The sequence below is a fragment of the Paenibacillus sp. XY044 genome (assembly GCF_002257645.1).
Taxonomy (GTDB): domain Bacteria; phylum Bacillota; class Bacilli; order Paenibacillales; family Paenibacillaceae; genus Paenibacillus_AQ.
Genome location: NZ_NQMO01000003.1, coordinates 461,371 through 576,713, shown reverse-complemented (window position 1 = coordinate 576,713; position 115,343 = coordinate 461,371). Strand labels below are relative to the sequence as shown.

Here is a 115,343-nt window from a genome sequence, read left to right as displayed (position 1 = left end):
CCTCGCCATAAGCCTCGGTGGTATGGGCATATCTCGGATCGTAATAGTATTCCAGCAGCAGCCTCACGGCCGCCCCGTAATTTCCCTGCTGCATGCTAAATTCGATTTCCTGGGCTATCGGGGTATGAATCCGCGACTTAATCTTGGAGAAAGCAAGCAGGCTTTCCGCTGGATATTCCCACGGGCGGTAATCGTCCAAAATGTGCTTCACCCGCAGCTCGGTCGGAGCTTCGAGGACGATATGCCGGCCATGCTCCTTCTTCTCGACCAGAAATTCCGGCAGCACCACCTTTCCGATCCGCTTGCTCTCTGCTTCAAGCAAAATGTACGGAGAATCCTGATAGCGGATCAGGGACTCTACTAGCAAGGCATCAAAGGTCTTTTGGTTGCTGCTCTTCAGGCCGATCTCGCCGAATATGGAACCGCGGTGCCCCGCCATTCCTTCAAGATCGACGACCGGATAGCCTTTCGCCTGCATCTCCCGAAGAATCAAGGTCTTCCCCGTGCCGGTGTTGCCGTGTATAACGTACACGTCCGGAGCAAAATCCATGCTCTGAAGGGTGTCGACCACCCATCTCCGATATGTCCGGTAGCCACCTTCAAGCCGGTTCACGTGAATGCCCATCAAGGACAACACCGTCGCGGTCGTCCGGCTCCGCATTCCCCCGCGCCAGCAGAACACCGCCTTATTTCCTTGAATTCCGGCGAATTTCTTTACGAAAGAGGGCAGTTTCGCGGACACGATCTCAAGTCCACGCTCCTTGGCCGCCTGGGTGCTGACCTGCTTGTACAGCGTGCCGATCTCCGCTCGCTCTTCATCATCGAAGAACGGAATATTGATGCTTCCCGGAATCGTTGATTCCGCATATTCGGATGGAGACCTGACATCAATGACGGTGATTTCATTTTTGGCTCTCAGTTCATTAAGCTTCTCGATCTGTATATCCTGAAACATGATGCAGCTCCTTACTCAATCACAATTTGCCCGCTATGATTCGCGGTAACCTCACCAATGAGTTTCGCTTCCACGCCGGCATCCACCAGCTCCTGAAGCAGACGCTCGGCTTCATCCGGCCCGACGGATATGAGCAGGCCGCCCGAAGTGACCGCATCGCACAAAATGTACCGGTCCGTCTCGTCCATCTCTTCCGGGAAAATCACATGATCTTGGACATGCGCATAGTTGTTCTTGGATCCGCCTGGAACCAGTCCCTGCTCCGCCAGCTCACGAACCCGGGGCAGGACGGGAACATCCTGCTTGCGGATGCGGATTTCCACCCCGCTGCCTTTCGCCATCTCCAACGAGTGGCCCATTAAGCCAAACCCTGTGACATCGGTGCAAGCATGAACATCATAGCCGTCCATAATTTCTGCCGCTTTCTTGTTCAGCGTCGACATGACTTCCGTCACCCGCCGGATTTCGTCCGGGGTAAGCTGGTCCTTCTTGATCGAGGTCGTCATAATGCCTACGCCGATCGGCTTGGTCAGAATAAGCTTGTCCCCGGGCTGTGCCCCCGCGTTGCTTCTTACTTTATCAGGATGCACCAGACCGGTGACCGATAAACCGAATTTTGGCTCCTTGTCGTCAATCGAATGTCCGCCAACGAGCGTCGCGCCTGCTTCCTTGACTTTGTCTCCCGCTCCGCGAAGGATTTCGGTCAGCACGCGTTTATCCAGTGTGGAAATCGGGAAGGCGACGATATTGAGTACCGTCAGCGGTTTTCCGCCCATTGCATAAATATCGCTTAGCGCATTCGCCGCGGCAATTTGTCCAAAAGAATAGGGATCGTCCACGATCGGAGTGAAAAAATCAAGCGTCTGTACGAGCGCCAAATCGTCGTTCAGCTTGTATACGCCGGCGTCATCACTGGTATCGAGCCCTACCAACAAATTCGGATCATGCGCTGCCGGCGGCAAGCCGCGAAGCACCTGGCTCAGATCGGCAGGGCCGATTTTGCAGCCGCAGCCGCCCTTGCTGGAATACGACGTTAATTTAATATTCAAATCAGAATCCATGATCATGACACAACCCTTCTATAAATTCATTAGCGTCAGCCTGCTATTTTGTAAACCCGCAAATTCCATCGTACACATCACCGAAAAAAAACGCAAATGAGGCGTTGACGGGTTACAGCCCCGTTTGTGTTAAGCCAACAAAGAACAGCAGAATGTCATGACCCGGAAGTCTGAGTAGGCTCCCTTCATGACATTCTGCTGTTTGTTGCAGCCTGCTTTATTTGGATACCGGAACCGCGCTTCCAAAATACTGCTCGAGCGTGATATCCTTCTTCGTCACGTCTTCGGCAATTTCCTTGCCGACGTAGCGAATATGCCATGGCTCGTATTTGTAGCCGGTAATCGATTCTTTTCCTTCCGGATAACGAATAATAAAGCCATATTCATAAGCATGGTCAGCCAGCCAATTCGCTTCCTTCGTGCCTGCAAAGCAGCTCTCTGCGGCGCATTTGCCGTCGGTACCCGACACGTCGATGGTCAGACCGGTTTGATGCTCGCTGTGGCCCGGACGCGCGCTGTAGGTATCCGCCGCTTTGACGCCGTCCCGATCCACATAGTTATTATACAGCGTCGTCTGGCGGGATTCGGAGCGGTAGCCCGATACACCGGCCAAGTAAACGCCGTCCTGCTTGGCCGCGTCAAACAGCTCTTTCAATGCGTCTGCGGCCACTTTACGCATTTTGCGCTTGTCTATTTTTTCCGAAAACGTAAAAGCTACATCGGGATAGACGAGATCCGGCGGAACGTAACCTTCCGGTAAACGGTACGTTTTATTGACGAGTACCGTGTCGCTCGTCGGATTGGATACGACATGCTCAACGTCGTACGTATTGACAAAGTCACTGTTATTGTCATTGTTGTCCGACGTACCGCCAGCCGGCTCGCCCGCTTCCGTCCCGGGATCTTGGCCTGAATCGCCGCCGGTTGCAGCGGAATCCTTGCCATCATCCGCTTGTCCGGCATCCTGGCCGGTTGAGCCGTCCCCGGCGCCATCCGATACTGCATCGCCTGCATCACCGGCATCGCTTGTGCCGTCCGGATCTACTGTGCTGCCATTATCGCTTTGATCTCCGCTACCGCCCTGGGCGAGAGCCGGAGGATTCTCTACGGTCGCCTCATCCTTGGTCGTTCCCCTGCTGTTTGCAAAATAGATCAGCGCGCCGCCGACAATGATGACCGCGACGATCAATGTTGCCCATTTTCGCATGTGTTCACCTCAAATAATACCGCGTGATTCAAAACCACGGCGTTCTATGAATCTATTAATATATCATAACGGATCTATTATACGACATATTGGAGGAAGATACGACAAAAAAAGCCCCGATCTTTTCAATCGGGACTCATCCATGGCCAAATAACCGCGATATGTATACACCCCTGGCGATTAAACTTATTCCGAACCCTTCAGCCGCTTCTGCATAAAGACAAGCTCATGGGCCAGCCGCTCAATCCGTTCCAAAACGTTCGGATCCGTAATCTCTTTATATTCGTTGAAGTGATCATCGTGGACGTAGACGTAGCCTGGAGCTACATAAGAACGGAAAAATCCCGCAATCGGCTTCAGCTGGTTTTCAATCACCAGATAATGCTGGTACGTCCCGCCAGTGGCGACAAATCCCAGGACCTTTTGCTGTAGCGCCGTGACCGGAATCAAATCAAACAAATTTTTCAGCACGCCGGACATTGACGCCTGGTAGATCGGCGTGCCGATTAAGCAAAAATCACTGGAAATCACGGCATCGATCACCTTTTTCGTGTCACCCGTATAGGCCGATGGATCGCGGCCGTCGCAGAACTGCACATCGTAATCTTTCATATCGAGCAGCTCCGTCTCCACATCCGGATACTGCTTCTTGACCTCTTCCAGCACCTTGTTCACGACAAGGGCCGTCTTGCTGCCGATGATCGCGCCAGATATACCAACCAGCTTCATGATGTTAACTCCTTTTCTGTTGTAATTTGCTTAATACTCAACTTCACCTTCATCCGTGTTGACGAAAAAGAAGGCGGTCATCGCAAGCCGCTCCATCATTTGCTGTCGCAGCATTTCATCCTTAATAACCTCTTCCATGGCTTGCTGCATGCAGCCGATCCAGGCTTCCGCACGTTTTGGCGTGATGGCAAACGGTAGATGCCTTGCTCTCATGCGTGGATGGCCCATCTGCATCGTGTACAATTGCGGTCCTCCAAAATACTGGGTTAAAAACATTTCCTGCTTCTTCATAACAGGCATTATATCGTCCGGAAACAGCGGAGCAAGCAGCGGGTGCTCCACTACTTTTGGATAAAAGGCTTCCACCAGCGCCTTCATCGTGTCTGCGCCGCCCATTTGCTCATAAAAAGACGTCGGGCGCGTTTCCCGGCCCCCCTGTTCCGCTCCCTGTCCGGAATCCTGATTCATATTAGAGTTCAACGGGGAATTGAACCTCCCTTCACGGGTGTAAACCCCTAATTAGTAAACATAAACGTATACTAATTATTATAATTGACCGTTCTCTTTGTCAATACTTGTTCCGTAAATATTCTTTACTTTATATACATATATGTTGACTATATTATCCGCGTGAACTACAATTACTCTGATAATAGTACATACCTGTTCTGTAAGGGGAAAACACGGCGGGACGCGTCCCATTCACGGCTTTTGAAAATCACCGGGTTTTGTCCGCAGGAGGTCTGTACCGCTAATTTGGCCCATACTGTAATAGGGGATAGAATGAACGAAAGAAGCGATTTTTCTCTAGTTCAAACTATATAGATAGAGAATGAAGGTGATCAACTATGACCAAAGACGACCTGGTCGCTGCCCTGACCCACTTGAAAGATAACGAACATAAGCGCCCACTTGCGGAGCTCGGTCTGATCCGGGATATTACGACCAATAAGGATCATGCGGCTTTATCGGTTCTTCTGGATCCCGATATGTCCTCTAACAAGGAGAGCATCGAGGAACAGATTGTCAGTGCCTTGAAGGGAATCGGGATCGCGGACGTGCATATCCGGTTTAAATCCATTTCAAATGAAGAAAAAAATGATATTATAGCAATTAAGCTGAATAAATCGGTACGCCGTGCACCTACGCTGATGAATTCCCCTCTCGTCTCCGCCGATTCAGGCGTGACGTTCATCGCCATCGCCAGCGGCAAAGGCGGTGTCGGCAAATCCACGGTAACCGTCAACCTGGCAACGGCATTGGCCAAGCAAGGTAAACGCGTTGGAATCATCGATGCGGATGTCTATGGTTACAGTATTCCGGAAATGATGGGAATTCATGATCTTCCGAAGAAGCATAATAACCGGATCGTACCGGTAGAACGACACGGAATCAAGGTAATATCAACCGGATTCTTCGTACAAGGCAATAAGCCTGTCGTCTGGCGGGGACCGATGCTGGGCAAGATGCTCAGCACGTTCTTGAATGAAGTGGATTGGGGTCCGCTCGATTTCATCGTGTTGGACCTTCCACCAGGTACAGGTGATGTTGCACTGGATGTTCACAATAAAATTCCGCAGTGCTCGGAAATTCTGGTAACCACTCCCCACCCTACTGCCAATCATGTTGCTGCCAGGGCTGGTGAAATGGCGATTCAGACCAACCATCCGATCCTCGGAGTCATCGAGAACATGTCTTATTTTACCGACCCCTCCGGTCAGCGGCATGATCTGTTCGGCACAGGCGGCGGAGCCGCGCTCGCGGAGCAGCTCCATACCAAACTGCTGGCCGAAATTCCGCTCTCTCCGCCCGGCCAGTCGACCGACTCGGAGAAGTCCCCGGCCGTATTCGGGGATGACAGCGAGCAATGGCGTATTTTTATGAATTTGGCTCAGAGAATCATTAACCATGATATTTAATTAATTTGAAAGGGTGAAACAAATGTCTTATATTATTACTTCGGCCTGCATAGACGAAAAGGCGGCCGATTGCGTGGATGTATGCCCAGTCGATTGTATCGAGGAAGGTCCGGATCAATATTTCATTGACTCGGATATTTGCATCGAATGCGGCGCTTGCGAAGTTGCCTGCCCGGTAGGTGCGGTATTTTATGATACCGATCTTCCTGAAGAAGAAAAACATATGATTCAAAAAGCGGAAAACTTCTACAAATCCAAATAATTGACGATTTGCGATTGGTTCAGCCTGTTGATTTCCAAATCGACAGGCTGTTTATACTTTAAAATCATTTTTAAGGCGAATGGAAGGCCCGGATCAGTGAATAGGCGGTGTTAACATGAACCAACAGCTGGATATTTCAACCAGGGATAAAATACTGCAAATGCTGAAAACCAAAGGCGAACTCAGTGCAAAAGAAATTACGGAGTTTATTGGTATCACCAGCATGGCGATCAGACGCCATATCAATACGCTGGAAAAGGAAGGTTTGATCGAATCGAAAACGATTCGGCAGCCGATGGGCAGACCTTCGGCGATCTATCGTCTGACAGAGCAGGCTGAAGACTTTTTTCCGAATAAGTATCATTCGCTTACGCTGGATCTTCTCGGGGAACTCGAGCAGGATTCGGGGACGGAAATGGTAAACCACCTGTTTGACCGCCGGGGCGAATCGCTGCTGAAAAATCATTCAGGTAAAATGGAAGGCAAGGACTTTGCTGAAAAGGTCGAGCTGCTGGCCGAAATTCAAAACGAAAACGGCTATATGGTCGAGCTTCAAAAGAACAACGAGGATGAATATACTTTATTCGAGCATAATTGTCCGATATCGCAAATCGCGAAAAAATACAATCATGCGTGCGCCTGTGAGCTGAAGCTGTTCGAATCGCTGCTCGGGGCCGAGGTTTCCCGCGGCGAGTGCCTAGCCATGGGCGACCGGAAGTGTGTCTACAAAATCCGCAAAGCCCATCAATGATCCGCAAGATCTGCCACAAACCTCTCATTTGGGATGAGAACCCCGTGTGGTGGAGCAGCTTGCGGATCTTTTTTATGATGATTCCCCCCCGATGAAACCCGTTTAATCCGTCTGCAATCCCACTGCGCATGATCTTACACCTTCCACCTGCCCGACGGCCGGGTCGTCCACGCAATTCGTCTGAGACGGCCGTGGTTGAGCTTCTCGCCCCCGGTTTGACCATAATGGTTCAGGCTGCCCATTATCGTATTGAAGCCCGGAGAAGAGCTGCTGATTACCGCTAGGCTAATAATGGTGGATACTTAGGTGCATCCGTAGACCCGTGAATGAATCAAAAGTTTCTCAGGGCAAAAGAAACAGCGAATGCTGATCCTTTCGATCGCATTCGCTGTTTTGTTGTTCGCTTTATATCGAGTGCTTAGGCGTCATGCCTAGCGATTATCCCCGAAACTGCTTTAAAAATTGCACCGCTTTGGAAATGTCCGCTTCCGGATCCTCACCGACCTCGCGCTCGATGGTCAAGTATCCTTGATAGCCGATATCTTTCAGCGCCTGCAAGTAGCTCTGCCAGTTCACGCTGCCTTCGCCCAGCGGCACTTCACGGAAATACTGCCCTTCCCCTGGAACAAACGTATTGTTCTCGTTGGCCGGCGCTTCGAAACCCAGCGTCTCATAGATGTAGTAGGCAGGCACTTCCTTCAAGCGGATACCGTCTTTGGCGTGGGTATGTACGATGTAGTCCTTCAGGTTGTGCACCCCTTCAGCCGGATCGTCGCCAGTAACCATGACCATGTTCGCCGGATCGAAGTTGACGGATACCCCTCTCGAGCCAAGGCCGTCCAGGAATTCCTTCAGCCGTGCGGAAGGCTCCGGACCCGTTTCGATCGCAAAGAAGGCGTTCATGCCGGTGGCATATGAAGCCAGTTCCTCGCATGCATCGTGCATCGTCTGGTAGATTTCACTGTTCTTGTCTTCCGGCACCAGTCCGATATGCGTCGTCACTACGCTGGTTCCAAGCTCTACCGCCAGATCGAGAATCCGTTTGGACTTTTCGATTTTCTCTGCATTGACCGACTTATCCTGGAATCCATACCCGCCGAGGTCGCCCACCAGCGCCGAAATTTCCAATCCCAAGGACTCAATATAGCTCTTCAGTTCCTTGCGCTGCACCGCAGACAGGTTGGCCGGATCCATTTCGCCGCTGACCGCATAGATCTGCACGCCGTCCGCCCCTACCTTCTTCGCCTTGACCAGTCCTTCCCGGACTCCGACCCGGAAGCTGTCGACAATGACGCCGATTTTATTGTTCATTCCAGTCACCTCTCCCTTGTATATGCTGCATGATTTCAAAGATTGGATGCTATGTTTCCAGGCTTAAACCTCGTTCCAGAAACGTTTGACGTTCTCCAGGCCGATTTTCGTTCCTTGGAAGCTGTCTTCCATCCCTTCGAACTCGATCGAGAAGTATCCGTCAAACCCGGATTCCTTGATGATTCGAATCGATTCGCGCAGGTTAATGTCTCCATGCCCTGCGATGGCGCCCCTCAGATAATTCCCGCTGGTTGTACGGAACCATCCGTCCCCCGGATTGAGGGCGGCAGGACGCAGATAAAAGTCCTTGATGTGCACCATCGAAGCGTAAGGAATGTTGTTCTTAACGGCTGCCACCGGATCTTCGTCCGCGCACATGAAATTCCCCACGTCCAGCGTCGTCCGGTAGTTCGGCCGGTCCACGGTTTGAACCAGCGTCTGTACGCGGTCGCTCGCCTGAATGTAATAGCCGTGGTTCTCCACGCTTGTCGTAATGCCATATTGCGCCGCATAATCGGCGATTTCACGACATGCGTCAGCCAGGCGTCCGACCTCCTGGTTGAACTGTTTGATGGACGTATCTGGACGGCTGGCTACGTCATGGCGCATCAGCTTCACGCCGAGGCGGGCGGCGATGTCCACTTCCCCTTTGACGCGCTCGATTTCCTTCCGGTATGCCTCGTCGGAATCCACGGCGAAATTGGCGCCGATCGCATAGTTGGAAATGTCGATCCCGACTTCCTTCGCCTTAGCCACGATCTGATCCACAAGCTCCGGATTTCCGGTCAAGGTGTACCCGATCGGGACGATTTCCACGTGCTCTCCGCCCATTTCGGCGATTTTTTCGATCGCGTCGAGAACCGTAATTTCACCCGATTGAATCGGACGGAACAGGCTGTATGTGCTTACTCCGATTTTCATAACTGGATTTCGACTCCCTTCTCAGAGGATTCGTAAATGCCATTCAGGATTTTCATCATTTCAACGCCGTCATCGACCGTGCTGATCGGCTCGGTGCCGTTTTGAATATTTTCGATAAAATGATTGATTTCGTTCTGGAAAGCGGCCGCAAAGTTAAAGCCTTTGTTGTCCACCTGCGGCTGGATATTCAGGATCGTATCGTTTTTCTCCGTGACGATGACCAGAGCCGGATCGATTTCGAAGCCGCCGTTCGTACCGTACAGCTTGATCGCCGCTTCATCCTGCTTCGCATGCAGGGAGAAGCTTACGTCCACGAGCAGCGACGCTCCATTCTCAAAACGGATCAGGGCGTTCGCCATATCTTCTACCGTATTTTTGCTGGCATCGTAGTCGGCTGCTTTGTAAAAAGAATAGTTCTTCACGTGGCTGCGGTTACCCAGCTTGTGATATACGTTGCCGGACACCGATTTCACTTTCGGCTTGCCCATCATGTACCAGCACAGGTCGATCGCGTGCACCCCGATATCGATCAAAGGCCCGCCGCCGGAACGCTCTTTGTCGGCAAACCAGCCGCCCGGATTGCCTACACGGCGAAGGAGCGAGGCTTTGGCGTAGTACAGTTCACCGATTTCGCCGCTTTCCATAAAGCTCTGCAGTACTGCGATGTTCGGGTCAAAACGGCGTACGTAGCCCACTTGGAACACCTTGCCGCCGGCATGTGCAGCTTCCTGAATCTGCAGCGCCTCCTCAACCGTTCTGCAGAGCGGCTTTTCCACCAGAACATGCTTGCCTGCCTTGGCTGCCGCAATGCTGATTTCGGCATGCTGGTTGTTCCATGTGCAGATGCTCACTGCATCGATGTCCGGATCAGCCAGCAGTTTATGATAGTCGGTATATGTTTTCTGAGCTCCGTATTTCTGGGCAGCGGCCTTGGCTCTCTCCTCATTCAAATCGCAGATCGCGACGATCTCCGCCTGCGGGTTGTTCTGATACGAGTTCAAATGGGATTCCGAAATGGACCCTGCTCCGATTACAGCTACTCTTACTTTATCCATGCGTTTTCAACTCTCCTTTTGGTTCTCGCATTTGACTTCCAATAGATTGAACCTGTGCATAACTTCCTTCCATGCGAAACTGCCCCATAAACTGGCACCCGCAATCAGGCGGTCACGATGCAAAAAAATTCGTTCAATCCTTATAATTGAATTATAATAAGAACAGGCAGAACTGCCATGAAGAGCTATGCTAATTATTTATCTTATTATGCGATTTTGAGGTGACATGGATGGATAGACCCATTTCTCTGCTGGAGCCAATGGATATGCCCGACCGTTTCTTCCCGATGAAGATCCATTATTGTACCGCCAAGGAATACGGGAAAACACTGTTTACCCACCATTGGCATAATCATATGGAGTTTCTGTATTTTACCAAAGGCTCCGCGCTCATCGAGCTGAACTCGGTTCCTTATGAAGTTCAAGCGGGCGAGATGGTGGTCGTGAACAGCAACGACTTGCATTACGGGGTTTGCCTGTCCGATGATTTGGTCTATTATGCGATGATTGTCGATATCAAACTGCTGCAGAGCCAGACGCCGGACGCGGTCGAAACAAAGTTTATAACGCCGATTACGCAGAATCAGATTTTGTTCGCAAGCAAAATTTCCGGCGATTCCGAAATCACCGAGTGCGCTACGTCCCTGATCCGGGAAATGGACGAACGAGAGCTCGGCTATGAGCTGTCGATTAAATCCTATCTGTACCGGCTTCTTGCCATTCTGCTGCGCCGCTACGGAACGGACACCCTTTCTCCTGAAGAGAGCCAGTACAGGCTGAAAAATCTGGAGCGGTTTACCCCCATTTTTCAATATATTGAGGAACATTACCAGGAAGAACTGCCCATCGATCTATTGGCCGGACTTGCCGGTCTCAGCCGTTTCCATTTCAGCCGACTATTCAAGGAGCTTACGGCACGGACGGTGACCGAATATGTCAATACGCTGCGGATCAATAAATCCGAATACCTGCTTCGCAACTCCAGAATGAACATTTCGGAAATTGCCCTGTCCACCGGTTTCAAGGACATCTACTATTTCAGCCGGGCCTTCAAAAAATACAAACATGTATCCCCCTCAGAACTTCGGAAGAGCTTCAGCGTGTAGACAAGCGCCGGCCTTGGAACGGTTCTTGGGTACGGACAGAACAGCCAAAAGAGCGTCAAATCTGGAAATTTCGACCGAAAAAATGTCGACAAATATGGCGGGCTAAGTGATAATAGACATGTTAAGCAGAATATATAAACATATAGCATTCTGCCAATGCAGGAGGAGGAAATCACAGTTGGATCCACATTCACCAGACCCGTATCAAAACTTTCAGCCGCAGCCGCCTATGATGCAGCCCAAGACGAATGGCAAAGCCATTACCTCAATGGTGCTCGGCATCTTAAGCGTGATGATCTTGTACATAGGATTTATCCTGGGGATTCTGGCGATCATCTTTGCCGCCCTTTCTTTTAAGGAACTCAAACGGGGGTATGAACAAGGTAAAGGCATGGCGATTGCCGGGCTCGTGTGCGGCATTATCGGCGTGCTCCTGTGGGGCTTGATTCTGCTCTTCGTCGTGCTCGCGGTCGCGTTCTTCGGAACGGATGTCGACTCGTCCACTTTGTATGACGTCATGTCTAAAGTACCTAGAGTGAAAACAGCATAACTGCCCGTTCATAACGGGTTCACAAAAAAAGGAATGAGGCATCCCGTAGCCCATTCCTTTTTTCTGTAAAATAAAAAAACTTGAACAAGCTCAAAGGCAGGGCGCTGCATACCGCAGTCCGCTCGTTTACGTCAGACCCCTCGTCTCCGCCACCGCATTGGCGGACATCAGCTTCAATTTGCGGATCATCTCATCGGTCTCCTCGGAGGTAAGGCCGCTGGAAATGATCTCCGTCCACGCCTTCAGCTTCGACCTGATAAAATTCCGCTTCTCAAGCCCTTTCTCGGTCAGGGTCACCAAATACGCCCGGCTGTCCTGAGGGTCCCGCGTCCGCTTGACATAACCGAGCGTCTCCAGCCTCCTGATGGCTCGTGCCGTCGCCGCTTTGTTGATAAACAGGTTGGCCGACAGCTTCTCCTGCGATACCCCGTCCTCGATATACAGATTGACCAGGAAAATGTACTCCGACGAATTAATGTCATGCTCTTTCAATTCCCGGTTCAAATAGATTTGAAACTGGCGGTGCAGCACCGATATCCACCTGGAAACACTGCCTGTCTGCTCCAATATTCTTCACCTCGAAATATTTGTTTACTAATCAACCACTTAAATTGAAGTATACCTTGATTTACCGGCTTGGTCAATGAAACCCGAAGCAATATAAAAAGCCTGGAACTTCTACAAGTTCCAGGCTCCAGCCTGTGGGGCTTACTCTGTGATGATACCGTATACCAAGGTAGGCGCTTCGGCATGATCCGAGATTCGGATATTTTCGTAAATCTTGCCGATCACGTCGTCCACGTTTTCACGGTTCGCATGGATCGTGACGAGCGACTCACCTTTCTTCACAAAATCGCCGATCTTTTTGTTCAGCATCAGGCCGACGGCCAGATCGATCTCGGATTCCTTGGTCGCGCGGCCGGCACCCAGCCACATGGCCGCCGTACCGATCTCGTCGGCGACGATTTCGGCAACCACGCCGTCTTCCTTCGCCGGTACTTCGATCTGATATTTGGCCTGCGGAAGATTCTCCGGATGGTCGACGACATCCGGGTTGCCGCCCTGGTTCTTGATGAACTCCTTGAATTTCTCCAGCGCTTTGCCGTTCTTGATGACTTCCTTCAGCTTCTCTTCGGCTTCTTCCAGAGAGCTGGCTTTGTTCGCCAGGAACACCATTTGACGGCCTAAGGCGAGGCAGAGCTCTTCAAGGTCCTTCGGTCCATTGCCCTGCAGCGTGTCGATGGCTTCCTTCACTTCCAGCGCATTGCCGATCGCCAAACCGAGTGGCTGGCTCATGTCGGAAATAACGGCCATCGTTTTGCGGCCGACGTTGTTGCCGATGCTGACCATGGCGTGAGCCAGTTCCTTGGCATCGTCCACCGTTTTCATGAAGGCGCCGGCGCCCGTCTTGACGTCAAGCACGATGGCGTCTGAGCCTGCGGCGATCTTTTTGCTCATGATCGAGGATGCGATCAGCGGGATGGAGTTGACCGTGCCGGTCACATCGCGCAACGCATACAGCTTTTTGTCGGCCGGCGTCAGGTTGCCGGTCTGCCCGATAACCGCGATTTTGTCCTGGTTCACCAGACGTACGAATTCTTCGCGGTCGATTTCCACGTGGAAGCCTTCAATCGCCTCCAGCTTGTCGATGGTGCCGCCGGTATGGCCCAATCCGCGGCCCGACATTTTGGCCACCGGAATGTCCAGCGCCGCCACAAGCGGTGCCAGCACCAGCGTCGTTGTATCGCCTACGCCGCCGGTGGAGTGCTTGTCGACCTTGACGCCTTCGATAGCGGACAGGTCAATCGTGTCGCCGGAGTTCACCATTGCCATGGTGAGATCAGCGCGCTCGCGCTGCGTCATGTTCTGGAAAAACACGGCCATGGCCCACGCGCTCATTTGGTAATCAGGGATATCCCCTTTGGTGTATCCCTCAATAATGAAATTTATCTCTTCCGTGGACAGCTCGCCGCCGTCCCGTTTCTTCTCAATCAAGTCAACCATTCTCATCAGATGTCTGCCTCGCTTTCCAGGTAATTGTTAGTCTATGAATGGGATGAAGGAATGTATCGATTACAGCCCGATCGCCGTTTCCAAAGCCACTTCCATCATGTCATTGAACGTGGTTTGGCGTTCCTCGGCACTCGTTTCTTCACCTGTCAGGAGGTGATCGCTAACGGTCAGCAGGGTCAATGCGTTAACGCCAAACTTGGCTGCCAGCGTATACAGGGCCGTCGTTTCCATCTCAACCGCCAGGACACCGTGCGCCATCAGCTTCTCGACGATCGATTTGTCGTCGCGGTAGAAAATATCGGAGCTGAATACGTTGCCCACATGCAGGTTCAAGCCCTTTTCGGTCCCTTTATCGAATGCGGATTTCAGCAGGTTGAAGCTTGCGATCGGCGAAAAATCGTACCCACCGAACTGGTGGCGGTTGGCGCCGGAATCCGTACAGGAAGCTTGCGCGAGAATGACGTCACGTACATGCACATGCTCCTGCATGCTGCCGCAGGTGCCGACGCGCATCAAATTTTTGACGCCGTACTCGCTGATCAGTTCATTAACGTATATGCTGATCGACGGAATCCCCATGCCGGTTCCCTGCACGGAAATACGCTGTCCCTTGTACGTACCCGTAAAACCGAGCATGCCTCTCACTTCGTTGTAGCATTGCACATCCTGCAAATACGTTTCCGCGATGAACTTGGCCCGCAGCGGATCCCCCGGTAAAAGGATCGTTTCTGCGATTTCTCCTGCTTTGGCTCCAATATGAGTGCTCATTTCGTTTCCTCCCCATAGGTCATGGATTCATGTATATTGTAAAATCGTGCTACTTCAGGTCTCCCAGGAAGCTGGTGCCGTATTTCGGCATCGGAACGCCAAAGTTCTCGGCCACGGTCGCACCGAGATCGGCAAACGTCTTCCGCAGCGCAAGCTCGCTGCCTCCATTGGCGAAGCGCGGCGAGTACACCAGCAGTGGCACGTATTCACGCGTATGATCTGTGCCGCGGTACGTCGGATCGTTGCCGTGATCTGCCGTGATGATCAGAAGATCGTCATCCGTCATTTTGGCAAACATTTCAGGCAGACGCGCATCGTACTCTTCCAAGGCTTGCCCGTATCCTTGCGGGTCGCGGCGGTGGCCGTACAGCGCATCAAAGTCTACCAGGTTCACGAAGCTGAGCCCCGTAAAGTCCTCGTCCATGACGCCGATGGTCTTGTCCATTCCGTCCATATTGGACGTAGTCCGGATCGCCTTGGTCACGCCTTCTCCGTCGTAAATGTCGGAAATTTTGCCGATCGCAATCACGTCGAAATTCGCATCCTTCAGCTCGTTCATCACGGTACGGTCAAACGGCTTCAGCGCATAGTCGTGGCGGTTGGCGGTACGCTTGAAAGATCCGGGCTCGCCCACGAACGGACGGGCAATGATCCGGCCCAGCATGTACGGATCGTCCAGCGTAATTTCCCGGCAGAACTCGCAAATTTCGTAGAGCTCCTTCAGCGGCACAATGTCCTCGTGGGCGGCAATTTGAAGCACGGAATCAGCCGATGTGTAAATGATAAGCGCTCCCGTCTTCATATGCTCTTCCCCGAGCTCGTCGATGATTTCAGTGCCGCTCGCCGGCTTGTTGCCGATCACTTCGCGGCCTGTCTTCTCTTCGATCCGCTGAATCAATTCGTCAGGGAAGCCGTCCGGGAACACCCGGAACGGCGTATCGATGTACAGCCCCATGATCTCCCAGTGGCCGGTCATCGTATCTTTACCCGCGGATTTTTCCTGCATTTTTGTATAATACGCCAGCGGCTTGTCCGCTTTGGCAATGCCTTCGATTTCGCGAATGTTGGACAGGCCGAGCTTGCCCATATTCGGCATGTTTAGGCCGCCGCGCTCACGGGCGATATGCCCGAAGGTATCGACGTCAAAGTCGTCGAACTGGGCGGCATCCGGCGCTTCGCCGATTCCAACGGAGTCCATTACAATCAGGTGGATACGTTTAAATTTTGGCATAAATTTCACTCACTCCTTCATCCTTGAGTATACATGATGCAAGGCTTTTATAGAAACAATCCGGCGATGGTCGCGGACAGCACACTGACCAGCGTCGCCCCGTACAGCAGCTTCAGCCCGAAGCGCGCTACGACGTTGCCCTGCTTCTCATGCAGGCCTTTGACCGCGCCCGCGATAATGCCGATGGACGAGAAGTTCGCAAAGGAAACGAGGAACACGGATACGATGCCGGTTGTGCGCGCGGACAATGCGGTATGCTTGCCGAGTTCCAGCATGGCAACGAACTCGTTGGACACCATTTTGGTGGCCATGATGCTTCCCGCTTCCACCGCTTCCTTCCATGGAACACCCATGACAAAGGCAAACGGAGCAAAAATGTAGCCCAGCATTTCCTGGAACGAAATGCCGAAAATGCCGGCAAAAATGCCGTTGATCAAGGCGATCAGGGCGACGAAACCGATCAGCATCGCCGCGACCGTAATGGCCACCTTGAAGCCGTCCATGATGTATTCGCCCAGCATCTCGAAGAAGGACTGTTTCTCTTCTTCCTGAACGACAAGTTCATCTTCTTCCTTGGTGACCTTGTATGGGTTCAAAATCGAAGCGATGATAAACCCGCCGAACAGGTTCAGCACCAGTGCGGTAACCACGTATTTCGGATTGATCATCGTCATGTAAGCGCCGACGATCGACATCGAAACCGTTGACATGGCCGAGGCGCAGAGCGTGTACAGCCGATGCTTCGGCAGCAGGCCGATCTGCTTTTTCACGGAAATGAACACTTCGGATTGGCCCAGAATCGCGGAAGCAACCGCATTATACGATTCCAGCTTGCCCATGCCGTTTACCTTGCTCAGCACGAGGCCGATGTACCGGATAATAAACGGCAGGATGCGAAAATACTGCAGAATGCCGATCAGTGCCGAGATGAAGATGATCGGCAGCAGCACGCCAAGGAAGAACGGCGCCTGACCTTCGTTGGCGATGCCGCCGAATACGAAGTTGACCCCTTCGCCCGCATAGACCAGCAGCTTTTCGAAGATGCCGGAAAAGCCTTTGATCAGCACGGTACCTACGACGGTGTTAAGCAGAACGTATCCCAGAATAATCTGGAGAATGATCATGATCACCAACGGGCGGTAGCGGATCTTCCGCTTGTCGTTGCTGGCCACGAATGACAGGGCAAAAACAACAAGTAACCCTAGTACCGCAATCAAATATTTCATAGCTGTCTCCCCAGTTGTAGTTTTTTGTGAAAACAAATCTATTAAGCGCTTACAGGCTTGGTATTAATAGAAACGGAAGCTTGCCGCCCGGTTTACAATATTCCGATGTGTACCGCTTCCGTTTTTTCATGCTGCCTTTCATGGAGCCGTCTCTCTTCCTAATTAATAGGAAGCTGAGGATTGGCCTCCCTCCATAATCTTTACGCCGGAGCTTGCGCCGATTCGGCTTGCACCCGCTTCGATCATGTTGTTCATGTCCTCAAGGCTGCGTACGCCGCCGGATGCTTTGACGCCGACGTTTGGTCCCACCGTTTTGCGCATCAAGCGAACGTCTTCCGGTGTAGCCCCGCCCGTGGAGAAGCCCGTCGAAGTTTTCACGAAGTCGGCTCCCGCTTTGACCGACAAGCGGCTTGCGCGTTCCTTTTCTTCGTCTGTCAGCAGGCAAGTTTCAATAATGACCTTCACCAGCGCCTTGCCGGCCGCTGCATCTACGACTGCTTTAATGTCGGCTTCGACGAGATCGTTATCGCCGTCCTTCAATGCGCCAATATTAATGACCATGTCGACTTCCGTCGCGCCGCCAGCGATTGCATCCTTCACTTCAAATGCTTTAACGGCCGAAGTCGTGGCTCCCAAAGGAAAACCGATGACCGTACATACCTTTACTTTGGAATCCTTCAGCTGCTCCGCAGCGAATTTGACCCAGGTTGGATTAACGCATACCGATGCGAATTCATATTTCTTCGCCTCGTCAATCAGCTTGCTGATTTCAGACTTGGTGGCATCTGCCTTAAGCAGGGTATGGTCGATCATTCCCGCCAAATTTGTCATTCTGATCCACTCCTTGATTCATGATAGGTTATTCTTTTATTTATCCAATTCCTAGAAATTGAAAAGCTTTTCTTTCAAGCCGCACGATTATCATAACACCGGTATGAACATATGTAAATATGGTGTGAAATTATGTTCACATTTCGATATACCCACTACCGTAATGTGCGCAAAAAAAATCCGCCCTATGTAATCCGGACGGAATTCAAATAAAAATATCCATATGAAATTGATGATTTAAGAGATCAAAGCCTGTGCGGTAAACTGATCCGTGATCAAAATGTTTGCATATTTACCGGTGAGCGCCGCTTGAATGGCCTCCACCTTGCGTTCTCCCCCGGCAACCAGAATAGACTTCTCCTTATTACGAAGCTCATGTAGGTCGATCCCGACCGTCCGGTTATTGATCTCTTCGCTGCAGATCTGGCCCGTTTCATCAAAAAACCGGGAACAGATGTCTCCGGCGCCGGACTTCTTCAGCATCTCCTGCTCCTGCTCGTTAAAATACCCCAGCCGGAAGAGCAGCGCGTCTTCTTTGACCGTACCGACCGTGAAGACGGCAATGTTCGCCTGTTTGCCAAGTTCGATGATCCGGCTGATATGCCGGTCTTCCTCTACGATTCGCTTCAGCTCGATGTTGTCGAAGATGACCGGCAGCGGCAGGTATCTCGCTACGGTCTGAAACGCCTCTGCAAACAGGTTCACCGTCTCCGCCGCATAGGTGTTGACATGGGAATGGCTGACGCCGCCTTTCAGCTGCACGACTTCGACTCCCTTCACCTGCTTGGGCGCAAGCTGCAGTGCTACCGCATGCATCGTGGTCCCCCAAGTGACCCCGATAATATCCTTGTCCTGGACAGTCTCATGCAGAAATTCGGCTGCCTTTTTGCTGATATGCTTCTTGATTTCTTCGTACTGGTTTAACGGCGAGTAACAAACTTGCACCGTATCCAAACCGTATTTGCGCTTCAATTTCCGGCCCAGCACGTTCAAATCCTCGCCGGGGTCGACGATCTCGATCCGTACGTATCCTTGTTCTTTGGCTTGCTGAAGCAGCCTCGATACCGTCGGCCTGGAAACGCCCAGCCGCTCGGCGATATCCTGCTGGCTGTAATCGGACTGATAATACAGTCTGGCTGCCTCAATCGCTAATCGTTGTCTTTCAATGTCCATATCGTCTTCAGCTCACTTGTCCCGCTCTCGCATGATTTGGATTGCACTGATCCTATTATACCTCTTCCTCCCAAAAGCCCAAACCCTTTTGTCGATCGAACGGTTTTTCCTGCATCCATTTTTAACCCCAAGGTTTATTTAAGCGGCTTAACATGCTATAATTCAGTTCGCATTAGTAACGCGCAATGTCACAGTTTAGTTTGGAATCCCCGCTTCCCATTTACATACTCTTGATACGGACAGGAGCTGGTATTGCATGGCCCTACTTTGTTTAGAAAGCGAGTGTACCATGAACACATACTCCCCTTATTATACATTTGACCGGAAGGACTGGATGGCGGCACAAGAAGATTCGCCGCTTCCGCTGACGGAAGAGGAATTTGAGCGACTCAAAGGCCTGAACGAAAAAATGTCGCTGCGGGAAGTGCGCGACATTTATCTTCCGCTGACCCGCCTCATCCATTTGTATGTAAGTGCTTTCCAGCAGCTTCAGGAAAAAATGAACACGTTCACCGGCATCCGCGCGCCCAAATCGCCTTATATCATCGGGATCGCCGGCAGCGTGGCCGTAGGCAAAAGCACGACAGCACGCCTTCTGCAGACGCTGCTGTCCAGATGGAAGGAGCATCCGCGTGTGGATTTGGTCACGACGGACGGCTTTTTGTACCCGAATCGTGTCCTTGAGGAAAAAGGCATCATGAACAAAAAGGGATTTCCGGAGAGCTACGACATCAAGAAGCTGATGCAGTTTATCAGCAGCGTCAAATCAGGGCAGCCTGCGCTGAAGGCCCCGGTCTATTCACACCTGGCCTATGATATTCTCGCGGACGAGGAGCAGCTGATCGAACAGCCGGACATCCTCATTCTGGAAGGGATTAATGTCCTTCAGGTCAATACGGAGGCGCCGGTCTTCATCAGCGATTTCTTTGATTTCTCGATCTACATCGACGCGGACGAGCAGGATATCCGCAGCTGGTATATCGAGCGTTACCAATTGCTGCGGGATACCGCCTTCCAGGATCCAAGATCCTACTTCCACAAGTTCGCCGGACTTTCCGAAGAAGAAGCAGTGCAGAACGCCTCGGAAATCTGGAGATCAATCAATCTGAAAAACTTAAGGGAGAACATTCTGCCAACGAAAGCGCGTGCCAAGCTGATCTTGAAAAAAGCGCCTGATCATCAGATCCAGCAGGTGTTACTCCGTAAATAACCAGCGACGAAGCTGATGTGGCAGCCACCAATTGACATGCCCCATCAGCTTCATTAACGCTGGAACCAGCATAAAGCGGATCAGGGTCGCATCGATCAAGATCGCAGCGGCGATGCCCACCCCGAGCTGTCTGACCCCTTCCACATCCCCACCGGCAAACGGCAGCGTGACGGCGATCATGATGGCTGCCGCTGAGGTGATCACCTTCCCCGTGGAGGTGAGTCCGTAAGCTATCGCCTCATCCGCTTTTCCCGTGTCGTGATAGACCTCGGTCATTCGGGACAACAGGAAGACACCGTAATCCATGCTGACTCCGAAAACCATTCCGAAGATAAATACCGGGATCATGACAGCAATGCTGCCTGAACCGCCCCCTAGAACTCCATCCTGAAAAAGGTAGACCAGCACTCCGAACGAAGCGGTAAGGCTGAGCAGGTTCATCAGCAGCGCCTTGACCGGAATAACGATCGAACGAAAACCTGCGAACAGCACCACAAAATTGGTTGCCGCCATCCAAAGAAGCACCGAAGGAATCCGGGCCTTGATTTCATCGCTCACTTCCATCCGATACTTCGCTTCTCCCCCCAGCAATATGCGTATGTCCCTTTCATTCTGTCCCTGCGTTTCCCATTTTCGCAGCCAGTCCTCGGTTTGCTTCGCATCCATACCTGGCTGAAGCGTCACTGACATCAACAGTGCTCCTGCTTGAGCAAACGGCTGGCCTGTACTCTGTGGCAGCTGCTGCATTTGGGAGCTTGACAAGAGCCCTTGCCGATCAAGGGACTCCGGTAGATAGGAAAAGATAGAATCGACCCGGAGCACATCCCGGTCCGTTCTCAGCTTTTGCCACAGCCCGTAAGCCGAGGCCCATTCTTCTGCCGAGACGGTGTCTCCGCGTCCTAGCACTACGACCGGAATCACCGATGTAAAGGGGTCGTTGAAACGAAAATCCACCAGTTCCGCTCCGTACCGCGATGGATAGCTTGACGGCAAAGAGGCTGCATCGGGAACGGAGGTTTGCAGGTGGCGAATCGGCATGATGCTAGTCAGTAAAAGCGCCGCGGAGACCAGCGTCATCCGGACCGGCTTGTGCATGACATAGCGGGTCCATCGCTGCATCAGTCTCGGCCTGAAGCGGCCTGTTCCGGTTGGGTAATTCCGCTGAATCGGGATCAGGGGCGACCATATCGACAAGAAGGCGGGTACAAGCGTTAAGTTGACCAGGGCCGACACAAAAACGACGACCATCGCCCCGATGGCGACCGACTGGAACATCGGCATCCGGATGAATGTAATGGCGATGAGCCCAAGAATCACGCACGCGGCCGAATAGAGCACAGCCCTGCCCGCCTGCCGGAGGGTGACGGGCAGCGCCCGCTCTACGCGGCCGCTCGATCTCCACCACTCCTCACGGAAGCGGCTGACCAGAATCAGCCCAAAGTCGATTCCAAGCGCAAGGCCGACCATGGGAATGACGTTCAGCACAAAATTGGACAGCTCCAGCTGCAGGCCGTTCCCGAGCCAATAAAGAATGCCCATTGAAATGCCTACGGCCGTACACCCCGCTGCAATCGGGATCAAGGCATAGATCCATCCACCAAATGCGTAGAACAGGATTAGAAAAGCCACCGGCAGTCCGATCAGCTCCGCTCTCTTCAAATCATGCATGCTTGCCCGGTTGACATCGTCCTGAACGAAAGGCTTGCCGGTCAGCGTCATCGTCAAACCGGGCGAATCAGGCAAAGCTGACCGAATGGCGTCAAGCACCGACTCGTCGGACCGGCCATGGGTGTCCAAGCCCAGCAGGGCGTAAGCGGCTTGGTTGTCCCTCATCCTCTTATGATCCAGCGGGGAGATGACGGCCCCGATGCCGTCAATCCGCCGAAGCTGTTCCAATGCCGTCCGGATTCCCGATTCAAATGAAGCGCGGGAGGTGCCGCTTTCCCGTTGAAAGACGATGATGGCAGGCTCTTTGGGAATTTGATATTCCTCCGACAGGATCTGCTCAACTTGCGCGGAAGTTCCTTCCGTACGAAGCCCATGATCCTTCAGGAGGGAAGGCAGTGATATCGCGGCCGAACCGCATATGACGAGCAGCGCAGTCCAGCATGTCAGCACCCACGCCGGATAACGGAGAGCAAGTCCGGTTATGAAACGATAAATCACCCGATTCCCTCCTCCTGTTGGCATGCGGTCTGCAGTCGGCTTAGGACATCGTGTTCTTCAGCCGGGTCGCTTTGACCAATGAATCGGCGACTGGAGGGAACAGCCGGGCAAAGCCCGACAGGATTCTTCCGGCGGCGGGCCGGCCGCTGATCGCCTGCAAGTAGCGCCCTTTTCGCAAAATGCCGCTGAATTCGCGGTGTACAGCCTCGGAATACAGCCGCTCCCAGTCCCGCATAGTCAGCTCGCCCCGCAAATAGCGGTCAGCAAAAGTGGCGCACAGAATGCCGGATCGTAAGGCGGCGCTCATCCCGTCCCCGAAGAGCGGCGGAATCATGGCGCAGGCATCCCCGGCATGCGGAATCATCCGCCATGGCTGAGGACGTCGGGACAAGTACACCGGGGCGGTCGAGATCATCGTCCCGTCGGTCTGCTCCCCTTCCGACAACCGGCGGGCCAACAAGGGATTGCCGCTTGCCGCGAAATCCAGCAGTTCCTTTATTTTCGCCCCCGCGCCTTTCATCCGGTCCCGCCGCAGAAGCGCGGCCACATTATAGGTTCCCGCTTCAACCGGGGCAATCCCGATGTAACCTCCGGGAACTAAATAGAGTTCCACGGCTTCCGTACCGGAAAGCCCGGTCATATGCGTTTTGATCCCGATGTATGCATGTCCTTCATGACCCATCTCTTCATAATCGATCAATTCCGGCCGCCGGTGACAACCCCAGGCGGCAAACACCGCCCGCGCCTCCAGCGTGTCGCTGAGTCCCCCGGTCCGGGTTCCGACGACATATCCGCCTTCATCCTCTCGCGCATGAATGCTTGTTACCGTCGTCGCGTCCAGGATTTCCACACCCGCTTGCCGGGCAGCCCGGTGCAGGCCGGCATCCAGCGTATACCGGCTGATGCCCCAGCCTGTGCCCGGCAGCGCTGCCTCCAGTACCTGTCCATGTCTAAGCACCAGGCGGGCCCGGTGAATCGGGTTTGGTTCCATTCGCTCGACATCCTCTGCAACACCAAGACTGGCCAGCGTCTCCATCGCCTCCGGAGACAGAAATTCCCCGCACGGCTTATGACGGGGAAAATATTGACGGTCAATCAGCACGGTCCTCCACCCTTGGGTGGACAACCGGATAGCTAGACTGCAGCCCGCAAGGCCGGCTCCAATGACAACCGCGTCCGGCATGGGAATCATCTCCTTTCGCTGTCTTATAGAGGTTGTTCAAAAAATCCGCTTTTGATAAGAAAACCAATCGAGGCCAATCAAGGATGAGTGACCGCGATTAAAATGCAGGTTTTCTTGCGATATTGAATTTCATCAGCTCTGCTGATAACGAATAAATTCTATATCTAACACGAAGTAAATCGGGAAGCTGCTTCGGCATCGAATCTTGAATTCAGCCGGGCCTAAGCGATTGCTTACGTCGTATGTTTCCTTCGGAAACATTTCAGGTGCTCACGTACCCACTACAGGTAGATGCTTACGAAGTCGTTTTTTACGAAAACGTATAGCTCTGCTCCTCAGTCCCTAGCTTCATCCAATTCAGGTGTTTTGAAAAAACACACATCGGAAGCGTAAACCTCGGTGCTGAAAACCGACCTTTTTGAACACGCACTTATACTTTTCTCGTTTTATGAAGAACGGCTACATAACGGAATAACGGCTTCCAGCTGTACGATAAGTCCGCTTCGCCGTCCTGCTCCTGCAGCTGCTTCCTAAGCCTGATCCAATCAGAGGATTTGAAACCCTTCGCCACTGACAAGGGCCCGTCATGCCGTATATACCGGTTGCCTGAAACCAAATGCGCCACGATCCAAACGGCAGACCACGAAACCCAGTGCCGGTGAATGTCGCTGATCACAACGCCCAACCTGGATGCCTTCAGCATTTGCCCCACCACTCCGGGCAGCCGGACGTCATCAAAGTGGTGAAGAAACTGCGAAGACATGACGATGTCGCCGCTGCTCTCCGGAAGCTCGAACAAATCGCAGCATCTGACCGAAATATTCGGGACCCCATTGTACAGGTTTCTGGCCTCTTCGCAGGCTTCTTCCGTAATATCCACCAATGTAATCCGGACATCGACCCCGTTTCGGGCAGCCCAGCGCAGGATGCGGCGGTTCACGTCACCCGAGCCGGCTCCGATATCCAGCACTGATACCCTGTCCGGTCTGCCGGCTTCACGCCACAGCCGCTTGAACCCATACAAGGATGGGGACGAAGCACCGAAGATCCGGTTCAGCCGGCGTAAATGGCGCAAAGCTTCCAGCAGCTCGCCGCCGCCCGTGCTGAAGTCGTCCATGTATTCCTCTTCCACCGCCCGCTGGTTTAACCGCTTAATGGCCGGCATACTCATAGCTCATCTGCCGTTCCGCGATGCCAGTGGGTACATACGTAAATCGAAGGAGTTCTGCGGTCAAACCGGGTCCAAATGCCAGGGCCACTCCAGACCGTTCGCTCTCCTCTTTTTCCTTCCGCAGATGCTCTCTCATCCCCTTCAGGACGAATAGCAGTGTCGCAGAGGATAAATTCCCGAAGTCCCGCAGCACGTTCCGGCTGAATCCGGTTTGGCTGTCATCCAGTGCGAACAAATCCTGCACGGCGTCGACGATGCCCCGTCCACCCGGGTGAATCGCCCACAACGGCGGAAGCGGTCCTCCGCCCAGCAGCCGGTCCACTTCATCCTGAAGGAACGCCCGAAGCAGCTTGGGAATATTGGGAGAGAGAAATAAATCAAAACCGGTATCCCCGACCTCCCAAATCATTTCGTCCGCAGAGTCCGGAAGCAGCACAGAGTGGCCACCGCCCAGACGAAACCCGCCTTGCAAATTAGCATGGCTTGAGCCGACGACGCATGCCGAAGCCCCATCACCAAAAAATGAAGCGCCGAACAACGCTTCCCGGGACCCGGACGGCTGCAGATGTATCGTGCACAGTTCCACGCAAACGACAAGAACCTTTGCGCCCGGGTCGGAAGAAACTATACCTTGGGCCAACTGAATGGCCCTCAAACCGGCGGCGCAACCTTGAAAGGTGAGCGGGATCCGCTGAATCCGCGGTGACAATCCGAGCCGATGAATCAAGACGGTGTCCAATCCGGGAAGAAACTGACCGGTACAGCTGACCGTCAGGATGTGGGTGATGCCTGGCGCCTCCGTCCCCGCATCACGCATGGCTTCTTCCGCTGCCCTCTCAGCCAGAGGGACCGATTCCCGCCGGTACACTTCCATCCGCCTGGAGGTCGATGGGGCAGCCTGCTGCTTGTCCGTGGACAGGTACGTGCACTGATCGGCAGGTTTGAGAAAGTCCTCTTCACAGGTGTACCTGATCTGAACTCCACATTGCTTGAATATTCTTTTCGCCCACCTTAGAGCGTGGGGATCTTCCCTTAACGAAGCTTCAATCTTGGCAAAGACGTCATCCTGGCAAAGACGATACGGCGGAAGCGCGGTGCCGATGCCTTGAATCAGCGCCTTACCTGCATCAAGTTCACTGACCATCGTCAAAAGCTCACCTCCATTCATTCCATTTACGTCCTGTTTGGGCACATAAGCCTTAAAACAAGTATATTCAACGTAATAAGGCATATGCTCCGATAGGACAAATACATGCTTGCCGTCTTCAGGTTGTTTAAACCGGGTGCATGACTGGGAAAGAAACGCTCGGGATGGATGAAAGGAACCCCGCCTGCTACTGATGCTTACCCGAATCCGACCAGAGGAAAACGTATGAAGCAAAATGCGGTCCTCACAAAAAAAGCAGGCATGGAGTAAAAACCCCAATGCCTGCTTTCATCAATTCTATGGCAATCCCTTGCTTACAGCGCCTTATCGTCCACGCTGTTCAGCCAGTTCTCAATGACGCCGATCACGGATGCAACGCAGCCGTCTTCAAACGGCGACTGCAGTCCAGCCAGCTCCACTAGTCCGGTAAAAGAACGGGTTCCTCCCGCCTGGCACAGTCTCAGGTAATCCGCCCAAGCCGTTTCGCGGTCCTCGTTCATCTTCTTCCAGAACTGGAACGCGCAAATTTGCGCCAGCGTATAATCGATGTAATAGAACGGCGCCTGGAAGATATGCCCCTGTTTGTGCCAGAAGCCGCCACGTTCCAGGTATTCGTTGTCCGGGTACTGCCGGTGCGGCAAATACTTCTTCTCGATTTCGCGCCAAGCTTGTTTGCGTTCCTCCGGCGTCGCGTCCGGATTCTCATACACGAAGTGCTGGAATTCGTCGACGGATACCCCGTACGGAATGAAAAGAAGTGCGCTGGACAGATGGTCAAAATGGTATTTCTCCGTGTCTTCCTTAAAGAAGTTTTCCATCCACGGCCAAGTGAAGAACTCCATGCTCATGGAATGGATTTCGGCCGATTCATACGTAGGCCACAAGTATTCCGGCACCTGATGATGACGGCTGGAATAGACCTGGAAGGCGTGACCGGCTTCATGCGTCAGAACGTCGATATCCCCTGAAGTGCCGTTGAAATTGGAGAAAATGAACGGTGATTCGTATTTGCTGATAAACGTACAGTAACCGCCGCTTTGCTTTCCCTTTTTGCTGACGAGATCCATCAGCTCCCGGTCCACCATGAATTTGAAAAATTCGTCGGTTTCAAGGGACAGCTCCGCATACATCTTCTTCCCTTGTTCCAGAATCCAGTCCGCATCCCCTTTCGGCGTTGCGTTCCCGGTCTTGAAGCTGAAATTGTCGTCATAGATCCGCAGGGATTCCACGCCGATCCGCTCGCGCTGGCGTTCCTTCAGCTTCTGGGCTGCGGGAACGATGTGCTCCAGCACCTGCTTCCTGAAGTTGGCCACCATTTCGGCATCATAATCCGTACGGTTCATGCGGATGTATGCAAGCTCGACGAAGTTTTTATAACCGAGCTTTTGGGCCATCCGGTTCCGGGTTTTCACCAATTCATCGTAGATCCGGTCAAAATCCTGCTCATGCTCCGCCATAAACGAATATCTCGCTTCCGACGCTCTCCGGCGCAGGTCTCGGTCCGGCGACAGCTCAAACGGGAGCAGCTGGGACAGCGTGCGCTCCTCACCTTCGAACGGAATCTTCGCGGAGGCGATCAGTTGGCTGTACTCGGTCGCAAGCTTGTTATTGAGCTGCATATCCTCAATGATATCCGGGTGGAAGGACTTGAGGGCCAGCTCGGCGAGCTTGAACAAGTGCGTTCCCCACTTGGCTTCGAGTTCACTTCTGAATTTGGACTCTACCAACACTTTGTAATAATCGGTTATGTATTCTTGATAGACCGGACTCGCTTCATCGATGTATTCTTGTTCGGCCTTATAAAATTCATCGTTCGTATCGATGGAATGACGAATGACGGCAAGCTCTGCCATGCTTTCGAATTCGCTGCGCAGCTTGTTGATATCGGACATGGCCTTGTCCTGCTCTTCAAAGGAAGCCGCCTGCTCGAACTGCTGGATCAGTTGTTTAAACCGTTGTTCAATTTCTTTCACGTCTGGCCGCTTGTATTCGTACTCGCTGAACTTCATGCATCACGCATCCCTTCTTGATTGGCTTTCGTTACCATTATACTAGAGATTCCAGCTTAGACAACAGATACGTCAAAAAAAATTTAATGTTTATGAAAGCACTTCCCGTCAGTCAAATTTCTACAAATTCCCCTACACAGAATGGCTATATTTTACAGAGAACCCGGTCGTAAAAGATCGGAAATCACTCCTAAACAATCGCTGGTTATACCTATATCCTGTGAAGAGCGCTGAATTTCAACGTCTAGGATGTGTTGAAGCGGAAAAATGGTTCGATCTTCCCTTTTGCCAACGGCTGTGCTATATTAGTTCATACTTAAATATATTAGTTGACACCTAATATACTGGAAAGTCATATACTGAACAAACAAAGGTGGTTTGAATGCGATGCTCATATGGATGCTGCGCCAAGTGATGGCAGAACGCGGAATATGGACGGGAGCCGCGCTGGCCCGTGTATTGAAAGACAAAGCCGGCTACGAGCTGTCTCCGCCCTCGATCAGCGCCCTGCTGAACGGCAACCCGAAGCAGATGAAGGCCGATACGATGGATGCGCTGTGCACGGCGCTCGACTGCACTCCTAGCGACTTATGGCATCACACCCCTTCGACCGTCAAAGGGGCCTAGACGCTATTGGAATCGGAGGTAACGAACATGTCTGAAAAAGAAATTCTTCCCTTCGGAGATGCTATTCTCCGCAAAAAAGCCAAGCCGGTAACGGAAATGACGCCGAGAATCCACAAGCTGCTGGATGATATGGCAGACACCCTGTACGCGGAAGATGGCAGGGCAGGTCTGGCCGCACCGCAGATCGGTATACTCCGCAGGGTGATCGTAATGGACTGCGGGGATGGGCTCATCGAGCTGATCAATCCGCTGCTGCTGGAGCACGCTGGGGAGCAGATCGGGCTGGAAGCCTGTTTATCCTACCCCGGTTATACTGGACTCGTGAAGCGGGCGAAATACGTGAAAATCAGTACGTTAACCCGTGAAGGCAAAACGGTCGTGATGGAGGCGGAAGATTATTTAGCACGATGCATTCAGCATGAAATGGACCATCTTGACGGTATTTTGTACATCGATCATATCCAGAACGGCGAGCTGTTTGTCAATCGGACGGAACGCAGAGCGGATTTGATGGCGGCCTTAAAGCTTACTCAGAACGTATAGTCGGGTATGGTTCTCCAAAACTGTTTTATACGAAAAAGGAGCTGTCCAAGGTCGTTCGTGACCAGGGTACGGCTCCTTTCTTATGAATCCGAGCGATGTGAAAGTTATGGTTACCGGTGCGCCGTATATTGATTGGCCTTGCTGAAGCTGCGGATTCGTTCGATCTCCTCGTCAGACAGCACCGGAACGTCTCCAGCCGCGGTATTGTGGATCAACTGCTCCAGCGAGCTTGCCCCCGCGATGGCCGTCGCCACCACCGGATTCGCCAGGGCGTACCGGATCGCGGTTTGCCCCATACTCCGGTCATTTTTAACCAGGTGCTGCAACTGTTCCCGAATCTGAATCAGCTCGTCCGGACTGTAATCCAGATACCCCTTCTCCACCTTCGCTCCTCCCTGCCCGGTCAGAACGCCTGAAGCCACCGGACCGCGGGCGATGACACTGATGTTGTGCTCGGCAAGTAAAGGCAGCACCTCTTCCTCCGGACGGCGGTCCAGGATGCTGTACTGGCTCATGACGCTGACGATTCCCGAGCGCTTTACGTATTCACGGATCACGTTCGGACGGATCGATGAAATGCCGTAATAGCGAATCACGCCTTCCTGCTTCAGTTCCTCAAACGCTTCGATCGTCTCATCCATCGGATCGTCCAGGGTTCCGCCATGGAGCTGGTACAGATCGATATAGTCCGTTTGAAGGCGGCGAAGGCTCTCTTTTACCGCAGAGCGGATATACGCTTTGGACGGATCCCACACCCAGCCTTCTTTTCCAGGAACTCTCCGGTTTCCTACCTTCGTCGCGAGAACGATGTCCTGTCGGCGTCCGCGGATCGCCTTGCCGACAATTTCTTCATTTCGGCCGCTGTCATAGAGGTCTGCGGTATCCAGAAAATTCACGCCTCGCTCCAGCGCCGCATGAACGATTCGCTCGGCATGTGCCACTTCGGTTCCCAAGGACATACAGCCCAGCCCGATCTCGCTGATGTTCAGCTCCGATGCTCCCAGTTGGTTCTTATTCATTTTGTTCACCTGTCCCTTCCCCTTAATTACCCGTTTAAAATCAACAAATGAATGGCACTCAGCACGATGCCGATCACGAAACCGCAAATCGCGCCGTTTACCCGGATCCACTGCAGGTCGCTGCCGATCTTCTCCTCCAGCATGTTGACGAGCGTCTGATCGTCCAGCTTGTCCAGATTTTCCCGCACCAGAACGCCGATCCGATAATAATTCGATTCCACCAGCTGAACGATCATCGCCAGAACCCCTTGTTCCCATCGATGGGTCAACTCTTCCTTCGAATTCAGTAAGTCATGGCACCAGCGGAACAGACGGATCCATATGCGGCCGCCATGCTGCCGTTCAGCTTCCAGCCACTGCAGCGTACGTTCCCGCAGTTGATTCAACTGGCCGGCGATCCATGCTTCCGCAGCATCAGTGCTCAGCTTGCCATCCAGCCAGCTCTTTACGCGGCTTTCCGTTTCCGGACTGTCCGCCACCTGCGCCAAGCGCTCCCGGATGCCCTGGACAATCCGTTCCCGGGATGGACTTTCCGGATTCGCCACTTCGAGCAATGCCGATAAAATCAGCTTCTTCAGGATCGCTCCCATTTTGTCCTCGTTCATAAAGCCCAGCATGGCCTGCACGGCAAAGCCCTTCATGCCTCCAAGCTGAAGCTCATCCAGTTTGGCATGTGCGAGCTTGCCGAGCATCATTTCATGATCCGGATTGTTGACCCATTCCGCGGCATACAACAGCCCGTAGTCCAGCACTTTTTCGTCCAATTGATGCGCCTCGGTCTCTTTGACCGCGCGGTTCAACAATTCAGAAATATTCCGGCTCTGAACGTACCGAAGAACCATGTCCCGAATGTGCGGGGCCGCCTTCTCCAGAGGCAGTTCACGAATAGACTCCTCCAGTGAAGACAGCAGCTTCACGCGTACCTCTTTCCGTCGGATCAGCTTGAACAGCCCGGTCGAGACGGACTGGAACAGCTTCATCTGCCGGAGCCTGGACGAAATGCTCTCTTTGTTCAGAAGCTCGGTTTCCAATGCGGAAATGAGCGAATTGACGATTTTGTTGCGGTTTTTGAGCAGCAACGACGTATGTGGGATCGGAATCCCCATCGGATGGCGGAACAAGGCGGTAACCGCAAACCAGTCGGCAAATCCGCCGACGAGTCCGGCTTCAAAGCCCCCGAGCAGCAGCTTAACCCACGAATTTTGCGGCAGGAAAAGCATAACGAGGAAACCTGCGCCCATCACGGCCAGGGAATACCCGGCCAAATATCTGGATTTCAATCTGCATACCTCCATATGTACGTATATCATGATGGCGTCACTTCGACTTGTTTGAATGACCAATCACGCTACCAAACTATTAACCATATTGTAGCCAAATTGTTTCTTTTACAGCCGAAAAACCCGGGCTCGCGAAAAACTCCCGGCTTCCCGGGAGTCTGCTGTTTGCCGATGATTGTTTCTGATTTCCCGCCTATCCGGTATTAGGAATAAGACCGTTTGGGCTCGCGGCGGAAAATCACCGACAGAATGATAGCCACGATGCCGATATTGATCGCGATGTCCGCGATATTCATGATACCTGTCATGCGACCTAGAACGATAAAATCGGTGACCTTGCCGAACAGCACCCGGTCGATCGCATTGCCGATCGCCCCGCCGACGAGAAAGCCCGTGGCCAGTTCCATCCAGGTCCCTTTAAGCACGCCCTTGGTCCGATAATAGATAATGACGGCCGTAACAAACACCGCGAACACCACAAATAATTTGCCGTAGCCTTGGAACGAGCTGAACGCGGCGCCGGTATTTTGGTAGTACTCAAAATGAATGTACGGGTCAAGAAAGGATCTCGATCCCCCTACAACCATGGATGAGCGGACCCAGAGCTTGCTCAGTTGGTCGATCGCAATAACGATCAGCGATATGATGTAAAACAAAATAATGATGCACCTCTTTCCCTCCGCATTCGTTGCCTCGTTCCATCCATTCCTCGATATGAACAAAAACGTGCAAAGACACCGATGCCGATCCTCTCACATACGGACACGCAATATGTATGTATGTCCATTATGCGTTAGATCACTCCACATGCACAAGTTTCCCCTCATCCTGCAGTGCAGCTGCAGGCTGCCTCGCACCTTGTTTCAATCCCCTCCGGGGACTGCTACATCCGGGCTGAACACCGGCCGCGAATCCATTTCCCCCGGGCGTACCGGATACAGCGTTCCGTTCAGGGCAAAGGAAACCCTGCCCGTCTCCTCCGAAACGACTAGGATCAGCGCATCGCTTATTTCTGACAGCCCAAGCGCGGCGCGGTGGCGGGTTCCGAGTTTCCCTTCACGCAGCGCTTTGGATACCGGCAGCACATTGCCGGCGGAGACAATTTGGTTCTTATCAACCAGCACCGCACCGTCATGCAGGGGTCCCCCGGGATAAAAAATCGATTCCAGCAGGGTATACGACACGTCCGCGCCGACCGGTATGCCGGAGTGCACCAGAGTCGGGAACGCATCGTTTCTTTTGACGACGATAAGCGCCCCGTGATTCCGTTCCGACAGATGCTGCAGGGCCGTGGACAATGCCATGTAGCGATCTGTATAAGGCGACAAATACGCATTCAAATAATAGGATGCGGCCGTCATCTGCATGTCGGTAAAGACGCTGTGTATCTGCTCAAATTCATTCAGAATGCAGCATTCCTTCTGGTCGATCGTCGCCAGCATTTGCTCGATATCCGCCTTGATGGTGGACAGGCTCTTTTTCAGATGGACCTGCATCTTTTCAGATAAACCCAGTTCATCGGCATTATTCACGTCGGCTCACCTTTCCTTATGGCTTAAAATATAGACTGCTCCGTCCAGCCTTCTGCTTATTCGGAATCTTTCATCGTATCCAGCGCCGCATCGAGCAGCGCGTCAAACAGATCGTCGTCCTGATCGAGCCGCGCATCGGCCTGAAGCATCTCCTCTTCAACGCCCGATTCGTCCGCATAATTCAGGCTGTAATCCCAATCGTTGCCCCTCTTGCTGAAGAAGGTAACTTCATACTTGGACTTTTGCCCTTCCAAAGTAAATATGGTATGCCCTACGTAATGCTGTTCCTCATCCAGCTTCATCTCGGCTGCGATAATTGTAAAGTCCATGAATCCATTGCTCCTTCATGTGGTGTATTTGATTCTATAGTATACCATGGAGGCGGCCGTTTCCATCAAACGGCAGAGCTTATGTTTTCATTATCCGGAACAATTTAGTACAATACTACTTGTGTCAGTTGATAACCAGTATCTGGAGGGATGAATCCATGACCGATTTTATCAGTCAATTAAACAAATATGCCGATCTTGCCGTACGTGTAGGCGTCAATGTCCAGAAGGGCCAAACGCTGGTCGTCAACGCATCGATCCAGTCGGCGGAATTTGTCAGATTAATCGTAGAAAAAGCGTATGATGCGGGCGCCAAACTCGTCAAAGTCATTTGGAGCGACGAAACCGTTACCCGTCTGCAGTATGAACGTGCCGACGATGAGGTCTTCGCGATTCCCCCGAAATGGTCTGCCGGGGAAATGATCGAGCTGGTGGAGAACGGTGCTGCGGTGCTGCACGTCATTGCCGAGAATCCGGATCTGCTGAAAGGAATCAAGCAGGAACGTATCGCCATGTACCAAAAAACGCGCGGCCAGGCGATGGCTCCCTATCGCGCTTACCAGCAGGCCGACAAGTTCAGTTGGTCCATCGTGGCCGTTCCTTCGCCGGAATGGGCTGCGAAAGTATTCCCTGAAGCTCCCGAGTCTGAGCGGATCCAGAAGTTGTGGGAGGCCATTTTCCATACGGTGCGCATCGATCAAGAGGATCCGGTCGGCGCCTGGAAACAGCATCTTGCCACGCTAGAGGAGAAATCAAACGTCCTGAACGCCAAAAAATATAAAAAGCTGCACTATATCGCACCGGGAACCGACCTGACGATCGAGCTTCCGGAAGGACATATTTGGGCAGCCGGCGAGAGCATCAACGAGAATGGCCACAGCTTCGTCGCCAACATGCCGACAGAGGAAGTATTCACAGCGCCGCTGAAAACCGGTGTGAACGGCACAGTGCGCAGCACCAAGCCTCTGAGCTATGGAGGCAACATCATCGACAACTTCTCGATTACATTTGAGAATGGACGGGTCGTAAAAGTCACTGCCGAGCAAGGACAGGAGACGCTGGAACACTTGGTCGAAATGGACGAAGGTGCTCACTACCTCGGCGAGGTCGCGCTGGTGCCGCATCAATCCCCGATTTCCGAATCGAACATTTTGTACTTCAATACGCTTTTTGACGAAAACGCCTCCAACCATTTGGCAATCGGCAGCGCTTACGCCTTCTGTCTTGAAGGCGGCAAGGACATGAATCAGGAGCAGCTGGCTGCCCGTGGCCTGAACACAAGCGTGACCCATGTTGACTTCATGATCGGTTCGGGCGAGATGGACATTTTCGGCGTCAACGCCGACGGCTCGGAAGAGCCCGTATTTAAAAACGGAAACTGGGCATTTTAAGGATTGACTCCAATCGATCCATTAATGCTGTGAATCCTTGTTCTGCATACGATGAAATATTGGAGCCGCAAGAGCCTTCCTGAACGATTACAGGAGGGCTCTTTTGTAGTCGGGTGTTTTATTTATCCAGTGGTTAATTTATAATGGGGAAGAATTGAATACATATGTGGAGGTAGAGCCTATGCTCTCTTTTGAAGACAAATTAAACAACTATGCCGAGCTGGCCGTCAAAATCGGAGCGAACGTTCAGCCCGGGCAAACGCTGGTCGTAAATGCAACGATTGATGCAGCTCCGCTCGTTCGCCTGATCGTCCGCAAGGCTTACGAGATCGGCGCCAAGCTCGTCAAAGTCAATTATACCGACGAGGCGGTCACCCGGCTCCGGTACGATCTTGCACCGGCGGAATCTTTTCTTGAAGCCCCGACTTGGTATGCGGGCGAAATGACCGAGCTCGCTGAGAACGGAGCCGCTTTCCTGACCGTCCTCTCCTCCAATCCCGACCTGCTGAAAGGCGTGGAGCCCGGACGAATTTCCGATTATCAGCGCACCTACGGCCAGGCGATGGCAAAATATCGCCAGTTTCAGCAGGCAGATAAAATGAGCTGGACGGGCGTTGCCTTCCCTTCCCCGGATTGGGCCGCGAAGGTATTCCCGGATGCGCCAAAAGATCAGCAAGTCGACAAGCTGTGGGACGCGATCTTCCAAGCATGCCGGGCGGATCGCGAAGACCCGATCGCCGCTTGGGAGGAGCACATCGATACGCTGCAGAAAAAATCGGATGAGCTGAACGCCAAGAAGTATCAAAAGCTGCATTTTGTGGCGCCGGGGACAGATCTCACCATCGAGCTTCCCGAAGGTCATATTTGGGCTCAGGCAGGCAGCGTCAATGAGCAGGGGACGACGTTTGTCGCCAACATTCCGACCGAAGAGGTCTTTACCGCCCCGCTCAAAAACGGCGTGAACGGAACGGTCAGCAGCACCAAACCGCTCAGCTATGGCGGCAACATTATCGACCGCTTTACACTGACATTCGAAAACGGCCGCATCGTGGATTATAGAGCGGAAGAAGGCCAGGATACGCTTGCTCGCCTGATCGAAATGGACGAAGGCTCGCATTATCTGGGCGAGGTCGCCCTTGTGCCTTTCCAGTCTCCGATCTCGCAAAGCAACATCCTGTATTACACGACATTATTTGATGAGAATGCTTCCTGCCACCTGGCGATCGGCAGCTCTTACGCCTTCAATTTACAGGGTGGTAAGACGATGTCCCCGGATGAGCTTGAGGCTCACGGCATGAACCAAAGCATCACGCATGTCGACTTCATGATGGGATCTTCCGAGATGAACATTAACGGAATCACCCACGAAGGCAAGGAAGAACCGGTATTTGTAAACGGAAACTGGGCTTAATTCTCTGACAGCACCCTGACGGTCCCATGACTGCCGGGGTGTTTTTTTTGTGTATATACAACATGCCGCCACCCATCCATTTGACGCTCCCGGATGCCGGTGGTACGATTTGTACGAAATAACCTACCATGAGAGAGGAGCAATTCATTCGATGATATCCATAGATCTATCGGGAAAAACCGCCTTGGTCACCGGTGCCTCCGGCCAGCTTGGACGGGTCATGGCCCGTACACTGGCCCGTGCCGGAGCCGACGTGGCCGTCCATTACCGCGGCAATGAGCAGAAAGCGCTGGAGCTGAAACAGGAAATCGAGGCGCTGGGCCGGCGCTGCATCGCCGTTCAGGCCGACATTACCGATGCCGCATCGGTCACAGCGATGAGAGACCGCCTGCTGGGTGAGTGGCAGACCATCGACATCGTTGTCGCAAACGCTGTCATTCAATATGAATGGACCAGCGTACTGAACCAGCCGGTCGAGGATTACCGGAGCCAGTTCGAATCCTGCGTGCTGCAGAACGTCCTTTTGGCCAAAGCCTTCATCCCGGCCATGATTGAGCGCAAGCAAGGACGGATGATCGGCATCAACACCGAGTGCTCCATGCAGAACTTCCCCGGACAATCCGCATACGTTGCCGGCAAGCGCGGCATGGACGGCGTCTACCGCGTTCTTGCGAAGGAGGTCGGTGAGCATAACATCACGGTCAATCAAGTCGCTCCCGGGTGGACCATCAGCGATCGCGACAGGGAGAACAACACCGAGGTCAGCGAAGGGTATGAGAGCAGCGTTCCCCTCAAGCGCCGGGGCACCGACCAGGAAATTGCCAATGCCGTATTGTTTCTGGCTTCCGACTTGTCGAGCTTTATCACCGGTGCCTACATTCCGGTGAACGGCGGCAACGTCATGCCGGCCATCTAGTCCTACATACTGAAAGTGCATCTGAGTCGATACAGCCCTCGGGGAGCAGAGTCATGGTGTAACAATAATCAAAGGACAGGGAAAGCTGTCCTTTTTTGGCGAACATTTAGCAAGTTCACTTGGTGTACTTACAATACTCTATGACCTTACTACAGCCTTCCATATGCCCGCAGGGTGAACAGCCGGTTTACCGTGATCAGCCCCCGCCACTCGGCTTCATTGCCCGCACTGATGGACGGGAAGGATACTTTCCATCCGCCATCTTCCTCCTGCTGTGTTTCCAAATCGTCCAGATGGCGCTCGATATCCGCCGGAGAGATCAGCTTTGCGGCGTAGCTGGCCGGCGCAGGCACCCAGTCCAGCACTTTGTGGACATAGCCTTCAGCGCGGGGGTCAAGCTCGATGACGCCCGGCTGCCGGAGCCAGTCGTTCAGCTCCTCCTGCATCGCTGCCGCCCTTACCCGATCCGGAGCGTGCTGTAAAAAAGTGATACATTGGTGCAGGTCATGATAATCTCTTTGATCGGCCTGGGGAATCCGGTTCCAGACGAATTCTACGCTTCGCGTGAACCACTCTTCTTCCTTGAAATCGTTCACTGCCGTCTGCTTGTACAGCAGGCCAAGAACATTTCCGGTTGGATTCAGCGACGCCTGCAGGTCGTCCGCCGTTGTCCACCAAGGGGCATGCGGTGCTTCATTGACGGACAGATGCGCCCGCGGGAAACCGCCCGTGACCGGAATGGTGACCGACTTAAGGTATGACGCGATTCCCGCAATGATATCCGCATCAAACCGGTTCGCCTCTTCCATGATCCAGAGTGCCTGCTCCACCGCCACAGGCTGGCTAGCGGATGTGCGCATGTCAGGTTCCAGTGCGTTCCCGAACCCGCCGTCAGGGTTCTGGTATGCCTTAAGCGCAGTAATGACCGCATCCGCGGATCCACATTCGAACAGCATTTCATAACGCCGCCGATCCAGCAGCCGGGCGTTGGCTAGCACGAACGCTCTGGCTTTTTCCATACGGCCCACGCTTCCTTCTTTTGCTCCCATCAACATATCCTCCTTCAATTTTGATTACCGGATGCCAAACACTTTTTGCAGAAACGCTGCTGCTTCCGGCGTGCATACATCCTCCATATTCAACTTCAGATCTGTCTGCGCCTGCTCCCTCGTTCCTCGGAAGCTCTCTACACCATACTGACGCATCCAATCCTCCGTTGCCTGGTAGGAGGTGCTGCTCCAACCGTTTTTCTCTCCGAGAATGTTCCGCTTCTCCTTGACGCCGGAAATGACGATCGCGAGCTGCCCCTGAAGCTCCGCCAGCGCTTGATCGAACTCCTTTTTCCTGTCCGGCGATTTCATGTCTGCACGGGCACGCAGCTCCCTCGTTTCGATCCCTTCATCGTCCCGAATCAGCTGGTACAGCTCCCATGCCGGCTTTGAAAGCAAGCCATCCCGGTAACGCTCTTCGGGTTCCTCATCAAACCCAAGCAGCCGCTGCACCATCGGAAACCAATCCGCCGATATCAGCACCGCTTTCTTTTTGATGAACTTGCCGTAAGCCGCCGTCCCATCGCCGGGAAACCGGGCTCGCCACAGCCAGGGGTCCCGTTCGGTTCCCGTATGCCAGTGCTCCTTGGGGGTCACGCCGTCCAGGGACGGATGCCCCGGAATCAAGCCGGCCAGCGGCAGGATGCCGACACGCGCGATCAATCCGCAGGCATCCTCGTAACGTTCGATTTGAAGCGAATTTTCTTCATTTTCCTTTAGCACCTGATCATCTCCTCCATCATCTTATGTATAGTCTGATTCATAGGCAGCCAGCAGACTCGCAGCCTTGGCGCAAATCTCCCGGCGAAGTGCCTCGGGCTCAAGCACCTCTGCCTCCGTACCGAGCGAGTAAAAAAGCTGCACAGCCCAGTGCCATTCCGACACCGGCAGATGAAAATCCGCCAGCCACTCCTCGTTCCCGATCGCGCTGATCTTCTCTCCGACATGCTCGTCCCTTTCGACCTGAAGCATTCCCCTATAGGTCAGCTTCGCCCTGATGTGAACCGTTTGCGGCTCCGGATTAGCCGGATTACGATCGCCATCCCCTTCCCCAACTTCAGGCGGGTCCTCCGGATGAAGCTCTGTCATCCTGTCGATCCGGAATATCCTCTGCTCGCCGTGGGTTTGCGAAAAGGCATCACAGTACCAAAACCCGTTTGCGGCATATATCCTCAGTGGATGGATCAGCAGCCTGCGCCGATGGTTCATCGAGTGATAGAACACCGATACCCATTGATTGCGAGATGCATAATCCAGCAGCTCGTTCAAGTGCGGCACGGTATATTTTCGCTTGGGCACTTCCACTTCCAGGAGATCCAGCATCGGATGGACCGTTTCCGCGGTTTCCCGGGGGAGTATGGCCTTGATTTTGTCCATCACGGTCCACCGTTCCGGATTGAACGGCGTATCCGCATAACGGGTCAGCCCTTCCAGCGCGAATAACAGACAGAGGGCTTCGCGGGAATTGAGCTGCAGCGGCGGCAACTGGTAACCTTCCATCAGGGAATATCCGCCCTGGGGACCGCTCACCGCGGCAAGCGGGATGCCCATTTCGGAAAGGGCCTGCATATCCCGCAGAATGGTTCTTCGCGACACTTCAAGCTTGGCGGCGAGCCCGGCTGCCGTCTGATTTCCCTGCTGAAGAGCGATGAGAATCGCCATTAGACGGTCCATACGGTTCATGTTTTCACCTCTTCACGCTGTAGAATCATTGTATCAGCACATTGGTGACATCTTGAATGTCACCATTGTTTCGCCAAATTTTGTTTTTATGCATCATGCTGATCTTGGCGGATGACGCGGTTTAAGGCGATGGCGGGACTTTCCCTTCCGCCCCGGCTCAGTTATAATGCATTGGGAAGAGCCATACAATAGCAATAAAAGCGAGTCAAATGACTGGACCGGATATGAAGAACCGCTGTGACGGATGCGGCGGCTTCATCAGAACACGGACGCAAGGAGGAGAAAACCCGTCATGTCCAACTTTTTCAACAAAATCAAGCAGGGCGTTTCGGATGCCGGCAAGAAAGCGCAGAACACGGTTGAATCCACGACACTGAAGTTTCAGGCGGCGACGAAGGAAAAGGAAATCGAAAAAAATTATACGGAAATCGGACGTATCGTTCATCAGTCATTGGAGAAACCGGACGGCACCATCCCCAGCACGGAGATCCAGAAATACCGGGAAGCCATTTTTGCCCTGGAAGAAGAAGTGGAAGAGCTCCAGCGGAAAATCCAGCACCTGCAAAACCTCAAGGAATGCGGATGCGGCAAGATGCTTCCCGCGGACGCGACCTACTGCCCGTTCTGCGGCCAGCAGTTCCATACTGTGGTCGTTCAGCCGGCAGCCGGTGCAAGTTCGATTCCCAAAAGCGCCTACTGCACCAAATGCGGAGAGCCGGCCTCATTTTCGGATCAGTTCTGCCGCAGCTGCGGTCATAAGCTTCAGCCAGAATGATAGACGGGCAAACCAGAGAACGCCGTATCCCTCGCTGCAGCAGGGACACGGCGTTTGGTCGTTCATTTCAAGAGCGGGGCAGGGAGCCCCGGCCGCGGTGCTTAGTTTCTTTTAAGCGCATACAGAAAGCTCGTCTCTTCCCACTTCTCGCCCGGGTTCAAGCCGAACAGCCCCATCTCCTCCGCGGGAATGTTCTTCATATTCGGAGCGTTGACGAGGTTGATCTGGGGCTCGGGGCAGAAAAATTTGCCGCCGGCGAACTGGTTCCAAACCATCCAGTGCTTGTAGCTGGTACCTACGTCATAAATCAGCACGTCCCCTGTGCGTGTATCCGTGAGCTCCATCCGGTTGCGTCCGTCCTGCGGCACAGCAGTGTAATGGAAGTCCATTTCGGTGAAGTAAGGGTACACGCCTTTTCCTTTGAGCTGTTCCTCTTCCGGAGACAACGGCTGGAACGAGCCTGTCGGCAGCATCCGGCCATCCAGTTCGCGGCGCTGGCCGATCGTAATTTTAACCCGGTAATCCTTGGCTTCGCTTCCCGGTACGAACGGGGCATTGACAGCCGTATGGAACGCCAGCAGCACAGGCATTCTCTCCTTGCCGTCATTGGTGATCGTGACCTGCTGCCGCAGTCCTTCCCGGTTCAGGGAGTATCTCAGCGTAATGGTGAAATCGAAAGGCAGGTACTTTTTATACAGATGCCCTTCCCCAACGCGCTGGGACAAAACGGCTGCGCTTTCATTTTCGTTGCTGGTTATGTAATCCACGGTCCATGGGATCGTATGCATGTATCCGTGCAGTTGGTTGCCCGTGGCCTCCTCGTTGATTGGAAACTGGTAGACTTGGCCCTCCCACTCGAATCTGCCGCCGTCATAACGGTTGGGCGGAAACAGAACCGGAATGCCGTACACGCCTGGATTCGCCTTGAAATCTTCCATTTCACCCGCTTCGGGCTCCCGCAAATAGTTGAAGCTCTGCTCCGTGTCCCGGAACAAAATCAGATTGGCGCCGATCTCCGGCAGCACCGCCGCTTCGTATTTTCCATGCTTCAGCCAAATGGCCTTTTCCCCGTTAAACTCGCCTTCAAATGCCGCAAATTGTGTCAACTTGTTCTCCTCCTGTTCATGATTAAAAAGGAATGTTCTTCTAATATACCATTTGTGGCATTATACGAGAAGCACATCGATCCGACTTGCCCCATGAATCAGTCGTTTCAGCACTCTTCGGCGGGCCGTTCCCGTGAAAATCCCCCCTTCAGGGCGTCCTAGAATCATCTGGGTGGCATGGACTTGTTCCGCCAGTTTGAGCACTTTGGCCTGCAATCCCTTCCACCGTTCCGTTTCGAGTACGCCGAAATGCCCCTGCAGGCTTTCGGTGAGCCCCTGCCATCGCCCCAGGTCGCATTCCTGACCTTCCATGCGGACGCAGGTCACGTGAAGCGCGGCCTTCAGCCGGTAAGCGATTCGAAATCCGCGCCGAATGAGACGCTCGGCGTGGGTTCCGGGGAGGATGCACACAAAGATCACTTCCTCCTTTCTCCACGGTCCGCGGAGTGACATGCTCCGCTGCCAGGACTCCAGCCGCTCATCCACATCGTCGGCCAGTTCCCGGAGGGCAAGTTCCCTCAACGCGATCAGGTTCCCCGTGCGAAAAAAAGAGCCCAGCGCCTGATCGACCTTGTCCGCCGCATAAATTTTCCCTTCCTTCATCCGCTCCTGCAGCGATTGCGGCGTTACATCGATGAGCTCCACCTCATCCGCCATCGATAGCAGCGTGTCCGGAACCGTCTCGGAGACCCGGATGCCCGCGATGTGCTCGACGGCATCGTTGAGGCTCTCCAGATGCTGAACATTCAATGTCGTCATCACCGAAATGCCGTTCTCCAGCAGAAACAAAATATCTTCATACCGTTTGCGGAAACGGCTGCCGGGCACGTTCGTGTGGGGAAGCTCATCCACGAGCACCAGCTCCGGGTTCCTGGACAGCAGCTCCTCCGTATCCATTTCGCGCAGCTTAGCGCCTTTATAGGAAACTTCCTTCGGAGGTACCAAGGGCAGGTGATCGACCTGTGCCGCCGTCTCCGCGCGGCCATGCGTTTCCAACCAGCCGATGACCACATCCGTCCCCTTGGCGAATATTTCATTGCCCTCGCGAAGCATCGTGTACGTTTTGCCCACGCCGGGTGCCGCGCCGATATAAATTTTGAACCGCCCACGCTGGATCCGCTTCACCTTCTCATTCAATTCCTCACGGCTGAGCCGGTGATACCCTTCCCCCTGCTTGTTCTGCGTTCGGCGGGCCGGCAGGATCCGCGGTTCCCCTTGCGCCGTTCGGTCCGCCACCCAGAACACGTCGATGTCATGCGCATGCTTCAGGATGCCGTTCGTCACCGAACCCTGCCACAGCTCCTGCCAGCGGCTTTTTCGGGAATGCCCCAGCACGATGCGGGTCACCTTTTTTTCTATAGCATACCGGATCAGCGACTTCGCCAATCTTCTCGGTGAAGATAAAGTAAGCTCCTCAAGCCTGGCGTCCGTCTTGCCCGCCATCTTGTGCAAAGAGCGCTTGAACGTCTCTTCTTCCCGCGACAGTACCTGCTTGGGCCGCGTAAAGACAACGACGAGCAGCTCGCCGTTCAGGCGCTTTGCGATTTGCTGTCCACGCCGTACATAAATGGAGCCGTTCCAATGATATTGCGCCGCCACCAGGATACGTTCCGAGGCGCCGGATGGACCGCTGATCCCCTCCTGCTCGCGAAACTTCTCCAGCGACTGGTTTACATCGTCGGCCATCAGACGCAGCGCCAGCTCCCGAAGGAGAGCCAGATCCTTGCGGGTAAAGGACATCCCGTTCCCGCTGCTCCGCAGATGGCCTTCGTTCAGCCGGGTAATAAGCGTTTCCGGAGAAACGTCAATGAGCCGCACTTCATCGGCCATGCCCAGGGTAGTAAGCGGAACGGTTCTCCTTACTTCTACCCCGGTCCATTTTCTGGCCAGCTCATAAATGCCTTCAATTTCGTACACGTTCACGGTCGTGATGACGCTGATCCCGTGATCCAGCAGGAATTGGATATCCTCCAGCCTGGTTCGATGCTCGGCGTCCTTTCGGTTTCGGTGAGCCAATCCATCCACAAGCACAACCTCAGGATTTCGGCATACAATGCCCGGCAGATTAAGGTCTTTGTATTCCGTCTCTCCTTCATTCCAATGGATACTGGGCACCCTCTCCAGGCCTGCGAGCTGCTTCTTCGTTTCCGTGCGCTGCAGCGTGGACACCGCGCAAATGACGACGTCAATCCCTTGGGATTTCAGGGTCTGTCCCTCACGGAGCATATGATAGGTTTTTCCGGAGCCGCTCACCGCTCCAATGATGATTTTCAGCCTGCCCCGCCGCAGCCTGCGGATCTCCTCGAGCATCTCTTCCGGCGATTTGCGTTTGTAATCCCCCATGGTTCAAGCCCCTTCTGCACATTCTTGATATGTGCTGAATCTTACCTGCAGCAGCCTTTTTTGTAAAATCGTTCACCTCCGTTTTTGGCTTACTCTCTGCTTGAATCGCCCGATCCAGCGTCTTTTTCGAAAGGAAAAGCGGCTATTTAAGCTTAATTCACGCTGTCTCTTCCGCATCTGTTTTATATGAAAGAATAGGCTAAACTGGACATATCATGTAAAATGGGAAAGATGAGATAAAACAGACGAATGACGGGCTAATGGGAAAGAGGGGAAAACCATGCCGAACATGATCCGGCTTCTTGTGACTACGGATTACAACGATCTCAGCCGGGATCTGCAGGAAGAAATCTATTATGAGTACTATGATTATGCCTACGGCATGATTATGTATATCGTGAAAAACCATTCCGTGGTGGAAGATATAATCCAGGATGCTTTCATTAAGATCATCAAAAGCAAACCCGTATTTGAAAATGAAGCCAAGCTGAAAGCCTGGCTAAAAGTCGTGACGCGCAATACGACCATAAATTATTTGCGAAAAAATAAAAAATACCGTAACCAAGTCGATGTCGAAGGTGTCTTTATGTATAAAGAAGAGATTGCGCAGCCGACGGTGTCGATTGAAAATGCGGTAGAAACGAAGTTCATGGAAGAATCGATTGTCGAGTATCTAAGGGAACTGAAACCGGAATACCGGGTTCTGGTCGAGTATCGCTGGCGAAAGGGCCTATCGTACCGGGAAATCGCCGATCTGCTTGAAGTTACCGAGGACGCCGTCAAACAACGTCTGTACCGGGCACGTGAAAGTATCAAGAAAATGCTCTTTAAGGAGTGGGGGGTAAAGGATGAAAAGCGAAAAATTTGAAGATTGGTTTGATTCCGCCTTCGAAAAGGCAGCCTCTTCAACTTCCTTGACGTCCGGAGATAGCAAAAAGGCATCTTGGAACAAGGTTCAGGCCCGGCTTAACGAAGTGAACCGTTCCCGCAGACGTAATCGGCACCTGCAGCTTGGCGGTGTGGTGGCCGCATCTTTTGTGGCCGGAGCGGTCATTTTCAGCTCCACAGCCGTGACGAAGGCGATTTCTCCGCTGATCGACTCCATTGTCGACTGGGGGGACGGCGTTAAGAATGTGGTTTTCCAAGACGAACAGTCTGCGGTAGGCGCTGCGAAAACTCCTCCCCCTCCAGATTATCTGCACGGGGAGCCGGAACCGCAGCCAGGGGAAGAGAAAGTCATTTCTTCGGAACAGGGTGTCCCAACAACGCGTCCGCTCGCAGAAGTGCAGGAAGAGTTGTCGTTCACCATTCCGGATTTTAGCGGCCGTATTCCCGAGCGTTATCAGTTCAAGGAATCCACCGTCATAGCAAAGGATCTGGAAACAAAGAAATATAACGAAATTACCATGCTTTATACAGGACCGAAGGAAGACGATAATCTGTTTATTACCGTGAGCCGGATCCTCCCGAATTCCAGCACAGGCTATTTCACGAACGGAGACCCTGTCAAGATCAAGCTCAAGAACGGTTATGAAGCCTATTACACCGAAAGCAACATGAATTCCCTGATCATGAAATATAATAAAGTGCAGCTGAACATCGTAACGACGGCCAGTAAAGAGGAAATTCTCAACTTGGTCGAGCCTCTTCCCTAATGAATGATTTGTTGGCATATCCATATTATATGTAACCAAAAAGTGACCGCCTGCAGGCGGTCACTTTTATTTTGTACTCTATTTGGCCAACACTTCTTGGGAATACGTGGTGGTCTGCTCGAAAGCGGTTCCTTTATAAACGTAATGATAGGCTTTGGCGCGGTAATAATATCCCGTGGTCACCGTAAAGCTGGAATCTGCGGATACAAAGCTGTTTCCAGTGTCCATGAACGGTCTCGTTTCCACATCGACCCAAGCGGATCCGGTCCAGCGCTGCAGGGTCAGATCGGCACCGATCTTGTCAACGCTCTGTTTGGCGTAAGTAGTGGCCTTCAAAGCAACAGTTTTGCTGTTCACGAGTGAGGCGGAGGCGTAGCAATTGTTCAAGTATGTGAAGGACGCGAAGCTCATGATGAAAGGTTCAGGAGGCGGAGGAGTTGTTAAGGCTCCCGGTTCTTTTACGGCGGCTGCGGAAATGTCCACGTCATCGATTGTGGCTGGCTCGGCACCAGCCCCGGTCGCAAGAAGCATACTGAGTACGGTAGTGGCAGCAATAATGGCTAACAGTTTGTGGTTGATCCATTTCTTCGACATGACTCTCACCTATCCTTTGGGGAATATTGAACTTCACTACTATTAACGATGACCTCCTTTCATAGGTTTCATCATTTTTCCATCATTTTCTTAGCTTTTTCTCACATTTTCAAAATACGCGACAAAAACCCCCGTTTCCATCGAAACGGGGGTTTCCTTTCCCCTAACAAGGGGCAGTTATACCAAATGACAGGCAACGAAGTGACCGCCGCCTGCATCGCGAAACTCCGGAACCTCTTCTTTGCAGCGGGCCACGGCAAACGGGCAGCGCGTATGGAACTTGCAGCCCGAAGGCGGATTGGAAGGGCTCGGAATGTCGCCCTTCAGCACGATGCGCTCCCGCTTCAGCTTGGGAATCGGAATCGGCACGGCCGACAGCAGCGCCTTCGTATATGGATGCAGCGGATTTTTAAACAGCTCATCCCGAGTTGCCGTCTCGACCATGGAGCCCAGGTACATGACGCCGATCCGCGTGCATAAATGCTCCACGACGCTGAGGTCATGGGAAATGAACAAGTACGCCAGTCCGCGGGTTTCCTGCAGCTTGCGGAACAGGTTGATGATCTGCGCCTGGATGGATACATCCAGCGCCGAGACCGGCTCATCGGCAATAATGAGATCCGGATTAAGCACCAGTGCCCGGGCTATTCCGATCCGCTGCCGCTGACCGCCCGAAAATTCATGCGGGAACCGGTCGATATGGTAGGAGGACAATCCGCAGGATTGAAGCACCTCCAGTACACGGTCGCGAATCTCCGCTCTCGGCACCAGGCCGTGATCCAGCAGCGCTTCACCGATGGCGTCTCCGACGCGAATCCGTGGATTTAACGAACTGTACGGATCCTGGAAAATCAGCTGCATGTTCGGCCGGAGCTTGCGCAGCTCCTCGGGAGGGAGGTCGTAAATATTGATGCCTTTGAATTTGACCTCCCCTGACGTCTTCTCAATCAGGCGGATGGCCGTGCGGCCAACCGTACTTTTGCCGCTGCCGGACTCCCCGACCAACCCGAACGTTTCGCCCGGCTGGATCGTAATGCTGATATCGTCTACGGCCTTCACGTGACCGACGGTGCGGTTGAGCAGGCCTTTCTGGATCGGAAAATATTTTTTCAAATGGTTGATTTCAAGCAATGCCTCAGACATGAGCAACCGCCTCCTCATACAGCCAGCAAGCGGCTTTTTGCTGATCCGCTACTCCCTTAAGCGCCGGCTGCTTGGTTCTGCAAATGTCCATGCAATGCGCACAGCGGTCATGGAAATAGCATGAATCGGTCAGATCGAGCGGATTCGGCACTTGACCCGGGATCGAATACAGCTCATCCTGCCGCTGGTTAATGACCGGCTTGGACTTCAGCAGCCCCTGCGTATACGGATGCTTCGGCGACTCGAACAGCTTCACCACTTCGCCTTCTTCCACGACTTTGCCGGCATACATGACAACGACGTAATCCGCCATTTCGGCCACGACGCCCAGATCGTGGGTAATCAGCATCATGGACATGTTCGATTTCTTCTTGAATTCGCGCAGCATATCCAGAATTTGAGCCTGAATGGTGACGTCCAGCGCCGTCGTCGGCTCATCGGCGATCAGCAGCTTCGGACCGCAGGAGATCGCAATCGCGATCATGATCCGCTGCAGCATACCGCCGCTCAGTTCATGCGGATAAGAGTCGGCGATTTGCTCCGCCCTGGAGATCCCCACCTGCTCGATCAACTCGATTGCACGGACGCGGGCTTCCTTCTTGCTCAGCTTCTGGTGCACGATGAGCGGCTCCATGATCTGCTGGCCAATTTTCAGAACCGGGTTCAGCGAGGACATCGGCTCCTGAAAGATCATGGAGATGTCATTCCCGCGAATCGTACGCAGCTCGCTTTTGCTGAGCTTCAGCAGGTCCTTGCCGTCAAACTCGATGCTTCCGTCAACCACTTTACCGCCCGGTTCCTCAATCAGACCCATGATCGACATGGCGGTCACGCTTTTACCGCAGCCCGACTCGCCGACGATGCATACCGTTTCGCCTTCCCGGACGCGCAGACTGACGTCGTTTACGGCTTTGACCACGTTTTTGTCGCTGAAGAAATGCGTGCGCAGATGGTCAATTTTAATGAGATCTTTCATAGAACGCTGTTCACCTACCTCTTCTGTTTGGGATCCAGCACATCCCGGAGTCCGTCTCCGAAAATATTAATGGCAATTACTGTGATAAATATAGAGAATCCTGGAGGAATCCACAGCCATGGATGCTCCTGAAAATCGATCAAATTGTTCGCCGCGTCGATCATGTTCCCCCAAGTCGGTGTCGGCGGCATAACGCCGAGACCGAAGAAGCTGAGTACCGACTCGCTAAGGATCGAGCCGCCGATATTGAGCGTCGCGATGACGATCAAGAGCGGAACGATGTTCGGCAGCAGGTGGTTGAACAGCTTGCGTCTGTCGCGCAGTCCGAGCACCACGGCAGCCTGCATAAACTCGCGCTCGCGCAGGCTGAGCATCTGCCCCCGGACCATCCGGGCAAGCCCCGGCCAGTTGACGAGACCGAGCATCAGCATAACGATATACATCCGGTAGTTCGTCGGCACCTTCCACTCCGACAGCAGCGCGCCGAAAATAAACAGCAGCGGCAGTCCCGGAATCGTCAGGAGCAAATCCGCGATCCGCATAATGATTTGGTCCACGATCCCCCGGTAGTAGCCAGCGATCGCGCCAAGCAGCGCGCCGATAAACACCGATAGAAACATGGACGCCAGACCCACCGTCAAGGAAATGCGGCCGGCCTGGAGCACCCGCGTGAGCACGTCGCGGCCCAAGGCATCCGTCCCGAGCCAGTGCTTCATGCTTGGCGCTTTGTTCATCACATTCATATGAATCTTGTTGTCTGCGTAGGGCGAAAAGACAGGTCCCAGGAAACAAGCAATAAACATAATGACCACGACGACAAGTCCGAAAATCGCCAGCTTGTTATGCAGCAGCCTCCGCATCGACTGTTTGAATAAGGAGGAAGACTTCGGCGTCGTTTTTGCTGCCGGAACGGCATCAGTCATTGGTGTGCTGTTAATAGCCATATATGTCTCCCCTCCCTAATGCAGCCGCACGCGCGGATCGGCGATGTGATAGAGCACATCCGACAACAGCGTGCCGATGACCGTCAGAATCGCCAGCAGCATCGTGAAGCCCATGAGCAGCGGATAATCCCGCAGGCTGAAGGACTGCATGTACAGCTGGCCGATCCCCGGCCAGTTAAAGATTTTTTCGATAATAATCGATCCGCCGAACAGGGCCGGCAGTTCAAAGCCAACCAGGGTGATGGCCGGTAAAAGCGCATTGCGCAGGGCGTGCCTGAACAGAACTTTGTCCTCTTTCAGCCCTTTCGCCCGCGCCGTGCGGATATAATCCTGCTTGATGACATCGATCATATTACTGCGGAAATAGCGTGTCAGTGAGCCGACGCCGAGCAGCGTCATGACGATCACCGGCAGCGTCATATGATGGATGACTTCCTTTATATAAGCCCAGCCGGTCGTATTGCTTCCTGTCGTTAGCATCCCGCCAGGCGGGAGCCATTTCAGGTCGACGGCCATAATCTTGATCAGGAACAGTCCGATGAAGAAGGAAGGAATCGACATGGCGGCAAAAATGGCCACCATCACGATCGTATCGAACCACGAATACTGCTTATAAGCGGAAACGACTCCGATGATGACGGCGATGACCCAGGTCAAAAACGTGGATATGACCGCCAGCAGAAAGGAGTTCCAAATATACTGGTTAAACAGCTTCAGCACCGGTTGCTGCTGCGCTAGGGAAAAACCGAAATCTCCGTGAAATACGTTGTTCATCCATATGCCGTACCGTTCCAGAAGCGGCTTGCTCAGCCCGTAAATCTCCCTTAGCTCCGCCTTTCGCTCCGGGCTCAGCTTGATATTGCTGCTGATGAAATCACCTGGAGTCAGCGCGTAGAGGCTGAAGATCAAAAAGGATGCCGCAAACAGGATGACGATCATGTAAATGATACGCTTCGTCAAATAAGTGCCCATCATTCGCCTCCTAATTACATGGTCCCCCGCCGGCTGAAGCGGCTGCTTCGCGGTCGGGGGACTCCATTGTGGGTCCTTCTGATTATTGTACTGGCTTCAGCGACCAGTCAGGCAAGCTATTGGCAAGTCCGACGAACGGGCTGACCTTCAGGTTCTCGATGCGGCCGTTGTAGCCGTACACGGTCTTCTTGTAGTTCGTGAAGATGACCGGCAGCTCGTCGTTCAGCAGCTGGAACAGCTCTTTGTAAATGGCTTTGCGCTCTTCGATATCGGAAGTTGCGAGCGCTTTGTCATACAGTTCTTTGACCTTCGGATTGTCGTAGGCCTTGATTTCGCCGTCGATAAACTGCATCACGCCGTCCGACGGATCCTGCAGCAGCGGAGTCGAGAAGGATACGAGATCGTAATCTCCGCTCTCCACTTTGGAGACGAGGGAGTTGAAGTCGGCGAACACTTCCGGCTGGAAGTCAACGCCGATCGCCTGGAAGTTCTCTTTGGCTACCGGAATAAAGATATCCGTCTGCTTGCTCTTCGAGCCCAGGTAGTGAATCGTCAGCTTCTTGCCGTCTTTCTCGCGGATACCGCCTGCGCCCACTTTCCAGCCTGCTTCGTCAAGCAGCTGCTTGGCTTTTTCCGTATCGAATTTGTACGGGTCGATGCCGTCTTCCGTGTAAGCCCAAGAGATCGGCGGAGCCGGGATGTTGGCCACTGCGCCGGCGCCTTCGTTGGCGTCCACGTAGATGCTTTGACGGTCGAGACCGTAAGCGATCGCTTGACGCACTTGCTTATCCTTCAGCGCTTCGTGTTCCAGGTTGACCTGCAGGTAACCGTAGTTGCTGGCCGTATAAGGCACAATGTTGGTGAAGCCGAGAGACTTCAGCTTCTCGATATTTTCGGTTGTGGCCGGGAACGAGGTATAGTCGATTTCTCCGGTCTCCAGGTACTGCCAAGCGTCGCCTTCGGACGTTTTATAGATGAAGTGTTCCGTCTTCGGCTTGCCTTTGTAGTAGTTCTCGTTGGCGACAAAACGGACTTCTTGGCCAGGAATGAATTTTTCCAGCTTGTATGGGCCGTTGCCGACAGGCGTTTGATGCAGGTTCTTGATATAGCTCAGATCGCCAAACTTATAATCTTTACCGTAGTATGCCTTGGACAAAATGTTCGAGCCGAGTGTTACAAGTGCCGTTGCGTTCGGTTTATCCAGCGTGACGGAAATCGTCTGCGGGTCGATAACCTTGATGCCGGAAATGCTCTTCGCTTTGCCATCCTTGTAATCCTGCGCTCCCTGGATCGCGATCGTGCTCGGAATGATCGAGTCGCCGTCATAGGACGGGTCGAACAGGATCGTCCACGTAAACGCCACGTCGTCAGCCGTCATTGGCGAACCATCGCTGAATTTCAAATCTTTCCGGAGATGATATGTAATCGTCTTTTGGTCTTCGGAAATGTCCCATTTCTCGGCCAGGTCCGCAACCGGCAATCCCTGATCGTCCACAGTCACCAGCGAGCCGAACAGCAAGGAGTTAACGTTGCCGTCATAACCGCTCTGGGTAAAATAAGGCGTAAACGCGCCGCTTGGATCAGTCAGCGCTACGATAATCGTGTCCGCGCGCTTCTTCGCTACATCGGGCAGCTTGGACAAGTCGGCTGCCGTGTAAGGCTCGGTCAGCGCAGACGTTCCTCCAGCATCAGACGAAGCCGTTGTATCTTTCGAACCCTGCTCCGTTTGAGCTGTTCCGCTGGATGATGCCGCATCATTACCGTTATTTGAGCACGCCGTAACGAGCAGTGATCCGACAATCAACAGCGAAGTTAATAAGTATACTCCCTTTTTCATAAATCCATAACCTCCCATTTACTCACCATTCCGATGAACTAAGTATGATTTATTTTTGTAGATGATATCGTTATTATAGAAACCAATTCGAGTTCTGTAAATAGAGAACTAAAAGTTTTTTTCTGAAAGTTTGTCATATGCGTTTTCTGTAACGCGAGCAGTCCGTTTCAAGTTGAGTCGATAACCCTGATTTCTTCCCGTTTTCGGCATGACTTCGACCTCAAAAATATGCTAGGATAGGATAAATCATAGATTCATTGACGACTGGCCAAAGGAGACTTCATTACAGTGACCATTAAACACGAAATATTCATTGAAAAAGAGCTGGACCTAGTATGGAGAGCCTGGACGGAAGAAGACCGCGTCAAGGCGTGGCTGGCTCCTGCAGCACGGATTGAACCGTGGGAAGGCGGTAAATATGAACTGTACTTTAGCCCGAACGACCAAGGACCGACCGGATGCAGATTGATCAAATATGAGCAGCCGCGAGCGCTGCAGTTTGAGTGGAAGGGACCCGAAATTTTTGCGGAGACAATGAATCAGGACGGGGATTTGACCATGGTGCAGGTCAATTTCAAACAGCTGGAAGACCTCACCCGCCTCAGCGTGATGCATATCGGATGGAAAAATACGCCTCAAGGCATGGCCGCAAGGCAGTGGCATGTCCGGACGTGGCTTCAGCTGCTGGACGAGCTCAAGGCGGAGCTGGAGTCCAAGGAGAGTATACTTAGCCGGCCATAGATGGTTAAACAGGCTTGTAAGACATTGTTTTTATTGACTGCAGCAAACACAAACAGCCTGGTTCCGTAACGTTTACGGCCAGGCTGTTTCTATAAGCTTGCGTTCGAACGTCAACCTTCTTCTATGTAACCGAGCAGCCGTTCCTGCATCTGATGGAATGCCCGTTTTCTCAGGCTGTATTCGGTCAAATTCTCTCCCTCAAAATGGGCGTAGATCAACCCTGCGGTGCGCAGCTTCGATATGTGATCATGGGTAATGCCTTTGGACAGCTTGACGTGACTGACGATTTCCGTAAACGTTCGCGGTCCTCCATGCAGGAAGCGCAAAATTTTAAGCCGGCTTTTCTCGCCAAGGCTCCGGATCATCCGCAGGTCATGGGTCGGAATATAATCATCGTCCCCCAAATAAATGCGGGAATTATAATGGCAGTAAATTTTTCGTCCATAATGGGTCACCATGTTCACCGGCTGAAAATGATACTGCGGGATGAGCACCAGCTCGTCCGCGCTGTCCACCGGTTTGAACAGCATGCCGTTTGTCGTCTCGTCGACAAAATCCGCCCGGTCCGCGTTCTTCAGCAGCTGCAGCCGCTTTTCTTTCTCCCGTTCCAACGCCTGCAGGATGGCCGAATCCACTTTCCGGAAGTATTGCTCGTACCATTGCTCAAACATCGACCTCGTCCGGGCAAGGAAAACCTCCAGGTCTTCGTCCGGAAACTCATTCCCGTTAGCCGTGAACAACTGTACCAATTCCTGAATCGTCAGCTTCTCCAGCCAATCCAGGAAGCCTTCCACTCCCCTGCCCTCCGGAGCGAGGAGGCCCAGCAAATAAGCAAAGCTCCACCAATCGCCATTCACGAGCATCTCATCCAGCATGGCGGCAAATTCAGGCTTCAGCTGTTTCTTGGTGGCCGTAGCCCACGAAGGGGACAGGTCGATCTTCTTGTAGGACGCCCGACAAATATAGGTGTGAAGACTGTTCATAAATTCATGTACGGGCTCGAATTTTACGTCAATGCGGTAATCCAATCCTCGGTTCCCCCTCTCAAATCAGTAATCATTATAACGTGAATGCTTTCAGATGTTCCACTCCTTTAAAGAATCACCGAGTTAGAGTTAGAACGGTATTCGATCGAAATACGGCCCTTTCGGCGCATAAACAACCTTAATATAAATATTTCTTATCGAATTACTAAGAAAAACTGAAGATGAGCGCAGTGAATATAAAGAGCACAGCGCCGCAGCACTGTGCCCTTCAGCAGCATCCGCGAATCCGCGAACTGCTCCCGTGAACTTCTCCCTATATATTACAACTCTACGCGCCCGCTTCCTCTGCCATGATCTCCGGCTTCAGGAGCTTAATCCTTGAAATGCGCTTATTATCCGTTTCTTCCACTATGAAAATGTGGCCGTCCAGTTCTGCCGACAGTCCTCTCTGCGGAGGAATCGCCTCGATGCGTGAGTACAGCCAGCCGCCGATCGTATCGTAATCGGATGTATCCAGCTCCAGCCCAAAGCGTTCGTTAATTTCTTCAATCAGCATCAATCCGTCAATCGAATATTCATCGTTCTGGATTTTCTCGATTCCCGGACGCTCCTCGTCAAATTCGTCCTGAATTTCACCGACGATCTCTTCCATAATGTCTTCCAGGGTAACCAGCCCGGATGTGCCTCCATATTCGTCAATCAGGATGGCGATCTGGGTTCTGCCCCGTTGCATCAGCTTCAGCAACGCGCTGATCTGGATGGATTCGGGTACAGTCAGGATCGGACGAATCAAAGTATTGTATTCAAGCGTTGTGGAATGTAATAAGTCTTTAATGTGCAGGAAGCCGATGATATGGTCCTTATCCCCGTCACAGACAGGATATCGGGTCCGCATGCCTTCATAAGCGATCTCGAGATTCTCCTCCCGGGACAACTGCGTATTCAGACAGATCATCTCCGTTCGGGGAATCATAATTTCCCGTCCGGTCGTTTCCGCAAATTCGAATATGTTATCAACCAATGCGAGTTCCGTATTGTCAATGAGTCCGTTTTTGTTGCTTTCCTTCATCAGGATGCGGATTTCTTCCTCGGTATGCGCCGAGTCCGACTCGGAAGCCGGGGCGACGCGGAACACCCGCAGCAGGCTGCCTGCCAGCCCGTTCAATACCCAAATAAACGGGTACATCAATTTGTTGAAATAGATCATGATGGCCGATGACATCAGCACGACCGATTCCGCTTTGCGGATGGCCATCGTCTTCGGCGCCAGTTCTCCAAGCACGATATGGAGAATCGTAATCAGCAGGAAAGCAATAACGACTGCAATCCCGTGTACGGCTGCTTCGCCAAACCCGAGCGAATGAAGCAAAGGTCTGAGCAGCGTCGCGACCGCCGGTTCGCCGAGCCATCCAAGCCCCAGCGAAGCGAGCGTAATGCCCAGCTGGCATGCTGACAAATATGCATCCAAATTGTTGACGATTTTACGGGCATACACCGCGCCCTTCCGTCCTTCTTCCACCAAGGTTTCGACCCGGCTGCTCCGGACCTTGACCATGGCGAATTCAACCGATACAAAAAAACCGTTCAATAATACGAGTATAAAAACCCATATCAAACTCGGTAAGGGGTCTCCCAATCCGCTTCCTATTCACCGTCATCCTTGACCGGCAAATAGGTACACCTCCTTCGTAAGTTAAAATGGTGAACCACCGTTATCCACTGCTTGGAATAGGCCGTCAACTTCCCAATGGATTCATCCCCCTTCAAGTAAGTATATGTTTACATATAAAAATACCACTATACTTAATTATATAATTATACACTACACAGTCAAACGGCAAGGTATGACGGTATGCTCCAGGGACGGCCTGATATTTCAAGGAATCGAGCGGTTGCCAGGCTAAAAGAGCCGTCCCTTGTCAATTCAGACACCAAGGACGGCTTTTTCGGCTTTTGTTATGGGGTTTATGGGCGAAATCCGGTTTATCGGGTTGTCGGCGGGTTGCCGATAACACCTGGATATTGATAGGTCAGCGGCTCGTCAAACGTGATGAAATCCAGGTTGATTGTCAGCAAAATAATCCTTTTGCCCGTCGAGCGTTCGCTGATGATGATGTGGTCACGGCCTGCGGCTTCGATGACGCCGGTGAATATTTTTGCATTCCACTGCGTGTTGTTTTCGTATGTCATGTAAAAAGTGCCTGTTTTGCCCAGGTTCAGGCGAAGTATGTTCTCAACGTACGACTGCTCAAACTGCTGGGAAGGCGGTGCCTGGATGACAGCCCCGGTCTGTGTCATCGGGCTGCCGCTGGTCACCGGCGGCGGCACGGTCCCCGTCATACCGGGGTGCCCCATCGTCCCCATCATACCGGGGTGCCCCATCGTTCCCATCATCCCATGCTGGCCCATCGGACCCATACCGGAAACGCCGGGATAACCTCCCGCAGAATACGTAACGGGTCGAAAAGGTTGCGAGAAAGGTTGCGGTATCATTGTGTTTTGCATCCTCCTTTATATATGGCAAATTGGAAAACCATGTCCCAGGTGCTGCTTGAGGGGTTATCCATAGACACGTGGACAATCCGCGGCGGATGGGCTGAAGAAGCAGTGGGCTTTAAAACGTCCGGTGTTCTGCTGATTGAACCAGGTGGGCGGGCATTCTCCCGTCGGACGGAAGAACCATAGCGAATTCGATGCCGGCCAGGTTCTTTCGCCGTTAATCGTCCGTCGTGCGAGTCTGATGTCGGCGTCTCTCGCTCTTTGATAGAAGTACCCTTTTTGCGTGGACTCAAACCCGCCGGGACTTTGAAAAACCATATCCCGAATGCTGCGGATATTGTTGAAATCCAGGCAGTTGCCGAGCACCCGGTTTACCCCGACGTTGCCCACCATCAGCATGCCCAGGGATCCCTCGGATTCCGCTTCCGCTCTCATAAGCCGGGCCAGCAGCTTGGTTTGCTCCGAATTGGTTTTGATAACAGCCAAAGGTCCATCCTCCTTGCTACGATGTTTTCCTCTACAGTGTATGTGCATTCGCCCAGTTGGTGACCAGAAAAATTGCGCTTCTTGTCCTTTCCTGCGGCCGCTTTACAAGCGTTTGACAAAGTCGTCCGTTTTACGGAAAAGCTTTACACCCCTCTGATTTCCCGTTAACAACGCCTCTCTATACTGGGGAAGGAAAGTCCATATCCTTATAAAGTGAGGTTGAACCAGGCAGATGGATAAAGACATGACGCTACCAACTCCTCCCCGATCCCGATCCCGTGCCGGGGCCATCCCGCTCGAATCCATGCGCGCATCCCGCTGGAAGGAACGGCTGCTCGCCTATTGCTTCCTGGCTCCTTCCCTGATCTTGTTCGGCATCTTCCTGTTTTACCCCCTTGGAAAATCCGTCTACTTAAGCTTGTTTTTGACGGATCCGCAGGGGCGGATTGCCGAATTCGTCGGATTCGACAATTTTACGGCCGTGCTGAGTTCGGACAAATTCTACAACAGCCTGTGGGTGACCGTAAAATACATCCTGCTCACCGTTCCAACCGGCGCCGCAGCTGCGCTGCTGCTTGCCGCCTTGTCCCACCAGAAGCTCAGGGGCATGAAGATCTTCCGATTCATCTTCTCCCTGCCGATGGCCGTCTCGGTTGGAACGGGCTCCGTCATCTGGATGATTCTGTATCATCCGACCCTCAGCATCCTGAATTACGGGCTCAGCTTTCTCGGCATTCCGGCGATCCAGTGGCTGACCGATCCCAAGTGGGCCTTGCCCTCGATCGCCATCATGACCGTCTGGCTGAATCTCGGCTTCAACTACATCGTGCTGCTGAGCGGCCTGCAGGGAGTTCCTGACGACCTGTACGAAAGCGCCAAGATCGACGGCTCCGGATCGCTGCGAACCTTCTTCCGGATCTCACTGCCGCTGATCTCGCCCTCCCTTTTCTTTGTCGGGGTCGTGTCGATCATCAGTGCTTTCCAATCCTTTGCCCAAATCAACATTTTGACCAAAGGGGGCCCGATGAACAGCACCGACGTGCTCGTGTACAACATTTACCAGGATGCTTTCATCAACTACCGTTTCGGCAGCGGCAGCGCACAGGCGCTGATCCTGTTCGTCTTGATCACGGCGCTGACGATCCTGCAGTTTAAATTCGGCGAAAAGAAGGTGCATTACCAGTGACCCTTAGCAGAATCCAGCAGCCGCTGTTGTATCTTCTCCTGATCCTGGCGTCCTTGGCGATCTTGTTCCCGCTGCTGTACACGCTGTCCTCGGCCTTTATGAGCAGTGCTGAATCGGCGGCGTACCCGCCCAGGCTGCTGCCTTCGGGACTGCATTTCGCCAACTTCGTTCAGGTGTTCCAGACCATCCCGGTGGCCCGGTTTATAGGCAACAGCTTCGTCGTCTCTGCGGCCATCATGCTTGGCCAGCTGGTTACGTCCAGCCTGGCGGCGTATGCCTTCGCGTTTTTGCGCTTTCCCGGCAAGGCGCTGCTGTTCTCCCTGTTCCTGTCGACGATGATGATTCCGTGGGAAGTCACGATGATTCCCAACTATTTGACCGTCCGCAGCTGGCATTGGGTCGATACGTATCAAGGCTTGATCGTTCCTTTTATCGCTTCGGCGTTCGGCACGTTTCTGCTCAGACAGTACTTTTTACAGCTGCCCAAAGAACTGTTCGAGGCGGCGAAAATCGACGGCTGCGGCCACCTCCGCATCTTTTCGCGGCTGGTGCTGCCATTGTCAGCGCCTGCCCTGGCGACCCTTGCCGTCTATTCCTTTCTGACGAATTGGAGCAATTATTTGTGGCCGCTGCTTATTACAAACAAGGAAAGCATGCGGACCGTCCAGATCGGCATCGGTATGCTGCAGTTTGAGGAAGTCACCGCCTGGAACGTCGTCATGGCCGGTATCGTCATGCTTCTGCTGCCTTCCCTTCTCCTGCTGATCATCGGTCTGAAGCCGTTGGTGCGGGGGATTACGGCAGGTGCGCTCAAAGGTTAACGACGTGAAAAATTCGTATCAACAACTTATATGGATCGTTGTTATAAGCTTGGTTGTTGTTTCGGCCGGCTTATAATTTCCGATATACATTAACGAATTTCAAAAAGGGAGAGATTGTTGAAGATGAAACCATTCGGCAAGAAATCACTCGCCATGATGCTTCTGTCCTGCATGATGTTGATTACGGCAGCGTGCGGAACATCCAGCGGCGGCCAAGCATCCGGGGAGGATACGGCCAATGCCGAGGCATCCGCTTCCGGCGGCAGCAGCCCTGTCAAAGTGGTCTGGTGGCATTCGATGAGCGGGGATGTAGGAAAAGCGGCGCAGCAGCTGGTGGATGAATTTAACGCTTCTCATAAAGATATCGTCGTTCAGGCGGAATACCAGGGGACATACGATGAGAGTCTTAACAAGCTCAAAGCCTCGCTCGGCTCGGACAGCGGCCCTTCCCTGATCCAGGTATACGAGATCGGCAGCCGCTTCATGATCGACACCAAGGCCATTACGCCGGTGCAGCAGTTCATTGATGCGGATCAATACGACATTTCCAGCCTGGAACCAAACATTCTGAACTATTACAAATTTGACGACAAGCTGTATTCCATGCCGTTTAACACGTCCAACCCGATCTTGTACTACAATAAGGACGCGTTCAAAGCAGCAGGTCTGGATCCAGAGAAACCGCCGGCCACGTACGCCGAAGTGGCGGATGCGGCGAAGAAGCTGACCAAGCAGGGACAAGCAGGCGGCTCCTTTGCGATCTACGGCTGGTTTATGGAGCAGCTGCTGGCTAATCAGGGCGCAGAGCTCCTGAACAACGGCAACGGCAGAACGAGCATGGCCACCGCCTCGCAGCTAAACAGCGACGCGGCCGTGAAGACGCTCGATTGGTGGAAGCAAATGGTGGACGACAAGTCGCTCTTGAACCTCGGTCGCAAGACGGATGATACGTCCAAGGCTTTTGCCGCCGGCCAAATCGCCATGACGCTCGACTCCACGGCTTCGCTGCGCAGCATCGTCAAGGCTGCCGGGGACAAGTTCGAAGTCGGAACGGCCTTCCTGCCGAAGCCGGATGCCGCAGCGAAAGGCGGAGTGATTGTCGGCGGAGCCAGCAACTGGGTCCTGAACAATCGGCCGGAAGCCGAACAAAAAGCGGCCTGGGAGTTCATCAAGTTTCTGGCCGAGCCGGAGTCTCAAGCCGAATGGCACATTAATACCGGCTACTTCCCGATTACGACCAAAGCTTATGACGAACAGAACGTGAAAGACAACTTGAAGCAGTATCCGCAGTTCCAAACCGCCGTAGATCAGCTGCATCAAACCGAGCCAAGCCTCGCTACCCAAGGTGCGGTGATGGGTGTATTTCCCGAAGCGCGCCAGTTAACGGAAACGGCGATCGAGGAAGTGCTTAACAACAAGAAATCGTCCAAGCAGGCATTGGATGATGCCGCCAAGGAAATTACGAGCAAGATCGAGGAATATAACAAAACGGTGGGCCATTAAGGTCAACCATTAGCAAGATACCTTTTCCCTGGTGCGATGACCGTGCCCATAGCCACATCAGACATGAAAAGCCGGAGTTCTCGAAGGAGAACCCCGGCTTTCTTTATGACCATAGAAATTATCGCAGGCATAGGCATGTCAAGCGAAGTACTGTGGCGATCACCGTATACCAAAAACCCCGGTCCCAATGATTTGGGAACCGGGGTTTTCACAAGATGCGTATATGTGCGTATCCGTTGACTAATCGCCAATGACCGACGAGTTCGTCAAGGCATCTACTTCGGCCTGGATGTCCCCGGCCAAACGGCGGATGGACTCCTGGTCGACCGCGCGGTCATAAATTTGCAGGACGGGCTCCTGAACTTCCCGGACTGTGGCCAGCAGGGCGATCGCTTCCTTCATCGAGCGGGAGTAGCGGCCGCGAATTTCGGCGATCTGATCCTCAAACCGTTCGTCGGTCCCAGCCGTGATCGCCAGTTCGTAAACATCCAGGATTTCGTCGCCTTCGCGGCTCGGAAAATGCTCATGGGGGGCCGTGCTGTCAAAGATCGCCAGGCTCTGCTGCGGAAAAATAATCATGTCCAGGCTGTTCGGATCAAAGCCGCAATGATAGATTTCCGTATCGACCCCTCTCTCCTCTGCCGCTTGGGCAAGGCGTTTAAACAGCGTCGATTTGCCGGAACCCGGACGGCCTTTGACGAAGACGCGCTTCTCCAGGTCATCCGTCAAGTTCAGCACGTAATCGACCGCTCCTTCCCAGGTAGCCGCACCAAGGAAACGGTGAACGGCATGCGGGCGTCTTGAGCGAAACGGAACAAGATGTTCTTCCGCCCACTCCTCGGCAAGCCGGTCCATGACGGCCCGGTCCAGATTCTGGATATAGAAGGCCTCCCATTCATCATGAATCCGCAGTGTTTTTTGGAACGTATCGTAGGCTTCATTGTAGAGGGCGCTCGTTTGCCGATCCGCTTCCTCAATTTCGCCGGTGTGCTCGTTCAGCAGTTCCGCGGAGATCGCTTCTTCCAGATCGATCATGCGGATTTCGGTTCCTTCGAGGACCGGATCGGCGCTCCAGGCGTTTCCGTCGACAACCCCGATGCCGATATCCTTCAGAATGAGGCCTTCCAGCCAGTCTCGATTAAGCGGATGATGAATAAAGTGAAGGCTCCAACCCTTTTGACTCCATGCTCCCGCAAGCTCCGTAAGAAATGCCGCGACCGCAGTACCAGCCCGGCCCTGCAGTACGAAGACCGTATCCAATCCGCTCAGCACCGAATCAAACAGCGTATATAAACCGTCCGCCGTATTTCCCCTTGCAAAATAATGCTTTTCTTGATCCGCCATACAGGTCAACACTCCTCTGTCGTCCGATAATGTTTACATCACATGTTATGCATGGCGGAAGATCTGTGTGAATGCCCAGGGAAATCGGTTTAAGGCTTCGCGGTTTTCCAGTAATCGTAAGCGTGAACAACGTTTCCAGTGTAGGAAGGCGAGTCGGCCAGCAGCCCAGGCAGCTTGGCGAGCTCTTCCTCCATATAAGCAGATCCTTCCTCGGCGAAGGTAATATGATTACCTTCCCCGCTGTCCTTCATTTCGACAGAGATGAGAATCGGCTTGCCAAGCTCATTGGCAAAGGCAATCTCTTCCTTGGAGACGGCTGCAATCCCGTTGGAACCACCCGCGGTATCGCGGAATGCCATCAGGGATACAAAATCCATCTTATCGATCATCCACTTGCTGAGGGACTCTTCCGTTCCTGGAACCTTGTATTTGTCCAGCCATACGGCTAAATCCATGCTAGCCTGCAGGTTCGAATCCTTTTTCATCTCCTGGACAAAAGCAGCCATGTTTCCTGTCCATTCCTCCAGGACATGATCCGGATCCTTTCTCCATTCCGGCAGCACGTACGGCTCGATATCCAGATGGATGCCGTGGAAACGCTCGTCCCCTGCCACTTCCTGGTTATATTTCTTCACATAATTCACCAGTTTCATCATCTTTGGCCGGTTCTCCGTCAGTGCCCAGATGGGGTGCCCCCCCATGGCGTGAACTTCGATGCCAGCCGCCGAGGCTTCCTTTACAAACGAACGATACGCATCGACCGGCTGCTGAAGATCCAGGCGGACAAACAGCCAGTTCAGCTTCTTCTCCTTGGCAAATTCGATAATTTCCTGGCCGTGTTCCATGACCTGATTGGCTTCCCACACGTAGGTGCCGCGTACCTGCTTATCCCTGTCAACCGGGTCGGGGTCCGGCACTTGGCCGTCCGAAGGTTTTTCGGGTTCCGGATCCGGTTCAGGTGCGGGCTCCGGATTGGAACCTCCCGGTTCTTCGCCGTCCGGCATGTTCTCCCAGTTGCGGAAGTCGTGAATCGCGATGCCTCCATATGAGGTATAGGATTCCAGCGCGGCGGACAACGATTTCAGCGATTGATCCATTTCGCTTTTGCCGCTTCCATAGAAGGACGTATGTTCCTCACCAGGCATTTGCTTCGTATTAACGGCCACAAGGGCTTTGGTGCCCAGCTTCTGAGCCGATTCCATTTCGTCCCGGGCCAGCTCTACGATGCCGTGTTCCGAATCCACCGTATTGCGGTAAGCCAGAATGGTCACATGATCGAACGACTTCATAAACCATTCGGTCAGCTTTTCGTCGCCCTGGTTTGGGACGGTGTACCCGTCAAACCAGAATGGGAGATCGATCCCGAGGTCCAGCGTGGAGCCGGAAGCGTGCGCCGCATCTAGAAAGGCCTGTATATTACCGATCCAGGTCCCGATGACTCCCTCCGGGTCGGTGTTCCATTCCGGAAGAACATAAGGTTCTATGTCCAAGTGTATGCCATCGAACCGGGCGTCGGACGCTTCAGCGTTGTTGTAATCGTTCACCCAATCCACCAGGCCTACGAGCCGGTCACGGTGTTTGGTCTGTGCCCAACCCGGGTCTCCTCCCAGCGCGTGCACGGCAATGTTATCCGCATGAGCATTTTTTATAAAAGTTTCATATTGGTTTGCCGGCAAGTCTCGATTAATTTGTAAGTAAATCAAGTTGATTCCTTGGTTTTGGGCAAAGCTAAGTAGCTCCTTCCCGCCATCCTCGATCAGCTCCGTCTGCCATACCCATGTGGCTTTGACCGGTCCGGACGGAGTCGAGAACCCCATCAGCAGCCAAGCGGAAAGGCACATCAGCGCGGTCAGCAGAATTCGAGAACTTTTGACAATCATAATTTCCCTCCATTCCTTTAGTCTCTAGTAGAACGGAGTAATTATAGCATTGATGCCAAAAAAAGAGATGAGCCCAAGTCCTTATTAGGCTGGGCTCACCTCCGGTCGCGGCTTTCGGGACTGCATAGAAGGAACTAAATCGGGCAGGTAATATATTCCTTTTACATGGCTAAAGAGAAAATCTGGAAAGGATTAGTACCTTTTGATTAGTCGAAAAGTTACGGTTCATATATCATTTTGCGGGTCATGCCCCCATCGACAACGAGGTGGGTCCCGGTTACGAATGAATTGTCCGGATCTGCCAAATATAGACATGCACGGGCGATATCATCCGGTTTACCTACTCGTCCCGCCGGATGCTGACTGTGGTCCTCCTCCCGCAGGACGGAGTAGTCTCCCGTTTCGATCCATCCCGGGCTGATGCAGTTGACACGGATACCATCCTGCCCAAGCGACACGGCCATCGCATGCGTCAAAGCCACGATCGCCCCCTTTGAGGCGGCATACGCTTCGGAATTTGGCTCCGACATCAACGAACGGGTCGAAGCCATGTTCACAACGGATCCATGAATCCCCTTCTCCTTCATGATCCGGGCCGCTTCCCTCGTCGCCAGGAAGCAACTGCGCACATTGGTGTTCAGTACGTCATCCCATTCCTCCACCGTCAGATCGTACGGTGATTTCCAGCGCGATACGCCGGCATTGTTGATCACCACGTCGAGCCGCCCGTATTCGTCCAGCGCCGTCTGCATCAGCTGCTTGATATCTGTTTCGCTTCGCACGTCGCACGGGCAGAACACGGCTTGTCCTCCGTCCTGGCGGATGGCGGCCGCCGCTGCCGCGCCTTTTTCCTCGTGATGATCGCCGAGGACGACAAGTGCTCCGTGCCGGGCAAAAGCCCGGGCGACCCCTTCTCCGATTCCCTGCGCCGCCCCGGTCACGATGACGACTTTTCCTTCGAATGACATGACCATTCCTCCTTAAGATCTATTCTCGATGTCTCTATTTAACCTTACCGCAACCAGAGAATCAAGAAACGTCCATGCTGCACGGAGCTCAGAAAAAAAAGCGCCTGCGGCAGATCGTTCTGCCTCAGCGCTTGGATTCTTACCGTTCATTGATTCTTTTCCCGGAACCTAATGGTTCATGCTCCGGTAAGAGCCCGGGGTGCCTTCTTCGCCGGATACGCGCATGTAGCGTTGAAATCCCAGGTATCTCGTTCCCTGGAAGGTAAGGCGTCCGGCATCGCCTTCGGCGCATAAACCGTACTGCTCTCCGCTGACCGCAAACTCCATCCGGTCCCCGCTCTCCACTTCGAAAGTAAGGTAATAGGTCGTTTTCGTATGGCTGGATAGATGGTCATTGGTATCTTGATGTTGATGATGGCTGACCTGACTGCGTTTGCTGACAATCCGGGAATCCACTGTGAGCACGGGCTGCTTGTTGTTGCGCCCCCACTGCAGAATTCCTTTTCCGGCAGACAGTAGAATAATTCCGATAACAACGACAAAAAAGATCGGCATGACCTTTCCGAAGAAATCGAACATCCAGAAAGACGTATCTCCCATGCTCTTCCCCCTTCCATCCACCAGCTTCAAGCTTCACAGTGACACGCATAGCATGGTCATTAACAGTATATGCGTCGTTTTGAAGAACTTGATGCCAAACTTACGGGATCAGAGCACTTTCCAGGTAATTCCGCCGTCGATCGTCTGAAGGAGCCTCGATCGCATTTCGTCATTCTTCTCAACGAGTATCCAGCCGACGCGCTGGGAGCTAAACTGAAGCTTCCCGACTTCGGGATATTCATTCATTATACTGGTCAGCACCCGGCTTGCCGGCAGGGGCGTCCACGTCTTTCCTTGATCCTCGGTGTGATACAGCAGATTTCCGACCAGGGCCCAACCTTGCGTAGAATTAATAAATGAAGGGCGAAGCGACTGGTTTACCCCATGATTCCAACCGAGGTTAAAAGGGACGAACGTCCACGTCTGACCTTGGTCCGTCGTGAAAAATCCGTTGTATTTTGATGAATCTCCGACCTGGCAGCCGACCGGAATCCAGCCTTCTGTATTGGACGTATCGAAAAATTCAGGGCTTGACGGGATAAATCCGCTGCAGGCTGCCAGCTTGTCCCGGTTAAAAAAAGCCGGCCCTTCATTCCACTCACTGCCCCCATCCTGTGTATGGTACAGCTTAGGGACCCCCAGTTCCTGTATCATCGTAAAGCCTTTGGATGGACTGGTGAAGGTCATTCCCCTCGCATAACCGAGCGGTGGAATCGCTCCCTGCGTCGACGTCTGGTTGCTGCTGATATAATTGTGCATCACCATCTTCCATTTGGCTCCGCCGTCTTCGGTTGTATACAGCGTTTTATTCTGCTTGCCTGTCGACGATTCCGCCGTTAACAGAATCCAGCCGACGGTATTCGAATCGAAAAAGATCGAGGACACTTTATTTTTGTCCGGGATGGAAGCTATCTTCCAGGAATTTCCACCATCCGTCGTATGGAGAACAATCGTCTCTGACGTACCGGATGCGCTCCGGACCAACCAGCCGTTCATCCGGTCCTTAAAATAAAGGTCTCTTCCATATTTTAAATTGTCGGGAAATTGTACATTGGAAGCCGGCGAGATGTTGACCCATGTTTTTCCGTTATCTTCCGTCAGGTACATCCGCAGCTCATTTCGCGTCAGCCCCCACGCGATGCCAGTCGTTCCGCTGAGGAGCTGGAAGTCCGTCAAGCGGGTCTGTATTTGGTATTGGGATTTATCTTCCGCAGCGGACTTAGCTGATTCTGTCGGCACCACGGTCAGCGTTTGTCCCAGCTCAGCAGGCTCGGGACTCGGGACAGGCACGGACGCGGGCTCTTCCTTCTCTGATGTGCAGGCAGAGAGCAATAAACAGAACAGGAGACCCATGCCCGTCCATTGTTTCCACCGTTTCATTCTCATTCCTCCTTCGCTGAGGACCTTTACATGCAAGTCGTCTTCTAAAATAAATATTATAACATAAAGAGGTCTTCGCGCCAGTCGGACACGATTGGTATGCACTGGTACACAAAAACACCCGGCATCCTCATAAAGGACCTCCGGGTGGCATTTGCTGCAAATATCGCAATAGATTAGCGAATCACTTTGACGCGCTCCTCGATCGGCTGGAACTCCTTATCTCCCGCCGGCGCCGTCGGCTTGCCGAAAGGCATTTGGGCAATCAGCTTCCAGGACTCAGGCAGGTTCCATTCTCCGCGAACGCGCTCATCGATCAGCGGGTTGTAATGCTGAAGCGAAGCGCCGAAGCCTTCTAGCTCAAGCTGCGTCCATACGATCAGCTGCACCATCCCGGAGGTCTGGTTGGACCAGATCGGGAAGTTGTCGCTGTAGGCAGAAAATTGATCCTGGAATTTGCGGACGACGTCCATATCTTCAAAAAACAATACGGTACCATATCCGCTGCGGAACGAGCCGATCTTTTGCTCGGTTGATTTGAACGCCTCCGGGTTGTTGACGACCTCGCGCAGAATATCCTCCGTAATATCCCACAGTCGGTCATGGGGTGACCCGAGAAGAACGACCACGCGTGAGGTTTGGGAATTGAACGATGAAGGTGCGTGCTTTACCGCGTCCTCCACGATTTCCTGAATTCGCTCATCGGTGGTCACGTTCTGTTTACTGATGGTATAAATGGACCGTCTTCTCTTTAGTGCTTCGATAAAATCCTTGGACATCGCTGCTTCTTACCTCCATGTTGAATATATGGCAAAAATGTGCCTGGACCAAGGAATATGTACTTTGGCCGTTACCGGTTAACTTTCCCAGCCCCCTTTTTAAATATGCGGATCGGCCGGGATCATTTGCATAAACGACAGGTCCACCCGCATGAATCACGAATGGACCTGACGGATTGGCTACAAATTGTTCTGCGCTTCGGATTCGATGGTCCGCTTCATGACTTCGGCACCCCGATCGACACGGATCTGAATTTCCGCTGCCAGATGGTCCGGCAAGAAATCGGTGATCCACACGAGACGGCAGCGACTGCCGCTGTTCTCGAACACCTGAAACGAGGCATGATGGTGCAGCAGCGGCATTTTCGTTTCCACGACGGCATAAGCCATTCGTCTCAGTTCATCATTCCGGGTAACGATCAGCTCTTTTACAATATTGCCGTTGCTGAAATGAATCAGCCGGTTCACCCCGTCAAAATGCGTCTCAGCCGTGTAATCCGGCACGAACCGCTTATGCACGGCTCCGACGTCACGGACGACATCCCAAACGAGTTCCGGAGCTGCTTCTATCCAAATTTCTTTATAAATCGTTGCCACTTGTCATCCTCCTCCATTCCATTTTTTGGTCAAACGGGCATTTAATTAAATGAGGCGTATGAATGAATCCGGATGATTCCGAATATATCTGCTGATCCGCTGAATGGTGTCGTCGAAGGCAAGTCTGAATTGTTCGTATAAAGGAGAGATTTCAGGATGAGGGTTCGCAGTATTCGTGTCCGAAATAATAACGCTTCTTTCCATTACATCTTTGGCGTCGCTCAGGAGCCGGATGACTTCCGTTTCGCCGAAAAAATGCAATCCGCCGTGAACTCCCTGCCAGTATCCAGGAGTATCGAGTAAATAGCGGATCCAGCCTTGAAAGTCCGGCTCCGACTGGCACGCAGGGTACAGCAGTCTTATCATGAAAACTTGCTGCTGATCAGGACGGAGCGACCGAATCACGCTTGCCTTATCGGCAGCATCTCTTCCCTGTACCGCCCTGACGGCCGGCTCGACACAAGCCAATAAAAGTTCTGCGTCCGGTAACGCATCGAATGCCTGCTTCTTCATTTCCAATAACATCAAAATATCACTCTCCTTGCCTTCATTTTATTTTTGACTGATTTATAAGTCAATATAAAATGCAAAAAAAATCAGCCCCCTTTGATCAAGGAGACCGCTGATTCTACAATTTGATCGAGCATCTCTGTGAGCTTCGTTGTGATCTCCGCATCCGGCAGACTTTGAGCTTCCATCTCTTGTTTGGATTGGTCCAAATAAGCCATCCCCTGGCTCACCGAACCCCAAAACTGCATCGCCATTAAGTGTGCGTCACCCTTCCGGATCTCGCCATCTGCGATTCCCCTGTCAATCGCCCGAGTCATCGGCAGCATAAAGCTCTTCACCCAATCAAACGGTGAAATTTCATCCGGCGTATAGAGAAAATGGATGTCCAGGCTGATCCGCATGTAAAAACGGGACATGACCGGATTCTCCATGACACGTTCGCAAACGATTCGTGCGTAGGATTCAAGCAGCTCGGGCACCGGCAGATCCTGTGCAAAAAAAGCATCCGTATACCGCCGGGATTCCTCCATCATCGTTTCATACAGCGCTCTGAACAGGTTCTTCTTATTTTTAAAATAATAAAATACAAGTCCATGGGCAAGCCCCGCACGATCCGCAATATCGCTGACTTCGGAAGCCGCATAACCCTTCTCGACATACACGCGCATAGCCGCCTGCAGTATTTCCTGCTGCCGCTGCCTGCGGATTTCCTCATTTTGTTCTTTGGTACGCGGAGACATTGTAGGTCCACCTTTTTTCATTGACTTAGATAGATTGAACAAAAAGTTTTTGAATTGAACATCCTATGATAACGGCCAAATATGGCTATAACATTCATTTCTTTAGTTCATTCTATATAGATACTAGTCGAAATTATAGGAGATGTATTCCGGGTTGTCAATTTGGCGGAAATCGCTGGTAAATCCAAAAAATCCTTGGAGCTGAGTCGGCACGAAAAGGCGTTGGATCTCCTTCCACTGCTCAGCCGCAAGGATTTTTCATGAGCAATAATAGACTACGATCAATTTAACGCTTCACCCAGGCCCGCTCCAGGTCCATTTCCTGGATGCATTCCTCCGTGTCGTGCGCGTCGTTGTCGATGAGCGGCGTTACCGCGTATAGATGCATTTCTTCCGCCGTATGCGTACGGAGAATCGGATTCAGCGCGTCGAGTTCCATCGTATGTTCATCGAGCCAGCGGTCCATGTCCCCGGGAGACAGAATCGCCGGCATCCGGCTGTCGAATTCACCGATCAGCGGGTTGGCATCCGTCATGACCAAGGTGCAGGTGCGCAGCGGTTCCCCCCGCGTATCCCGCCATATTTCATACAAACCGGCCACCCCGAACATGCCGCGGTTTTTCAACACTACACGGACGGGATAAGACTTCTTGCCTTCCTTTTTCCAATAATAAAACCCGTTGCAGGGGATCACGCAGCGCTGCTTGTCCACCATTTTCCGGTAACTGGGGTTCTGGTGTACATTCCGAAGATCCGCGTTGATCGCGTCTTTCCCCCAATAAGGGATAAAGCCCCAGCGGAATTCGTCCAGGATTCGCGCCCCGTCCTGCTGGAGCACCACCGGCATATGCTGCGTCGGACTAATGTTGTAGCGGTTTTTATAGTAGTACATCACCCGGTCGATTTGAAAATGCTCCTGAACCTCCGGCAGCTCGGCGGCCATGGAAAAACGTTGACACATGAAGCATCAGCCTCCCTTTATCCCGTATTGTTTGCCATTGGAGGGAAATTATTCATGTGCCGGCAGCTTCCACAACAAAAAAACGGCTTCCCCTTCTCTGAGGGAAAACCGTTCTGATTCATCGTTACTCGGGAAACTAAGCCGGAATCCTGGGCTGGTTCTCGGCTGTAAAATCTACTTCCTCCACATATTGTGAAGCTCTACAGATCGCGTGAGATCAGTTGGTCCCTTTTAGGTCCCACGGAAACGTATTTTACTTTTACTCGCGTAGCCACTTCGATCACATCGATATACCGCTTCGCCGCCTCAGGCAGCTCTTCAAAGGAACGAATACCGGTAATGTCACAGTTCCATCCCTTGAAATGATGCAGGACCGGCTTGGCCTCGTCCAGCTTTGCGCTCACCGGAAACCGGTCGGTCACCGTTCCGTCTGCAAGCTGATATCCGACGCACACAGGGATTTGGTCCAGGTATCCGAGCACGTCAAGATTCGTTAAGGCAATTTCGGTAGCTCCCTGAATCATGCAGCCGTAGCGGGTAGCTACCGCATCGAACCAGCCCACGCGTCTCGGGCGTCCGGTTAATACGCCGTATTCGCCCGCATCGCCTCCGCGCCGGCGCAGCTCCTCCGCTTCTTCACCTGCTAGTTCGGTAACGAACGGGCCGGCACCGACGCAGCTCGAATAGCCTTTGACCACGGTCACCACTTGGGAAATCGCATACGGCGGCAGGCCGGCACCGACCGGCGCGAATCCCGCCAACGTTGAAGAGGACGTGGAGAACGGATAAATGCCGTGGTCCGGATCCCGCAGCGCTCCAAGCTGTCCTTCCAGCAAGATGCCTTCCCCTTTCCGGTAAGCCTCATTCAGCATTTGGGTCGTATCGCACACGAAGGGACGAAGCTTCTCACCTTGCTCCAACAAGGCAGGCATCAGATCCTCCGGTCCTAGAGGCCGATGGCCGTAGAGGTGTGCCAGCAGAACATTTTTAGCTTCCAGCATTTGTTCCAGCCTGCGCCGAAGTCTTTCTTCGTCGTACAGATCGGCCACCTGCACGCCGAGCTTGGCATATTTGTCTGCATAAAACGGAGCGATCCCCTGCTTGGTCGAGCCAAAGCTGCGTGACCCCAAACGCTCCTCCTCCAGCTCATCCAGCAGCCGGTGGATAGGCAGGACGACCTGCGCACGATCCGATACGGCCAATTTCGGCGCGGGAACGCCTCTAGCCAGCAAAGCTTCCCGTTCGCTCATCAGTACGTTCACGTCCAGCGCCGTGCCGGGTCCGATCACATTCGTCACATGCGGATAAAATACGCCGGAAGGCAGCATATGCAGGCCGAACTTGCCGTATTCGTTGATGATCGTGTGCCCGGCATTGCTTCCGCCCTGATATCTCACCACGTAAGATGATTTGGCTGCCAGCACATCCGTCATCTTGCCTTTTCCTTCATCGCCCCAATTGGCTCCAACAATTGCTGTTACGGTCAATAGTCTAGCCTCCTCTTGTTTTCCTTTACACGGATCATTATAATTTGGGTGAATCTCATAAGTAAAATTGATATTAATAATGATCTATATAAAATGAGGTAATGACTATGAACATTCAAATGGAATGGTACCGTGTTTTTTATTGGACAGCCAAGCTCGGCAGTTTGACGAAGGCGGCGGAGCAGCAGCATATTACCCAGCCTGCGGTCAGTCATACGTTAAAACAATTGGAAGGCGCTCTGGGCGGGTCTTTGTTTTTCAGAACGGCGAAAGGAGTTACGTTAACCGCGGAAGGTGAAGTATTGTACGGCTATGTGGAACAGGCCATGCAGATGCTGGACATCGGGGAGAAGAAGATGGCCGAGATGCAAAATCTGCTGCTTGGGGAAATCCATATCGGAGCCAGTGACACTTTGTGCAAGCACTACCTGCTGCCATGCCTCGAGCAGTTTCATCAGGAGTATCCGGAAATTCGGGTCCATGTCACGAACCGGACGACACCGGAAACGATCGCTTTGTTAAAAGAAGGAAAAATTGACTTCGGGATCGTGAACCTGCCCGCGGACGATCCCAAAATCGATTTTCGGCCAAGCGCGCCCCAGCAGGACTGCCTTGTCGGACATCCGAAATATGCAGAACTGGCCCGGCAGCCGCTGCCTTTGGAGGAGCTTCACCAATACCCGCTGCTGCTTCTGGAGCCTGGAGGAAGTACACGGCGATTTCTGGACAGCTATGCCGGGGCTCATGGCACCACGTTTCATCCGGAATTCGAGCTTGGCAGCCTTGATCTCCTGGTGCAGTTTGCCCAGAGCGGATTCGGGCTTACCTTCATCACGCGCCAATTCATCACCGAAGAATTAGCCTCGGGCAAACTGGTGGAAATTCCTTTGACACCCTCGGTCCCGCTTCGGCACATCGGTATTGCGACGCTCAAAAACGTTCCTCTTTCGGCTGCATCGAAACGGTTCATTGCGTTTTTGTCGTAGTTGGTAACAAGTGCAGCATGGAAGTTCGATCACGAATAAGACCTGACGGAGTCGCGCCCGGATTTAAGCATCGATGGATTCCCGCCGGAGCACGCGAATGCCAAAGTCACGTCCGAACTGGGGCGACAGTGCCTGCCACAGCATCCCGATCCCGGTCTCAATCCGCTCCATGTTCCCGGAACCGCCGACATCCACCGAATCCAATCCGATGTCGCGGGACAACCGGGCAACGGTGTCTTTTGCTTCGGTATCCTCCCCGCTCAAAAACACGGTGGCGTTGCCCTCCTCGTACCGGGGCTTAGCAAGCACTTCCCAGGGCAGAGTATGGAAAGCCCGGACGACCCTGGCCCCCTGCACCAGTTTTCGCACCTCCGTATCTGCCGACTGCCCATCGAAACGGTTGGTGCAATTGATCAAAATTTTGCCGGTTACAGTTCCGGCTTCCTCCAGCACCCTTTCCACTTCGTCCGGCATGACTGCGAGCAGAATGACTTCACTGAAAGCAGCCGCTTCCCGCACGGTTCCCGCCTGTGCCTGTGCGCCAGCCTCCTGAAGCAAGGCTTGAATTCTCCCACTGTGTGGATCGCGGGTGCCGAACATCACCTCATGCCCCTGCGCTGCCCACTTTTTCCCGAGCGTTCCACCCATGTGGCCCGTTCCGATCACGCCAATCTTCATCGAAATTCTCCTTTGCGTGGATTTTTGGAATCGAGGGGGAGCATGCCCCCTCTCTCAGGCATTCTAACCGCTGGAGTCGTCTCCAGCGCAAGACTTTCTAGCAACTTTTCTAACGCGGGTAACCTCCTCCCCGATTTAGACGTCTTAGATAAAAAGGAGTGACTTCGTATGAAAAAGTTCATTTGGGCGATCTCTGCGGCATGCTTGCTCATGTCAGGCTCGTCCGCCTACGCGGCAGTTCCGGACAAGGTATATATGGAGAATGTTGAAGTTCCGGATGCAGCACCTGTGCTGAAAGACGGGCGAGTGTTGGTTCCCTTGCGTACCTTAGCCAATTCGATCCAGGCATCGGTATCCTGGGATGCCAAAACCCAAACAGCGACCGTCCACAAATGGTCGGAGAAGGTTGTCATCCCGCTCGGTAAAAACGCAGCTGTGGTGAAGCAAGGAACTTGGTCGACCAAAATCAAACTGGATGTGCCTATGCAGAGGATTCACAATCAGATGTATGTACCGCTGCGCTTGTGGAGCGAATGGCTGGGTTACCGCTTGGAGGTGAAGGGCACGGCGGTATCGTTTCAGTCGCCGCTGAATCCGATGCAATTGACGGTGCTGGATTCGGGTGACTTGGCCGACGCCCGCCGGATGATGCTGGACATGAACAGTCGTCTGCATTATGAGCATGAACGCTTGGACAGCCAGCATACTTCCGAAGGGTTCAGTACGATCTATCTGTTCCCCAGAGGGGTGGGCACCCGGTATTACGTCATCTACGACAACCTGGTTTCTCGAATCGAGCTAAAGGGTGGTATGCAGATCGTCACATGGCAGGCGCACATCTCGCCGGGTGAGAGGCCGGTTGAGGAGCTATTCGCTCAGCAGAAATTTACGGACGCTACCGGACCGTTACCATGGGCGGATACTACCTATTTTTATTACCGAGAAGGCAGCATCGTGAACATCAATACGTTTACGGCGGGGCGACTGGATCCGGATGGAAAGCTGTCCAAGCTGGGCTATAAGCAGACGCGGGACGGAGAGATCCAGCAGCAGTCCGGATCCCTTACACTGAAGCTGCCCGATGAGGTCCGGACAGATGTGAAGCACTGATCGCTGTATTTTCTTGAATGTAGGCATTTTTCAGTGCAATTGGGTAAAGTGCCATTGGTATCCCCATAAGTAGGCTATCATCGAGACAAATAGATGCAGATGCATCTATTTTCATTAATTTAGAGTGAATGGCAACCATTAAGTGCAAAAGTGCATCTAATTTCACCAGTTTAGGGCGAATATGCGCAAATAAGTGCAATAATGCATCTATTTCGGCCATTTTTCCGATTTTCAGCCCAATTTAACGGTTTTAAATGCACTTTTGCAGTTATTAGCCCAATGTGCAGGTGTTCAACGATACAAAAGTCCAGTTTTACGTTATTTTGTTTAAGCCCGCTTCAGCCTTTCATAAAATCGGCCCTTTTCGATAAAATAGCTACCTTGGCTTCGATTCATGCCGCGAAGGGACTTCGAGGGACTGAGACCTCCTTCCTCCTCTACCTTCTCCCCCCGTCCACCACGGACAAAATAACATCTGCCATCTGCTCCTCAGACAGGACCTGGGGCTCCCTAGCCCACTGGATGGCCGGACCCAAAATAGCCCAGCTGACAACGCTTGCCCGAGCGTTAAGCCGTAAAGGATCCTCATTCGTGCGATCAGGTTCATTCCTCATCCATTCAAAGATATACCGGGTTAGTTCTTTCCGGATGGTCTCCTCCAAAATCGAGACGGGTACTCGGCTGGAGGGCTGCCGGTGGCCATATTTTCCCTCAAAGCACTGAAGAACGGCAATAATGATTCTTCTCGCCGTTTCGCGGTTCCACTCGGTATTCGGCGGAACGGTATTCAACAGCAGCTTGCCGAAATTGTCCCGGATGACGTGATCCAACAGCATATATTTATCTGTGTAATGGATGTAAAACGTCCCGCGGCTCACATTCGCCCGTTCCGCGATGTCCTGTACGCTCATGGCGGAAAATCCTTTTTCCCGGATCATCTCAACGAATCCCTGACGGAGCAGCTGACGCGTTCGCTCAATTCTGCGATCACCGTTTTTATCGGTGGATGCCATATCTGTCCCTCCCTTTTAGTTGGAGATCGTTGATGTTCAGTAACCTAATGCTGAACAACTTTTTCTTACTGTTCAAAACTGAACACTTGCTGCGATTTGTACATAGTTCATTTCCTTGCGCCGATCTAAAATGATCATATCTCAACTGACCTTAGCAAAGAAAGAGATACCGTAGTGTGGAGTTGACTCGACGGCCTAAGCCGAACTCGAGTGAAGCTACGCTCAGTACGGAATGGAAGAAATCCCGTGAAAATTCACTCTCAGCTATGGAAGGGGAAATCTATGATGGAAAAGTTTGTAGCGGACGCAGTGCATGAAACGCAAAGTGATCTTAACGGCAGCTTCGTCACTCCGTTAAAAGAACTGATCGAAATCGCCAAGATTTACTTTTGGAACGGACGGTCCAAGGAAGCGCAGCAGTTGCTGAATCAGCTTCTGCCGATTACCGCCATCCGGGAAGCGCAGCACCTGAAGCTTCCGGTTTTGCTTCAGCTTGGCAAAATAAAGGCTAACGAATACGTCTATACCAACACCGATCCCGAGTCTATGTTTTCCGTATTACATGAAGCCCGGCAGCTCGCAGAGCAATCCCAAAACCGGAAGAGCCTGGCGGATGCGCTAAGTTCCCTTGGAACAGCTCACTATTTTGTTGATCTGAATGCGAGTTCTGCGATCGAAAGCGCTGCGGGACAATACAAGGAAGCTCTGGGATACCATGAGCAGGCATTGCAAATACGGATCGAACTTCAGGATAACCGCGGCGCGAGCGAATCGTATTTCCAAATCGGTACCGTGTACGAACGCTGGCAAAAGAAGGATCTGGCGCTGGATTTCTACTCCCAGGCAGTCCGAATCGCAGAGGAGCATCATTTTCTGTATGAGCAATGCGAGCCTGCCCGCCACTTTGCATTCCATGCGTTTCAATCCGGAGACCTGGACGAAGCGTTAAAGTTTGCACAGCAGGCTTTAACGCTGCGAGAAAAAGCAGGGTTCAAGCCACACTTGCCGCTGGATCATTTGCTGCTGAGCGATATTTACCTGAAACGCGGCCAGATAGAAACGGCTCGGCAGCATGCCGAAACCGCCACCCGCTTGGGCGAGGAGATGGGATATCTAAGAGCCGTTTCCTCCTCCTGCCTCACCCTTGGCGATATTGAACTCGCAGAGCAAAGGGTTGATGCCGCCTGTACCTATTATGAAAAAGCTCTCCGCTTAGGGCAGGAGCTCCGGCTCCCGTTGGCCGTTCACAGAGCAGCGGAGCGGCTGAAGAGGTTGGGCGACCGCCACTAAAGAATCCACAGCGGAATTCCAGTAAATGTATGTTATACTGGGTAAAAAACGAAACGGGGCGGCGGATTTATGACGGTGTATATCGCACTGCTGCGGGGCATTAACGTGGGCGGACACAATTTGGTGAAAATGACCGAGCTTAAGAAGATGTTCGAGGACATGGGCTTTCACAAGGTCAAAACGTATATTCAAAGCGGGAACGTTTTGTTTCAAAGCGATGAAGAACCGCATGGACTGAAGTCCAAAATTGAGGATTTTTTGGAAAAGGCGATCGGCAAGCCGGTATCGGTCGCCCTGAAATCCGCGGAGGAAATGCAGCAGATCATCGCGAGATGTCCATACGACGCCTCTGCTTTGGGCGAAGGTGAAAGCATCCACGTCTCGATTCGCACCGAACAGCCCAGCCAGGAAGCGCTGGACAAGCTGGCGGCCTTCGACAAAGGCGGGGATGACTTCCACACCGACGGCGATGTCGTGTACCTGATGCTTCGGCAAAGCATCCGCGACTCCAAGCTTGCCATTAATTTATCCAAGGTGGGCGTTCCCGCCACGTCGCGGAACTGGAACACGATGAACAAGCTGAACGAGCTGGCCAAAGCGTTGTAAGCGGGCTATCCAGGCAGCACGTTAAAACACAGCTGGAGCATTCCCGAGGCAGCGAGCATGGACACACGGTTCCCCCGAACCTAACCCGGGTAAGCGCATACCGCTTCACCAAAAAAAGCAGGCAAAGGAACGTTCCCGTTCCGCCGCCTGCTTTTTTGTCTTTTCACATGAATCATTGCTTTTTCTCGCGTGAGTCATTACTTTTTTTTTTCTTTTCACATGAATCATTACTTTTTCCGTCATTCCACATAAGTCTTCATGCGAACGCCAGTCCATGTACGATAAACACCAACCACCTGGTTTACCCCTTCGTACCTCCCTGCAGCCCAAATCCTTTGGACATAAACTGCTGCGACAAAATATACAGCACGACCGACGGGAGCGCATAGAGGACGGAGAAAGCCGCCAGCTTGCCGTAATCCGCCATGCCGTATTGGCCGAAGAACTGATACAGCTTAAGCGACGCCGGGAAGTTTTCCGGGGATTGCAGCAAGATGTACGGCACGAAGAAATTGCCCCAGCTTCCCGAGAACGTAAAGATGGCCACGGTGCAGATCCCGGGGATCATGAGCGGGGCCACCACCTTCCGGATGCCGGTAAATACCGACGCCCCGTCGACCCATGCGGCCTCCTCCATATCGTTCGGCACGGAATCCATGAAATTTTTCAGCATCCAAATGCCGTACGGCATCGAGGAAGCGACATAGAACAAAATGACGCCGAAAATGTTGTTGTACAGCTTCAGGCTTAGAAAGAGCTGATACACGGGAACCATGACCGCCGTAATCGGAAGCGAGGTCATGAACAGAATGGTCAGCATAAACGGTTTCTTGTACTTCATTTGGTACCGGGACAGCGGATAGGCTGCCAGCAGTCCGAGAATGACGACGATGACAGCTTGGCCGAGCGACATCACAAGTCCGATCAAGAAGGCGCGCTGGTTCTCGCCGTTCGTGATTACGTCGCCGTAATTGGACCCGGTGAGCCGGGTTGGCATTTTCAGCGACTGCATCGCATTGGAATCGACGGACGCGACCAGCACCCACAGCAGCGGGAGCAGAAAGCAGATCCCGATGACGGTAAGGATCAAATACGGCAGTATACGGTAGATGAGTTTGCGTTGTTTCGCGTTCATACGGATTCTCCTTGTTTATTGCTCTTTCATTGAGCGGATGTAGAACAGGCTCAGCACGATGCCCAGCAGGAGGAGCAGCAGCGATATGGCCGTGCCGTACCCGAGCTGGTAGTTGACAAAGGCCTGGTTGTACATAAAAATCGGCAGCGTCGTCGTCGACGTTCCCGGTCCCCCGCCCGTCATCGCATAGATCAGGCCAAAGACGCCCAACGTCTGCAGCGTAACGAGCATCATATTAGTCGTAATGGTACCCTTGATATAAGGAATGGTGATCCGGAACAAAATTTGCAGCCGGGAAGCACCGTCTACGACAGCCGCTTCTTCGATCTCCGTCGGCACATCGTCGAGCGCAGCCTGGAATACCAGCATCGAGAAGGCGGTGCCATGCCAAATATTCGCCAAAATGACGGTCAGCATCGGTACGGTATAGAGCCAGGTCACGTCAGAGATCCCGACGAAGGAAAGGATGGCATTCAGCGTCCCTTCATCGCCGAAAAAGCTGTATAAGCACAGCGCACAGACGATTTCCGGGGTGACCCATCCGGCCAAAACGATCGTGCCTATAACCCGGCGGAACAGCCGGTTTTTGTGCTTCATCAAGAGCGCAACGATAAATCCGAGCACCTGCTGGCCGATGACGGCCGAGCCGATCAGGAAGATCAGCGTGTTCCAGATACTCACCCGGACCGTGGGATCATGGAGCATGCGGACATAGTTGTCGATGCCGACGAATTTCAGTTCCTTGGCCGCTTCCCCCGTCAACGCCAGGTTGGTGAACGAATAAAAAAACGTCAGCAGGATCGGATAAATGAAAAACACGAGCATGATCGCGATTGAAGGAAGCAGAAAGTAGAGCCACGTATATGACTTTCTTTTTTTGTATACCGAAGGTACGGTCAAACTGCTCATCCAGGTTACGTCTCCTTCCCCTAAGCTGAAAATAAAACCGCTTGCCCATGCCGACCTCCCGCCGGAAGCAGCATGAGCAAGCCTGAACCCTTTTACTTCTCTACGATATGATCCTGACCGACAATCCGGGTTACATCCTGCGCGTATTTCTTCGCTGCATCCGCAGGAGAGGTACCGGTGGCGACGCTTTCGACCATTGTCTGGATCTGCGTGGACACTTCCGGATATTTGTCCTGTGCCGGTCTGAACTCGGCGTGCTGCAGGTATTCGGTCGCGATACCGTTAAACGGCTGTGCCGTATATTCGGGATCCTTGGCGACATCCGCACGTACGGTAATGTTGCCGGAAGCGATGACCAGCTTTTGGGTGTTGTCTTTGTTCAAAGCGTACTTAATGAAGTCCCACGCTTCGTCCTTATGCTGCGAGTTGCTCGGGATCGACAGCGCCCATCCGCCGGCAAGCGTGATGGAACCCGGATCCTGGCCTTTGCTGGTCGGCATCGGGGCAAAGCCCAGCACGTCTTTATACTCCGGCCATGGCGCAGCTCCAGTGTCAAAGTAGTTGCCGGTAATCCACGAACCGTCGAGCGATATCGCCAGCTTGCCTTTCGGCAAATATTCACGGGACGCGGTGTTCCCCGCCTGGCCGTTCAGCACTTTGGACAGCGGTGGTCCCAGCTTCTCCTTGTTGACTGTCTGAATGAAAGTCAGTGCGTCGTTGATCCCCTGACTCTTGATAATCCATTTGCTCGTATCGTTGTCATAGAGGCGTTCCCCGGTGCCGTACAGCAGCATTTCATACGTTTGCATCGAGGTGGCTTCGCCGGTCGCCTTGCCCATGTTCATCCAGATCGGCACGACATCCTTCGTCTTCTCTTTGATTGTCCGGGCCGCGTTCAGCACGTCTTCCCACGATTTAGGCTGCCAATCCTCGGGAAGTCCCGCTTGTTTGAATATATCCTTGTTGTACCACAATCCCCGCGAGTCCGTGTTGTAAGGGACCCCATACACCTTGCCGTCACTGGCCGTAACCCCTTTTTTCATCGCTTCGATAAAGGAGCCGTTCGTCCAGTCCTCCCAATCTTTGACCTTGTCATCCAGCGGTTCCAGAAACCCTGCACTGGCATCGGAGTTCAGAATAAATGTATCTTCCGTAACGATATCCGGTGCGGTATCCTTGGACTTCAGTGCCAGAGCGACTTTGGCAAAATAGTCCCCCTCGGACGCCTGAATCGGCGTCGGCTTGATTTCCACGTCCTTGTTTGGATAGGTCTCGGCCAGTTCCTTCAGCCATTTGTAGAACGTGCCTTTCTCCCCGATACCGTCATCCCGGTAAGTAATGGATATCGTCGTTTTCGTTTTGGCGGTTCCTTCGCCGGAAGAATCCGTATTGCCGGTGGTCGTGGTCGTAGTCGTATCCGTACCCGGGTCCGCCGTCTTCGTGCCGCCATTGCCGCTCGAACAGCCTGCCATCGCCACCGTTAACGCGCATAAGAGCGCGGTGGATCCGAGCAGCCATTTCTTTTTCCTTTTGACCATGCTTGCCCCTCCTTTTTGATGTAAAGCCTTGGGATCTCCGCATTGAAGAGTTTGAGTAAAGCGCTTTACTATGTATGTGTATTAGCGTTTCAGGTTTTCATAACAACATATTTTGGGGATGGCCGGACAGAACTTTGTTCGTAAAGGGCACTGGCGAACTTCTTCGATCTCCCTTTTCGACAAACCAATCCTCCGCTGCATCAACGATTTCAACACCATCTCCTACTTCGGCGTTTTGCGCACCCCATGCACGAATCATTGATTGCGGACCATTGAAAGCGCTATCTATAATAGGCATGAATTTTAGTTGACATTTCAAAAAGAGGAGGTTAGATTAGCGAAATTTCTCGGGAACACCATCCCATTCCGTATTTAAGGAGGCTGCAAATGAAGCGTTATCTGGCACTGTTGTTATGCTTGGTTTGGGCTTTATCGATGTACCCGCTGCAATCGCCGACGGCACGGGCTGATCATTCCCAGCTCCCGGCCTTTCCGGGCGCTGAAGGGTTTGGTTATGCGACGGCAGGCGGCCGCGGTGGAGAAGTTTATCATGTCACGAGCTACGAGCTTACGGGTCTGGGCACCTTCCATGACGCGCTTATGACGGCCGGCGATACGCCGCGAACGATCGTTTTTGACATCTCCGGCGAGATTACGATCCCTCAGATCGTCGTGGAGGGAAAATCCCATATCACGATTGCCGGCCAGACGGCGCCAGGTGACGGAGTTACGATCCGGGGGAACAACATTCGGTTCATCGATTCCCACGATATCGTCATCCGCTATTTACGCTTTCGCATGGGCGACTTAAGCTTTAACGACGATACGATGTATTTTGAAGACTGTCAGAATGTGATCATCGACCACTCCAGTTTTTCGTGGGGCACGGACGAGGTCTTGTCCATCAAGAGCAAGAACTATGAAAATCCGCTGTCCAAAAATATAACCGTCCAGTGGTCCGTCATCTCCGAGGGCCTGCTCACCCACTCGATGGGCGGCTTGATCGAGATGAATACGATCACGATGCATCACAACCTCTATGCCCACAATAACGACCGGAATCCGAAAACGAAGGGTCAAATCGACTTTGTGAACAACATCGTCTACAATTGGGGCGACTTCCCGTATGTGGCGGGCGGCGAATCCGGGACCAAAGGTTACGGTAATGTGGTCGGGAACTATTTTATCGCCGGCAAAAATTCGTCCGCTCCCGAGTACGCCGTTGTTCGCGGTAATGAGAATTATCAGGTGTATCTCGAAAACAACCGGATCGACAGCAACAAAGACGGCGTGCTGAACGGCAAGGACGCCGGAACCGGCATCGTCGAGGCGGAGAGGCCGAGCGTTGTCGTATCTGAACGTTTTGAGTTCCCGCTGGTTCATACAGAGGCCCCGGAAAAAGCCTATGATCATATCTTGCATTACGCCGGATCGTCTCTTGCGAGGGACGCGGTAGACACGCGCGTGATCAATGGCGTCCGAAATCAGACAGGCGTGATTATCGGAGACGAAGATGATGTGGGAGGTTTCCCTCCTTTGAAGCAAGGTACGGCGCCAGCTGATTCCGATCGGGACGGAATGCCCGATGAATGGGAGCTCGCGCATGATCTCAATCCGGCAGATCCGTCAGATCGAAACGGCGATCTGGACGGGGATGGCTACACGAACCTGGAGGCTTATTTGAACGAATTGGCAGCTCCCGGGTTTCCTGCCGGCTATCCGATGAAACCTCCTGCATGGTCCGGCCCTCCGTTTATCCCGCCGGCAGAACCGGCCGAGCCCGATCCCGAGCCTGTGCCTGCACCGAGCCTGGACGGTAAAACGGTCCGCAATGTCGTCATCAACGATAACAGCAGCAGCGGAAGCGCCAACGCGGCGAACTGGTCGGTTCAGGATGATCTCCAGCCTGGAGATATCGTATTCGGAGACCGGATGACCGGCAGCAGCAGCAAGATTTACAAGTTCGAGTCCGTGCCGAAGCACTTGAAGGGGTTGGAATGGATCCGCTCGGCGGTGGGCTCCAGAAGCGCGACAAGCAGCGATCTGGTCTCCTTCTATTTGGCGGCGGACGCCGATGTGTACGTTGCTTACGATTCGAGGATTACGACGGAGCCCGATTGGTTGACCGCAAACTATGAGCTCACAGGAGAAACGATCGCAGACAGTCAGCCGGTGGAGTATTATCTCTACAAAAAGCGTCACTCGGCCGGTTCCCGTGTCGTTATGGGGACGAACAATAACACGTCGAAATGCCCTTATTTCGTGATCTTGAAACCGGTGAATCCGGAAACGAAGCCGCTTGCGGACGCCCCTTCCGGTCTGGCAGGAGAGCTCGCAAACGATGCCGACGTATCGCTGCATTGGTCTCCAGTAAGCGGGGCAAGCGCTTATCTCGTCTATCGCTCCTCATCCAAGGATCCGGTGTCCAGAGTTGTCGCAAGTACCCATGAGACCGAATACGAAGACGCCGCCGCCCAACAAGGCGTCACCTATACTTACAACGTTTCAGCACTGAATGCTGGCGGTGAATCATCGTTATCCGATGCCGTAGAAGTGCTCAACGTTGACGCTTCACAGCCAGCGCCTCTGGCTCCGTCCGACCTCCTCGTAAAAGCGGCGAGAAGCCTATCCGTTGAGCTGGAATGGAAGCCGGTGGAGGGGGCGATGAGTTACAGCGTTTACAGATCCGGAGCGGACGGCATTTACAGTAAAATAGGCACAGCTGCCGCCGCCGCTTACACCGATAAAGCGGTAAGCCCTTCTACTGACTATACCTACAAAGTGACGGCGACTGGAATCGGCGGTGAGTCCGCAGCGTCAGGCGTCGCCGCAGCAACAACAGCCGCACCGGTCCTTCTGCCCGAAGTGCCTACTGGGCTGTCTGCCGGATCGGCTTCGGCTTCGGCGTTCGAAATCAGCTGGAAGCCAGCGGCCGGCGCGGAGAGCTATAACATCTACAGAAAAGCGGATGACGAAGAGTCTTTTGCCAAAATGAAAAGCATAACTTCGACCCAGTACATTGATGACAGCATCAGCGTAAGCAGTACGGGTTATACCTACAAAATATCCGCCGTCAACGAAATGGGCGAGACGGATCTGACGAATGGGTTGAGAATCGCTATGCCTATACCGGCAGCCCCTTCCGATCTCGCGGTGGGCTTGGTGGGCGAGACTTTTGTCGGACTCATCTGGACGTCCCAAGGCGGCGAAACTCAAACCAACGTGTACAGGGAAGGAGACGGCGAGGTCGTAAATCTCGGGTATGCCAAGGTTCATACGTATTACGACCGCACGGCCGAGCCGGGCGTGGAATACACCTATTACCTCAAAGCGGAGAACGGCGCCGGGGAATCCGATGCGTCCAACCGCGTGACGGTCACGCCAGGGCTGATGACGGTACTGGAGAACTATATGGAGCAGTTCAAGGCGACCGGCGACCTCAACGGCCCCCTCGCCCCGCAGCTGACGAACAGCCTGAAGCAAGTAAAGCATCATTTGGGACAGGGTTCCAAAAAGCAGGCAATATCCTTTTTAGAGAAGTACTTGGAGCAGCTCGGCAAAGAGAACATGCAGGAATATCTTTCTTCCGAGGCTTCGTACACGCTGCAATTCTATGCGAAATCGTTCCACGACCGGCTGGAGAAAAAATAACGTCAAGTGAAGCGGTAAGCGGCTGGCAACGAATGGTTTCACTGTTGAACACGAAAACCAGCTTCTCTTCGGAGAGGCTGGTTATTTAATGCAACAATCGACGAGCGGCACGGGGCTCAACGAAAAAAAACTGCCCGTGTCAGGCAGTTTCCCAGTTCAAAATTATATTTTATCAACATGCAGCAGCTTGATATGCTTGACTTCGAACGTATCCTCCAGCCGTTCCTCCTGAATGACGCTCAGGCGGACCAGACTGGATATTTTCGACCCGTCCGCTTTGGACATCAGCCGCCACAAATCCGGGTCCGGCAGCGCTTCGTACAGTTTCTCGTCGTCGTATTCCTTGCGGGTTTGAGATACCAGCTTCACCTTGTAGGCACCAATCTCCAACTGCTCGGCCTGCCGTTCTTCACAATAGGCAGTGATTTCTTCACGGAGCTGCTTCAGTTCCTGCTCCGTTTCTCTCTGTCGCTGTTTTAGCAGGTAATACCTGTCTACGATCCTGTCCATCTTCCCACTCCCTTCTACCTACACCATATGTACGCCGAAGCGGTTTTAGGATGAATTTTACATCGCGGACGGGCCCGTGGTACTGTGGGAGTATCGTCAGGTGTGGAACGGGTATTTATCCCATTTTACTGTATTCTTACTATTGAAATGGAAGGCTGGCTCAACATATGCCCAAACTGGATTACATGCTGTCACTCGTATGGCTTTTGCGTTCGAGAGGTAAAATGACGGCAGAACAATTGGCCGAGGCGTTGGAAATCAGCGTCCGTACCGTCTACCGTTATATCGACCTGCTATGCCTGAGCGGGGTTCCGGTGGTCGCCGAGCCCGGTCATGGGGGCGGCTTCACGCTTCCGGATTCATTTCGGGAGTCGCCGTTATTCTTTGATACGAATGAATTGAAAGCTATGGCTCACAGCGCACGGATTGCTTCCCAGGCCGGTTATCCGTTTGCGGACGCTTTGGAGAACGCGCTCGTTAAAATCAGTCACCGGCTGAATGAGAACCAAGGGGAGAATCTGAAGCGCCATCAGGCCGGGCTGGAAGCAGTCCCCTATTCAACCAGCCGGGAGATTAAACCGTTACTTTCCGACCTCGAAGAAGCGGCTGCCCATTCCCGGGTGTGCTGCATTCAATACGCTAAAACGACCGGCGATTCTGCGCTTACGCGCCGCATTCACCCTTACCGCCTGGCTTACCGGGCGAACCGGTGGTATGTCGCTGCTTACTGCGAGCTGCGCGATTCCGTCCGGATGTTTCGGGCCGACCGGATCGAGCGACTGGAGGTTACGGATGAAACGTTCGAGAGACCGGAGGATTTCACTTTTACCGAGCTTGCTCGGGATACTTTAGCCGGTCCTCCGAATGCGGACACATCCTGGGTTACAGTGCGGATTGTCGGCGATTCGGATGTTTTGGAAGCCATCGGGAATCAATATTTCGTGCAGCCTTTTCTGACCGAGCATTCGGACCGGGAAATCCGGTTCGAAATGCCGCCTTCGGTGATGTTCACCTATATGCCCCACCTTCTTCTTTCTTTCGGTACGCTGGTGTCCGTAATGGAACCAAACCTGCTGAGTGAACGGATCGCCGAACTCGCTCACGAAATCGCAGAACATCATACAAGCCCTAAACTTCCCTGACAATCTAGCTGTCAGGGAAGTTGTCGTATGATGCGGTTATCCTGAAAGCCAGAAAGGAGTCTAACCTTATGAAATTGGATAACCGCAAGCTGGATTTGGTCAAAGCGAACCCCTCGTATTATTCCGCCCCCCAAGTCCCGCAAAAATGCTATTTTGAAGAGATTCCCTATCTTACGATCGACGGTGAAGGCGATCCAAACGGTCCAAGGTTTGCCGAAGCGACCGAAGCCCTTTACACCGTAGCTTATGGCGTAAAAGGTATGTGCAAACAGGAGGATCAGGATTTTACCGTGCCCAAGCTGGAAGGGCTTTGGTGGGCCAGGTCCCATTCCGGACAGGACGCCATGTACGCTTCCAGGGATGATTGGATGTGGAAGCTGCTGATCCGGATGCCGGACTATGTATCGGCCGAACGATTCGAAGAAACCCGGATGCTGGCAGTGAACAAGAAACCGCATCTCGCCCCCCTTCGCTTCGTGAGCTTGGAACGCCTATATGAGGGCGATTGCGTGCAGATGCTGCATGTCGGTCCGTTCAGTACCGAGCCGGAAACGATCCGGCAGATTTTCGAGTATATCGAGGCCCAGCGCCTAACGTCAAACGGGCGGCATCATGAAATTTATTTGTCGGATCCACGCAGAACACCACCGCATCGAATGAAAACCATCCTGCGGCATCCTGTCATCCAACTGAAGAACTGATCATGTCCCCGGAAACCTTCCGGGGGACTTTTAGATCCTCTTGCCCCCTCGTCTCATGGGAGATCAAGAGGATTTTTGTCTTTCAGCCTTTCGCACTTTCCTCTTACTTTAGTCCCACGATGTCAATTCTTAAACCTCTCTAATCGATGCGATATCGCGAAAAATAAATATTTTGCCAGAGAAACCGTACTTCTGAAGCATTTCGACACCTTTGCTCGACAGCAAACGCCCACCCTGCCCAAAGTACCTATCAACCTTTTGTCTCATACCAATAGAATGCAAAAATTGTAAAATGAAAATGTATTTTACTAGTGTTCAATTAGTTTTACGTAAAGGAGGATCGTCTTTTCGGCATTATTCCCTATCTCGCATTCGATAAAGGAGGACATCTTTTGAAAAAAGGTTCATCGACCATCCGTACTTATTCGACACTGTTGTTAAGTGCCTTGCTGGCTGTTGGTGTGGCCTACCCGAACGCTAGCGTTTCGGCGGCTGCCGCTCCCGATCTCCAGTCGGCCGACCATTCGGCCATTCATCTGGATTCTTCCCTGCACAAAGGGGACTGGAAGCTCAATCCTCCGGCACAAGGCACCTCTTCCCCGGTTCAGAGCCTGGCGGCTGCCGCACCGGATGAGCCCCAAAACTTCGTAGACCCTTCGGACAGCAGCGAACCGGTGACGGTCATCGTCCAGCTGAAGAACGATCCACTCAAAGTATTTGAGGCCAATCCGTCGGCAAAGGCGCGTTCATCTCTCGGCAGCTACAGCAGCATTTTGAATCAGGAGCACAGCGCCTTTAAATCGGCAGCCTTATCGAAAACCGGAGCCAAGTTCAAACGGGAATATTCCAAAGTATTTAACGGTTATTCCGTGACGCTTCCTGCGAACGAAGTGGACAAGCTGCTGACGTTACCGAACGTCAAAGCGGTCTTCCCGAACGAGGAAGTGCACGCCCTGCCGGTTGCGGACGGGCATGAGATCACGCCAAACATGGATGAAAGCGCCCCGCTGATCGGCGCGGAAGATATGTGGGATTCGGGATATGTCGGGGAAGGCGTCAAGGTCGGCGTCATTGATACCGGTATTGACTACAACCACCCCAGCTTGAAGGACGCCTACAAAGGCGGATACGACTTTGTCGACAACGATTCCGATCCGATGGAAACGCTCCCGGATCCGACCAAGCCGGTCAACAGCACCGGCAGCACTTATGATACGTATCACGGAACCCACGTCTCCGGAACGGTTGCCGGCCGCGGCGACCCTGAACACCCCGACGCAGGCAAGGGCTGGGTCCGCGGCGTAGCGCCGGGATCAGACCTGTACGTATACCGCGTACTAGGTCCATACGGCAGCGGCTCGACCGAGAACGTCATTGCCGGGATTGAAAAAGCGGTGAGCGACGGAATGGATGTCATCAACCTGTCGCTGGGCTCCACCATGAACAATTCGTATACGCCTGATGCGATCGCGGCGGACAACGCGGCGCTGGCGGGAGTAACCGTCGTCATCTCCAACGGTAACGAAGGTCCGGATGCGGAAACCGTAGGCAGCCCGGCCGCAGCACAGCTGGCCATTTCCGTAGGTGCCTCGACGCCGCCGCTCCAAACGCCGATTTTCACTTCCGATACAGCCGGCATTTCGTACGCCCAACTGGCGGCGACTTCTCCGAAGCTGGAAACGGAAAGCGCGGATTTGGAGCTTGTAGACGCCGGCCTCGGCCGCACGTCCGATTACGCCAACATTGACGTCAAAGGCAAAACGGCGTTTGTACAGCGCGGAGAAATCTCCTTCGCCGAAAAAGCGCAAAATGCAGCCGCAAACGGCGCCATGGCCGTGATCATTTACAATAACGCGCCGGGAGAAATCGGCGGGGCTACGCTGAATGGCGCTGAAGACGTCGTGCCGGCCTACACGATCAGCCAGGAAAGCGGACTGAAGCTGAAGAGCGAGATTGCCAAAGGCAATAACCACGTGACATTCGGTTATAAAGCCGAGGTCGATCTGCTCGCAGACCTCAGCTCCAGAGGACCTGCTCTGCCGAACTATACGATCAAGCCGGACATTACCGCGCCGGGCGTTGGTATCAAGTCTTCCATTCCTGCTTTTGGCGGCGACTATACCAATGCCTATGAGGAACTGCAAGGAACAAGCATGGCCGCTCCGCACGTGGCGGGTTCCGCAGCCCTCATGCTGGAGAAGACGCGCGAAGAAGGGCTTCAGTTGAAGCCGGACGACGTGAAGGCTCTGCTTACGAACAATGCGGTTCTGATTAAAGACCGTGATAACCGGGAGTACGGCACCAACGAACAAGGTGCTGGACGCGTTGACCTGAAAAATTCTTCCGAGGCGGATGCCATCATTAAGGTCGAAGAAACGCTTCCGGCTCAGCTGCAGGATGACGCCCACCAAACTTCGTACTCCGGCAGCCTCTCCTTTGGCCTGCAGGGTGCAGGAGCGGATGTTACCCGCAATCTGACGGTGGAAAATATCGCGAATGCCGATCAGTCCTATTCGATTGAAGTCAAATGGAACCATGACGGCGGGCCAGTGCTGACACCGGCATCGGATTCGGTAAGCCTGTCCGCTGGCCAGTCGACTGCGGATCTGAACGTATCCTTGAGCGTTCCGGAAGGAACTGCGGATGGCCTGTATGACGGGCAGCTGATCTTTACACAATCCGGAAACGGGCACGTCCTTCATGTACCTTTCAGCGTGTATGTCGGCGAAACGTACAATTTGGCCGATATTTCGAACGTGGAACTGGATCCGATTTACCTGTCCAGCACTAAAGAAGGCAAGGGCTCAACCCTCTATTATGCATTGAACAAAAAATTGGTGGATTACGAATTCGACGTTTACCGTTTTGATGACGAAGGTAACGGCGAGTATGTAGGATACATCTATGACCGCGATTTCCAGAACAAGCTGGATCCGTTCTATTACTCCTATGATTGGGACGGCAAGGTCGATATCGCTACCAAACCCGGGAAGAAACGCGTGACATTGGATCCGGAAGGCGTCTATGGCATCGTTCCGGTAACGGTGGAGGAAGGCGACAAAACCGCCGAAGTGGTTACTGACTCACTTTCGCAGTTCCTGGTCGACAACAGTGCACCGGATGCGTCGGTGCCGGATGAACTGGTCGTGAATCCGGATAAACCGAACGTCGGTGTGCTTCAAGGAACGATTAACGGAGATTTGCTGCTGGATTACTTCTATGACGGCACCAACCTTCAGGATCTGATCCATGTGAAGGCGGTCAACTCCGTTAAAGGTAAAGGTAATGAATACCAGGGAACGATTGACGATTACGGCAATTACACCGTAGAAATTCCGCTTGAAAACGGAAATAACAACATCGACCTGTATATTTCCGATGATGCCGGCAACGGAACAACTAAAGCGGCGAAATCCTATAAGTATAAATACAAGCCGGAAGAAACCTTTAGTACAGACGTAGAATTGTCAGCCAAACAAGGCAATATCAAAGCTGGCAAACCGTTTAACGTATCCGTTGAATTCAAAGGCAAACAAGCCGTCCAATTTATGACGGTTGAGGTAACTTACGACGCCAAATTAAAACTTAACAAGATTACACCGTCTTCCAAGCAGGTTAAAATTCAAAATGACATTACCACAACCGATGCGGAAGCATCTTTAGCGAAGTCAGGTAAAAAGCGGGCCGTGTTCGGTATTGAATTCAACAAACCGGTCAAAAGCGGCACTTTGGTGGATTTCTCCTTCACCGCATCGGATTCAGGCACGTACGATTTTGAGATCAGCAACGTAACGATGCTCGATTCGAATCAGCAGCCCGTTCTATCCGGAAAATTGACCGGTACCAGCGTTGAAATCACAGGCAAAAAAACAGGAAAAGGATCCACATTCGATGATACCCAGAGCCTTGATGACAACTTAACAACGGATGAAGATCAAAGCCCGGACGGTTCTCAAAATACGCCGGATGAAACACAGAGCCCTGATCAAACTCCAGCTACGGGTGAGAACCAGCCGGCTTCACCGGATTCCGATCCAGCTCAACAGCCGGATAACAGTCAACCAGCGCAGTCCGATGATGGCGGACAACAGGGAACCAGCCCGTCCCCTGAGGGGTCAAGCACCGGAGAATCAAACCAACCGCAAGATGCAAGCAGCAATGCGGCATCCACTGCAGATACCAATACCGATGCGCAAGGGAAATAAACGCAATTGAAAGAGCTGATTCACTTTTTAATAAAGACACAGGCGCTCATGGAGTAACTCTCCAGAGCGCCTGTGTTTTTTGCTGAAGCGATTCATTAATTCTCCCCTGCCCGAACCGTTCCAGCGATCAACCGGCACAGATCATTTACCCGATTCGGCGTCTCCGCCGTCGAGTGGCTCAGCATGTCGCACAAGGCGACAAGGTCCTCCAGGCGTGACAAAAGCCTCCAGTTCTTTTCCAGCACCATTCCCTCCTCCTCATAAGCCTTCATAAAGTGCTGCTCGATCCACGAACCGTTCGCCTCATAACGTAGCATATTGCCGAGATCCGCATGCCGGTTCCAGGCAAAGGCTTCCTCCCAGTCGAGCACGGCAGAAACGAAGTACCCCTCCGAACCTTTCTCAAGCAGAAGATTTAAGCCGTTATAATCCGAATGCGCCAGCACGGGCCTTTCCTGACTGGCCGATAATAACGGTCCGTATCGTTTGCAAAATGCCCACAACTGCTGGGTAAGCTCCTCTCCCAGCCAAGCTTTGCAGGGACTATGGAAGATGAGTTCTTCCATGAATGCAACAAACCGCTCGCCGCTCATATTGAAAGGCTCCGTGACCTTCAAATCGCTGCCGAAGAAACCGGAAGCTTCGAACGGAAAACCGTGAATATGCGCGAGTGTTCTACCAACCGCGGCTGCAGCAGAAGCTTTCTCTCCCTGGTTACCATTTCGGAATATATCGCTCAGCAGAACCCCCGGCTTCCATTCCAGCACGGCCCAGGGTTTGGGATACCGGCTGCAGCTCGTATCGGCATGTACAAATTCGGCGACGGGAACCCGTTCCCGAACGAGCCGGGTAAGGGCGATTTCCTTGCCGGCAATGTCTTCTCCTCTGCGAAAAAATCTCAATACGTATGGCCTGCCGTCCCCCTCAACCTGAATTTTGTAATTGGAGTTGCTGAGACCCACGCCTATTCGCTGGGCTGAGGTAATGGTACGGCCTTGAAATGCAGGCCCTGCAATGTGATTTAGTTCTTCCAGATTCAGTTCCAGCGGCAGCTCCGTCCGCTCCCAATTTTCCTTCATCGATTTCGCCTCCGATCAAAACAAATATCCTTTGGTGCCTTGTCACCATTTCACTTTCATGCGGGATGGTCCACCCTTATTGACACGGCTTGAGCACACCAACACTCATCAGGTTTACATAATTTTTGTTATGTTTGTGGTTGTGTTTGATCCTTTTTCGAGTGATCTGCTGATAAGTATGTTGTACTGGTATTCTAGCTCGGATAATCTAGGGTCGGTATTATGATGACTTTATTATTGTGAATTTTTCATATAGTGAATTTTTGGAATATTTTCGTTTTTTTATAGAAGTAACTGCAAAAGTACACTAATTTTCACCTTCAACGGCCGAGCCGATTTGGTGCGAATAAGGGCAAAAGTGCTCTAATTTCGCTGAAATCGGGTATTTGCATCAAAATAATTGCACTTTTGCAGCTATTTATGCGGGCCTTCCGAACACGATCGTTTCATCGATGACTGTCATCCGGACCTCGTTTTCCAAAATGGCTTCCGGCGGTTCGCCGAACGGATCCCGCTCCAGAACGGTAAAATCAGCGGCATATCCCGGCTGAATCCGCCCCCGGTCTTGTTCATGGCCCGCAGCATAGGCGCTGCCTGTCGTATACAGCGAGATCGCTTCATACATGCTGAGCCGTTCGTCTGGACCATACATGGTCCGCCGGGCATCCCCCGGATTCATGCGGGTTACGGCAGCGTATATGCCGAGGAGGGGCGAGACGCTTTCGATCGGCGCATCCGAACCGCCGGCACAGGGAATCCCGCTTCGAAGCAGCGTCTGCCAAGCGTACAAATGCAGCCCCTTCGCTTCGCCGACCCGATCCAGCACCCAAGGGAAATCAGACGTGACGAAGCTGGGCTGGATGTCGACGATCACAGGCAGATCTTTCAGCTGCGCAAGCAGCTCGTCCCGCAACATTTGCCCGTGAATCAGCCGGTCTCTCTTGCCCGCCGGGCATGTATGAGCAGCAAACGCGCGCAGCACCTTCTCTGCGGCCCCATCGCCAATGGCATGTGCAGCTGCCGCAAGTCCGGCGTTCCTTGCCTTCGCTACCAGCCGGTTCAGCTCCTCATCCGAATGAACGGCAACACCGCTCGTTGTGGGATCATCCGCGTACGGACGGCTGAGCAGAGCCGTTCTTCCGCCCAGAGAACCGTCCGCAAACAGCTTCATCGCCCCGTATTCGAGAAACTCGGATTCCGGGACACGGTGCCTTCCTTCTTCGAGCCATTCATTGAGTGCGAGATGGTGGATGAGCAAATGTGTTCTGAATTTCTTCTGCCCCTCCATAATGACCTTCTGAAACGCCTGCAGCGTTCGTGTACAGCCGCCATAGTAGCTCAGGTCTTCCGTGTGGCAGCCGGTGATTCCCTGTCTCCAGCAGTCCTCGATGGCCATCGTCAGCGCGGTCTCCAGGTCGTTCTGAGTCACGCCGGGCATCCTGTCCAGGATAAGATCCTGGGCCTGGTCTTTAAAGACGCCGTTTAAGGTTCCGTCGCTGCCCTGTTCCGCAACTCCGCCGCTTGGCATCTCTGTATCTTCATCAACGCCGGTCTCGCGCAGAGCCAGTGAATTGACGGTCAGCACATGCCGGCAGACCCGCCGCAGCATCACCGGGTGATTCGGGACAGCTTGATCCAGTTCCGCCCTTGTCGGGGGTAGCGCTTCCTCCCACTCATTTTCGTTCCATCCTTCGCCGATGATCCACGTTCCTGGCGGAAGGCGGCGCGCTTGCTCAGCTATCTTGTCCAGCAGCTCGCCCCGATGCTTCAGACCGGAAAGCTGCAGCTTGAGAAAGGTCTCCCCGTGGCCGATCAGGTGGATATGGCTATCCACAAACCCGGGGAACATGACGCCTCCGCCAAGATCGATCACTTCGTCGATCCGGCCGTGAAATCTCTCCTCCAGCTCCCGCTTATTTCCCGAGCCAATGATGCGTCCTCCTTCGGTGATGACGGCCTCAACCGTCTTGTGTTCCTGATCCATCGTATAAATGGTTCCGTTCGTCAAGCATTTGGCCAAGACTCTCCCTCCTCTATCGTTTACATGCATATATCATCCATAAGTTTGAAAAAGAACATTTTGCATTTATGAACTTCATCGCTGCTACAAGAATAGCACAAACCTGTTTAAGAGCGCTTGCCGCCATTTAACAAACGGCAAAAGGATGGCCTTTTTCTTATTTCTAAAGAAAAAAAGCAGCAGTCCTCCCGACCGCTGCTTCCGCAATTTGATTCATCTATCGTTTAATGCATCAGGTACTTCCAGATCAACCAGCATATCAGCACACAAACCCACGAAATAAAACCGAAAATCATGACGATTTTGTTTTCGCTCCATCCGTATTTCAGGCTGAAATGGAAATGGATCGGGGTCATTCGGAATAACCGCAGCTTCGTCTTTTTATAATACCAAACCTGCAAAATGACCGAGAGCTGCTCTGCAAGATAGATAAAAAACAGGATCGGAATCAAAATTTCAACCTTTTCAATCACGGCCAAAACGGAAAGCGACCCTCCGATCGCCATCGATCCCGTATCCCCCATAAACGCCCTCGCCGGATAAATGTTGTATAGAAAAAGTCCAAGCAGACAGCCGATCATGACCAGCGAAAATGTCTGCACCTCAGGTTTGTCCGAGATCAAGAAAAAGAAAAAGTAAGTCGGGATCGCGACATTGATCAGCAGTCCGTCCAACCCGTCCGTAAAATTGATCGCGTTCGCAGAGCCCACCACAAACAGCAGCAGGATGGCCACATACACGTAAATAGGCAATTGCAGGTGGAATCCCTGAAATAACGCAATATCGCTCGTGATGCCAAACGAATGGAGCAATACGTACAAAAGAATGCCCGTAAAAATAAACTGAAGCACCAGCTTTGTTCGACCGGAAATGCCGCCCGGGTCTTGCCAGAAGGCCTTTTTGAAGTCATCGAGAAAGCCGACCGAACTGAACAACAGAAACGTAACGCATAAGAGTAACATGAGAGGTGCCGGTTGGGATTGCAGCGAAATCGCTACCCCGATCAGCAGGATTAATCCGGCCATCAGCGGCGTACCGCGTTTGGCTTGATGATCTGCCGGAAGCTCGGCGCGGATCGGCTGCGTCAGCTTCAACCTGCGCAAGGTCCAAATCAAAAATGGCGTCAATACGGCAACCAGAAGGAAAGACAGGCCGGAAACAGCCATAATTCCATACATATGACGAACCCCTTCTCTTTGAAAAATATGGTTTCCTTACATTATAAATAATTCGGATATGTAGACAAACATTCCCTCGAACTATAGATCACACTAAATTTATTAGTCTTTTGCCAAAAGCTGCCGAACAACATCCTCAATAGAAAATATGCAGCTTCCCCGGTTACTCGCCAAGCGCAGCGTCCCCTTTTTGGGTATAAAGCGGCAATGTGATCGTAAAAGTAGTTCCTTCCCCTTCCTTGCTCTCAATCGAAATATGTCCGTTCATCTCGCGTATGATATTGAAAGTCACCATGGTCCCCAGTCCCGTGCCCTTTAACTTGGTTGAGTAATAGGGGGATCCCAGCCGCTTGATCTGTTCTTTCGTCATTCCCACCCCGGTGTCCGAGATATAGATTCTAGCCTTTTTGTCGCTATCGTCCACGAAGTATTTAATGGTTAACGTACCTCCGTCCGGCATCGCTTCAACCGCATTTTTGCATAAATTAATGATGGCTTGCCTTAGCTTGGATTTGTCTCCGTAAATGGTACCTGACGAATGAAACTCGGTTACCATGGTCACATTTTGTAAATTAGCATATGAGCTCAGCACATGGGAGGTTTCCAAAAACTCTTCGTTCAGTGAAATCGGTTCAAGCTTCTGGTTTTGAGGTTTGGCTAATGACAAGTAATCGGAAATGATCGAACCCGCTCGATCCAATTCCACAAGGGTAATGAGGGAAAATTCTTTACGCTTCTGATCCGTTAAGGACGGCTCACCTAATAACTGAACAAATCCCCTAACGGTGGTTAACGGATTCCGTACCTCGTGAGCAACCGAGGCGGCGATTTCGCTAACGACCTTCAGCTTCTCGGCTTCGATCATTTCTTCTTGAATCTTGACGTCACGACGGACCATTTCCAATATGTACACTAAAATAACGGACATCACGCATTGCATCAGTACGATGGGCAGGGAAGGCAAAAACGAATCCAGGAAATACGTTGGATTCCCTTTAAGCACAAAATAAATATTCACGACGGTAATCCGTAAGAAAAAGCAAAGAGCAAACACGATAACCATCCGCCTTTTTAAATTTCCGCGGTTAAATGCTGGTATCGCAAAACAAACGAGCACTAACGTTGGCAGCAGAGTTAACGCATAATAAACAATATTAATATCACCCAATATTTGTCGATAGATCAGCGCACTGGCGAATAACAGTAACGCACTGTACAACCCGCCGTATAAGGAACCTACCACAAGCGGTATTCCCCGTAAATCCAAAACCGTGTTAAACACTTTGACAGGGAATGACATCGTAATGATCAGTGGTATGAGAAACAGCAAAAAATAGAGCACCGTTTTTTTCGATTTACACACGAATCGGTAGAAAATTAAAGGCAGCAAAACAATAAACACGTTGAGGATCAGGTTGGATTCAATATGCATTTTTCCAGTAGCCCCTTCGATTGTGGTAAATAAGCATTCTCGGGGTCCAGGATAAATTCCTTCTCATTGGAATGTAAATTTTCAACCATCCGTGCTCATCATCATGCATGATCAATAAAAAACAACACGTTCCCGTAAAGCTTCATGAACCTTTTATAATCCGTAGTTTCCTTTAAGATGATTACCGTCGGATAAGCATTTACTTTGCGCCGTTTTAATGCGGCTAATATTTCCTTCTGTTCGATGCAGTAAAATTTGCCCTTTACATACTCAACAAGAAGAGGCGGAAGATCAGCAGCCTGATCATCCGCTTCATCTGCACCGTCTTCCTCAAGCCCTATTCCATTCAGCTCGATGAGCCGTAAGGGAAATTTTACGACGCCAAAATAGGAATGCTTTTCTTCTATAAAATCATGAAGGTCAGGGGCGATTTGCCTTGTAAGCAGCAGATAGCATTGGCTCCATTCCTCCAGCAGCCCGTTACTCGCATATTGTACAGCCGAGTGTACAGTCGGAGCATAAGTGAGATGACCGTCATTTTTCTTCGAATAGATGATCTTTTTTATGGAATCCAGGGATAAAAAGTACTCGTCCGCAAGCTCCGAAACCGTCATTCCATTGGCATATTTATTGCGGATCATCCGATTACGCCTCTGCAATCGATCACGGTAACCGGTCGCTTCGCCCCAGCCCTTTTTTTCATCTCCCTTTGGAACATACAGCAGTTTCCCGGCCGCGTATTTTTGGATTTCTTTTAACAGTTCCTCAGGTATGACCTCTCCGGCATTTTCATATTTCATACGATCATCCTTTATAAAGCGTAAATTCGATCCTTCAGTTCGCTGATGGATTTCATGATGGACAAGCATGATTCCGTGTCATCGATCGACGCGTGCCACCGCAAAACATCGATTCCCTTATAATAAGCCATACATAAAAATCTTTCTTTAAAATCCGGAACGACGATGTTTCTTTTACCGCAATAATCGAATAACAATTCAGGTATGTTCAAATACGGCTTATTTAAGTCCATAATGGCAAAATCTAAAAGGAAATCGCATATGCCGGATCTGCTCCAGTCCGGGAACCCGACCTCCGATTTGCCATCGGTGATCATAATTTCAAAAAACGTATTATTATTCACTAAATAACGTCTGCCTTCACAATAATCGATTCTGGCTTCCATTTCCATCAAGTATTTTTCGACAAAGTCTCGATCTAAAAGCGTTGTATCGTAGAGTTCCTTCCAATGATACCAATATCCCTCCTGATCATCCGCAAATGTGTCAAGGAGGTACTCCCTGCAGGTGCTGTACTCCGTTTTACAATCTTCATTGAACTCACCGTAGCCTTCGACTCCCGCTATATCCGATGCACTGATTTCTAATATGCTGTCAAAAAACAATTCGTAGACATTGGCAAACTGCTGCGGATTTAACTCATCGGCGAGAAATCCGTTTGGTGTCATGCTCACCTGATCGGAAAGCATGGATTTAATGATATGATCCTTACTCATGTGCAGATCTCCTTTACATAAACAAATGATTGATGTTTCAGCGTCAGCTGCGCGCCCCTGATCTGTCGTCATCATAACATTGGTCATGTACCCGGAAATAGGCAATGAATAAGTTAACTCAACTTTACACTCGAAGGAGGACTAGTACAGCAGCGCCGCCTGTCTTTTAAAATGGTCTTCGATCACCATACAGGCCATGGCTTCAATCACGGGCACGACTCTAGGACAGATGCACGGATCATGCCTGCCGATGGTTGTGATTTCCCTTTCGTTTCCATCCATGTCCACAGTTCGCTGCGGTTTCGAGATAGACGAAGTCGGTTTCACCACCACCCGGAAAATGATGTCTGCCCCGGTACTGATTCCGCCGACAATCCCTCCGGCATGATTTGTTGTAAACCCGTTCTCGTCCATTTGATCGTTGTGCTCGCTACCCAGCATGGATGCTGCCCGGAAGCCGGTCCCGAACTCAATTCCTTTGATCGCGCCGATCGAAAGCATCGCTTTGGCCAGCTCAGCATCCAGCTTATCAAACACGGGTTCCCCAAGTCCTGCGGGAGCGCCGCTGATCCTGCACTCTACGATCCCGCCGCAGCTGTCGCCTTCTGCCGCGAGCTGTTCGATCCGCTCAATCATTTTTTCCGCCGCTTCAGGATCACATGCGCGAACAGGATTTCGTTCAATGGCATCCGGGTCGAATGTGTTGCAGCGGATTCCGGCGATCTCTGTCGTATAGGACATGACGGAGACTCCCCGCCGTTCCAACAATTTACGTGCAACCGCCCCGGCTGCGACCCGGCCCGCGGTTTCCCTCCCGGAAGCCCGCCCGCTGCCCCGGTAGTCCCGTATGCCATATTTCTTTTGGTAAGAAAAGTCGGCATGCCCCGGGCGAAACATATCTTTGATGTCATCGTATGCGGATGGGCGCATATCCGTATTGTTCAGCATGATGCTGAGAGGAGTCCCTGTCGTTCTGCCCTCAAAAACACCGGATAAAATGCGAACCTTATCATATTCTTTACGTGGTGTTGTGACCGAAGATTGTCCCGGCTTTCTGCGATCCATCTGAACTTGAATATCCTCTTCGTTCAGTTCAATGCCTGGCGTGACGCCTTCGATAATGACACCTATTGCTTCTCCATGCGATTCACCAAACGTAGTCATTTTAAACCGTTCACCAAAAGTACTTCCCGGCATAAAGATTCCCCCTCTATATAGATTGAACTATTGTCCTTATCTATTAGATTAGAGGTATACTTGTAATAAATGAAATTGTAATTTTCAACTCTTGCCATAGAATGGATTGATACCAAATGATGATTAACACGGAATGGTACCGAATTTTTCTTCATGCTTCGGAAAGCTTGAATATGACGAAAGCCGCGCAGCACTTAAATATGACCCAACCTTCCGTCAGTTATGCGATCAAACAGCTGGAAGAGGCTCTTGGGGTCAAGCTATTCGATCGTTTATCCAAGGGCATCCTTCTAACAGAGGAAGGGCATGCCTTGTACGATCAAGTCAAACAAGCTTTCGATACATTGGATTACGCCGAACATTACATGAAGCAGTTAGGACAATTAAACGAAGGGCGATTGCGCATTGGTGCGAATGGGGCGATCATCCGCGACTATATCGTTCCTTTATTAGATATTTTCCGTTCCCAATACCCCAATATTCGGGTCCAGGTATCACAGCAAAAGACCGGTCATATTTTGGAGCAGTTGAAGCAAGGATTTCTTGATCTGGGTTACGTTTATCTTCCTGTGAAGGATGAGGAGATCAAGGTAGTGGATTCATTTGTCTCGCCGTATTGCGTGGTGGCGGGGAACTCCTTTGCCTCTTTGGCAAAAGCCCCCTTGTCCGCTGCTCACCTGGCCGAACTCCCCCTTTTAATGCTTTCCTCGGGAAGTGCGACCCGCTCCTATATCGAGGCCTGGTTTCAAACCCAAGACGTGGAAGCGGCAGCCGATTTTGAACTGAACAGTTTGGATATGCTGGCAGAGTTTGCCGAGAGGGGTTACGGGGCAGCCATTTTGCCCAGGGCTTTTGTGGCTTCAAGCATAAAGGAAGGATCTCTATTGGAGCTTAACATGGAAGTTCCGTTACCGGACCGGAGTGTAGGTGTAGCTGTCAGAAAGCATTCATCTCCATCGCTTGCTGCAGAAGCGTTCCTCCATATACAAAGCAGCCGGTCCCTTTGACCGGCTGCCGCCGCGTTTCGATTACGATCTTGTTTCCATCTGTAGCTTCTTGTAAGCGAGCGGTGTCATATCCATCGATTTTCTGAATTTTTCTATAAAATAGCTGGTGCTGTTGAATCCAACGGCGTAGGCCACCTCTGTAACGTTAGAATCGGCTTGTTGCAGGAGGACTACACTTTTCTGAATTCTGTAATCGGTCACATAATTCAGCGGAGTCGTGTTCAGCATTCGTTTGAAATAGCGGCAGCATTCCGAGCGGCTCAATTGACCGGCCCTGGCAATATCATTCAATGCGATTTTTTCGGCGTAATGGATATCGATCCAGCTCAACATTTGCTTCATCCGCTGATTTTTCACCGCTTCCACCTGGTCGTATTTTAATTGAAAACCGTTCATGATCAAGTTTTTCCAAATGAACGTCAAATGCATCGTCATATCCATTTCAAAGTATGACGGTTTTTGTTGAATCCATTGATGAATGTCCGCCAAGGCACCTAAAATGTTTTTGCCCCAAGCCTGACTAGAATCGATGTATAAATAAGGCAGATTCGTCGCTTGAATATATGGTGCTACATACGTTGCGTAAAGCTCCCGCGATACGACAAACTCAGGGGAAACATTAAGACAGATATACACGCAGTCCGATTCGTTCCGATCTTCCGCCATGTGCAGGCAGCCGCTATTAATAAAGACCCCTTCACCTTGCCGAACGATGAGTTTCTCTTCATTGATTTGAAACAAGGCCTCCCCTCGGACAATCCGAACGAATTGTAATTCATCATGCCAATGAAGCGGAATATGCCCGTGTATATTTTGGCTGATCGTCGTTTCGTAGCATGCAACCGGAAGGACGACCGTTCGGTGCTCGGTTAATTCCTTTAAGCTTGGGCCAATCCTGAAATCTTTGATTTGCAAATGACCTCAACCTCAATATTCTTATATTTTTTCATCCGATTTCGGTATTTCAATCCGGATTTTCCACCTATTATAACACTATTATTACATTTAAGGCGGAGAATCTATCATGAATCAGACAGCTAGAAGTAAAGGATTATTTCTTGTCATCACAGGAGCGATATTTTGGGGAATCAGCGGCACCGTTGCCAAAAAGCTGTTTCAGCTAACCGCAATCGATGTCAACGGGCTGGTCACGGTACGCCTGCTCATTGCCGGTATTTTACTTTTAACAGCTCAATTTTTGTTCAAAGACCGCTCGCAAATCGTTGGCGTATGGAAAAGCAGGCGGACCGCTTTGAGGCTCACTGTCTTCGGGCTGGTTGGCATGCTTTCGGTTCAATATACGTATATGGCATCGATTCAACATGGAAATGCCGCGGTGGCAACGCTGCTGCAGTATTTAGCGCCTGTCATGATCATCCTCTATTTAATTTTGCTGAAGCAAATGGTTTTCACGCGAAAGGATTTGCTTACTGTGATCCTTGCTTTAGTAGGTTGTTTTTACTTGTTAACCAACGGTTCCATTTCGGAGTTCTCCGTACCGTCCACTGCCATTGTGTGGGGTGTTTTATCAGGAGCAGCCCTGGCGTTCTACACGTTGTATGCCGTTCCGCTTTTGAAGCATTACGATTCCCTCGTCATTGTCGGCTGGGCAATGATCATCGGCGGTTCCGGATTAAGTTTGATCCATCCACCTTGGCAAACCGACTTTAAAAGCTTATCGATCGACGCCTATCTGTTCTTAGCTTTCGTGATCCTGTTCGGCACCATGATCGCATTTTGGTTTTACATCGAAAGCTTACAAAGCCTTCCACCTAAAGAAACAAGCCTTCTGGGCACTTTGGAGCCGCTGGCTGCCGTGATTACAACGGTATTTTGGTTAAAAGAGCCTTTTGGTTTTTTCCAATGGCTGGGTACGGCGTGTATCATTAGACTGATTTTGGTATTGGCGTTGAATAAACGACCGCTTTCCCGCTAATATGAATTTTTCACCTATTGAAATTCTCGCATATACAACAAAAGAAAAACCGGCAAATTTGCCGGTACTCGCGGGCCGTGCTGCAGCTATTGCAGAAGCTGTTCTATCCTTTCACCGCACCGGCTGTCATACCGTCGATGAAGTATTTTTGGAAGGCCACAAACAGGATAAAGATCGGCAAAATCGAAAAAAACGAGCCGACGATGAGCAGGTCGTAGTTGTTTCCGTACGGCGTCAGCAGCGTCTTCAAACCGATCGGCAGCGTGTACTTGCGCGAATCGCTCAGTACCATGAACGGCCACAGAAAGTTATTCCAGCTGTTCATACCGTTGAGAATGGCCATCGCCGCGAAGGAAGGCTTCATGACCGGCAGAATCAGCCTGGCGTAAATGCCGTATTCGCTCGCGCCGTCAACCCTGCCCGAGGCGATAATCTCTTTCGGAATGCCGGACAGGTACTGCCTGAAGAAGAAGATTGTCGCCGCATTGGCGATGCCCGGCAAAATAATCGCCGAGTAGGAGTTCATCATGCCGAGGTTAAAGGTAAGCGTATATAAAGGAAGCAGCAATATTTCAAAGGGTACCATCATGATCAGCAGCACGCAGATAAAGAGCGTGTTTTTACCCTTAAAATCATAAGCGGCAAAGCCGTAAGCCACTGTGGCGCTGACCAGCAGCGTCAGAACGACCTGCACTACGGTCAGCAGCAGCGAGTTGAAGAACCACGTAAAATACGCGTGATCCCCTGTAAACAAAAAAGCAAAGTTGTCCAGGCTCATCACCGAGAGATCAAACTTCAGGTTCAAACCGTACCGGATCAGCTCTTCGCCGGGCTTGAAGGAAGCAAGCGTAATGGCGTAGAACGGCAGCAGGATCAGGAAGGCGATGACGGCGAAAATGACGACGAGGACGATGTTGAGCGCGGTATTCTTTTTCATCCCTAATCCTCCTTCTTAAACATGCCGGAGAACGCCAGCTGCGTCAGATTGATGATCATCGTGACGGCGAGCAGCACAATGCCGACCGCGGCGGCGTAACCGAGGTTGTTCTTCTCGATTCCTTGGCGATACAAGTAGCCGACGATGGTAAGGCCGATGTTTTTCGGCGAATTGTTGCCGTTCCACAGCATGAGGCTTTCGATAAACATGGCCAGTCCCGCATAAATGCTGATCGTGAGCACATAGATCGTGGTCGGCTTCAGCAGCGGCATCGTGATTCTCATAAATTTTTGGAATGCGGAGGCGCCGTCGATCGAGGCGGCTTCGTAGTATTCCTCCGGAATATTTTTGAGACCGGACAGGAAATACAGGATGTTGACCCCCGTCCACCGCCAGGTTGCCAGGGCGAGCAGCGCGACAAAACCGGTCACATGGCCTTTCAGAAATTTCACCGGCTCAATGCCGAAGACGCCGAGGACGCTGTTGATCAGCGACCCTTCCATCTCCCCGAACATCAGGCGGAAGATCGTCCCTGCTACCACCACAGAAGTCAGCGCGGGAAAGAAGAAAGCCGACTTGAAGAACTCGCGGCCCCACATCCGTTTGTTGTTGATCAGCACCGCCAGCAGCATCGGGAACGGGATCAGAATGACCAAGGTCAGCACCATATACAGCGCACTGTTGCCGATCGACTTCAGGAAGACGCTGTCTCCCATCAGCTTCTGATAGTTGTCCATCCCGGTCCACTCGGCCTCCTGGCCCAGAGTGACGTGCTGGAAGCTCATGCCGAACGAGCTGAGCAGCGGGTATACCCAGAACACCAGAAACACGGCGACAAAAGGGAACACGAACACGTACGGGGCGACCTTTTGCGAATACAAAAACCGCTTAATCATGTCTTTACTCCTTTCGGTTTGAAAAAGAGAGCCGCTCCCCGAAATGACAAGAGCAGCTCTGTTTCCGGCTTGCCGGCTATTTCAGTTCCTGTTCGATCTGCGCCTGCGCATCGTCAAGCGCTTCCTTAATATCCCGTCCATCCTCGAAAATTTCGTTGAGCGTCGTCGTATACAGCACGTTGTTGATCGTCGGCGAAGCCGGCGTTGATTTGATCAGTCGGATCTCCTCCTTGATATCGTTCAGCACGTCAAACGGGTTGTTGACGAAATATTTCACGAATTGGTTCTCCGGATTATGCGTAACGTCCTTCATATCCCACACGTCCATATTGATCGGGTCAAAGCCGAGCGTGTTCCAGATTTCAATGTTCGCATCGAGGGACAGCTTTGCGTATGCAATGAAATCTTTGGCCAGCTGAACGTCTTTGGCCGTTTTGGTCACGACGGTGCCGGTTCCGCCTCCGCCGTAAGAGCGCGGCATTCCTTTTTCCATGACCGGAATCGGCGCGAGTGCGATTTTACCGGAAAGGTCCGGCATGTAATTGGTGTAGCGCGACATCATCCACAGCGGCATAAAAGCCGTTGCGTATTTTCCTTCGTTAAACTCGCCGTAGGCTTCCTCGGTGTCCGGCTGCCCGCCGGCAATCGTGGCGATGACGTTGTTGTCCTGCAGGTCTTTTAGCACCTTCAAGCCTTTTACCATGGCGTCCGAGTTGACAACCGGGTTGCCTGCATCATCAGTAAAATCGCTTTTCTGCTGCGCCAGCATCATCGATGCCTCCCAGCCGGCGCTGGTATCCGCCGTGCCCATGTACTTGCCGGTCTTCTCGTACACCTGCATGCCCGCCTTCTTGAAATCGTCCCAGGTGACGATCGATTTGTAGTCCACCCCGGCTTCCTTCAAAATTTCGGTATTATAGAAAGCGACCGACGCACCGACGTGAGTCGAGAGGCCGTATACCTTTCCTTCCTTGCTGTACATATCGATCTGGGACTGGACGATGGTATCTTTGTAAGGCTCCACCGCGTCATTCAGAGGTTCCAGCTGAGGGGTGCCTTTCAAGAAATCGGGGAACTTACCGATCTCAATGTCGGCAATATCCGGTGCGCCGACGCCCGTCTGGACCGCAATGGAAAGCTTGTTGTGCATATCGTCATACGGCATGACCGTAACGTTCAGCTTGATCTGGCGGTCCGGGTTGGCCGCGTTCCATTTCTCCAGCATCTTCTTGAAATGCTGCCCATGCAGCTCCACAAACGTCCAGTATGACAGCTCGGTCGCCGTGTCGCCGGCTCCTCCGTCCAGGACGGACGTTTTGCCTTCCGCACTGTTGGAAGACTTGCCGCATCCCCACAACATCGTCGTCATGGTGACTACCAGCAGCAGCATCAGCCATTTTTTCTTCATATCCAGGATCCTCCCCTATTGTTCAATGATTTACTTGCCGCTAAGCACTTGCAGGACAAAACAAATCTGACTGACCAGGAACGAGATTACCTTAAACATGAATAAAGCGCTTTCATTTGTGTCTGATTTCAACTTCTCTGCCGGATCCGGCTGGCAGCTCCTCTTCTTAAGAACATTCCTTCTTGGCGACGATCCGCAGCTGAACTGAGACAGCCTCGAAAAGTTGCTGCGAAGATGACCTCCTCAGTTTTAGTGTTTTCTAAAATAATTCAATACATATTGAATGAATCCGTTTGCAAGTATAAAATAACATACAGGAAATACCGTTGTAAATATAAAATCTAAAACATTTTATATTTTTTTAAAATATAATGAGATCGGCCCTTTTCCTTCCGCTTCGCTCCTTTTTCTAATCCATATTCCCAATTACGACATGTTCCTCCCTTACCTCAACTGAGCATCATGCTCCATATCCCCATCTCGCTCCTCTCTTCGACAATTTTCAGCACCAATCCGCCGAATTCCCCACTGTTTTATATTTTTATAAAATAAAAAAAGGAATCCCATCAATATGGATCCCTAGTTCAATGTAAGTAATTTTGTCAGAAACCCTGCATCGATTGAATGTTTTGATCAAAAAGTGAAAGCTAATAAAAACGATTGTAAACTAATGTTACATACATTTATAATAGGAGTAATACATCAATTCATTTATGTCACTTTATATAACATAACCTTTGGAGGGATGTTCGATGAGCCGTAGACGGAAACCGGTGTTACGAAGAACCCTGATGACGACGATTGCCGCCACTGCCCTTCTGACCAGCCTGCTCCCTGCAGCGTCCGATGCAGAGCCGAGAAAAGGTTTGTCCGCCATCGTATCGGCCGTGAATCCCATCCTCCGGCAGGCGGAGAAGGACGGGATTCGAATGACGGTCGGTATCCGCGACCTCAGCGGCTTGTATGGATATGAAACGCTGCTGCTCGGGTCCGGGGAGCCATACATGCCGGCCAGTACGATCAAGCTTGCCGTCGTATCCGCCCTGATGCAGCAGGTGGACCGGGGCGAACGGTCCCTGACCGATCAGGTCACCGTAACGCCCGAAGACGTGGTAGGCGGCAGCGGATCGCTGCAGACCGAAAACTTTCCGCAGAACCTCACGCTGGAACGCCTTGCCCGCTTGATGATCACGCAGTCAGACAATACGGCGACCAACGTGCTTATCGACAAGGTCGGCATGGACCGGGTCCAGCAGCTGATGGACCAGCTTGACCTGCGTACGATGCACCTCGGACGCAAAATGTTTGCGGCTGCCCCCTCTCCAGCACAGGACAACTTCATCGACGCCGCGGATTTGACGGAGCTGCTTGGCCAAATCTATCAAGGTTCCTTCCTCTCGATATCCTCCAGAAACCAGATCATCGCATGGATGGCCCGGCAGGAGGTCAACACCAAGTTCGGGGCTGCGCTGCCCGATGCGCCTGTTGCCCATAAAACCGGGGAAAACGCCAATGTGACCCACGATGCCGGCTATTTCCTTGTGCCGGGGCATGAACTCGCCGTCTCGGTGCTGCTGCAGGTGACGACCACCCAGGATTTCGACGAAGCGCAGCGGATCGGAAATCCCATCGTGCAGCAGGTAGCCAAGGCCGTCTACGGCCAACTGGTCACGGATCAGGAAGCGTCCGCAGGCACTCCGCTCAGCCGCGCCGAGTTCACTTCACTGCTTGCCAGAGAGCTTGGTCTGACATCACCAGCGGATCACTCGGACCGGTTTCACGATATCGGCGGGGACAATCCATACTTTAGCGACATCACCGCTGCCCGTGAAGCAGGCATCGTCTTCGGAACCGGCGACGGCCGGTTCGAAGGATCGGCTGCGATCACGCGGGCCGAGATGGCAGCGATGGCGGTTCGTGCCTACGAGTTCATCCATGGCAAAGCCAAGGCGGAAGCAGAAGTTCCCGGAGCGACCGAAGGCACCGTGCCGTCCTGGGCCGCAGGCTATGTCAGCAAAGCTATCCAACTTGGAATGATGGACCCGGACGCAGCACAAATAACGGACCATCCGGCCAACCGGCAGGACGCGGACCGATTTATCATCGGCATGTGGAACTTCACTCACTGATCCGGCATCATCTACGGATGCCGTTAGATTAAACACATCAGGAATGCCCTGTCGTCATATCGACGATAGGCGCATTCCTTTTGTCTGTATTCTCGGTATTTTTCCCAGCCTTATCAAGTGCAGACGTATGCGGACCCAGCGGACATTCTCCGATCCATGTTGTCCGCATCCCCCTCATTCTTTCACGGAGCCCAGCGTAATCCCCGTAATAAAAAACCGCTGCAGAAACGGATAGATGACCAGTACAGGAATCATTGCAATGAAAATTTTGGCCGCATTCAGCGTCCGGTTCGACAGTTCGCTCATCCGCTGAATCTGTTCCGCCGTCATCGTGTTGGCATCGATCACGACCACCATCTGCTGGATATACGTCTGCAGCGGATAATGGTCCGCCGCCGACATCAGCACCAGTCCGTTAAAAAAATCGTTCCAGTGGTACACGATGCTGAACAGCGTAACCGTAGCGATGACCGGTCCCGCGAGCGGGATAAAGATCTGGATCATCATCCGCCAGGGGCCCGCTCCGTCGACAAGGGCGGCTTCCTCAAGCTCCTTCGGCAGATTGCGGAAGAAGTTGATGACAAGGATGACGCTGAATACCGGCACGCTGTTGCCGAGAACAAGCGCCCAAATGTTGTTGATGAGTCCCAACGATTTTATCGTCATGTACCACGGGATCAGGCCGCCGTTGAACAGCATCGTAAACACAAGGATCCACATGATCACATTGCGCAGCGGCAGCTCCTTGGCATTTTTGGACAAGGGATAAGCCATCAGCAGAATGACCACAAAGTTCAGTCCCGCCCCAAGAATGACCCGCTGCACGGATATCCAGAACGAGTTGAAAAACTTGTGATCTCCCATCAGTTCCTGGTACGAACTCAGGTTGAATCCGACGGGCCACAGCCCCACCCGGCCCGAGCTGGCCGCAGCATTGCTGCTGAGCGATACGGCCAGCGTGTACCAGACGGGCAGAATGCACACGACTGCAATGCCAACCAGGATCACAATCAGCGCGATATCAAACAGCCGGGAGCCCGCCGTGTTGTCTTTCACCATCGATTATGCACTCCTTTTGTCATCAAAAGATACGGTAGTTGGCAAACCGGTAAGCGAGATAATAGGAGATCGTGATCATCAGGAAGCTGACCACCGATTTGAGCAGGCCCATGGCTGTCGCCAGGCTGAACTGCAAATTGACCAGTCCTGTCCGGTAAACCCAAGTGTCGATAATGTCGCCGCTGGAGTATACCAACGGGTTGTACAGATTGAAGATCTGCTCAAAACCCGCGTTCAGCACATTGCCAAGGCTCAGCACCGATAACAGCACAATCGCCGAGACGATGCCTGGAAGCGTTACGTGCAGCATCCGCCGAAACCGGGTCGCCCCGTCGATCGCAGCCGCTTCGTACAGGGCCGGGTTGATGCCGGTCAGCGCGGCCAAATAAATAATCGTGTTGAATCCGAACTCCTTCCACACGTCGCTTCCCACGATCAAGGCGGGAAACAGGTCCGCACGGCCAAAAAACAAGATCGGCTTGATATGAAACACGGACAAGATCTGATTCACCGGACCGGTGTAGCCGAAGATGTCGAGCAGGATTCCCGAGAGTATGACCCAGGACAAGAAATGCGGCAGGTATACGATCGTCTGAATCCAGCGCTTTAAATATCGTATACGCAGCTCATTCAACAGCAAGGCGAAGATGAGCGGGATAACCAGATTACCGATGATTTTGAGCACGGCGATCACCAGCGTGTTGACCAGAATCGTCCTGCTGTCGTTCAAGGAAAACATGTATTTGAAATTTTCGAGTCCGACCCATTCCGAATGCAGGATCCCTTGGCCCGGATTGTAATCCTGAAAAGCCATGACGATGCCGAACATCGGAACGATGCTGAACAGGGTCAGCCAAATCAATCCAGGGAGAAGCATCAAGTAATAGTGCTTGGCAAATCCCTTGTTAATCATCGCGGAGCCCCTTCCTTAATCGATTCTTTGCTTAAATAGGGGAGGCGCCGGAACGGATCCCGGCACCTGCCTTCCCTTTTCCGCGCTTGAAGCCTATTGCGCGATTTCCGCCACTTCCTTGAGAATGTCGTCTCCGCCCTGCTTCCGCCAGTCCTTCACGAACTGATCGAAGGTGTCCAGCGGCGCGGCACCCATAATGATTTTCAGGAACGTTTCCTTCTCCATTTTGTCAAGCGTCGCCCACTTGCTCTCCATCGTTTTCGTTTGGGAATAGGTCAGACTGTACGTTTTTTTGTAAGGCTCCATCAGTGGAGCAATGCCGACCAACGTGGAGTAGAGCCGCTTCCAAGCACCCAAATCTGCATTCGGGTCCCAATACTGGATATCCATTTTATCGTACGGCTCCAGTTTCACCTTTTTGATGTTTTCGGCATCGGCCTTCAGCAGTTTATAGCCCGGCAGGTCGAGCTCCTCCGGCTTTTTCGTGCCGGCCAGCACTTCCTTCATCGCATTGTAGGTCACGTACATTTCATCCATTGGCGCAAACACGATGCGGAGCGGGTAGTTTCCGATGGCGACGCTAACGTCGAATTTGGATTCGTCCCGAAGCAGCAGGTTTTCCATTTTGATCGCGGCTTCCGGATGCTTATATCCCTTGCGGACGACGAGATACTGATTGGACGGCGTCCCCATATGAGGCGTGAACTCCCCGTTTTTGTCGAGCAGGGTGTAGGCCTGCCAGTTCGCCTCCGGATTGTTTTTGATCGCGTCCGCCAGCGGGCCGTACCCGCCTGCCCACCACAATCCGAAGTAGATTCCGGACGTGCCGTTCTTGATCAGCTCCTGCGCGTCCTTACGGATGCTCATTTCCGGATCGATCAGCCCTTTGGCATACAGGTCCCGCAGCTTGGCGAGCGCCTCTTTCGTTTCCGGTTCGATGGACCCGTAGGTCGGATTTCCGTCCGCACCCTTCAGCCAGAAGCCCGGGTAGGAATGATAGGCGCCAAAGACCGGATCAAATCCGTAGTTGTTGTTGTTCGGATTAATGAAATCCGCATTGAGCAGCCCTCCGGATTGCGGGCCGCTGATCCCGATGGTGTCTTTTTTACCGTTTCCGTCCGGATCCTGATCCACAAAGGCTTGGGCCACCTTCTCCAGCTCCTCGACGTTGCGCGGCACCTCAAGTCCCAGCTTGTCGAGCCAGTCTTTGCGAATCCACATGATATGCTGCATGTCCGATTCCGCCGTCACGTTTGGCAGCGCATACATTTTTCCGTCGAAGGTCACGGATTTCATCGCGAGTCCGTTTGTGGATTCGATGATCTTTTTCAGCACCGGGGAGGCATATTGCTCATACACATCCGACAAGTCGGCGAGCTGATTGCTCTTGACCATTTGCCGCAGCTGCGTGTCCGTCACGACGAGAGCGTCCGGCAGATCGTTGCTGGCGATGGCCAGATTCACCTTTTGCTGATAATCCTTGCCGACGCCTGCCTGCCAAATGATCTTCGTATCAATGTTGAGATTGTCCTTGACGTACCGGGTATACACGTTATTTTCCGGTGTATCTCCGGACGGAAGGCTCTTGTCCGCCGAGTCGACCTCCTTGCCGATGTTGATCGTGACCGTTTCGCTGTACTTGCCGAACGGGTCCACCGGATCTTTGGATACGCCAGCATCGTTCTCCGAAGCGCCACCGCTGCCGCATGCGGACAGAACCAGCATCATGCCCGCTATGGCCAGGCTCATCATGGATTTTGCTCTCATCATATTCGCCCCTTCTTTCGCTCTTGGTTTGCTTGCACCCTTAACGTAACACAGGAATCCGCATTTCCCGGTTAGACGGGAGTTTCAGGATGGGATAGACAATTGACTTGAATCGGGCAAATGTCAGCGGTTTCAATGAAACGTTTTCGACGGATTTCCTACTTTCCGGAAGACATTTCTCTACCCTCATCCGATTGATTGCGATATTCGCTTGGCAGCAAACCGGTATACTCCCGAAAAGAACGGCTGAAATATTTTTCATCCTCATAACCGACATGCTGCGCGATCCAGAGGACGGTTTTGGTCGTATTCCCCAAATAATGCTTGGCTTGGTCCAAGCGGATGCGCCGCAGGTAGGCGTTAAAGTTGGTTCCGACGATCTCCTTGAAGCATTGGCTGAAATAGCTGCGGCTCATGCTGACCCGGCGGGCGATTTCCGCCGCCGTTAACGGCTGGTCCAGCTCCTCGTGCAGCATGGATACGGCCGTCATCACGCTCTGAATGACTTCAGGCGAAAAAGGAGCCCTGCCCCATTCTTCGCGAAGCTGCTTACGGACGGCGTCAAACCATCCTTTCACCTGAAACCAGGAATCCAGCGGCGTATGCAGGCGGATGCGGGACGTTCCGGTTTTGCCTGCCAGCTGGTCCCATCGGTCGGCCAGCACATAGAGCCGCCCCGAGAGTTCCGCTTGCGGCAGCCTTAGATCCTTAAGCTCCTGCAGGTATGTCTGAAACAAACCGTCCCGGTAGATCCAGCCGGGCGAGAGCCACTGGGCCATCACGGCGAGTACGGTTTCGTCGGTCACAGAAGTCGCGCCGGATTCGGGCGCTGACAAGTTTTTGTCGATCACGTTCACAGCCGGATCATATTCATAGAAAAACTCACCATCGCTGTATTTCCGCACCCAGTCATGCACTTCGGCAGGCATTCGGCCCTGGATGCCCGTTAATCGAATCAGCGTCCAATCGGAGTCCGCCGAAACTAACCGGACCAATTCATCCAGCCTCTCCTCGCCCTTCTCCCTTTCCCCGAAGGTAAAGAACAAAACTTGGTGCCTTAATTCTGCAAAACGCTCCGCGTGCCGGACCGGCCATTCCACCACTTCACCCGGCTCCGTACCGCGGCCTGCGGGCAGCAGGATGTAACCCCGGTCCGTCGTGAAGGATTCGTCAGGACTGCTTGCACCGGGCAGCATGCTCAGCTTCCGGATACGTCCTTCCTGCTCCGTAATGCGGCGATGAATCCGTCCCAGCACCTCTTCAAACCGCTCCTTCTCCAGCTGAACTTTGGCGATATAGTCGATGGCCCCCAGCCGGATCGCTTCCTGGATGTATTCGAAATCCTGGTGCAGGGTCAGCACCGCGATATAGACATCCGGATGCTGCTCACGCACCAAGTGCATCAGCTCCATACCGGACATGACCGGCATTTCCAGGTCCGTCAGCAGCAGATCGACCTCATGGGCGGCCAGAAATTCCAGCGCTTTCGATCCATTACTCGCCTCCCCGACCACCTCCATCTCGAAATCCTGCCAGGGCATCACCGAAATGAGCCCTTTCCGGACCAGCTTATCGTCATCCACCACCAGCACTTTTATCATGGTCCGCACCTCCTTCATTAGGTAAGCTAAGCTTGATCGTCGTTCCTTCCCCGAGCTTGCTCGATACGCTGAGCTTGGCCATGCCGCCGTAATGCATCCCGATGATCCGGTTGACGTAACTCATCCCGATCCCCATCCCGGAGCTCCGGTTCCCCGCCTCCGCGGACAGCAGCACCTGGATTTTGTCCTCGGGAATGCCCGCGCCGTTATCCTGGATGGAGATCACGATTTGGTCTGACAGCCTTACATCCACCTGAATGTAGCCGTCATCATCCAATCCGTGGTAGAGGGCGTTCTCGACGAGTGGCTGCAGAATAAAACGGGGAATAGGCACATTCAGCACCTCCTGATCCACGTGAATATGGACGTCGAACTGGAAATCATAGCGGATTTGCTGCAGAATAAGGTACTGCTTCACCGCATCGATCTCTTCCTGAATGGTGGACGTTTGGCCCAGTTTTCCGAGATTGTAATGCAGCAGTTTATTCAGGGAAGAGACGAGCCTGTCGATTTCCTTCTGGCCGTTCATGACCGCGATCCAGCGGACCGTGTCCAGGCTGTTCATCAAAAAATGCGGGTTGATCTGATACAGCAGCTTCTCCACCTCCAGATCCGCCCGCCTTTTTTCCTTGATCTCGACTTCCCGGAACAATTCCCATATTTGATGCTTCATTTGCTGAAACCGCCGCACCAGCAGGTCGAATTCCGGTATATGGGTGCGAGCCGCCGGATTGCCGGCGCGATTGTTGGCCATTTGTTCGATTTCCCGGTGAAAGCCGCGAAGCGGGCGGTAAACCATTTTCCACAGCAGCCATCCCAGCAGCAGGCTCATGCCGAGAAACAGCAGCGAGAACAGCCCGATCTGCACGAACCACCGGTTGATTTCGCGGTTATAGTCCGCCTTGGAGGTCAACGACACGATGCTCCAGCCTTGATTGCTCGTTTCTTTAAACCAGTAATAACCTTGTTCCGTGCCCGACGCCTTGGCCAGATCGAAATGCGGAAACTTCGTTCCGATCTTAAAGGAGTCCGGGGCATCGCTGTAGGCGATCCGTCCGTCATTATCCACAAACACATGGGAAGCCGCCCCGCCCACGGCATCATTGTTCAATATGTTTTGCGTCAGCTTGAAGCCGGTCTCCATGTAAATATAAACGCCGTCCATGTTGGGCAGATCCACCTTGCGCATGGCGGAAAGCACGTATTGGTTGTCAAAACGGCTGTTGCTCACATGCGGCCCGTAATAGGAGATTTGGCTGTACTGCGCCAGCAGGGGAAGCTTCTCCGGAGCGAAGCTGTCCTTGACGCCCGAATTCTCCAACTCATAGTGGCGGTCGTTCATAAAATAATACATAGCCAGTCCGATGCTCGGGTTCGTGAACGTAATCAGTCCGAGCTCCTCCTTCAAATCGCTGATCGTTTTCGCCCGCTCGAACGGCTCGTCCGCCGCCAGCATTTCGCTCAGTTTGTTCCCGACGCTCCCGCCTATGGCGAACTGCTGCGACACATGGTTGAGGTTGTTGATGGAATTTTCCAGGGAGAGCTCGACTTGTTTGAGATTGCTCTGGATGCCGTTTTGGATTTTGTTGGTGAGGATGGAGTAAATGGTGAAATACGAGATGAGCACGATGCTGACAAACGGAATCAATGAGCTGAACAAAAAAATGATCATGATCCTTCGTTTCAAGGTCAGATAATGATAGATCCGCGCCTTCCACCTTGTTTTCATGGCTGTCGTCATGGCAGTCCCTCTTTTCTCATGCTTGACTTGTTCCCTCCTTCATGTCTTGGAAAATGAGATGGGTGAAGATCAGATGTAGGTTAACATAGACGATGCCGGGCGTGCATTAACGATTTGTCGCGTTAGCCCGGAAAAACATGTCGCACGCGGCATAAGCGTGAATGAGCAGCAACAAAAAAAGCCCGGCAGAAACGGCGAATCTATTTCGCTGTTCCGCTTGAGCTTTTATAGGTGTCAAGTTTCGTGGCAAATCAGGCGAAGCCTAATAGATCTTCTTCAACAGCTCCATCACTTCATCCAGGGTAAGACCAAAGGATTTGTAGTATGAAGTGTCGTTAACCATTTGCTTCAGAATCATTTCATCGCGTATTCGCAGCTTGTCATCGGGTGAGAAATCGGCGACAAAGCACCCTTTTCCCGTGACCGTGTTGATCAAACCGCATCGTTCGAGTTCCTCCCAGGCTTTCTTTACGGTGATGACACTAACGCGCAGCTCCTGGGCCGC

Annotated in this window: 104 protein-coding genes (2 of these 104 only partly in view); 29 read left to right on the top strand and 75 right to left on the bottom strand. The window is 52.4% G+C overall.

Features of this window, described 5'->3' with window-relative positions; all coding sequences use genetic code 11:
- The 5 genes from mnmH to CJP46_RS16300 all read right to left on the bottom strand — a co-directional run.
- A protein-coding gene (gene mnmH, locus CJP46_RS16320) for a tRNA 2-selenouridine(34) synthase MnmH (RefSeq protein ID WP_094596644.1) crosses the window boundary here: on the bottom strand, window positions 1-955 show its 5' portion. It extends 134 nt beyond the left edge of the window; the window shows 955 of its 1,089 coding nt (coding positions 1-955); it begins with the start codon at window positions 953-955; the stop codon falls past the left edge of the window.
- Between the two features lie 11 nt (window positions 956-966).
- Window positions 967-2,016 (bottom strand): selenide, water dikinase SelD, encoded by a 1,050-nt coding sequence (gene selD, locus CJP46_RS16315; protein ID WP_373558016.1) that lies wholly within the window; start codon window positions 2,014-2,016, stop codon window positions 967-969.
- 217 nt (window positions 2,017-2,233) lie between these two features.
- Window positions 2,234-3,223: a M15 family metallopeptidase gene (locus CJP46_RS16310; protein WP_094596642.1), complete on the bottom strand. Its 990-nt coding sequence runs from the start codon at window positions 3,221-3,223 to the stop codon at window positions 2,234-2,236.
- 186 nt (window positions 3,224-3,409) lie between these two features.
- On the bottom strand, window positions 3,410-3,952 hold the full coding sequence (locus CJP46_RS16305; protein ID WP_094596641.1) for an NADPH-dependent FMN reductase: 543 nt from the start codon (window positions 3,950-3,952) through the stop codon (window positions 3,410-3,412).
- 30 nt (window positions 3,953-3,982) lie between these two features.
- The gene (locus CJP46_RS16300; RefSeq protein WP_373558015.1) at window positions 3,983-4,348 is read right to left on the bottom strand and encodes a globin domain-containing protein; all 366 of its coding nucleotides are present in this window, start codon (window positions 4,346-4,348) and stop codon (window positions 3,983-3,985) included.
- Window positions 4,349-4,800: 452 nt separating this feature from the next.
- On the opposite strand from CJP46_RS16300, the gene CJP46_RS16295 reads away from it, so the two are divergent.
- The 3 genes from CJP46_RS16295 to CJP46_RS16285 all read left to right on the top strand — a co-directional run bounded on the left by CJP46_RS16295 (window position 4,801) and on the right by CJP46_RS16285 (window position 6,884).
- Window positions 4,801-5,871: an Mrp/NBP35 family ATP-binding protein gene (locus CJP46_RS16295; RefSeq protein ID WP_094596639.1), complete on the top strand. Its 1,071-nt coding sequence runs from the start codon at window positions 4,801-4,803 to the stop codon at window positions 5,869-5,871.
- Window positions 5,872-5,893: 22 nt separating this feature from the next.
- Entirely contained in the window at window positions 5,894-6,133 is a 240-nt protein-coding gene (locus tag CJP46_RS16290; RefSeq protein WP_094596638.1) for a ferredoxin family protein, read from the top strand.
- A 115-nt stretch (window positions 6,134-6,248) separates the two neighbouring features.
- Window positions 6,249-6,884, top strand: coding sequence for a helix-turn-helix transcriptional regulator (locus CJP46_RS16285; protein WP_094596637.1), 636 nt, complete (start codon window positions 6,249-6,251; stop codon window positions 6,882-6,884).
- A gap of 438 nt (window positions 6,885-7,322) precedes the next feature.
- Here the strand turns inward: CJP46_RS16285 and CJP46_RS16280 are convergent, their stop codons facing one another.
- The 3 genes from CJP46_RS16280 to CJP46_RS16270 form a co-directional block, all read right to left on the bottom strand.
- Entirely contained in the window at window positions 7,323-8,195 is an 873-nt protein-coding gene (locus CJP46_RS16280; RefSeq protein WP_094596636.1) for a sugar phosphate isomerase/epimerase family protein, read from the bottom strand.
- Window positions 8,196-8,258: 63 nt separating this feature from the next.
- A complete protein-coding gene (locus CJP46_RS16275; protein ID WP_094596635.1) occupies window positions 8,259-9,116 on the bottom strand; it encodes a sugar phosphate isomerase/epimerase family protein in 858 nt (285 codons plus the stop codon).
- On the bottom strand, window positions 9,113-10,171 hold the full coding sequence (locus tag CJP46_RS16270) for a Gfo/Idh/MocA family protein (RefSeq protein ID WP_094596634.1): 1,059 nt from the start codon (window positions 10,169-10,171) through the stop codon (window positions 9,113-9,115). The genes CJP46_RS16275 and CJP46_RS16270 overlap by 4 nt, the downstream gene beginning before the upstream one ends.
- Window positions 10,172-10,401: 230 nt before the next feature.
- Here CJP46_RS16270 and CJP46_RS16265 point away from each other — a divergent pair, with 230 nt between their 5' ends.
- A complete protein-coding gene (locus CJP46_RS16265; protein WP_094596633.1) occupies window positions 10,402-11,277 on the top strand; it encodes an AraC family transcriptional regulator in 876 nt (291 codons plus the stop codon).
- A 178-nt stretch (window positions 11,278-11,455) separates the two neighbouring features.
- A complete protein-coding gene (locus tag CJP46_RS16260; protein WP_373558000.1) occupies window positions 11,456-11,827 on the top strand; it encodes a DUF4190 domain-containing protein in 372 nt (123 codons plus the stop codon).
- A 126-nt stretch (window positions 11,828-11,953) separates the two neighbouring features.
- On the opposite strand, the gene CJP46_RS16255 is transcribed toward CJP46_RS16260, so the two are convergent.
- The 7 genes from CJP46_RS16255 to CJP46_RS16225 all read right to left on the bottom strand — a co-directional run bounded on the left by CJP46_RS16255 (window position 11,954) and on the right by CJP46_RS16225 (window position 19,069).
- On the bottom strand, window positions 11,954-12,394 hold the full coding sequence (locus CJP46_RS16255) for a MarR family winged helix-turn-helix transcriptional regulator (protein WP_256992372.1): 441 nt from the start codon (window positions 12,392-12,394) through the stop codon (window positions 11,954-11,956).
- Between the two features lie 141 nt (window positions 12,395-12,535).
- Window positions 12,536-13,837 carry a pyrimidine-nucleoside phosphorylase gene (locus CJP46_RS16250; RefSeq protein WP_094596630.1) on the bottom strand — a complete coding sequence of 434 codons (1,302 nt, stop codon included), beginning with the start codon at window positions 13,835-13,837 and terminating at the stop codon, window positions 12,536-12,538.
- Window positions 13,838-13,900: 63 nt separating this feature from the next.
- Entirely contained in the window at window positions 13,901-14,608 is a 708-nt protein-coding gene (deoD, locus tag CJP46_RS16245; RefSeq protein ID WP_094596629.1) for a purine-nucleoside phosphorylase, read from the bottom strand.
- A 49-nt stretch (window positions 14,609-14,657) separates the two neighbouring features.
- Window positions 14,658-15,839, bottom strand: a complete 1,182-nt coding sequence (gene deoB / locus CJP46_RS16240) for a phosphopentomutase (RefSeq protein WP_094596628.1) — start codon at window positions 15,837-15,839, stop codon at window positions 14,658-14,660.
- 47 nt (window positions 15,840-15,886) lie between these two features.
- A complete protein-coding gene (locus CJP46_RS16235; RefSeq protein ID WP_094596627.1) occupies window positions 15,887-17,065 on the bottom strand; it encodes a NupC/NupG family nucleoside CNT transporter in 1,179 nt (392 codons plus the stop codon).
- A 162-nt stretch (window positions 17,066-17,227) separates the two neighbouring features.
- Window positions 17,228-17,896 carry a deoxyribose-phosphate aldolase gene (gene deoC / locus CJP46_RS16230; RefSeq protein WP_094596626.1) on the bottom strand — a complete coding sequence of 223 codons (669 nt, stop codon included), beginning with the start codon at window positions 17,894-17,896 and terminating at the stop codon, window positions 17,228-17,230.
- Between the two features lie 237 nt (window positions 17,897-18,133).
- Window positions 18,134-19,069: a DNA-binding transcriptional repressor DeoR gene (locus CJP46_RS16225; RefSeq protein ID WP_094596625.1), complete on the bottom strand. Its 936-nt coding sequence runs from the start codon at window positions 19,067-19,069 to the stop codon at window positions 18,134-18,136.
- A 289-nt stretch (window positions 19,070-19,358) separates the two neighbouring features.
- On the opposite strand from CJP46_RS16225, the gene coaA reads away from it, so the two are divergent.
- Window positions 19,359-20,279: a type I pantothenate kinase gene (coaA, locus tag CJP46_RS16220; protein ID WP_094596624.1), complete on the top strand. Its 921-nt coding sequence runs from the start codon at window positions 19,359-19,361 to the stop codon at window positions 20,277-20,279.
- Here the strand turns inward: coaA and CJP46_RS16215 are convergent.
- The 5 genes from CJP46_RS16215 to CJP46_RS16195 form a co-directional block, all read right to left on the bottom strand.
- A complete protein-coding gene (locus CJP46_RS16215) occupies window positions 20,265-22,445 on the bottom strand; it encodes an MMPL family transporter (RefSeq protein ID WP_094596623.1) in 2,181 nt (726 codons plus the stop codon). The two genes, coaA and CJP46_RS16215, sit on opposite strands and share 15 nt — an antisense overlap.
- Before the next feature lie 40 nt (window positions 22,446-22,485).
- The gene (locus tag CJP46_RS16210) at window positions 22,486-23,628 is read right to left on the bottom strand and encodes an NAD(P)/FAD-dependent oxidoreductase (RefSeq protein ID WP_256992370.1); all 1,143 of its coding nucleotides are present in this window, start codon (window positions 23,626-23,628) and stop codon (window positions 22,486-22,488) included.
- A gap of 430 nt (window positions 23,629-24,058) precedes the next feature.
- The gene (locus tag CJP46_RS16205) at window positions 24,059-24,793 is read right to left on the bottom strand and encodes a methyltransferase domain-containing protein (RefSeq protein WP_094596621.1); all 735 of its coding nucleotides are present in this window, start codon (window positions 24,791-24,793) and stop codon (window positions 24,059-24,061) included.
- Window positions 24,780-25,967, bottom strand: coding sequence for a type III polyketide synthase (locus CJP46_RS16200; protein ID WP_256992369.1), 1,188 nt, complete (start codon window positions 25,965-25,967; stop codon window positions 24,780-24,782). The genes CJP46_RS16205 and CJP46_RS16200 overlap by 14 nt, the downstream gene beginning before the upstream one ends.
- Before the next feature lie 293 nt (window positions 25,968-26,260).
- Window positions 26,261-27,955, bottom strand: coding sequence for a M3 family oligoendopeptidase (locus CJP46_RS16195; protein ID WP_094596620.1), 1,695 nt, complete (start codon window positions 27,953-27,955; stop codon window positions 26,261-26,263).
- Window positions 27,956-28,342: 387 nt separating this feature from the next.
- On the opposite strand from CJP46_RS16195, the gene CJP46_RS16190 reads away from it, so the two are divergent.
- Window positions 28,343-28,582 (top strand): helix-turn-helix domain-containing protein, encoded by a 240-nt coding sequence (locus tag CJP46_RS16190; protein WP_094596619.1) that lies wholly within the window; start codon window positions 28,343-28,345, stop codon window positions 28,580-28,582.
- 27 nt (window positions 28,583-28,609) lie between these two features.
- Window positions 28,610-29,125, top strand: a complete 516-nt coding sequence (gene def, locus CJP46_RS16185) for a peptide deformylase (RefSeq protein WP_094596618.1) — start codon at window positions 28,610-28,612, stop codon at window positions 29,123-29,125.
- Between the two features lie 110 nt (window positions 29,126-29,235).
- On the opposite strand, the gene CJP46_RS16180 is transcribed toward def, so the two are convergent.
- From CJP46_RS16180 to CJP46_RS16160, 5 genes are all read right to left on the bottom strand, one after another.
- Entirely contained in the window at window positions 29,236-30,144 is a 909-nt protein-coding gene (locus CJP46_RS16180) for an aldo/keto reductase (protein WP_094596906.1), read from the bottom strand.
- A gap of 26 nt (window positions 30,145-30,170) precedes the next feature.
- Complete coding sequence (locus tag CJP46_RS16175) at window positions 30,171-31,424, bottom strand: DUF445 domain-containing protein (RefSeq protein WP_179281184.1); 1,254 nt, start codon at window positions 31,422-31,424, stop codon at window positions 30,171-30,173.
- Between the two features lie 203 nt (window positions 31,425-31,627).
- Window positions 31,628-32,080 carry a signal peptidase II gene (gene lspA / locus CJP46_RS16170; protein WP_256992368.1) on the bottom strand — a complete coding sequence of 151 codons (453 nt, stop codon included), beginning with the start codon at window positions 32,078-32,080 and terminating at the stop codon, window positions 31,628-31,630.
- A gap of 207 nt (window positions 32,081-32,287) precedes the next feature.
- Window positions 32,288-32,956 (bottom strand): sporulation-specific diadenylate cyclase CdaS, encoded by a 669-nt coding sequence (cdaS, locus tag CJP46_RS16165; protein WP_256992367.1) that lies wholly within the window; start codon window positions 32,954-32,956, stop codon window positions 32,288-32,290.
- Window positions 32,957-33,012: 56 nt separating this feature from the next.
- Window positions 33,013-33,285, bottom strand: a complete 273-nt coding sequence (locus CJP46_RS16160) for a hypothetical protein (protein WP_094596616.1) — start codon at window positions 33,283-33,285, stop codon at window positions 33,013-33,015.
- 158 nt (window positions 33,286-33,443) lie between these two features.
- Between CJP46_RS16160 and CJP46_RS16155 the strand changes: the two genes are divergently transcribed.
- From CJP46_RS16155 to CJP46_RS16145, 3 genes are all read left to right on the top strand, one after another.
- The gene (locus tag CJP46_RS16155; protein WP_094596615.1) at window positions 33,444-34,676 is read left to right on the top strand and encodes an aminopeptidase; all 1,233 of its coding nucleotides are present in this window, start codon (window positions 33,444-33,446) and stop codon (window positions 34,674-34,676) included.
- Window positions 34,677-34,857: 181 nt separating this feature from the next.
- Window positions 34,858-36,087 carry an aminopeptidase gene (locus CJP46_RS16150; RefSeq protein WP_094596614.1) on the top strand — a complete coding sequence of 410 codons (1,230 nt, stop codon included), beginning with the start codon at window positions 34,858-34,860 and terminating at the stop codon, window positions 36,085-36,087.
- 151 nt (window positions 36,088-36,238) lie between these two features.
- Complete coding sequence (locus tag CJP46_RS16145; RefSeq protein WP_373557999.1) at window positions 36,239-37,003, top strand: SDR family NAD(P)-dependent oxidoreductase; 765 nt, start codon at window positions 36,239-36,241, stop codon at window positions 37,001-37,003.
- Between the two features lie 149 nt (window positions 37,004-37,152).
- Here the strand turns inward: CJP46_RS16145 and CJP46_RS16140 are convergent, their stop codons facing one another.
- The 3 genes from CJP46_RS16140 to CJP46_RS16130 are packed head-to-tail and all read right to left on the bottom strand — an operon-like array spanning window position 37,153 to window position 39,735.
- Window positions 37,153-38,052: a hypothetical protein gene (locus CJP46_RS16140; RefSeq protein ID WP_256992365.1), complete on the bottom strand. Its 900-nt coding sequence runs from the start codon at window positions 38,050-38,052 to the stop codon at window positions 37,153-37,155.
- Window positions 38,053-38,076: 24 nt separating this feature from the next.
- Window positions 38,077-38,775 (bottom strand): AlkZ-related protein, encoded by a 699-nt coding sequence (locus CJP46_RS16135; RefSeq protein WP_256992364.1) that lies wholly within the window; start codon window positions 38,773-38,775, stop codon window positions 38,077-38,079.
- A 21-nt stretch (window positions 38,776-38,796) separates the two neighbouring features.
- Window positions 38,797-39,735 (bottom strand): helix-turn-helix transcriptional regulator, encoded by a 939-nt coding sequence (locus CJP46_RS16130; RefSeq protein ID WP_094596613.1) that lies wholly within the window; start codon window positions 39,733-39,735, stop codon window positions 38,797-38,799.
- Between the two features lie 292 nt (window positions 39,736-40,027).
- On the opposite strand from CJP46_RS16130, the gene CJP46_RS16125 reads away from it, so the two are divergent.
- Window positions 40,028-40,510, top strand: a complete 483-nt coding sequence (locus CJP46_RS16125; RefSeq protein WP_094596612.1) for a zinc ribbon domain-containing protein — start codon at window positions 40,028-40,030, stop codon at window positions 40,508-40,510.
- A 101-nt stretch (window positions 40,511-40,611) separates the two neighbouring features.
- Here CJP46_RS16125 and CJP46_RS16120 read toward each other — a convergent pair whose 3' ends face one another.
- Both CJP46_RS16120 and CJP46_RS16115 read right to left on the bottom strand, forming a co-directional pair.
- Entirely contained in the window at window positions 40,612-41,616 is a 1,005-nt protein-coding gene (locus CJP46_RS16120) for an aldose 1-epimerase (RefSeq protein ID WP_094596611.1), read from the bottom strand.
- A gap of 60 nt (window positions 41,617-41,676) precedes the next feature.
- Window positions 41,677-43,959: a histidine kinase gene (locus CJP46_RS16115; protein WP_094596610.1), complete on the bottom strand. Its 2,283-nt coding sequence runs from the start codon at window positions 43,957-43,959 to the stop codon at window positions 41,677-41,679.
- A 280-nt stretch (window positions 43,960-44,239) separates the two neighbouring features.
- Here CJP46_RS16115 and CJP46_RS16110 point away from each other — a divergent pair, with 280 nt between their 5' ends.
- The gene (locus CJP46_RS16110; RefSeq protein WP_094596609.1) at window positions 44,240-44,827 is read left to right on the top strand and encodes an RNA polymerase sigma factor; all 588 of its coding nucleotides are present in this window, start codon (window positions 44,240-44,242) and stop codon (window positions 44,825-44,827) included.
- The gene (locus tag CJP46_RS16105) at window positions 44,808-45,614 is read left to right on the top strand and encodes a hypothetical protein (RefSeq protein ID WP_094596608.1); all 807 of its coding nucleotides are present in this window, start codon (window positions 44,808-44,810) and stop codon (window positions 45,612-45,614) included. Before CJP46_RS16110 ends, CJP46_RS16105 begins: the two co-directional genes overlap by 20 nt.
- Before the next feature lie 78 nt (window positions 45,615-45,692).
- Here the strand turns inward: CJP46_RS16105 and CJP46_RS16100 are convergent, their stop codons facing one another.
- The 6 genes from CJP46_RS16100 to CJP46_RS16075 all read right to left on the bottom strand — a co-directional run bounded on the left by CJP46_RS16100 (window position 45,693) and on the right by CJP46_RS16075 (window position 52,080).
- Window positions 45,693-46,208 (bottom strand): hypothetical protein, encoded by a 516-nt coding sequence (locus CJP46_RS16100; protein WP_094596607.1) that lies wholly within the window; start codon window positions 46,206-46,208, stop codon window positions 45,693-45,695.
- 177 nt (window positions 46,209-46,385) lie between these two features.
- Window positions 46,386-47,351, bottom strand: coding sequence for an ABC transporter ATP-binding protein (locus CJP46_RS16095; protein WP_094596606.1), 966 nt, complete (start codon window positions 47,349-47,351; stop codon window positions 46,386-46,388).
- The gene (locus tag CJP46_RS16090) at window positions 47,344-48,327 is read right to left on the bottom strand and encodes an ABC transporter ATP-binding protein (protein ID WP_094596605.1); all 984 of its coding nucleotides are present in this window, start codon (window positions 48,325-48,327) and stop codon (window positions 47,344-47,346) included. Before CJP46_RS16090 ends, CJP46_RS16095 begins: the two co-directional genes overlap by 8 nt.
- A 14-nt stretch (window positions 48,328-48,341) precedes the next feature.
- Window positions 48,342-49,250, bottom strand: coding sequence for an oligopeptide ABC transporter permease (gene opp4C / locus CJP46_RS16085; protein WP_373558014.1), 909 nt, complete (start codon window positions 49,248-49,250; stop codon window positions 48,342-48,344).
- Between the two features lie 36 nt (window positions 49,251-49,286).
- The gene (locus tag CJP46_RS16080; protein ID WP_094596603.1) at window positions 49,287-50,243 is read right to left on the bottom strand and encodes an ABC transporter permease; all 957 of its coding nucleotides are present in this window, start codon (window positions 50,241-50,243) and stop codon (window positions 49,287-49,289) included.
- 82 nt (window positions 50,244-50,325) lie between these two features.
- Window positions 50,326-52,080, bottom strand: a complete 1,755-nt coding sequence (locus CJP46_RS16075; protein WP_094596602.1) for an ABC transporter substrate-binding protein — start codon at window positions 52,078-52,080, stop codon at window positions 50,326-50,328.
- Between the two features lie 288 nt (window positions 52,081-52,368).
- Between CJP46_RS16075 and CJP46_RS16070 the strand changes: the two genes are divergently transcribed.
- Window positions 52,369-52,821, top strand: a complete 453-nt coding sequence (locus CJP46_RS16070) for an SRPBCC family protein (protein WP_094596601.1) — start codon at window positions 52,369-52,371, stop codon at window positions 52,819-52,821.
- Window positions 52,822-52,931: 110 nt separating this feature from the next.
- Here the strand turns inward: CJP46_RS16070 and CJP46_RS16065 are convergent, their stop codons facing one another.
- From CJP46_RS16065 to CJP46_RS16050, 4 genes are all read right to left on the bottom strand, one after another.
- Window positions 52,932-53,849, bottom strand: coding sequence for a winged helix-turn-helix domain-containing protein (locus tag CJP46_RS16065; RefSeq protein ID WP_256992363.1), 918 nt, complete (start codon window positions 53,847-53,849; stop codon window positions 52,932-52,934).
- A gap of 286 nt (window positions 53,850-54,135) precedes the next feature.
- Window positions 54,136-55,443, bottom strand: a complete 1,308-nt coding sequence (locus tag CJP46_RS16060) for a hemolysin family protein (RefSeq protein ID WP_094596600.1) — start codon at window positions 55,441-55,443, stop codon at window positions 54,136-54,138.
- Window positions 55,444-55,790: 347 nt separating this feature from the next.
- Window positions 55,791-56,189: a spore coat protein GerQ gene (gerQ, locus tag CJP46_RS16055; protein WP_373558013.1), complete on the bottom strand. Its 399-nt coding sequence runs from the start codon at window positions 56,187-56,189 to the stop codon at window positions 55,791-55,793.
- A 177-nt stretch (window positions 56,190-56,366) separates the two neighbouring features.
- Window positions 56,367-56,792 carry a cell wall hydrolase gene (locus CJP46_RS16050; RefSeq protein ID WP_094596598.1) on the bottom strand — a complete coding sequence of 142 codons (426 nt, stop codon included), beginning with the start codon at window positions 56,790-56,792 and terminating at the stop codon, window positions 56,367-56,369.
- 304 nt (window positions 56,793-57,096) lie between these two features.
- On the opposite strand from CJP46_RS16050, the gene CJP46_RS16045 reads away from it, so the two are divergent.
- From CJP46_RS16045 to CJP46_RS16035, 3 genes are all read left to right on the top strand, one after another.
- Entirely contained in the window at window positions 57,097-57,978 is an 882-nt protein-coding gene (locus CJP46_RS16045; protein ID WP_373558012.1) for a carbohydrate ABC transporter permease, read from the top strand.
- Between the two features lie 11 nt (window positions 57,979-57,989).
- Window positions 57,990-58,799, top strand: coding sequence for a carbohydrate ABC transporter permease (locus CJP46_RS16040; protein ID WP_373558011.1), 810 nt, complete (start codon window positions 57,990-57,992; stop codon window positions 58,797-58,799).
- Window positions 58,800-58,922: 123 nt separating this feature from the next.
- Complete coding sequence (locus tag CJP46_RS16035) at window positions 58,923-60,302, top strand: ABC transporter substrate-binding protein (RefSeq protein ID WP_094596596.1); 1,380 nt, start codon at window positions 58,923-58,925, stop codon at window positions 60,300-60,302.
- A 240-nt stretch (window positions 60,303-60,542) separates the two neighbouring features.
- Here the strand turns inward: CJP46_RS16035 and CJP46_RS16030 are convergent, their stop codons facing one another.
- From CJP46_RS16030 to CJP46_RS15980, 11 genes are all read right to left on the bottom strand, one after another.
- Window positions 60,543-61,646, bottom strand: a complete 1,104-nt coding sequence (locus CJP46_RS16030; protein WP_094596595.1) for a hypothetical protein — start codon at window positions 61,644-61,646, stop codon at window positions 60,543-60,545.
- 89 nt (window positions 61,647-61,735) lie between these two features.
- Window positions 61,736-63,526: a glycoside hydrolase family 18 protein gene (locus tag CJP46_RS16025; protein ID WP_094596594.1), complete on the bottom strand. Its 1,791-nt coding sequence runs from the start codon at window positions 63,524-63,526 to the stop codon at window positions 61,736-61,738.
- A 218-nt stretch (window positions 63,527-63,744) separates the two neighbouring features.
- Window positions 63,745-64,494 (bottom strand): SDR family NAD(P)-dependent oxidoreductase, encoded by a 750-nt coding sequence (locus CJP46_RS16020; protein WP_094596593.1) that lies wholly within the window; start codon window positions 64,492-64,494, stop codon window positions 63,745-63,747.
- Between the two features lie 168 nt (window positions 64,495-64,662).
- A complete protein-coding gene (locus CJP46_RS16015; protein ID WP_094596592.1) occupies window positions 64,663-65,094 on the bottom strand; it encodes a DUF2500 domain-containing protein in 432 nt (143 codons plus the stop codon).
- Between the two features lie 108 nt (window positions 65,095-65,202).
- Window positions 65,203-66,474: a WD40/YVTN/BNR-like repeat-containing protein gene (locus CJP46_RS16010; RefSeq protein WP_179281182.1), complete on the bottom strand. Its 1,272-nt coding sequence runs from the start codon at window positions 66,472-66,474 to the stop codon at window positions 65,203-65,205.
- Window positions 66,475-66,650: 176 nt separating this feature from the next.
- A complete protein-coding gene (locus tag CJP46_RS16005; protein WP_094596590.1) occupies window positions 66,651-67,253 on the bottom strand; it encodes a nitroreductase family protein in 603 nt (200 codons plus the stop codon).
- A 180-nt stretch (window positions 67,254-67,433) separates the two neighbouring features.
- The gene (locus tag CJP46_RS16000) at window positions 67,434-67,850 is read right to left on the bottom strand and encodes an SRPBCC family protein (RefSeq protein ID WP_094596589.1); all 417 of its coding nucleotides are present in this window, start codon (window positions 67,848-67,850) and stop codon (window positions 67,434-67,436) included.
- Window positions 67,851-67,895: 45 nt separating this feature from the next.
- Window positions 67,896-68,378 carry a hypothetical protein gene (locus CJP46_RS15995; protein ID WP_143812982.1) on the bottom strand — a complete coding sequence of 161 codons (483 nt, stop codon included), beginning with the start codon at window positions 68,376-68,378 and terminating at the stop codon, window positions 67,896-67,898.
- A 68-nt stretch (window positions 68,379-68,446) separates the two neighbouring features.
- On the bottom strand, window positions 68,447-69,100 hold the full coding sequence (locus tag CJP46_RS15990; RefSeq protein ID WP_094596587.1) for a TetR/AcrR family transcriptional regulator: 654 nt from the start codon (window positions 69,098-69,100) through the stop codon (window positions 68,447-68,449).
- A 286-nt stretch (window positions 69,101-69,386) separates the two neighbouring features.
- The gene (locus CJP46_RS15985; protein WP_094596586.1) at window positions 69,387-70,061 is read right to left on the bottom strand and encodes an SOS response-associated peptidase; all 675 of its coding nucleotides are present in this window, start codon (window positions 70,059-70,061) and stop codon (window positions 69,387-69,389) included.
- A 200-nt stretch (window positions 70,062-70,261) separates the two neighbouring features.
- Window positions 70,262-71,548, bottom strand: a complete 1,287-nt coding sequence (locus CJP46_RS15980; protein WP_094596585.1) for an adenylosuccinate synthase — start codon at window positions 71,546-71,548, stop codon at window positions 70,262-70,264.
- A 107-nt stretch (window positions 71,549-71,655) separates the two neighbouring features.
- Here CJP46_RS15980 and CJP46_RS15975 point away from each other — a divergent pair, with 107 nt between their 5' ends.
- Window positions 71,656-72,534, top strand: a complete 879-nt coding sequence (locus CJP46_RS15975) for a LysR family transcriptional regulator (RefSeq protein WP_094596584.1) — start codon at window positions 71,656-71,658, stop codon at window positions 72,532-72,534.
- Window positions 72,535-72,597: 63 nt separating this feature from the next.
- On the opposite strand, the gene CJP46_RS15970 is transcribed toward CJP46_RS15975, so the two are convergent.
- Window positions 72,598-73,212 (bottom strand): NADPH-dependent F420 reductase, encoded by a 615-nt coding sequence (locus CJP46_RS15970; RefSeq protein WP_094596583.1) that lies wholly within the window; start codon window positions 73,210-73,212, stop codon window positions 72,598-72,600.
- A gap of 168 nt (window positions 73,213-73,380) precedes the next feature.
- Between CJP46_RS15970 and CJP46_RS15965 the strand changes: the two genes are divergently transcribed.
- On the top strand, window positions 73,381-74,322 hold the full coding sequence (locus CJP46_RS15965; RefSeq protein WP_094596582.1) for a copper amine oxidase N-terminal domain-containing protein: 942 nt from the start codon (window positions 73,381-73,383) through the stop codon (window positions 74,320-74,322).
- A 437-nt stretch (window positions 74,323-74,759) separates the two neighbouring features.
- On the opposite strand, the gene CJP46_RS15960 is transcribed toward CJP46_RS15965, so the two are convergent.
- Window positions 74,760-75,335, bottom strand: a complete 576-nt coding sequence (locus CJP46_RS15960) for a TetR/AcrR family transcriptional regulator (protein WP_094596581.1) — start codon at window positions 75,333-75,335, stop codon at window positions 74,760-74,762.
- 282 nt (window positions 75,336-75,617) lie between these two features.
- Between CJP46_RS15960 and CJP46_RS15955 the strand changes: the two genes are divergently transcribed.
- The gene (locus CJP46_RS15955; protein WP_094596580.1) at window positions 75,618-76,625 is read left to right on the top strand and encodes a tetratricopeptide repeat protein; all 1,008 of its coding nucleotides are present in this window, start codon (window positions 75,618-75,620) and stop codon (window positions 76,623-76,625) included.
- A gap of 69 nt (window positions 76,626-76,694) precedes the next feature.
- Window positions 76,695-77,231 (top strand): DUF1697 domain-containing protein, encoded by a 537-nt coding sequence (locus CJP46_RS15950; protein ID WP_094596579.1) that lies wholly within the window; start codon window positions 76,695-76,697, stop codon window positions 77,229-77,231.
- A 105-nt stretch (window positions 77,232-77,336) separates the two neighbouring features.
- Here CJP46_RS15950 and CJP46_RS36540 read toward each other — a convergent pair whose 3' ends face one another.
- The 4 genes from CJP46_RS36540 to CJP46_RS15935 form a co-directional block, all read right to left on the bottom strand.
- On the bottom strand, window positions 77,337-77,507 hold the full coding sequence (locus CJP46_RS36540) for a hypothetical protein (protein ID WP_179281181.1): 171 nt from the start codon (window positions 77,505-77,507) through the stop codon (window positions 77,337-77,339).
- 25 nt (window positions 77,508-77,532) lie between these two features.
- Entirely contained in the window at window positions 77,533-78,366 is an 834-nt protein-coding gene (locus CJP46_RS15945) for a carbohydrate ABC transporter permease (protein ID WP_094596578.1), read from the bottom strand.
- 15 nt (window positions 78,367-78,381) lie between these two features.
- Window positions 78,382-79,275 (bottom strand): carbohydrate ABC transporter permease, encoded by an 894-nt coding sequence (locus CJP46_RS15940; RefSeq protein WP_094596577.1) that lies wholly within the window; start codon window positions 79,273-79,275, stop codon window positions 78,382-78,384.
- Between the two features lie 92 nt (window positions 79,276-79,367).
- A complete protein-coding gene (locus tag CJP46_RS15935) occupies window positions 79,368-80,813 on the bottom strand; it encodes an ABC transporter substrate-binding protein (RefSeq protein ID WP_256992360.1) in 1,446 nt (481 codons plus the stop codon).
- A gap of 387 nt (window positions 80,814-81,200) precedes the next feature.
- On the opposite strand from CJP46_RS15935, the gene CJP46_RS15930 reads away from it, so the two are divergent.
- Window positions 81,201-84,464 (top strand): FIMAH domain-containing protein, encoded by a 3,264-nt coding sequence (locus tag CJP46_RS15930; protein ID WP_094596576.1) that lies wholly within the window; start codon window positions 81,201-81,203, stop codon window positions 84,462-84,464.
- Window positions 84,465-84,626: 162 nt separating this feature from the next.
- On the opposite strand, the gene CJP46_RS15925 is transcribed toward CJP46_RS15930, so the two are convergent.
- A complete protein-coding gene (locus CJP46_RS15925) occupies window positions 84,627-84,974 on the bottom strand; it encodes a hypothetical protein (protein ID WP_094596575.1) in 348 nt (115 codons plus the stop codon).
- Window positions 84,975-85,141: 167 nt separating this feature from the next.
- Between CJP46_RS15925 and CJP46_RS15920 the strand changes: the two genes are divergently transcribed.
- From CJP46_RS15920 to CJP46_RS15910, 3 genes are all read left to right on the top strand, one after another.
- Entirely contained in the window at window positions 85,142-86,116 is a 975-nt protein-coding gene (locus CJP46_RS15920; protein ID WP_094596574.1) for a helix-turn-helix transcriptional regulator, read from the top strand.
- A 68-nt stretch (window positions 86,117-86,184) separates the two neighbouring features.
- Window positions 86,185-86,817 (top strand): GyrI-like domain-containing protein, encoded by a 633-nt coding sequence (locus CJP46_RS15915; RefSeq protein WP_094596573.1) that lies wholly within the window; start codon window positions 86,185-86,187, stop codon window positions 86,815-86,817.
- 392 nt (window positions 86,818-87,209) lie between these two features.
- Window positions 87,210-91,022, top strand: a complete 3,813-nt coding sequence (locus CJP46_RS15910) for a S8 family serine peptidase (RefSeq protein WP_094596572.1) — start codon at window positions 87,210-87,212, stop codon at window positions 91,020-91,022.
- A 95-nt stretch (window positions 91,023-91,117) separates the two neighbouring features.
- On the opposite strand, the gene CJP46_RS15905 is transcribed toward CJP46_RS15910, so the two are convergent.
- The 7 genes from CJP46_RS15905 to aroC all read right to left on the bottom strand — a co-directional run bounded on the left by CJP46_RS15905 (window position 91,118) and on the right by aroC (window position 99,444).
- Entirely contained in the window at window positions 91,118-92,101 is a 984-nt protein-coding gene (locus tag CJP46_RS15905; protein WP_094596571.1) for a phosphotransferase family protein, read from the bottom strand.
- A 418-nt stretch (window positions 92,102-92,519) separates the two neighbouring features.
- Window positions 92,520-94,121 carry an amidohydrolase gene (locus CJP46_RS15900; protein ID WP_256992359.1) on the bottom strand — a complete coding sequence of 534 codons (1,602 nt, stop codon included), beginning with the start codon at window positions 94,119-94,121 and terminating at the stop codon, window positions 92,520-92,522.
- 224 nt (window positions 94,122-94,345) lie between these two features.
- Window positions 94,346-95,299, bottom strand: a complete 954-nt coding sequence (gene mraY / locus CJP46_RS15895) for a phospho-N-acetylmuramoyl-pentapeptide-transferase (protein ID WP_094596569.1) — start codon at window positions 95,297-95,299, stop codon at window positions 94,346-94,348.
- A gap of 163 nt (window positions 95,300-95,462) precedes the next feature.
- On the bottom strand, window positions 95,463-96,731 hold the full coding sequence (locus CJP46_RS15890; RefSeq protein ID WP_094596568.1) for an ATP-binding protein: 1,269 nt from the start codon (window positions 96,729-96,731) through the stop codon (window positions 95,463-95,465).
- Window positions 96,732-96,832: 101 nt separating this feature from the next.
- Window positions 96,833-97,531, bottom strand: a complete 699-nt coding sequence (locus CJP46_RS37410; protein ID WP_306431051.1) for a CD3324 family protein — start codon at window positions 97,529-97,531, stop codon at window positions 96,833-96,835.
- 11 nt (window positions 97,532-97,542) lie between these two features.
- Entirely contained in the window at window positions 97,543-98,247 is a 705-nt protein-coding gene (locus CJP46_RS15880; protein WP_094596567.1) for a hypothetical protein, read from the bottom strand.
- A gap of 141 nt (window positions 98,248-98,388) precedes the next feature.
- A complete protein-coding gene (gene aroC, locus CJP46_RS15875) occupies window positions 98,389-99,444 on the bottom strand; it encodes a chorismate synthase (RefSeq protein WP_094596566.1) in 1,056 nt (351 codons plus the stop codon).
- A 116-nt stretch (window positions 99,445-99,560) separates the two neighbouring features.
- Between aroC and CJP46_RS15870 the strand changes: the two genes are divergently transcribed.
- Entirely contained in the window at window positions 99,561-100,451 is an 891-nt protein-coding gene (locus CJP46_RS15870; protein WP_094596565.1) for a LysR family transcriptional regulator, read from the top strand.
- Between the two features lie 21 nt (window positions 100,452-100,472).
- Here CJP46_RS15870 and CJP46_RS15865 read toward each other — a convergent pair whose 3' ends face one another.
- Window positions 100,473-101,366 carry an AraC family transcriptional regulator gene (locus CJP46_RS15865; protein WP_094596564.1) on the bottom strand — a complete coding sequence of 298 codons (894 nt, stop codon included), beginning with the start codon at window positions 101,364-101,366 and terminating at the stop codon, window positions 100,473-100,475.
- Between the two features lie 109 nt (window positions 101,367-101,475).
- Here CJP46_RS15865 and CJP46_RS15860 point away from each other — a divergent pair, with 109 nt between their 5' ends.
- The gene (locus CJP46_RS15860) at window positions 101,476-102,387 is read left to right on the top strand and encodes an EamA family transporter (protein WP_094596563.1); all 912 of its coding nucleotides are present in this window, start codon (window positions 101,476-101,478) and stop codon (window positions 102,385-102,387) included.
- Between the two features lie 103 nt (window positions 102,388-102,490).
- Here the strand turns inward: CJP46_RS15860 and CJP46_RS15855 are convergent, their stop codons facing one another.
- The 3 genes from CJP46_RS15855 to CJP46_RS15845 all read right to left on the bottom strand — a co-directional run bounded on the left by CJP46_RS15855 (window position 102,491) and on the right by CJP46_RS15845 (window position 105,628).
- Window positions 102,491-103,324, bottom strand: a complete 834-nt coding sequence (locus tag CJP46_RS15855) for a carbohydrate ABC transporter permease (RefSeq protein ID WP_094596562.1) — start codon at window positions 103,322-103,324, stop codon at window positions 102,491-102,493.
- Between the two features lie 2 nt (window positions 103,325-103,326).
- Window positions 103,327-104,220 (bottom strand): carbohydrate ABC transporter permease, encoded by an 894-nt coding sequence (locus CJP46_RS15850; protein ID WP_094596561.1) that lies wholly within the window; start codon window positions 104,218-104,220, stop codon window positions 103,327-103,329.
- Window positions 104,221-104,296: 76 nt separating this feature from the next.
- Window positions 104,297-105,628 carry an ABC transporter substrate-binding protein gene (locus CJP46_RS15845; protein WP_094596560.1) on the bottom strand — a complete coding sequence of 444 codons (1,332 nt, stop codon included), beginning with the start codon at window positions 105,626-105,628 and terminating at the stop codon, window positions 104,297-104,299.
- A gap of 752 nt (window positions 105,629-106,380) precedes the next feature.
- On the opposite strand from CJP46_RS15845, the gene CJP46_RS15840 reads away from it, so the two are divergent.
- Entirely contained in the window at window positions 106,381-107,757 is a 1,377-nt protein-coding gene (locus CJP46_RS15840; RefSeq protein WP_094596559.1) for a serine hydrolase, read from the top strand.
- A gap of 174 nt (window positions 107,758-107,931) precedes the next feature.
- Here CJP46_RS15840 and CJP46_RS15835 read toward each other — a convergent pair whose 3' ends face one another.
- From CJP46_RS15835 to CJP46_RS15810, 6 genes are all read right to left on the bottom strand, one after another.
- On the bottom strand, window positions 107,932-108,816 hold the full coding sequence (locus CJP46_RS15835) for a carbohydrate ABC transporter permease (RefSeq protein ID WP_094596558.1): 885 nt from the start codon (window positions 108,814-108,816) through the stop codon (window positions 107,932-107,934).
- A gap of 22 nt (window positions 108,817-108,838) precedes the next feature.
- The gene (locus CJP46_RS15830) at window positions 108,839-109,729 is read right to left on the bottom strand and encodes an ABC transporter permease (RefSeq protein WP_094596557.1); all 891 of its coding nucleotides are present in this window, start codon (window positions 109,727-109,729) and stop codon (window positions 108,839-108,841) included.
- 93 nt (window positions 109,730-109,822) lie between these two features.
- Window positions 109,823-111,496 (bottom strand): extracellular solute-binding protein, encoded by a 1,674-nt coding sequence (locus CJP46_RS15825; protein ID WP_373558010.1) that lies wholly within the window; start codon window positions 111,494-111,496, stop codon window positions 109,823-109,825.
- Between the two features lie 158 nt (window positions 111,497-111,654).
- A complete protein-coding gene (locus tag CJP46_RS15820; RefSeq protein ID WP_179281180.1) occupies window positions 111,655-113,097 on the bottom strand; it encodes a response regulator transcription factor in 1,443 nt (480 codons plus the stop codon).
- The gene (locus CJP46_RS15815; RefSeq protein WP_256992358.1) at window positions 113,072-114,838 is read right to left on the bottom strand and encodes a sensor histidine kinase; all 1,767 of its coding nucleotides are present in this window, start codon (window positions 114,836-114,838) and stop codon (window positions 113,072-113,074) included. The genes CJP46_RS15820 and CJP46_RS15815 overlap by 26 nt, the downstream gene beginning before the upstream one ends.
- 262 nt (window positions 114,839-115,100) lie before the next feature.
- Window positions 115,101-115,343, bottom strand: the 3' portion of a protein-coding gene (locus CJP46_RS15810; protein ID WP_094596554.1) for a GntR family transcriptional regulator. Its footprint extends 123 nt past the window's final position; the window shows 243 of its 366 coding nt (coding positions 124-366); its start codon lies beyond the right edge, outside the window; the stop codon is at window positions 115,101-115,103.

What these genes read in the sequence shown, in the direction of transcription:
- CJP46_RS16145 (WP_373557999.1), top strand. Translation starts at nt 36,239, where the DNA reads ATGATATCCATAGATCTATCGGGAAAAACCGCCTTGGTCACCGGTGCC.
- CJP46_RS15840 (WP_094596559.1), top strand. Translation starts at nt 106,381, where the DNA reads ATGAGCCGTAGACGGAAACCGGTGTTACGAAGAACCCTGATGACGACG.
- CJP46_RS15975 (WP_094596584.1), top strand. Translation starts at nt 71,656, where the DNA reads ATGAACATTCAAATGGAATGGTACCGTGTTTTTTATTGGACAGCCAAG.
- CJP46_RS15950 (WP_094596579.1), top strand. Translation starts at nt 76,695, where the DNA reads ATGACGGTGTATATCGCACTGCTGCGGGGCATTAACGTGGGCGGACAC.
- CJP46_RS16190 (WP_094596619.1), top strand. Translation starts at nt 28,343, where the DNA reads ATGCTCATATGGATGCTGCGCCAAGTGATGGCAGAACGCGGAATATGG.
- deoD (WP_094596629.1), bottom strand. Translation starts at nt 14,608, where the DNA reads ATGAGCACTCATATTGGAGCCAAAGCAGGAGAAATCGCAGAAACGATC.
- CJP46_RS16300 (WP_373558015.1), bottom strand. Translation starts at nt 4,348, where the DNA reads ATGGGCGGCGCAGACACGATGAAGGCGCTGGTGGAAGCCTTTTATCCA.
- CJP46_RS15930 (WP_094596576.1), top strand. Translation starts at nt 81,201, where the DNA reads ATGAAGCGTTATCTGGCACTGTTGTTATGCTTGGTTTGGGCTTTATCG.
- CJP46_RS16115 (WP_094596610.1), bottom strand. Translation starts at nt 43,959, where the DNA reads ATGGGGGATTACAAACGCAAATCGCCGGAAGAGATGCTCGAGGAGATC.
- CJP46_RS15855 (WP_094596562.1), bottom strand. Translation starts at nt 103,324, where the DNA reads ATGAAAAAGAATACCGCGCTCAACATCGTCCTCGTCGTCATTTTCGCC.
- CJP46_RS16265 (WP_094596633.1), top strand. Translation starts at nt 10,402, where the DNA reads ATGGATAGACCCATTTCTCTGCTGGAGCCAATGGATATGCCCGACCGT.
- CJP46_RS16235 (WP_094596627.1), bottom strand. Translation starts at nt 17,065, where the DNA reads ATGAAATATTTGATTGCGGTACTAGGGTTACTTGTTGTTTTTGCCCTG.
- CJP46_RS15935 (WP_256992360.1), bottom strand. Translation starts at nt 80,813, where the DNA reads ATGGTCAAAAGGAAAAAGAAATGGCTGCTCGGATCCACCGCGCTCTTA.
- CJP46_RS15985 (WP_094596586.1), bottom strand. Translation starts at nt 70,061, where the DNA reads ATGTGTCAACGTTTTTCCATGGCCGCCGAGCTGCCGGAGGTTCAGGAG.
- CJP46_RS16140 (WP_256992365.1), bottom strand. Translation starts at nt 38,052, where the DNA reads ATGGGAGCAAAAGAAGGAAGCGTGGGCCGTATGGAAAAAGCCAGAGCG.
- CJP46_RS16030 (WP_094596595.1), bottom strand. Translation starts at nt 61,646, where the DNA reads ATGGCGGATCAAGAAAAGCATTATTTTGCAAGGGGAAATACGGCGGAC.
- CJP46_RS15815 (WP_256992358.1), bottom strand. Translation starts at nt 114,838, where the DNA reads ATGACGACAGCCATGAAAACAAGGTGGAAGGCGCGGATCTATCATTAT.
- CJP46_RS16150 (WP_094596614.1), top strand. Translation starts at nt 34,858, where the DNA reads ATGCTCTCTTTTGAAGACAAATTAAACAACTATGCCGAGCTGGCCGTC.
- CJP46_RS16020 (WP_094596593.1), bottom strand. Translation starts at nt 64,494, where the DNA reads ATGTCATTCGAAGGAAAAGTCGTCATCGTGACCGGGGCGGCGCAGGGA.
- CJP46_RS16155 (WP_094596615.1), top strand. Translation starts at nt 33,444, where the DNA reads ATGACCGATTTTATCAGTCAATTAAACAAATATGCCGATCTTGCCGTA.
- CJP46_RS16035 (WP_094596596.1), top strand. Translation starts at nt 58,923, where the DNA reads ATGAAACCATTCGGCAAGAAATCACTCGCCATGATGCTTCTGTCCTGC.
- CJP46_RS15890 (WP_094596568.1), bottom strand. Translation starts at nt 96,731, where the DNA reads ATGCATATTGAATCCAACCTGATCCTCAACGTGTTTATTGTTTTGCTG.
- CJP46_RS15905 (WP_094596571.1), bottom strand. Translation starts at nt 92,101, where the DNA reads ATGAAGGAAAATTGGGAGCGGACGGAGCTGCCGCTGGAACTGAATCTG.
- opp4C (WP_373558014.1), bottom strand. Translation starts at nt 49,250, where the DNA reads ATGACTGATGCCGTTCCGGCAGCAAAAACGACGCCGAAGTCTTCCTCC.
- CJP46_RS16290 (WP_094596638.1), top strand. Translation starts at nt 5,894, where the DNA reads ATGTCTTATATTATTACTTCGGCCTGCATAGACGAAAAGGCGGCCGAT.
- CJP46_RS16105 (WP_094596608.1), top strand. Translation starts at nt 44,808, where the DNA reads ATGAAAAGCGAAAAATTTGAAGATTGGTTTGATTCCGCCTTCGAAAAG.
- CJP46_RS15960 (WP_094596581.1), bottom strand. Translation starts at nt 75,335, where the DNA reads ATGGCATCCACCGATAAAAACGGTGATCGCAGAATTGAGCGAACGCGT.
- CJP46_RS15915 (WP_094596573.1), top strand. Translation starts at nt 86,185, where the DNA reads ATGAAATTGGATAACCGCAAGCTGGATTTGGTCAAAGCGAACCCCTCG.
- CJP46_RS16250 (WP_094596630.1), bottom strand. Translation starts at nt 13,837, where the DNA reads ATGAGAATGGTTGACTTGATTGAGAAGAAACGGGACGGCGGCGAGCTG.
- CJP46_RS16125 (WP_094596612.1), top strand. Translation starts at nt 40,028, where the DNA reads ATGTCCAACTTTTTCAACAAAATCAAGCAGGGCGTTTCGGATGCCGGC.
- CJP46_RS15955 (WP_094596580.1), top strand. Translation starts at nt 75,618, where the DNA reads ATGATGGAAAAGTTTGTAGCGGACGCAGTGCATGAAACGCAAAGTGAT.
- CJP46_RS15990 (WP_094596587.1), bottom strand. Translation starts at nt 69,100, where the DNA reads ATGTCTCCGCGTACCAAAGAACAAAATGAGGAAATCCGCAGGCAGCGG.
- CJP46_RS16310 (WP_094596642.1), bottom strand. Translation starts at nt 3,223, where the DNA reads ATGCGAAAATGGGCAACATTGATCGTCGCGGTCATCATTGTCGGCGGC.
- CJP46_RS16075 (WP_094596602.1), bottom strand. Translation starts at nt 52,080, where the DNA reads ATGAAAAAGGGAGTATACTTATTAACTTCGCTGTTGATTGTCGGATCA.
- CJP46_RS16270 (WP_094596634.1), bottom strand. Translation starts at nt 10,171, where the DNA reads ATGGATAAAGTAAGAGTAGCTGTAATCGGAGCAGGGTCCATTTCGGAA.
- CJP46_RS16095 (WP_094596606.1), bottom strand. Translation starts at nt 47,351, where the DNA reads ATGTCTGAGGCATTGCTTGAAATCAACCATTTGAAAAAATATTTTCCG.
- CJP46_RS15850 (WP_094596561.1), bottom strand. Translation starts at nt 104,220, where the DNA reads ATGATTAAGCGGTTTTTGTATTCGCAAAAGGTCGCCCCGTACGTGTTC.
- gerQ (WP_373558013.1), bottom strand. Translation starts at nt 56,189, where the DNA reads ATGGGGCACCCCGGTATGATGGGGACGATGGGGCACCCCGGTATGACG.
- CJP46_RS16010 (WP_179281182.1), bottom strand. Translation starts at nt 66,474, where the DNA reads ATGAAACGGTGGAAACAATGGACGGGCATGGGTCTCCTGTTCTGTTTA.
- CJP46_RS15825 (WP_373558010.1), bottom strand. Translation starts at nt 111,496, where the DNA reads ATGAGAGCAAAATCCATGATGAGCCTGGCCATAGCGGGCATGATGCTG.
- CJP46_RS15860 (WP_094596563.1), top strand. Translation starts at nt 101,476, where the DNA reads ATGAATCAGACAGCTAGAAGTAAAGGATTATTTCTTGTCATCACAGGA.
- CJP46_RS16210 (WP_256992370.1), bottom strand. Translation starts at nt 23,628, where the DNA reads ATGCCGGACGCGGTTGTCATTGGAGCCGGCCTTGCGGGCTGCAGTCTA.
- CJP46_RS16005 (WP_094596590.1), bottom strand. Translation starts at nt 67,253, where the DNA reads ATGTCCAAGGATTTTATCGAAGCACTAAAGAGAAGACGGTCCATTTAT.
- CJP46_RS16200 (WP_256992369.1), bottom strand. Translation starts at nt 25,967, where the DNA reads ATGAATGGAGGTGAGCTTTTGACGATGGTCAGTGAACTTGATGCAGGT.
- mraY (WP_094596569.1), bottom strand. Translation starts at nt 95,299, where the DNA reads ATGTATGGAATTATGGCTGTTTCCGGCCTGTCTTTCCTTCTGGTTGCC.
- CJP46_RS16195 (WP_094596620.1), bottom strand. Translation starts at nt 27,955, where the DNA reads ATGAAGTTCAGCGAGTACGAATACAAGCGGCCAGACGTGAAAGAAATT.
- CJP46_RS16285 (WP_094596637.1), top strand. Translation starts at nt 6,249, where the DNA reads ATGAACCAACAGCTGGATATTTCAACCAGGGATAAAATACTGCAAATG.
- CJP46_RS16080 (WP_094596603.1), bottom strand. Translation starts at nt 50,243, where the DNA reads ATGGGCACTTATTTGACGAAGCGTATCATTTACATGATCGTCATCCTG.
- CJP46_RS16295 (WP_094596639.1), top strand. Translation starts at nt 4,801, where the DNA reads ATGACCAAAGACGACCTGGTCGCTGCCCTGACCCACTTGAAAGATAAC.
- CJP46_RS15870 (WP_094596565.1), top strand. Translation starts at nt 99,561, where the DNA reads ATGATGATTAACACGGAATGGTACCGAATTTTTCTTCATGCTTCGGAA.
- CJP46_RS37410 (WP_306431051.1), bottom strand. Translation starts at nt 97,531, where the DNA reads ATGAAATATGAAAATGCCGGAGAGGTCATACCTGAGGAACTGTTAAAA.
- CJP46_RS16100 (WP_094596607.1), bottom strand. Translation starts at nt 46,208, where the DNA reads ATGTCGAAGAAATGGATCAACCACAAACTGTTAGCCATTATTGCTGCC.
- CJP46_RS16225 (WP_094596625.1), bottom strand. Translation starts at nt 19,069, where the DNA reads ATGGACATTGAAAGACAACGATTAGCGATTGAGGCAGCCAGACTGTAT.
- CJP46_RS15970 (WP_094596583.1), bottom strand. Translation starts at nt 73,212, where the DNA reads ATGAAGATTGGCGTGATCGGAACGGGCCACATGGGTGGAACGCTCGGG.
- CJP46_RS16045 (WP_373558012.1), top strand. Translation starts at nt 57,097, where the DNA reads ATGCGCGCATCCCGCTGGAAGGAACGGCTGCTCGCCTATTGCTTCCTG.
- CJP46_RS16305 (WP_094596641.1), bottom strand. Translation starts at nt 3,952, where the DNA reads ATGAAGCTGGTTGGTATATCTGGCGCGATCATCGGCAGCAAGACGGCC.
- CJP46_RS15845 (WP_094596560.1), bottom strand. Translation starts at nt 105,628, where the DNA reads ATGAAGAAAAAATGGCTGATGCTGCTGCTGGTAGTCACCATGACGACG.
- deoB (WP_094596628.1), bottom strand. Translation starts at nt 15,839, where the DNA reads ATGCCAAAATTTAAACGTATCCACCTGATTGTAATGGACTCCGTTGGA.
- CJP46_RS16275 (WP_094596635.1), bottom strand. Translation starts at nt 9,116, where the DNA reads ATGAAAATCGGAGTAAGCACATACAGCCTGTTCCGTCCGATTCAATCG.
- CJP46_RS15820 (WP_179281180.1), bottom strand. Translation starts at nt 113,097, where the DNA reads ATGATAAAAGTGCTGGTGGTGGATGACGATAAGCTGGTCCGGAAAGGG.
- CJP46_RS16090 (WP_094596605.1), bottom strand. Translation starts at nt 48,327, where the DNA reads ATGAAAGATCTCATTAAAATTGACCATCTGCGCACGCATTTCTTCAGC.
- CJP46_RS15940 (WP_094596577.1), bottom strand. Translation starts at nt 79,275, where the DNA reads ATGAGCAGTTTGACCGTACCTTCGGTATACAAAAAAAGAAAGTCATAT.
- CJP46_RS15920 (WP_094596574.1), top strand. Translation starts at nt 85,142, where the DNA reads ATGCCCAAACTGGATTACATGCTGTCACTCGTATGGCTTTTGCGTTCG.
- CJP46_RS15835 (WP_094596558.1), bottom strand. Translation starts at nt 108,816, where the DNA reads ATGGTGAAAGACAACACGGCGGGCTCCCGGCTGTTTGATATCGCGCTG.
- CJP46_RS15880 (WP_094596567.1), bottom strand. Translation starts at nt 98,247, where the DNA reads ATGAGTAAGGATCATATCATTAAATCCATGCTTTCCGATCAGGTGAGC.
- CJP46_RS16110 (WP_094596609.1), top strand. Translation starts at nt 44,240, where the DNA reads ATGCCGAACATGATCCGGCTTCTTGTGACTACGGATTACAACGATCTC.
- def (WP_094596618.1), top strand. Translation starts at nt 28,610, where the DNA reads ATGTCTGAAAAAGAAATTCTTCCCTTCGGAGATGCTATTCTCCGCAAA.
- CJP46_RS15965 (WP_094596582.1), top strand. Translation starts at nt 73,381, where the DNA reads ATGAAAAAGTTCATTTGGGCGATCTCTGCGGCATGCTTGCTCATGTCA.
- CJP46_RS15925 (WP_094596575.1), bottom strand. Translation starts at nt 84,974, where the DNA reads ATGGACAGGATCGTAGACAGGTATTACCTGCTAAAACAGCGACAGAGA.
- CJP46_RS15830 (WP_094596557.1), bottom strand. Translation starts at nt 109,729, where the DNA reads ATGATTAACAAGGGATTTGCCAAGCACTATTACTTGATGCTTCTCCCT.
- CJP46_RS16160 (WP_094596616.1), bottom strand. Translation starts at nt 33,285, where the DNA reads ATGGACTTTACAATTATCGCAGCCGAGATGAAGCTGGATGAGGAACAG.
- CJP46_RS16015 (WP_094596592.1), bottom strand. Translation starts at nt 65,094, where the DNA reads ATGGGAGATACGTCTTTCTGGATGTTCGATTTCTTCGGAAAGGTCATG.
- aroC (WP_094596566.1), bottom strand. Translation starts at nt 99,444, where the DNA reads ATGCCGGGAAGTACTTTTGGTGAACGGTTTAAAATGACTACGTTTGGT.
- CJP46_RS15945 (WP_094596578.1), bottom strand. Translation starts at nt 78,366, where the DNA reads ATGAACGCGAAACAACGCAAACTCATCTACCGTATACTGCCGTATTTG.
- CJP46_RS16205 (WP_094596621.1), bottom strand. Translation starts at nt 24,793, where the DNA reads ATGCCGGCCATTAAGCGGTTAAACCAGCGGGCGGTGGAAGAGGAATAC.
- deoC (WP_094596626.1), bottom strand. Translation starts at nt 17,896, where the DNA reads ATGACAAATTTGGCGGGAATGATCGACCATACCCTGCTTAAGGCAGAT.
- CJP46_RS16130 (WP_094596613.1), bottom strand. Translation starts at nt 39,735, where the DNA reads ATGAACCGTATGGACCGTCTAATGGCGATTCTCATCGCTCTTCAGCAG.
- CJP46_RS16180 (WP_094596906.1), bottom strand. Translation starts at nt 30,144, where the DNA reads ATGAATAAGAACCAACTGGGAGCATCGGAGCTGAACATCAGCGAGATC.
- CJP46_RS16025 (WP_094596594.1), bottom strand. Translation starts at nt 63,526, where the DNA reads ATGATTGTCAAAAGTTCTCGAATTCTGCTGACCGCGCTGATGTGCCTT.
- CJP46_RS36540 (WP_179281181.1), bottom strand. Translation starts at nt 77,507, where the DNA reads ATGGACTGGCGTTCGCATGAAGACTTATGTGGAATGACGGAAAAAGTA.
- CJP46_RS16280 (WP_094596636.1), bottom strand. Translation starts at nt 8,195, where the DNA reads ATGAACAATAAAATCGGCGTCATTGTCGACAGCTTCCGGGTCGGAGTC.
- selD (WP_373558016.1), bottom strand. Translation starts at nt 2,016, where the DNA reads ATGGATTCTGATTTGAATATTAAATTAACGTCGTATTCCAGCAAGGGC.
- coaA (WP_094596624.1), top strand. Translation starts at nt 19,359, where the DNA reads ATGAACACATACTCCCCTTATTATACATTTGACCGGAAGGACTGGATG.